The organism is Cellulomonas sp. PS-H5, from assembly GCF_019265565.1.
Classification (GTDB): domain Bacteria; phylum Actinomycetota; class Actinomycetes; order Actinomycetales; family Cellulomonadaceae; genus Cellulomonas.
Window position 1 is genome coordinate 1 of sequence record NZ_JAHVCI010000006.1, and the last position, 107,913, is coordinate 107,913.

Annotated in this window: 86 protein-coding genes and 1 pseudogene; 60 read left to right on the forward strand and 27 right to left on the reverse strand. The window is 76.0% G+C overall.

Translation table 11 applies throughout. The features are described 5' to 3' along the window. Positions 1 to 2,568: pseudogene (gene infB, locus J5O08_RS04185) on the forward strand (translation initiation factor IF-2); the annotation flags it as partial. Positions 2,569 to 2,666: 98 nt separating this feature from the next. Then, positions 2,667 to 3,125, forward strand: a complete 459-nt coding sequence (rbfA, locus tag J5O08_RS04190) for a 30S ribosome-binding factor RbfA (protein ID WP_217614584.1) — start codon at positions 2,667 to 2,669, stop codon at positions 3,123 to 3,125. A 115-nt stretch (positions 3,126 to 3,240) separates the two neighbouring features. On the opposite strand, the gene J5O08_RS04195 is transcribed toward rbfA, so the two are convergent. Further along, a complete protein-coding gene (locus J5O08_RS04195; RefSeq protein ID WP_218705597.1) occupies positions 3,241 to 4,740 on the reverse strand; it encodes a DHA2 family efflux MFS transporter permease subunit in 1,500 nt (499 codons plus the stop codon). A gap of 74 nt (positions 4,741 to 4,814) precedes the next feature. On the opposite strand from J5O08_RS04195, the gene J5O08_RS04200 reads away from it, so the two are divergent. Together J5O08_RS04200 and truB are read left to right on the forward strand one after the other, a co-directional pair. Beyond that, complete coding sequence (locus J5O08_RS04200) at positions 4,815 to 5,447, forward strand: TetR/AcrR family transcriptional regulator (protein ID WP_255589287.1); 633 nt, start codon at positions 4,815 to 4,817, stop codon at positions 5,445 to 5,447. Next, positions 5,444 to 6,418, forward strand: a complete 975-nt coding sequence (gene truB, locus J5O08_RS04205; protein ID WP_218705599.1) for a tRNA pseudouridine(55) synthase TruB — start codon at positions 5,444 to 5,446, stop codon at positions 6,416 to 6,418. The genes J5O08_RS04200 and truB overlap by 4 nt, the downstream gene beginning before the upstream one ends. A 5-nt stretch (positions 6,419 to 6,423) precedes the next feature. On the opposite strand, the gene J5O08_RS04210 is transcribed toward truB, so the two are convergent. Next, positions 6,424 to 6,864, reverse strand: a complete 441-nt coding sequence (locus J5O08_RS04210) for a YdeI/OmpD-associated family protein (protein ID WP_218705601.1) — start codon at positions 6,862 to 6,864, stop codon at positions 6,424 to 6,426. 261 nt (positions 6,865 to 7,125) lie between these two features. Here J5O08_RS04210 and J5O08_RS04215 point away from each other — a divergent pair, with 261 nt between their 5' ends. The 7 genes from J5O08_RS04215 to J5O08_RS04245 all read left to right on the forward strand — a co-directional run bounded on the left by J5O08_RS04215 (position 7,126) and on the right by J5O08_RS04245 (position 14,587). Next, positions 7,126 to 8,127 (forward strand): bifunctional riboflavin kinase/FAD synthetase, encoded by a 1,002-nt coding sequence (locus J5O08_RS04215; RefSeq protein ID WP_217614588.1) that lies wholly within the window; start codon positions 7,126 to 7,128, stop codon positions 8,125 to 8,127. Between the two features lie 107 nt (positions 8,128 to 8,234). Continuing rightward, complete coding sequence (gene rpsO, locus J5O08_RS04220) at positions 8,235 to 8,504, forward strand: 30S ribosomal protein S15 (protein ID WP_166939714.1); 270 nt, start codon at positions 8,235 to 8,237, stop codon at positions 8,502 to 8,504. A 208-nt stretch (positions 8,505 to 8,712) separates the two neighbouring features. Further along, positions 8,713 to 10,947: a polyribonucleotide nucleotidyltransferase gene (locus tag J5O08_RS04225; RefSeq protein ID WP_217614589.1), complete on the forward strand. Its 2,235-nt coding sequence runs from the start codon at positions 8,713 to 8,715 to the stop codon at positions 10,945 to 10,947. 1 nt (position 10,948) lies between these two features. Then, on the forward strand, positions 10,949 to 12,277 hold the full coding sequence (locus tag J5O08_RS04230) for a pitrilysin family protein (protein ID WP_218705603.1): 1,329 nt from the start codon (positions 10,949 to 10,951) through the stop codon (positions 12,275 to 12,277). 134 nt (positions 12,278 to 12,411) lie between these two features. Continuing rightward, complete coding sequence (locus tag J5O08_RS04235; protein ID WP_218705605.1) at positions 12,412 to 13,272, forward strand: hypothetical protein; 861 nt, start codon at positions 12,412 to 12,414, stop codon at positions 13,270 to 13,272. 20 nt (positions 13,273 to 13,292) lie between these two features. Further along, a complete protein-coding gene (gene dapB, locus J5O08_RS04240; RefSeq protein WP_217614592.1) occupies positions 13,293 to 14,048 on the forward strand; it encodes a 4-hydroxy-tetrahydrodipicolinate reductase in 756 nt (251 codons plus the stop codon). A 5-nt stretch (positions 14,049 to 14,053) separates the two neighbouring features. Then, entirely contained in the window at positions 14,054 to 14,587 is a 534-nt protein-coding gene (locus tag J5O08_RS04245) for a hypothetical protein (RefSeq protein WP_308281337.1), read from the forward strand. Between the two features lie 145 nt (positions 14,588 to 14,732). Here the strand turns inward: J5O08_RS04245 and J5O08_RS04250 are convergent, their stop codons facing one another. The 3 genes from J5O08_RS04250 to J5O08_RS04260 all read right to left on the reverse strand — a co-directional run bounded on the left by J5O08_RS04250 (position 14,733) and on the right by J5O08_RS04260 (position 18,679). Next, on the reverse strand, positions 14,733 to 16,502 hold the full coding sequence (locus J5O08_RS04250; protein ID WP_218705607.1) for a bifunctional diguanylate cyclase/phosphodiesterase: 1,770 nt from the start codon (positions 16,500 to 16,502) through the stop codon (positions 14,733 to 14,735). A gap of 141 nt (positions 16,503 to 16,643) precedes the next feature. Continuing rightward, positions 16,644 to 17,204 (reverse strand): GNAT family N-acetyltransferase, encoded by a 561-nt coding sequence (locus tag J5O08_RS04255; protein WP_218705609.1) that lies wholly within the window; start codon positions 17,202 to 17,204, stop codon positions 16,644 to 16,646. 5 nt (positions 17,205 to 17,209) lie between these two features. Beyond that, on the reverse strand, positions 17,210 to 18,679 hold the full coding sequence (locus tag J5O08_RS04260) for an NAD-dependent succinate-semialdehyde dehydrogenase (RefSeq protein ID WP_218705611.1): 1,470 nt from the start codon (positions 18,677 to 18,679) through the stop codon (positions 17,210 to 17,212). 83 nt (positions 18,680 to 18,762) lie between these two features. Here J5O08_RS04260 and J5O08_RS04265 point away from each other — a divergent pair, with 83 nt between their 5' ends. After that, positions 18,763 to 19,578, forward strand: coding sequence for a thymidylate synthase (locus J5O08_RS04265; protein ID WP_218705613.1), 816 nt, complete (start codon positions 18,763 to 18,765; stop codon positions 19,576 to 19,578). 21 nt (positions 19,579 to 19,599) lie between these two features. Here the strand turns inward: J5O08_RS04265 and J5O08_RS04270 are convergent, their stop codons facing one another. After that, positions 19,600 to 19,920, reverse strand: coding sequence for an AzlD domain-containing protein (locus J5O08_RS04270; RefSeq protein WP_218705614.1), 321 nt, complete (start codon positions 19,918 to 19,920; stop codon positions 19,600 to 19,602). Next, positions 19,917 to 20,684, reverse strand: a complete 768-nt coding sequence (locus J5O08_RS04275) for an AzlC family ABC transporter permease (protein ID WP_218705615.1) — start codon at positions 20,682 to 20,684, stop codon at positions 19,917 to 19,919. The genes J5O08_RS04270 and J5O08_RS04275 overlap by 4 nt, the downstream gene beginning before the upstream one ends. A 214-nt stretch (positions 20,685 to 20,898) precedes the next feature. Between J5O08_RS04275 and J5O08_RS04280 the strand changes: the two genes are divergently transcribed. From J5O08_RS04280 to J5O08_RS04305, 6 genes are all read left to right on the forward strand, one after another. Further along, positions 20,899 to 21,855, forward strand: coding sequence for a carbohydrate ABC transporter permease (locus tag J5O08_RS04280; RefSeq protein ID WP_147793832.1), 957 nt, complete (start codon positions 20,899 to 20,901; stop codon positions 21,853 to 21,855). Then, on the forward strand, positions 21,852 to 22,784 hold the full coding sequence (locus tag J5O08_RS04285) for a carbohydrate ABC transporter permease (RefSeq protein WP_217614600.1): 933 nt from the start codon (positions 21,852 to 21,854) through the stop codon (positions 22,782 to 22,784). The genes J5O08_RS04280 and J5O08_RS04285 overlap by 4 nt, the downstream gene beginning before the upstream one ends. 113 nt (positions 22,785 to 22,897) lie before the next feature. Continuing rightward, positions 22,898 to 24,259, forward strand: coding sequence for an ABC transporter substrate-binding protein (locus J5O08_RS04290; protein ID WP_217614601.1), 1,362 nt, complete (start codon positions 22,898 to 22,900; stop codon positions 24,257 to 24,259). Continuing rightward, positions 24,256 to 25,068 (forward strand): glycerophosphodiester phosphodiesterase family protein, encoded by an 813-nt coding sequence (locus J5O08_RS04295; RefSeq protein WP_218705616.1) that lies wholly within the window; start codon positions 24,256 to 24,258, stop codon positions 25,066 to 25,068. The genes J5O08_RS04290 and J5O08_RS04295 overlap by 4 nt, the downstream gene beginning before the upstream one ends. Positions 25,069 to 25,148: 80 nt before the next feature. Next, the gene (dapA, locus tag J5O08_RS04300; protein WP_218705617.1) at positions 25,149 to 26,063 is read left to right on the forward strand and encodes a 4-hydroxy-tetrahydrodipicolinate synthase; all 915 of its coding nucleotides are present in this window, start codon (positions 25,149 to 25,151) and stop codon (positions 26,061 to 26,063) included. Positions 26,064 to 26,075: 12 nt separating this feature from the next. Continuing rightward, on the forward strand, positions 26,076 to 27,761 hold the full coding sequence (locus J5O08_RS04305) for a ribonuclease J (RefSeq protein ID WP_218705618.1): 1,686 nt from the start codon (positions 26,076 to 26,078) through the stop codon (positions 27,759 to 27,761). Positions 27,762 to 27,941: 180 nt separating this feature from the next. Here the strand turns inward: J5O08_RS04305 and J5O08_RS04310 are convergent, their stop codons facing one another. Continuing rightward, entirely contained in the window at positions 27,942 to 29,117 is a 1,176-nt protein-coding gene (locus J5O08_RS04310) for a DNA glycosylase AlkZ-like family protein (RefSeq protein WP_218705619.1), read from the reverse strand. A gap of 147 nt (positions 29,118 to 29,264) precedes the next feature. Between J5O08_RS04310 and J5O08_RS04315 the strand changes: the two genes are divergently transcribed. The 4 genes from J5O08_RS04315 to J5O08_RS04330 all read left to right on the forward strand — a co-directional run bounded on the left by J5O08_RS04315 (position 29,265) and on the right by J5O08_RS04330 (position 33,856). Further along, positions 29,265 to 32,021, forward strand: coding sequence for a DNA translocase FtsK (locus J5O08_RS04315; RefSeq protein WP_218705620.1), 2,757 nt, complete (start codon positions 29,265 to 29,267; stop codon positions 32,019 to 32,021). A gap of 100 nt (positions 32,022 to 32,121) precedes the next feature. Further along, complete coding sequence (pgsA, locus tag J5O08_RS04320; protein WP_218705665.1) at positions 32,122 to 32,739, forward strand: CDP-diacylglycerol--glycerol-3-phosphate 3-phosphatidyltransferase; 618 nt, start codon at positions 32,122 to 32,124, stop codon at positions 32,737 to 32,739. 104 nt (positions 32,740 to 32,843) lie between these two features. Continuing rightward, positions 32,844 to 33,305: a CinA family protein gene (locus J5O08_RS04325; protein WP_218705667.1), complete on the forward strand. Its 462-nt coding sequence runs from the start codon at positions 32,844 to 32,846 to the stop codon at positions 33,303 to 33,305. 215 nt (positions 33,306 to 33,520) lie between these two features. Continuing rightward, on the forward strand, positions 33,521 to 33,856 hold the full coding sequence (locus tag J5O08_RS04330; RefSeq protein WP_147796863.1) for a helix-turn-helix domain-containing protein: 336 nt from the start codon (positions 33,521 to 33,523) through the stop codon (positions 33,854 to 33,856). Between the two features lie 218 nt (positions 33,857 to 34,074). Here J5O08_RS04330 and J5O08_RS04335 read toward each other — a convergent pair whose 3' ends face one another. Continuing rightward, complete coding sequence (locus tag J5O08_RS04335) at positions 34,075 to 34,884, reverse strand: Fpg/Nei family DNA glycosylase (protein WP_218705621.1); 810 nt, start codon at positions 34,882 to 34,884, stop codon at positions 34,075 to 34,077. 65 nt (positions 34,885 to 34,949) lie between these two features. Continuing rightward, positions 34,950 to 40,034, reverse strand: a complete 5,085-nt coding sequence (locus J5O08_RS04340; protein ID WP_218705622.1) for a DEAD/DEAH box helicase — start codon at positions 40,032 to 40,034, stop codon at positions 34,950 to 34,952. A 110-nt stretch (positions 40,035 to 40,144) separates the two neighbouring features. Here J5O08_RS04340 and J5O08_RS04345 point away from each other — a divergent pair, with 110 nt between their 5' ends. The 7 genes from J5O08_RS04345 (at position 40,145) to rny (ending at position 48,456) form a co-directional block, all read left to right on the forward strand. After that, the gene (locus J5O08_RS04345; protein ID WP_218705623.1) at positions 40,145 to 40,624 is read left to right on the forward strand and encodes a hypothetical protein; all 480 of its coding nucleotides are present in this window, start codon (positions 40,145 to 40,147) and stop codon (positions 40,622 to 40,624) included. 61 nt (positions 40,625 to 40,685) lie between these two features. Then, positions 40,686 to 40,922 carry a DUF3046 domain-containing protein gene (locus tag J5O08_RS04350; protein ID WP_217614611.1) on the forward strand — a complete coding sequence of 79 codons (237 nt, stop codon included), beginning with the start codon at positions 40,686 to 40,688 and terminating at the stop codon, positions 40,920 to 40,922. A gap of 71 nt (positions 40,923 to 40,993) precedes the next feature. Then, positions 40,994 to 43,153: an alkaline phosphatase family protein gene (locus J5O08_RS04355; RefSeq protein WP_218705625.1), complete on the forward strand. Its 2,160-nt coding sequence runs from the start codon at positions 40,994 to 40,996 to the stop codon at positions 43,151 to 43,153. Beyond that, complete coding sequence (locus J5O08_RS04360) at positions 43,150 to 44,019, forward strand: MBL fold metallo-hydrolase (protein ID WP_308281341.1); 870 nt, start codon at positions 43,150 to 43,152, stop codon at positions 44,017 to 44,019. The genes J5O08_RS04355 and J5O08_RS04360 overlap by 4 nt, the downstream gene beginning before the upstream one ends. 246 nt (positions 44,020 to 44,265) lie before the next feature. Next, the gene (gene recA, locus J5O08_RS04365; protein ID WP_217614613.1) at positions 44,266 to 45,306 is read left to right on the forward strand and encodes a recombinase RecA; all 1,041 of its coding nucleotides are present in this window, start codon (positions 44,266 to 44,268) and stop codon (positions 45,304 to 45,306) included. Then, entirely contained in the window at positions 45,306 to 46,640 is a 1,335-nt protein-coding gene (locus J5O08_RS21520) for a RecX family transcriptional regulator (protein ID WP_218705627.1), read from the forward strand. The genes recA and J5O08_RS21520 overlap by 1 nt, the downstream gene beginning before the upstream one ends. 223 nt (positions 46,641 to 46,863) lie before the next feature. Then, on the forward strand, positions 46,864 to 48,456 hold the full coding sequence (gene rny / locus J5O08_RS04375) for a ribonuclease Y (protein WP_218705629.1): 1,593 nt from the start codon (positions 46,864 to 46,866) through the stop codon (positions 48,454 to 48,456). Between the two features lie 147 nt (positions 48,457 to 48,603). Here the strand turns inward: rny and J5O08_RS04380 are convergent, their stop codons facing one another. From J5O08_RS04380 to J5O08_RS04395, 4 genes are all read right to left on the reverse strand, one after another. After that, positions 48,604 to 49,512, reverse strand: a complete 909-nt coding sequence (locus tag J5O08_RS04380) for an amino acid ABC transporter permease (RefSeq protein ID WP_218705631.1) — start codon at positions 49,510 to 49,512, stop codon at positions 48,604 to 48,606. Continuing rightward, entirely contained in the window at positions 49,509 to 50,159 is a 651-nt protein-coding gene (locus tag J5O08_RS04385) for an amino acid ABC transporter permease (RefSeq protein WP_218705632.1), read from the reverse strand. Before J5O08_RS04385 ends, J5O08_RS04380 begins: the two co-directional genes overlap by 4 nt. Positions 50,160 to 50,285: 126 nt before the next feature. Beyond that, a complete protein-coding gene (locus tag J5O08_RS04390) occupies positions 50,286 to 51,164 on the reverse strand; it encodes a glutamate ABC transporter substrate-binding protein (protein ID WP_218705633.1) in 879 nt (292 codons plus the stop codon). A 103-nt stretch (positions 51,165 to 51,267) separates the two neighbouring features. Further along, positions 51,268 to 52,065: an amino acid ABC transporter ATP-binding protein gene (locus J5O08_RS04395; protein WP_147793814.1), complete on the reverse strand. Its 798-nt coding sequence runs from the start codon at positions 52,063 to 52,065 to the stop codon at positions 51,268 to 51,270. Positions 52,066 to 52,200: 135 nt separating this feature from the next. On the opposite strand from J5O08_RS04395, the gene miaB reads away from it, so the two are divergent. Then, the gene (gene miaB / locus J5O08_RS04400; RefSeq protein ID WP_218705634.1) at positions 52,201 to 53,799 is read left to right on the forward strand and encodes a tRNA (N6-isopentenyl adenosine(37)-C2)-methylthiotransferase MiaB; all 1,599 of its coding nucleotides are present in this window, start codon (positions 52,201 to 52,203) and stop codon (positions 53,797 to 53,799) included. Between the two features lie 25 nt (positions 53,800 to 53,824). Here miaB and J5O08_RS04405 read toward each other — a convergent pair whose 3' ends face one another. Together J5O08_RS04405 and J5O08_RS04410 are read right to left on the reverse strand one after the other, a co-directional pair. Then, positions 53,825 to 54,334, reverse strand: a complete 510-nt coding sequence (locus J5O08_RS04405) for a YbjN domain-containing protein (protein WP_308281342.1) — start codon at positions 54,332 to 54,334, stop codon at positions 53,825 to 53,827. Then, positions 54,331 to 54,903, reverse strand: a complete 573-nt coding sequence (locus J5O08_RS04410) for a YbjN domain-containing protein (RefSeq protein ID WP_147793812.1) — start codon at positions 54,901 to 54,903, stop codon at positions 54,331 to 54,333. Before J5O08_RS04410 ends, J5O08_RS04405 begins: the two co-directional genes overlap by 4 nt. A gap of 194 nt (positions 54,904 to 55,097) precedes the next feature. Here J5O08_RS04410 and J5O08_RS04415 point away from each other — a divergent pair, with 194 nt between their 5' ends. The 7 genes from J5O08_RS04415 to J5O08_RS04445 all read left to right on the forward strand — a co-directional run bounded on the left by J5O08_RS04415 (position 55,098) and on the right by J5O08_RS04445 (position 62,965). Further along, positions 55,098 to 55,595 carry a YbjN domain-containing protein gene (locus tag J5O08_RS04415; protein ID WP_217614621.1) on the forward strand — a complete coding sequence of 166 codons (498 nt, stop codon included), beginning with the start codon at positions 55,098 to 55,100 and terminating at the stop codon, positions 55,593 to 55,595. A gap of 10 nt (positions 55,596 to 55,605) precedes the next feature. Beyond that, entirely contained in the window at positions 55,606 to 57,594 is a 1,989-nt protein-coding gene (locus J5O08_RS04420) for an HSP90 family protein (RefSeq protein WP_218705635.1), read from the forward strand. After that, a complete protein-coding gene (locus J5O08_RS04425) occupies positions 57,591 to 59,591 on the forward strand; it encodes a hypothetical protein (RefSeq protein ID WP_218705636.1) in 2,001 nt (666 codons plus the stop codon). The genes J5O08_RS04420 and J5O08_RS04425 overlap by 4 nt, the downstream gene beginning before the upstream one ends. 252 nt (positions 59,592 to 59,843) lie before the next feature. After that, positions 59,844 to 60,650 (forward strand): hypothetical protein, encoded by an 807-nt coding sequence (locus J5O08_RS04430; RefSeq protein WP_218705637.1) that lies wholly within the window; start codon positions 59,844 to 59,846, stop codon positions 60,648 to 60,650. After that, positions 60,647 to 61,603, forward strand: coding sequence for a tRNA (adenosine(37)-N6)-dimethylallyltransferase MiaA (gene miaA, locus J5O08_RS04435; protein ID WP_218705638.1), 957 nt, complete (start codon positions 60,647 to 60,649; stop codon positions 61,601 to 61,603). Before J5O08_RS04430 ends, miaA begins: the two co-directional genes overlap by 4 nt. Next, the gene (gene dapF / locus J5O08_RS04440) at positions 61,600 to 62,571 is read left to right on the forward strand and encodes a diaminopimelate epimerase (protein ID WP_218705639.1); all 972 of its coding nucleotides are present in this window, start codon (positions 61,600 to 61,602) and stop codon (positions 62,569 to 62,571) included. Before miaA ends, dapF begins: the two co-directional genes overlap by 4 nt. A gap of 61 nt (positions 62,572 to 62,632) precedes the next feature. Next, the gene (locus J5O08_RS04445; RefSeq protein ID WP_308281343.1) at positions 62,633 to 62,965 is read left to right on the forward strand and encodes a thioredoxin family protein; all 333 of its coding nucleotides are present in this window, start codon (positions 62,633 to 62,635) and stop codon (positions 62,963 to 62,965) included. Between the two features lie 3 nt (positions 62,966 to 62,968). Here the strand turns inward: J5O08_RS04445 and J5O08_RS04450 are convergent, their stop codons facing one another. After that, on the reverse strand, positions 62,969 to 63,583 hold the full coding sequence (locus J5O08_RS04450) for a class I SAM-dependent methyltransferase (RefSeq protein ID WP_218705640.1): 615 nt from the start codon (positions 63,581 to 63,583) through the stop codon (positions 62,969 to 62,971). Between the two features lie 188 nt (positions 63,584 to 63,771). On the opposite strand from J5O08_RS04450, the gene hflX reads away from it, so the two are divergent. The 3 genes from hflX to J5O08_RS04465 all read left to right on the forward strand — a co-directional run bounded on the left by hflX (position 63,772) and on the right by J5O08_RS04465 (position 68,618). Continuing rightward, on the forward strand, positions 63,772 to 65,271 hold the full coding sequence (hflX, locus tag J5O08_RS04455; RefSeq protein ID WP_147796860.1) for a GTPase HflX: 1,500 nt from the start codon (positions 63,772 to 63,774) through the stop codon (positions 65,269 to 65,271). Between the two features lie 61 nt (positions 65,272 to 65,332). Beyond that, positions 65,333 to 67,471: an ATP-dependent DNA helicase gene (locus tag J5O08_RS04460; protein ID WP_308281344.1), complete on the forward strand. Its 2,139-nt coding sequence runs from the start codon at positions 65,333 to 65,335 to the stop codon at positions 67,469 to 67,471. 178 nt (positions 67,472 to 67,649) lie between these two features. Then, on the forward strand, positions 67,650 to 68,618 hold the full coding sequence (locus J5O08_RS04465; protein ID WP_217614658.1) for an L-lactate dehydrogenase: 969 nt from the start codon (positions 67,650 to 67,652) through the stop codon (positions 68,616 to 68,618). Here the strand turns inward: J5O08_RS04465 and J5O08_RS04470 are convergent. Beyond that, positions 68,615 to 69,568, reverse strand: coding sequence for a LysR family transcriptional regulator (locus J5O08_RS04470; RefSeq protein WP_218705642.1), 954 nt, complete (start codon positions 69,566 to 69,568; stop codon positions 68,615 to 68,617). The genes J5O08_RS04465 and J5O08_RS04470 overlap by 4 nt on opposite strands. A gap of 82 nt (positions 69,569 to 69,650) precedes the next feature. Here J5O08_RS04470 and J5O08_RS04475 point away from each other — a divergent pair, with 82 nt between their 5' ends. Beyond that, complete coding sequence (locus J5O08_RS04475; protein WP_218705643.1) at positions 69,651 to 70,697, forward strand: aminotransferase class V-fold PLP-dependent enzyme; 1,047 nt, start codon at positions 69,651 to 69,653, stop codon at positions 70,695 to 70,697. A gap of 33 nt (positions 70,698 to 70,730) precedes the next feature. On the opposite strand, the gene lexA is transcribed toward J5O08_RS04475, so the two are convergent. Then, a complete protein-coding gene (gene lexA / locus J5O08_RS04480) occupies positions 70,731 to 71,474 on the reverse strand; it encodes a transcriptional repressor LexA (RefSeq protein ID WP_147793801.1) in 744 nt (247 codons plus the stop codon). Between the two features lie 255 nt (positions 71,475 to 71,729). On the opposite strand from lexA, the gene J5O08_RS04485 reads away from it, so the two are divergent. From J5O08_RS04485 to J5O08_RS04495, 3 genes are all read left to right on the forward strand, one after another. Continuing rightward, complete coding sequence (locus tag J5O08_RS04485) at positions 71,730 to 72,125, forward strand: LysM peptidoglycan-binding domain-containing protein (protein ID WP_217614631.1); 396 nt, start codon at positions 71,730 to 71,732, stop codon at positions 72,123 to 72,125. Between the two features lie 492 nt (positions 72,126 to 72,617). Then, the gene (gene nrdR / locus J5O08_RS04490; RefSeq protein ID WP_217614632.1) at positions 72,618 to 73,127 is read left to right on the forward strand and encodes a transcriptional regulator NrdR; all 510 of its coding nucleotides are present in this window, start codon (positions 72,618 to 72,620) and stop codon (positions 73,125 to 73,127) included. Positions 73,128 to 73,273: 146 nt separating this feature from the next. Further along, positions 73,274 to 75,298, forward strand: coding sequence for a S9 family peptidase (locus J5O08_RS04495; RefSeq protein ID WP_218705644.1), 2,025 nt, complete (start codon positions 73,274 to 73,276; stop codon positions 75,296 to 75,298). Positions 75,299 to 75,382: 84 nt separating this feature from the next. On the opposite strand, the gene J5O08_RS04500 is transcribed toward J5O08_RS04495, so the two are convergent. The 4 genes from J5O08_RS04500 to J5O08_RS04515 all read right to left on the reverse strand — a co-directional run bounded on the left by J5O08_RS04500 (position 75,383) and on the right by J5O08_RS04515 (position 81,768). After that, on the reverse strand, positions 75,383 to 77,077 hold the full coding sequence (locus tag J5O08_RS04500; RefSeq protein WP_218705645.1) for an AMP-binding protein: 1,695 nt from the start codon (positions 77,075 to 77,077) through the stop codon (positions 75,383 to 75,385). 76 nt (positions 77,078 to 77,153) lie between these two features. Then, positions 77,154 to 78,203: an aldo/keto reductase gene (locus tag J5O08_RS04505; RefSeq protein ID WP_218705646.1), complete on the reverse strand. Its 1,050-nt coding sequence runs from the start codon at positions 78,201 to 78,203 to the stop codon at positions 77,154 to 77,156. Positions 78,204 to 78,257: 54 nt separating this feature from the next. Then, complete coding sequence (gene serA / locus J5O08_RS04510; RefSeq protein WP_218705647.1) at positions 78,258 to 79,454, reverse strand: phosphoglycerate dehydrogenase; 1,197 nt, start codon at positions 79,452 to 79,454, stop codon at positions 78,258 to 78,260. 70 nt (positions 79,455 to 79,524) lie between these two features. Then, complete coding sequence (locus J5O08_RS04515) at positions 79,525 to 81,768, reverse strand: AAA family ATPase (protein WP_218705648.1); 2,244 nt, start codon at positions 81,766 to 81,768, stop codon at positions 79,525 to 79,527. A 286-nt stretch (positions 81,769 to 82,054) separates the two neighbouring features. Between J5O08_RS04515 and J5O08_RS04520 the strand changes: the two genes are divergently transcribed. The 3 genes from J5O08_RS04520 (at position 82,055) to J5O08_RS04530 (ending at position 84,967) form a co-directional block, all read left to right on the forward strand. Further along, a complete protein-coding gene (locus J5O08_RS04520; RefSeq protein ID WP_218705649.1) occupies positions 82,055 to 82,999 on the forward strand; it encodes a proteasome assembly chaperone family protein in 945 nt (314 codons plus the stop codon). A gap of 74 nt (positions 83,000 to 83,073) precedes the next feature. Then, positions 83,074 to 84,462, forward strand: coding sequence for a nitrate/nitrite transporter (locus J5O08_RS04525; protein WP_218705650.1), 1,389 nt, complete (start codon positions 83,074 to 83,076; stop codon positions 84,460 to 84,462). A gap of 301 nt (positions 84,463 to 84,763) precedes the next feature. After that, positions 84,764 to 84,967 (forward strand): cold-shock protein, encoded by a 204-nt coding sequence (locus J5O08_RS04530; protein WP_066582120.1) that lies wholly within the window; start codon positions 84,764 to 84,766, stop codon positions 84,965 to 84,967. 83 nt (positions 84,968 to 85,050) lie between these two features. Here the strand turns inward: J5O08_RS04530 and J5O08_RS04535 are convergent, their stop codons facing one another. Then, positions 85,051 to 85,818: a fused MFS/spermidine synthase gene (locus J5O08_RS04535; RefSeq protein WP_308281345.1), complete on the reverse strand. Its 768-nt coding sequence runs from the start codon at positions 85,816 to 85,818 to the stop codon at positions 85,051 to 85,053. A 276-nt stretch (positions 85,819 to 86,094) separates the two neighbouring features. Between J5O08_RS04535 and J5O08_RS04540 the strand changes: the two genes are divergently transcribed. From J5O08_RS04540 to J5O08_RS04550, 3 genes are read left to right on the forward strand one after another with little or no spacing between them, the layout of a single operon-like run. Next, on the forward strand, positions 86,095 to 86,535 hold the full coding sequence (locus J5O08_RS04540) for an SAV_6107 family HEPN domain-containing protein (protein WP_218705652.1): 441 nt from the start codon (positions 86,095 to 86,097) through the stop codon (positions 86,533 to 86,535). Further along, positions 86,532 to 87,839: a DNA polymerase IV gene (gene dinB / locus J5O08_RS04545; RefSeq protein WP_218705654.1), complete on the forward strand. Its 1,308-nt coding sequence runs from the start codon at positions 86,532 to 86,534 to the stop codon at positions 87,837 to 87,839. The genes J5O08_RS04540 and dinB overlap by 4 nt, the downstream gene beginning before the upstream one ends. A 37-nt stretch (positions 87,840 to 87,876) precedes the next feature. After that, positions 87,877 to 88,266, forward strand: a complete 390-nt coding sequence (locus J5O08_RS04550; RefSeq protein ID WP_147793791.1) for a DUF3040 domain-containing protein — start codon at positions 87,877 to 87,879, stop codon at positions 88,264 to 88,266. 598 nt (positions 88,267 to 88,864) lie between these two features. On the opposite strand, the gene J5O08_RS04555 is transcribed toward J5O08_RS04550, so the two are convergent. From J5O08_RS04555 to J5O08_RS04565, 3 genes are read right to left on the reverse strand one after another with little or no spacing between them, the layout of a single operon-like run. Continuing rightward, positions 88,865 to 91,111: a DUF3488 and transglutaminase-like domain-containing protein gene (locus tag J5O08_RS04555; RefSeq protein ID WP_218705655.1), complete on the reverse strand. Its 2,247-nt coding sequence runs from the start codon at positions 91,109 to 91,111 to the stop codon at positions 88,865 to 88,867. Continuing rightward, entirely contained in the window at positions 91,108 to 92,301 is a 1,194-nt protein-coding gene (locus tag J5O08_RS04560) for a DUF58 domain-containing protein (RefSeq protein ID WP_308281347.1), read from the reverse strand. The genes J5O08_RS04555 and J5O08_RS04560 overlap by 4 nt, the downstream gene beginning before the upstream one ends. A gap of 26 nt (positions 92,302 to 92,327) precedes the next feature. Continuing rightward, the gene (locus J5O08_RS04565) at positions 92,328 to 93,332 is read right to left on the reverse strand and encodes a MoxR family ATPase (RefSeq protein WP_218705657.1); all 1,005 of its coding nucleotides are present in this window, start codon (positions 93,330 to 93,332) and stop codon (positions 92,328 to 92,330) included. Positions 93,333 to 93,786: 454 nt separating this feature from the next. Between J5O08_RS04565 and mraZ the strand changes: the two genes are divergently transcribed. The 10 genes from mraZ to murC all read left to right on the forward strand — a co-directional run. Then, positions 93,787 to 94,221, forward strand: coding sequence for a division/cell wall cluster transcriptional repressor MraZ (gene mraZ, locus J5O08_RS04570; RefSeq protein ID WP_147796856.1), 435 nt, complete (start codon positions 93,787 to 93,789; stop codon positions 94,219 to 94,221). Positions 94,222 to 94,480: 259 nt separating this feature from the next. Continuing rightward, entirely contained in the window at positions 94,481 to 95,602 is a 1,122-nt protein-coding gene (rsmH, locus tag J5O08_RS04575; RefSeq protein WP_308281348.1) for a 16S rRNA (cytosine(1402)-N(4))-methyltransferase RsmH, read from the forward strand. Beyond that, the gene (locus tag J5O08_RS04580) at positions 95,599 to 96,009 is read left to right on the forward strand and encodes a hypothetical protein (protein WP_218705658.1); all 411 of its coding nucleotides are present in this window, start codon (positions 95,599 to 95,601) and stop codon (positions 96,007 to 96,009) included. The genes rsmH and J5O08_RS04580 overlap by 4 nt, the downstream gene beginning before the upstream one ends. After that, entirely contained in the window at positions 96,006 to 97,877 is a 1,872-nt protein-coding gene (locus J5O08_RS04585; protein WP_308281350.1) for a penicillin-binding protein 2, read from the forward strand. The genes J5O08_RS04580 and J5O08_RS04585 overlap by 4 nt, the downstream gene beginning before the upstream one ends. A 94-nt stretch (positions 97,878 to 97,971) precedes the next feature. Next, complete coding sequence (locus J5O08_RS04590; protein WP_218705659.1) at positions 97,972 to 99,582, forward strand: UDP-N-acetylmuramoyl-L-alanyl-D-glutamate--2,6-diaminopimelate ligase; 1,611 nt, start codon at positions 97,972 to 97,974, stop codon at positions 99,580 to 99,582. Beyond that, entirely contained in the window at positions 99,579 to 101,066 is a 1,488-nt protein-coding gene (gene murF, locus J5O08_RS04595; protein WP_218705660.1) for a UDP-N-acetylmuramoyl-tripeptide--D-alanyl-D-alanine ligase, read from the forward strand. Before J5O08_RS04590 ends, murF begins: the two co-directional genes overlap by 4 nt. Beyond that, positions 101,063 to 102,139 (forward strand): phospho-N-acetylmuramoyl-pentapeptide-transferase, encoded by a 1,077-nt coding sequence (gene mraY / locus J5O08_RS04600; protein WP_218705661.1) that lies wholly within the window; start codon positions 101,063 to 101,065, stop codon positions 102,137 to 102,139. The genes murF and mraY overlap by 4 nt, the downstream gene beginning before the upstream one ends. Positions 102,140 to 102,141: 2 nt before the next feature. Next, positions 102,142 to 103,593, forward strand: a complete 1,452-nt coding sequence (gene murD, locus J5O08_RS04605; protein WP_308281351.1) for a UDP-N-acetylmuramoyl-L-alanine--D-glutamate ligase — start codon at positions 102,142 to 102,144, stop codon at positions 103,591 to 103,593. An 11-nt stretch (positions 103,594 to 103,604) separates the two neighbouring features. Further along, positions 103,605 to 104,837 carry a putative lipid II flippase FtsW gene (ftsW, locus tag J5O08_RS04610; protein ID WP_218705662.1) on the forward strand — a complete coding sequence of 411 codons (1,233 nt, stop codon included), beginning with the start codon at positions 103,605 to 103,607 and terminating at the stop codon, positions 104,835 to 104,837. A gap of 101 nt (positions 104,838 to 104,938) precedes the next feature. Further along, positions 104,939 to 107,913: UDP-N-acetylmuramate--L-alanine ligase (gene murC / locus J5O08_RS21525; RefSeq protein WP_308281353.1), on the forward strand; the 2,975-nt coding region annotated here is incomplete at its 3' end.

Consider the following 107,913-nt stretch of genomic DNA (forward strand, 5'->3'; position numbering starts at 1 on the left):
GTCCCGGCCCGGCCCGTCCGGCCGCCCCGGCGCCGCGCCCGGCCCAGCCGGCGCGCTCGTCGGAGGGTCAGGGCGGCGGCGACCGCGGCCCGCGCCCCGGGTCCGGCCGCCCCGGCGCCGCGCCCGGCCCAGCCGGCGCGCTCGTCGGAGGGTCAGGGCGGCGGCGACCGCGGCCCGCGCCCCGGTGGCGCCCCGCGTCCGGGCGGTCCCCGCCCGGGCAACAACCCGTTCGCGTCGTCCCAGGGCATGCCCCGCTCCGGCGGTCCGCGTCCCGGCGGCCCGCGCCCGGGCAACAATCCGTTCGCGTCCTCGCAGGGCATGCCCCGCCCGGGCGAGCGCCGCTCGGACGCCCCGGCCGCCTCGGCCGGCGCGCAGGCCGGCGACCGTCCCGGTGGGCCCCGTCCCGCGGCGCCGCGTCCCGGTGGCCCGCGCCCGAACCCGGGCATGATGCCGGGCCGCAGCACCAGCGGCGTCGGCCGCCCCGGCGACCGTCCGGCCCGTGCCGGCGGCGGCGGTGGCCGTCCCGGTGGTGGCGGCGGCTACGGCGGCGGCGGTGGCCGTCCCGGCGGTGGCGGCGGCTTCGCCGGCCGTCCGGGCGGCGGCGGTCGTCCCGGTGCCGGTGGGCGTGGCTCGACCCAGGGCGCGTTCGGTCGCGCCGGTGGTCGTCCGGTCCGCGGGCGGAAGTCGAAGCGCGCGAAGCGCCAGGAGTTCGAGCAGATGCAGGCGCCGTCGCTCGGCGGCGTGCAGGTGCCCCGCGGGAACGGCTCGACCGTCATCCGCCTGCGCCACGGCTCGTCGCTGAACGACTTCGCCGACAAGATCGACGCCAACCCGGCCTCGCTGGTCACGGTGCTGTTCCACCTCGGTGAGATGGCGACCGCGACCCAGTCCCTCGACGAGGACACCTTCGGCACGCTGGCCACCGAGCTCGGCTACGTCGTGGAGATGGTCTCGGCCGAGGAGGAGGACCGCGAGCTGCTCGGGGCCTTCGACATCGACCTGGACGCCGAGCTCGAGGGCGAGGGCGACGAGGACCTGTTCCCGCGCCCGCCGGTCGTCACCGTCATGGGTCACGTCGACCACGGAAAGACCAAGCTCCTCGACGCCATCCGGTCCACGGACGTCGTCGCGGGCGAGGCCGGCGGCATCACGCAGCACATCGGTGCCTACCAGGTGCGCACGGAGCACGAGGGCCAGGACCGGGCCATCACGTTCATCGACACCCCGGGTCACGAGGCGTTCACCGCCATGCGTGCCCGTGGTGCGCAGGTGACGGACATCGCGATCCTCGTGGTCGCGGCGGACGACGGCGTGATGCCCCAGACCATCGAGGCGCTCAACCACGCCCAGGCGGCGAACGTGCCGATCGTGGTCGCGGTCAACAAGGTGGACAAGGAGGGGGCCAACCCCGCCAAGATCCGCCAGCAGCTCACCGAGTACAACCTGGTGGCCGAGGAGTACGGCGGCGACACCATGTTCGTCGACGTCTCCGCCAAGCAGCGGATGGGCATCGACGACCTGCTCGAGGCCGTGCTGCTGACCGCGGACGCCGCGCTCGACCTGCGGGCCAACCCCGACAAGGACGCCCGCGGTGTCGCCATCGAGGCGAACCTGGACAAGGGCCGCGGCGCCGTCGCGACCGTCCTGGTCCAGTCCGGCACGCTGCGCGTCGGCGACGCGATCGTCGCAGGCACGGCCCACGGCCGCGTCCGGGCGATGTTCGACGAGCACGGCGCGAACGTCACCGAGGCGGGCCCGGCGCGTCCGGTGCTGGTCCTCGGCCTGGCGTCGGTGCCGAGCGCCGGCGACACCTTCCTGGTGGCGCCGGACGAGCGCACCGCCCGGCAGATCGCCGAGAAGCGCGAGGCCGCCGAGCGCGCCGCCCTCCTGGCCAAGCGCCGCAAGCGCATCAGCCTCGAGGACTTCACGCAGGCGCTGCAGCAGGGCAAGGTCGAGACCCTCAACCTGGTCCTCAAGGGCGACGTGTCCGGTGCCGTCGAGGCGCTGGAGGACGCGCTGCTCAAGATCGACGTGGGCGACGAGGTCGACCTGCGGGTCATCCACCGCGGTGTCGGTGCGATCACGCAGAACGACGTCAACCTCGCCACGGTCGACAACGCCATCATCATCGGCTTCAACGTCAAGTACGCGGAGCGGGTGGAGGACCTCGCCGAGCGCGAGGGCGTGGACGTCCGGTTCTACTCGGTCATCTACCAGGCGATCGACGACGTCGAGGCGGCCCTCAAGGGCATGCTCAAGCCGGAGTACGAGGAGGTGCAGCTCGGTTCCGCCGAGGTGCGCGAGGTGTTCCGCTCCTCCAAGTTCGGCAACATCGCCGGCTCGATCGTCCGGTCCGGGGAGATCCGCCGCAACACCAAGGCGCGGGTGCTCCGGAACGGCGCGGTCATCGGCGACAACCTCACCGTCGAGTCGCTCAAGCGGTTCAAGGACGACGCCACCGAGGTCCGCGAGGGCTTCGAGTGCGGTATCGGCCTCGGGTCGTACAACGACATCACGGTGGGCGACATCATCGAGACCTGGGAGATGCGCGAGAAGCCGCGCTCCTGACCGGTCCCACTTGCGGGTCTGCCCCCACGCGTCGAGCGTGGGGGCAGGCCCGCGGCCGTTCGTCCGCCCGCCGACGCGGGCGCTGAGAGGAGATCGACATGGTGGACCACCCCCGGGCCCGCAAGCTCGCGGACCGCATCCAGCAGATCGTCGCGCAGATGCTCGACACCCGGATCAAGGACCCGCGGCTCGGCTTCGTCACCGTCACCGACGTGCGCGTGACCGGCGACCTGCAGCACGCCAGCGTGTTCTACACGGTGCTCGGCGACGAGGAGGCCCGCACCGGCACGGCCCAGGCGCTGGAGAGCGCGAAGGGCCTGATCCGGTCCGAGGTCGGCAAGCAGACCGGCGTCCGGCTCACCCCGACGCTGGAGTTCCACCTGGACGCCGTGCCCGAGACCGCCGCCCACCTGGACGCGGCGCTGCTCGAGGCCGCCCGCCGGGACCGCGAGGTCTCGGCCCTGGCGACCGGGGCGCAGTACGCCGGCGAGGCGGACCCGTACCGCAAGCCGGCGGACGAGGACGCGGACGCCGACGAGGCGGACGCCGCGCGCTGAGCGTCCCTGCCCCCCGGCGACCGTGAGGTCGTCACGAGCCCACGAGGTCGTCACGCATGCGTGACGACCTCGTGGGCTTGTGCCGACGTCGGCGGGCTGGGGGCCCGCCGAGGGGTCAGGCGTCCGCGCGGGCGTCCTCGCGGCCGGTCCCGCGCGGCATGGCCAGCGACGCGACCGCGGCGAGCGCGATGACCGCCGCGCCCGTCAGCACCGCCGGGCGCAGGCCCGCGTCGAACCCGTCCGGGCTGATCGTGCCGCCGGCGGCGGTGAACACGGCGGTCAGGACCGCGACGCCCAGCGCGACGCCGACCTCCCGCAGCGTCGAGTTCGTCGACGACGCGGTGCCGTGGTCGTCCGGCGCCATGCCGGAGAGCACCGCCGTGGCGCTCGGGGCGAAGGTCAGGCCCATGCCGACGCCGGCCAGCACCAGGCCCGGGACGAGCGCGGCGTAGCCGCCGTCGGAGGCCGCGAACCCGAGCCACGCGAGCCCGGCGGCCTGCGCCGCGAGCCCGGCGGTGAGCAGCACCCGCACGCCCACCCGCGGCGCCAGCATCCCGGCCAGCGGGGCGACCACCATCGGCGCGGCGGTCCACGGCAGGGTCCGCAGGCCCGCCTCCAGCGGCGAGTAGCCCTGGACGACCTGCAGGTACTGGGCGAGCAGGAACACGGCGCCGAACGCGCCCAGCGAGAACGCGAGTCCCGAGACGTTCGCGACGGAGAAGCTCCGCGACCGGAACAGGCGCAGCGGGACCAGCGCGTGCGGGGTGCGGGCCTCGTGCCGGAGGAACAGCGCGAGGGCGACGACGCCGCCGGCGATCGGGCCGAGCACCCCGGCCGACGTCCACCCGTCCTCGTTGCCGTGCACGACGCCCCAGACGATGCCGAGGACGCCCGCGGCGGCCAGCACCAGGCCGAGCAGGTCGAGCCGCTGCGCCCGCCCGCGGCCCTCGGGCAGCGTGCGCAGCACCAGCGGCACCGCGACGAGCGCGACCGGCACGTTGATCCAGAACATCGCCTGCCAGGAGATGCCCTCGACCACGGCGCCCCCGACGACCGGGCCGAGCGCGACGCCGAGGCCGGAGACGCCGCCCCAGACGCCGATCGCCATGGCGCGACGGGAGGCGGGGACCGCAGCGGCGAGCAGGGTGAGCGACAGCGGCATGACGGCCGCGGCCCCGACGCCCTGGAGCGCGCGGGCGGCGATCAGCGCGCCGGGGGAGCCTGCGAGGGCGGCGGCGATCGAGCCGAGGGTGAACACGGCGATCCCGCCGAGGAACGTGCGGCGGCGGCCCCAGCGGTCGCCGAGCGTCGCGGCGGCGATCATCAGGGTCGCGAACGCCAGCGTGTACGCGTTCACCACCCACTGCAGGTCGGTGAGCGTGGCGCCGAGCTCGGCCTGCAGCACGGGCAGCGCGCTGGTGACGACGAGGTTGTCGAGCGTCGCCATGAACATGGGCAGCGAGGCGGCCAGCAGGGCGACGGCGACCGGTACGGCGCGGGCGGGACCGGGCGCGTGGACGGCGGCGGGGGAGCCGGTCGCGGCGGCGGGCGGCGGGTCCGCCGGGGCGCCGGCGGCGCCGGCACCCGGGGCGGTGGTGCGGGTCTGCGTCGACATCGGAGGCTCCTGTAAGCATCGGCTGATTACTTCGACACGACGGACGCTAGTTATCGACTGATAACCTGTCAACCATGGACCTCGAGCACGCCGCCCGGCCCGCCCCGCGCGCCCCCCGCATGTCGGGGGACCAGCGGCGCGAGCAGATCCTCGCCGCCGCGATCGAGGTGTTCGCCGAGGGGGGCTACGCCGGGACGACGACCGACCAGGTCGCGCGCGCAGCAGGGGTGTCGCAGCCCTACGTCGTGCGGCTGTTCGGGTCGAAGCAGCGCCTGTTCCTGGAGGCTTACCGGCACACGACCGAGCGGGTGCTGGCGGCGATGGCCGCGGTCGAGCCCGGGCCGGGTGCGGTCGAGCGCACGGGGCGCGCGTACGTCGAGCTCATGGCCGACCGCGACCTGCTGCGCGTCCTCATGCACGGCTTCACCGCGGAGGACCGAGAGGTGACCGCGCTCGCCCGGCACACGCTCGGCGAGGTGTTCCGGCTGTTCCGGCAGCGGGTCGAGCCGGACGACCCCGACGGCGACGAGACCGCCCGGAGGTTCGTGGCCGACGGCATGCTCATCAACGTGCTGCTCAGCTCGGACGGCTTCGCGCACGCCGGGCAGGATGCCGGGTTCGACGCGCTGCTGCGCTGCTTCGCCCCCGAGGTCGTCGCCGCGGGGACCGCCGCCGCCGCGGGCGAGCGCGCCGGGGCCACCGCGTGAGCCCCGCGCGCGACCAGCGTCGCCCCGACCGCCCCGACCGCCCCCGCCGCCCCACGGCGCCCGACGGGCTGCTCGTCGTCGACAAGCCGCAGGGCTGGACCAGCCACGACGTCGTCGCGAAGGCGCGCGGCCTCGCGGGCACCCGCAAGGTCGGCCACGCCGGCACGCTGGACCCGATGGCGACCGGCGTGCTCGTGCTGGGTGTCGGCCGGGCGACCCGCCTGCTCACCTACGTCGTCGGCGCGGACAAGGAGTACACGGCGACGATCCGGCTCGGCGTGACCACCACGACCGACGACGCGGAGGGCGAGCTCGTCGCGCGCGCCGACGCCACCGCGGTGACCCGGCCCGCGCTGGGCGCGGGGGTGGCGGCGCTGACGGGCCCGATCCAGCAGGTGCCCAGCGCGGTGAGCGCGATCAAGGTCGACGGGCAGCGCGCCTACGCCCGGGTCCGGGCGGGCGAGGACGTGGAGCTGGCCGCGCGGCCGGTCACGATCTCCCGGTTCGACGTGCACGAGGTCCGGGAGGTGCCGGACGCGGACGGGTCGGGCGTCGCCGCGCTCGACGTCGACGTCACCGTGGTCTGCTCGTCGGGCACGTACATCCGCGCGCTGGCGCGGGACCTGGGTCGAGGGCTCGGCGTCGGCGGGCACCTGACCGCGCTGCGACGGACCCGGGTCGGCGGCTACGGGGTCGACGGCGCCCGGTCGCTCGACGAGCTGGAGGCGTGGCCGGCCGACGTGCCGCTCGACACCCTGCCGCTGGCCGACGCCGCCCGGGCGACGTTCCCGGTGCGGGAGCTGACCGAGGCCGAGGCCCGGGCGCTGTCCTACGGCCAGCGGATCCCGGCGTCGGGGACGGGTGCGGGGGTGACGGTCGCGGCGCTGACGCCGGAGGGCGACCTCGCGGCGCTCCTGGAGGACCGCGGCCCGCACGCCCGCCCGGCCCTGGTCTTCGCCGCCGCCACCTGACGGGCTCAGCCCAGCGCCGCCACCACCGACGCGACCCGGCGCTCCCGGGTCGCGTCGGTCTTCGCGCCCTCGACCGCCAGCACGTGCGCGCGCTGCTTCGAGTACGACAGCGCCGCCCACGCCTCGGCCACCGCGGGCCCGCCCGCGGCGAGCGCGGCCGCCAGGTCCGCCGGGACGTCGACGGTGCGGGGCGCGTCGTCCACCGCGAGGTCGACCTCGACGGGCTCGCCGGCCTCGATGCCCGCGGCGGCCCGGTTCGCCGCCGAGACGCCCACCCAGTACCCGCCCGAGTACGGGGCGATCGACCCGCGGTAGGCGTGCCCGTTGATCGTGACGACGACGGGCACCCGCTTCCCGCGGTCGAGCCCGGCGACGACGTCCTCGGGCACCTCGATGCCGGTGGTCGTGCCGCCGGTGGCGACGAGGGTGGTGCGCAGGGTGACCATGCGGGACCTCCGGGGTCGTGGGCCGGCTGCAGCCGGCACGCCGAGCGCGGTCGTCCCCGTCGAGCGCGGTCCCTGCAGCGACCGCGCTCGGCTGGAGCTCCCGCAGTCGGCGTGGGACTCGCGGCTGCGCGCCGAGCGTAGCGCCGCGGCGCGCGCCGCACCGGCGCGCGGGGCACCCCGCGCGCCGTGGCAGGCTTGTCCCCGCGCCGCGACCCCGCCGGCGCCGAGCGCGCCGCGAGGCGCCGACCGACGGGAGAGCTGGTGCAGCGCTGGACGGACCTCGCGCAGGTCCCCGCGGACTTCGGGCCGTCGGTGGTGACGGTCGGCAACTTCGACGGGGTGCACCGCGGCCACGTCGGCGTGCTGACCCGGATGGTGGCCGACGCCCGCGCGGTGGGGGCCCGCTCGGTCGCCGTGACGTTCACGCCGCACCCGCAGCAGGTGCACCGCCCCGACACCGCCCCGCCGCTGCTCACCGGCGACGCCGACCGGCTCGAGCTCCTGGAGCAGACCGGCCTCGACGCGGTGCTGCTGCTGACGTACACCCTGGACTTCGCGCAGCAGACGGCCGAGGAGTTCGTGCGCCGGTACCTCGTCGACGGGCTGCACGCGCGCACGGTCGTCGTCGGCCGGGACGTGCGGTTCGGACGCGGCAACGCCGGCGACCTGGCGACGATGGTCGAGCTGGGTGAGCGGTTCGGGTTCGCGGTCGAGGTGATCGAGGACGTCGCGCCCGACCCGGCCGACGACGACCCCGCCGCCGCCCTGGCCGACCCCCTGCGCCGCCGGTGGTCCTCCACGTGGGTCCGCGAGCTGCTGGTCGCCGGCGACGTCCGCCAGGCCGCGCGGGTGCTCGGCCGCCCGCACCGGATGCGCGGCACGGTCGTGCACGGCGACAAGCGCGGCCGCGACCTCGGGTTCCCGACGGCCAACCTGTCCCAGGACGCGACCGGCATGGTCCCGGCCGACGGCGTGTACGCCGGCTGGCTGCGCCGCCCCGCCGCGCCCGCCGGGTCGCCGGACGCGGTGCTGCCCGCCGCGGTGTCGGTCGGCACCAACCCGACCTTCGCCGGGCTGCAGCGCCGGGTCGAGGCCTACGTGCTCGACCGGACCGACCTCGACCTGTACGGCGAGGAGGTCGTGCTGGAGTTCGTCGAGCGGCTGCGCCCGACCCTGCGGTTCGACTCGGTCGACGACCTGGTCGCCCGCATGCACCAGGACGTCTCCGGGGTCCGCGACGTGCTCGCGGGCGCCGCGGGCTGACGAGCCGGGCCTGGTAGACTCGCACAGCCGTCAGAACGGCCGCGGACCGAGAGCGCCCGGGTGGACCTGCCCCGGAGCACCGCGCAACGAGACAATCCAGGAGAGTCGTGCCCCTCGACAGCGCCACCAAGAAGTCCATCATGGCCGAGTACGCCACCCACGAGGGTGACACCGGCTCGCCGGAGGTCCAGATCGCGATGCTGACGCAGCGCATCAACGACCTCAACGAGCACCTCAAGACGCACAAGCACGACCACCACAGCCGCCGCGGGCTGCTGCTGCTGGTCGGCCAGCGTCGCCGCCTCCAGGCCTACCTGCAGAAGGTCGACATCGACCGCTACCGCAGCCTGATCCAGCGGCTCGGCCTGCGCCGATGACCGCGTGACCAGCCCGGACCCCCGCGGGGGTCCGGGCTGGTCCTGCGTCGGCCCCGGGGCCGGCGTGCACCACCTCAGCACCACTCTCACTCCGCGCCGGTCGACGCGTCCGGTCCTCGGTAGTGGTTCCCGGAACCTGCGTGTCCGGGTGCCTCGATCGAAGACCGCCGTGACCGGTCCGGCGCCTTCGAGACAAAGGAGGGCACCCGTGGAGGGTCCCGAGATCCAGTTCGCCGAGGCCGTGATCGACAACGGTCGCTTCGGCACCCGCACCGTCCGCTTCGAGACGGGCCGCCTGGCCAAGCAGGCCGCCGGCTCCGCCATGGCGTACCTCGACGGCGAGACCGCGCTGCTGTCGGCCACGACGGCCGGCAAGCACCCCAAGGACCAGTTCGACTTCTTCCCGCTGACGGTGGACGTCGAGGAGCGGCAGTACGCCGCGGGCAAGATCCCCGGCTCGTTCTTCCGCCGCGAGGGCCGCCCGTCGACCGACGCGATCCTGGCCTGCCGCCTGATCGACCGCCCGCTGCGCCCCCTGTTCGTCAAGGGCCTGCGCAACGAGGTCCAGGTCGTCGTCACCGTGCTGGCGATCCACCCGGACGACGCGTACGACGTGCTGGCGATCAACGCCGCGTCCATCTCCACCCAGATCTCCGGCCTGCCGTTCTCCGGCCCGGTCGGTGCGGTGCGCATCGCGCTGATCGACGGCCAGTGGGTCGCGTTCCCGCGGTACACCGAGCGCGAGCGCGCGACGTTCGAGATCGTCGTCGCCGGCCGCGTGGTCGAGGGCGGCGACGTCGCGATCGCGATGATCGAGGCCGAGGCCCCGGAGAAGTCCTGGAACCTCATCAAGGACGAGGGCGGCGTCGCCCCGACCGAGGCCGTCGTGGCCGAGGGCCTCGAGGCGTCCAAGCCGTTCATCAAGGCCCTGGTCGAGGCGCAGCAGCAGCTCGCCGCGCAGTCGGCCAAGGAGACCCGCGACTTCCCGACGTTCCCGGACTACCAGCCGGACGCGTACGAGGCCGTCGAGGGCGCCGCCGAGGCGAAGATCCTCGAGGCCATGCAGATCGCGGACAAGCAGACCCGCGAGGGCCGTCTGGACGAGATCAAGGCCGAGGTCCTGGACCAGCTCGCCGGCTCGTTCGATGGTCGCGAGAAGGAGCTGTCCGCCGCGGTGCGCTCGGTGACCAAGAAGGTCATCCGCCAGCGCATCCTGACCGACGGCTTCCGCATCGACGGCCGCGGCCTGCGGGACATCCGCACGCTGTCCGCCGAGGTCGAGGTCCTGCCCCGCGTGCACGGCTCGGCGCTGTTCGAGCGCGGCGAGACCCAGATCATGGGTGTCACCACGCTGAACATGCTCCGCATGGAGCAGCAGCTCGACACGCTGTCGCCCGAGACGCGCAAGCGCTACATGCACAACTACAACTTCCCGCCGTACTCGACCGGTGAGACCGGCCGCGTGGGCTCGCCGAAGCGGCGCGAGATCGGGCACGGCGCCCTCGCCGAGCGCGCGCTCATGCCGGTGCTGCCGTCGCGCGAGGAGTTCCCCTACGCGATCCGCCAGGTGTCCGAGGCCCTCGGCTCCAACGGCTCGACCTCGATGGGCTCCGTGTGCGCGTCGACCCTGTCGCTGCTGAACGCGGGTGTGCCGCTGCGCGCCCCCGTCGCCGGCATCGCCATGGGCCTCGTGTCCGACACGGTCGACGGCGAGACCAAGTACGCCGCGCTGACCGACATCCTGGGCGCCGAGGACGCGTTCGGCGACATGGACTTCAAGGTCGCCGGCACCCGCGAGTTCGTCACGGCCATCCAGCTCGACACCAAGCTCGACGGCATCCCCGCCTCCGTGCTGGCCGACGCGCTGACCCAGGCGAAGGAGGCGCGTCTCGCGATCCTCGACGTCCTGAACGAGGCGATCGACGTCCCGGACGAGATGTCGCCGAACGCCCCGCGCGTCATCACGGTGAAGGTGCCGGTCGACAAGATCGGCGAGGTCATCGGCCCGAAGGGCAAGATGATCAACCAGATCCAGGAGGAGACCGGCGCCGACATCTCGATCGAGGACGACGGCACGGTCTACATCGGCGCCACCGACGGTCCGTCGGCGGAGGCCGCGCGGGCGGCGATCAACGCGATCGCCAACCCGCACATGCCGGAGATCGGCGAGCGCTTCGTGGGCACGGTCGTCAAGACGACCACCTTCGGCGCGTTCATCTCGCTCTCGCCGGGCAAGGACGGCCTGCTGCACATCTCGCAGATCCGTCGCCTCGTCGGCGGCAAGCGCGTCGAGAAGGTCGAGGACGTCCTCGGCGTGGGCCAGAAGGTCCAGGTCGAGATCGGCGAGATCGACCCGCGCGGCAAGCTGTCGCTGCACGCGGTGGTCGAGGAGTCGGCGGAGGGCTCGGACGAGTCCGCCGCCGCTGAGCCGGCCGACGCCTGACGTGCCGCTGGACCTCCCCCTGGTCGCGCCCGGTCAGCCGGGCAGCGACCTGACCGCCGGGCAGGCGGGTGACGGATCCGTCCGTCGCTCCGTCCTGCCCGGCGGGGTCCGCCTGCTCACCGAGCACGTCCCCGGCGTGCGGTCCGCGTCCGTCGGGGCGTGGGTCGGCGTCGGCTCCCGGGACGAGTCCGACGGGCACCACGGCTCGACGCACTTCCTCGAGCACCTGCTGTTCAAGGGCACCGCGCGGCGCACGGCGATGGACATCGCCGAGGCGTTCGACGAGGTCGGCGGCGAGGCGAACGCCGCCACGGGCAAGGAGCACACCTGCTACTACGCCCGGGTGCTCGACGAGGACCTGCCGATGGCGGTCGACGTCATCGCCGACATGGTGACCTCGGCCCGCCTGGACCGCGACGAGCTCGAGACCGAGCGCGGCGTGATCCTCGAGGAGCTCGCCATGAACGACGACGACCCGAGCGACGTCGTGCACGAGCGGTTCGCGACGGTCGTCCTGGGCGAGCACGCCCTCGGCCGGCCGATCGGCGGCACGCCGGACACGATCCGGGCCGTGCCGCGGGACGCCGTCTGGGAGCACTACCGGCAGCACTACCGCCCGGACACGCTGGTCGTGACCGCGGCGGGCAACGTCGACCACGACGCCCTGGCCGCGCAGGTCGCCCGGGCGCTGGAGGACGGCGGCTGGGACCTCGCGGCGGGTGCCGCCCCGGCCGCGCGCCGCGGTGCCGCCGAGGCGGAGCCGGTCACGGCGGGCGCCTCCGAGGTCACCGTGCGCCGCACGACCGAGCAGGGCAACGTCATCGTCGGCGGGACCGGCCTCACGGCCACCGACCCGCGGCGGTTCACGCTCTCCGTGCTGAACGCGGTGCTGGGCGGCGGGATGTCGTCCCGGCTGTTCCAGGAGATCCGGGAGAAGCGAGGCCTGGCGTACTCGACGTACTCGTTCGCGTCCGGCCACGCCGACACGGGCGTCTTCGGCCTGTACGCGGGCTGCGCCCCGGCCAAGATCGACGAGGTCACCGAGCTCATGGTGGCCGAGCTCGAGCGGCTCGCGGACGGTGGCATCACCGACGCCGAGCTGCGCCGGTCGGTCGGGCAGCTGTCCGGCAGCCTGGTGCTCGGCCTGGAGGACTCCGGGTCGCGCATGAGCCGGCTGGGCAAGTCCGAGCTGGTGCACGGCCAGCTGCTGTCCACGCAGGAGTCGCTCGACCGCGTCCGCGCGGTCACGGCCCGCGAGGTGCAGGAGCTGGCCGCCGACCTGGCCGCACGGCCGCGGTCCGTGGTGCGCGTGGGCCCGTTCGGCGGCTGACGCCGACGGCGGTCCGTCGTCACCGGAGCCGGGTCCCCCTCGGGGGCCCGGCTCCTGCCGTCCCCGGGCCCGCGCGCGCCGGCCGGGCCGGAGGTCCCGTTCCGCCGCGCGCGGCGCGGGACGATGATGAGGGCATGGCCGCCGTCACGTCCGCCCGTCGTTCCGTCGTCGTCGCCCCCCGGTCGCCCGGGCTGGTGGAGGCGTTCTGGGTCGCCCGGGCGCCCCACGCCGCCCCGCCCCGGGTCGCGCTGCCCGACGGCCGCCCGTCCGCCGTCGTCCGGCTCGGTGCGCCGGTGCGCTGGGTCGACCCGCTGACCCGGGAGACGGAGTCGATCGGCAGCGTGCTGCGCGGCCCGCGCGTCGTCCCGGGCGTCGTGCTGCCCGCCGGGGACGCCGAGTCCTGGGAGGTCGGCGCGCGGCTCGCGCCCTGGGCGCTGTCCGCGCTGCACCCGGCGGGCTTCCTCGTCGACGAGCACCGGCCGCTGGGCGAGGCGCTCGGCCTGGACGAGCCGGCGCTCGCCGCCCGCATGCGCGCCGCGTGGGACGCCGCCGCCGGGCTCGGCGAGGGCGCCGCGGCCGCAGCCTGCGTCGCCGTCCTCGAGGACGCCCTGGCCGCCGCGGTCCGGCGCCCGGTGCCCGCGGCCGACCGGGACGCCGTCGACCGGGTCGCCCGGTACGCCGACGCCGAGCGCGGTCTGGTCCGCCCCGTCGACCTGGCGCGCGAGGTCGACCGGTCGCTCGCCGGGCTGCACGCGCTGCTCGCCGCGCACGTGGGCCTGAGCCCGTCGGCGTTCCTGTCGACGGTCCGGCTGTCCTGCGCGGTGCGCGAGCTCGGCGTCGACGACCGCGGCGACGCCGTCGGGGTGGTGCGGGTGCTGCGCGCCTACGCGGACGCCGGCTACCCGCAGCGCGAGATGGAGCGGTTCACCGGCCTGCACGCGCTGGAGCTGCGCCGGGCTGTCCGCGGCATGGAGGACGTGCTCGCGACCGCGTGAGGCTCGCATAGGGTGCCGGGGTGAGCGAAGCGATCACGGTGGCCGTGCTGGGCGCGGCCGGCCGCATGGGACGGACCGTCGTCGACGCCGTGGAGGCGGCGCCCGACCTGGAGCTGGTGGCCGCCCTGGAGCACGGCGACGACGTCGGCGCGGTGGCCGCGACCGGCGCGCGGGTCGCGGTCGACTTCACGGTCCCGTCGGTCGCCGAGGCCAACGTGCGGTCGCTCGTGGCGCAGGGCGTGCACGCGGTCGTCGGCACCACCGGCTGGACGCCCGAGTCGCTGGCGCGGGTCGAGGCCGACCTCGCGGGGCGTCCGGGCGTGGGCGTGCTGATCGCCCCCAACTTCGCGCTCGGCGCGGTGCTGGCGATGGCGTTCGCCGCGCGCGCCGCCCGGTGGTTCGAGTCGGTCGAGGTCGTCGAGCTGCACCACCCCGACAAGGTCGACGCCCCCTCCGGCACCGCCCGGCACACGGCCCACGCGATCGCGGCCGCCCGCCGCGAGGCCGGGCTGGGGCCGGTGCCGGACGCCACCACGACGGCGCTCGACGGCGCGCGGGGCGCGGACGTGGACGGCGTCCGGGTGCACGCGGTGCGGCTGCGCGGGCTCGTCGCGCACGAGGAGATCCTGCTCGGCAACGCGGGGGAGCAGCTGACCATCCGGCACGACTCGTTCGACCGGGTGTCGTTCATGCCCGGCGTGCTGCACGCGGTCCGGCAGATCGGGTCCCGCCCGGGGCTGACGGTCGGGCTCGAGCACTACCTGGACCTGGGCTGACCGCGGTGGAGGAGCCCCGGGAGCCCGCCGGCACGCCCGCGCCGGCGTCGCCCGCGCGGCGCCGCACCGGCCTGGTCGCGGCGATCGCCCTGACCGCGCTGCTCGGCCTCTACCTCTGGCTGGTCGCGGGCCGGGCCGTCGCGCTGATCCGCACCGGCGAGCCGGTCGGCGTCGGCCTCGGCGCGGCGTTCGCGCTGCTGCCGCTGCTGGTGCTGGGCCTGGTGGCGCGCGAGTGGCTGCTCGCCGTCGACGTCCAGCGCATGGCCGACACGCTCGCCGCCCGCGGGGAGCTGCCGGTCGACGACCTGCCGCGCAGCCCGGGCGGCCGGATCGACCGCGCCGCGGCGGCCGGCCAGTTCGAGGCGGCCCGCGCGGAGGCGGAGGCGGCGCCCGACGACGACTGGGGCACCTGGTACCGGCTGGCGTTCGCCTACGACGCGGCCGGCGACCGCAAGCGCGCCCGCGCCGCGCTGCGCCACGCGTCCCGCGTGCACCGCGGCCGCGCGCGGGCGGGCGAGGAGCCCCGCGGCCTGTCCTGACCCCGGGGCCGCCCGTTGTACCCCGGCCGTCGCGGCCCTCGAGTGGAGCGTTCTGCCCGACACACCCCGGCGTGTCGGGCAGAACGCTCCACTCGTCTCCGGTCGGGGGCTGACGGGGATCCGCCCGCCGCACCGCGCCGCGGCCTCAGGCCGGCGTCAGGTACGCGCGCAGCGCCTCCGCCGGCATCGGGCGCGCCACCAGGAACCCCTGAACCAGCGGCACCCCCGCGGCCCGCAGCGCGTCGAGCTGTGCGTCGGACTCGACGCCCTCGGCGACGACGGTCATGCCCTGCTCCACGGCCATCCGGTGCACGAGCTCGACCAGCAGCGCGTCCAGCGGGTCGTCGAGCATCCCCGCCACCACCGACCGGTCGATCTTGAGCACGTCGACCGGCAGCCGCGACACCTGCCGCAGCCCCGACATGGCGCCGCCCAGGTCGTCGAGGGCGATCGGCACCCCGGCGTCCCGCAGCGCGTCGAGGGCGCCGAGCGCCCTGGCGACCTGCGCCTCGGTCGCGGCCTCGGACAGCTCGAGGCGCACGCCGTCGTGCGGCGTGCCCGACGCGTCCAGCACCCGGAGCACCCGGTCGGCCAGCAGCGGCTCCTCCAGGGCGGCGGGGGACAGGTTCACGTTCACCACGGCCGGGGCGTCGTCGCCGAGCTCGGCGCGCCACGCGGCCCGGTCGGCGCACGCGCGCTCGAGGACCCAGAGGTCGAGCTCGAGCGCCAGGCCCGACCGGGCGGCGCGGTCGAGCGGCACCACCGGGCCGGCCAGCCGGCCGTCGGCGTCCCGGGACCGCAGCAGCGCCTCGACCTCGCGCACCGAGCCGTCGGCCGTGCCCGCGATCGGCTGGTAGTGCACCTCGAGGGCCGCCAGGTCGAGCCCCGGCAGCGCCGCGAGCCCGGCGAGCCCGACCGGCCCCGCGCCCGGACCGGCGCCCGGGCCCGCGTCCGCGCCGGCCATGCGCACCCGGTCGCCGCCCGCCTTCTTCGCGCCGTACATCGCCAGGTCGGCCTCGCGCAGCAGCCGGTCGTGGTCGACGAGCGCACCGGCGCCGAGCGCCAGGCCGACGGACACCCGGGAGTGCGCGGGCACCGGGAGGCCCGGGTCGTGGGCGGCGATCGCGGAGCGCAGCACCTCGCCGAGGTCCAGCGCGCGCACCCGCCAGGTGTCGTCGGGGGTCTGCGGGGGCAGCAGGCGGGCGAGCGCGAACTCGTCGCCGCCCAGCCGCCCGACCACGTCGCCGGGCTCCGCCGAGGCCGCCAGCCGGGTCGCGACGGAGTGCAGCAGCGCGTCCCCGAACGAGTGGCCGAGGGTGTCGTTGACCTCCTTGAGCCGGTCCAGGTCGAGGAACGCCAGGACGACGGCGCCGCCGTCCTCGCGCGCGGCCGCGCAGAGCTCCCGGAGGCCGTCGACGAACCGGGCCCGCGAGGTCACGCCGGTGAGGTGGTCGTGCGAGGCCTCGTGCGCGAGCTCCGCGGCCAGCGCCTCCATCAGCGTCGTCGGGTCGAGGATCCCGACCGGGCTGCCGTCCGCCCCGGTGACCATCATGTCCTGGTAGCCGTCGCCGCCGACCAGCCGCTCGGCCGCCTCCGTCAGCGAGGCGCGGACGTCGACCCAGGGCACCTCCCAGCGCGCGACGTCCGCGACCGGCCGGCGCCCCCACAGCGACCGGCCGAAGCCGTACCTGCCGGTCATCGTGGTGAGGAAGTCTTTGCGGGCGACCATCCCGTAGGGGCCGCCCACCTCGCGCGGGGCGACGAGGACGGACGAGCCCGTCCACCGGGTGCGGAAGCCGACGTCCACCGCCTCGCAGGAGTCGGTCGGGGCGACGACGACGGGCGCGGAGACCAGGTCGGACAGCAGCCGGCCGCGGTCGGCGCGCCGCCAGGGCGCGCGGGTCTGGGGGGACACGCCCGCACGATCGCCCGGCGCGCTCGTGACCTGAGGCGTCGCCACGCCCCGTCGTCGGCTGTTCGCGCGTCGTTCACCGCGGGCCGCCCGTCCGGGTGACGCCGCCACCCGGACGGGCGCGGCCGACCACGCGGCGCCGGGTCAGATGCTGGCGCCCCAGAGGTGCTCGGTGATCTCCCGCGGGTCGTCCTGCTCGCCGAGCACGCGGGTCGCGCCGACGTCGCCGAGGCCGGCCGACCCGAGGAACTGCTCGCGCGCGGTGTCCCCGGCGACGACCCAGGTCTGCACGCTGGTCGCCCGGTCCTCGTCCCGCAGCAGGTCGACGACGGCCGCGAGCAGCCGGGAGCCGTGGCCCAGCCGCCGCTCGTCGGGGTCGACCTCGAGCGCGAGGATCTCGCCGCCCGGGGTGTCGTCGCCGGACCCGGGCGGCGCGGTGACGGGCGCGACCGAGGCGAACCCGACGAGCCGCGGCCCGTGCATCGCGACCAGCACGCGGTAGCCGCGGCCCGGGGGCGAGGCGATCGCCGCGGACCACTGGTCCGTGATCCGCGCGAGGTCGACGCGGTCCAGCACCTCCTCGCCGACGAGGTCCCCGAGCGTCGCCCGCCAGGCGGCGAGCTGGACGGCCGCGACGGCGCCCTCGTCCCCGGGGACGGCGGGTCGGACGGAGACGTCGGCCGTGGCGGCGAGCAGGGGGTCCATGCCGGTCACAATGCCACGTACACCGGCTCCAGGTACTCCTCGATGCCGGCCTCGCCGCCCTCGCGCCCGATGCCGGACGACTTCACGCCGCCGAACGGCGCGCTGGCGTCGGAGACCATCCCCCGGTTGACGCCGAGCATCCCCGCCTCGACGCCCTCGGCCAGCCGCATGACCCGGTCGACGTCCTTCGTGTACGCGTAGGCGACCAGGCCGAACTCGGTCGCGTTCGCCAGCCGGAGGCCGTCGGCCTCGTCGCCGAACGTCACGACCGGGGCGACCGGGCCGAAGATCTCCTCCCGCACGGCGCGGGCGTCCTCGGGCACCCGGTCGAGCACGGTCGGCGGGTAGAAGTACCCGCGCCGGCCCGGTCGCTCGCCGCCGGTCCGCACCCGGGCCCCGTCGTCCGCCGCCTCCGTGACCAGCTCCTCCACCCGGTCGACCGCGGCCTTCTCGATGAGCGGGCCGACCGCGACGTCCGGGGCGGTGCCGGGGCCCATCACGAGCCGCTCGAAGGCGGTCGTCAGCCGGTCGGCGAACTCCGCCGCGACGGGCTCCTGGACCAGGAAGCGGTTCGCGGCGACGCAGGTCTGCCCGGCGTTGCGCATCTTGGCGGCCACGGCCCCCTCGACCGCGGCGTCCAGGTCGGCGTCGGCGAACACCAGGAACGGCGCGTTCCCGCCGAGCTCCATCGAGGTGCGCAGGACGTTGTCGGCCGCCTGCTTGAGCAGCGACCGCCCGACCTCCGTCGACCCGGTGAACGACAGCTTGCGCAGCCGGGGGTCGGCGATCACGGGCTCGGTGAGCTCGCGGGACGACGACGTGGGCAGCACGTTGATCACGCCGGCCGGCAGGTCGCGGGCGTCGAGCTCGGCCCGGACGATCTCGGCGAAGTACGCGGTGGTCAGCGGGGTCAGCTGCGCCGGCTTGATGACCACCGGGCAGCCGGCCGCGAGCGCCGGCGCGACCTTGCGGGTGATCATCGCGATCGGGAAGTTCCACGGCGTGATGAGCAGCGCCGGGCCGACGGGCCGCCGGAGCACCAGCTGGTGGTGCGTGCCCGCGGGCGCCCGGCGGGTCAGGCCGCCGAGGCGCACCGCCTCCTCGGAGTACCAGCGCACGAACTCGGCCGCGTACTGCACCTCGGCGCGCGCCTCCGCCAGCGGCTTGCCGCCCTCGGCGGTGATGAGCGCCGCCAGGTCCTCCGCGCGGGCGACCATCGCGTCGAACACCGCGCGCAGCACGTCCGACCGCGTCCGCGGGGCGACCTCGCGCCACGCCGGGAAGGCGCGATGGGCCGCGTCGAGCGCCGCCAGGCCGTCCTCGGGCGTGGCGTCGGCCACCTCGAACAGCACGTCGGTGGTCGCCGGGTCGGCCACGGCGAACGTGCCCCGGCCGGTGGCGTGCCGCCACTCGCCGTCGATCAGCAGGCCGGTGGGCGTGTGGGCGGCGACGTACGGCGGCAGCGGCGAGGTCATGGGGCCCAGTGTCGACCCGGACCTCGCCGCGGGCGAGCGGCGCGGAGCCCGGGATCCGCGGGCCGGAACCCTACGATGGCCCCATGACGACGCCCGCCGGACCGATCGAGACGCCGTACGAGGACCTGCTCCGCCTGGTGCTGGAGACCGGCACCCCCAAGGCGGACCGCACCGGCACCGGGACCCGCAGCGTGTTCGGGCACCAGATGCGGTTCGACCTGCAGCTGGGGTTCCCGCTCGTCACCACCAAGCGCGTGTTCATGCGCGGCCTGACCGAGGAGCTGCTCTGGTTCCTGCGGGGCGAGCGCAACGCCCGCACGCTGCAGGAGAAGGGCGTGCACATCTGGGACGAGTGGGCGGCCGAGGACGGCGACCTCGGCCCGGTGTACGGCGTGCAGTGGCGGTCCTGGCCGACCCCCGACGGCGGCACGATCGACCAGCTGGCGCAGGTGCTCGACGGCCTGCGCCGCGACCCCGACTCCCGGCGGCACATCGTGTCGGCGTGGAACGTCGCGGACATCCCGTCGATGGCGCTCGCGCCGTGCCACGCGTTCTTCCAGTTCTACGTGGCCGACGGGAAGCTCTCCTGCCAGCTCTACCAGCGGTCCGCCGACCTGTTCCTGGGCGTGCCGTTCAACATCGCGTCCTACGCGCTGCTGACCCACATGGTCGCGCAGCAGGTCGACCTCGAGGTCGGGGACTTCGTGTGGACCGGCGGCGACTGCCACATCTACGACAACCACGTGGACCAGGTGCGCGAGCAGCTGACCCGGGACCCGTTCCCCGCGCCGACGCTGCGCCTCGAGCGCGCGCCGTCGCTGTTCGAGTACAGCTACGCCGACGTGACGATCGAGAACTACCAGCACCACCCGGCGATCAAGGCCCCGGTCGCGGTCTGACGCCCCCGGCCGCCCGGCGCGTCAGGGGACCCCGAGCCAGCGGAGCAGGGCCGCCGTCGCGGCGGCCAGCAGCACCACCAGCACGAACGGCGCGCGCAGCAGCAGGGCGATCGCGGCCACCGCGAGCGCGGCCAGCCGCGCGTCCAGCACGAGGGCGCCGTCGGTCGTCGCCGTCTGCACCGCGACCAGCGCGGCCAGCAGCGCAGCCGTCACCAGCGCCGCGGTCCGGACGACCCGGGGCCGCTCGAGCAGCGCACGGGGGATCAGGTGCCCGGCGACCTTGGTCGCGAGCACGACGACCGAGGCGGCCAGCACGGCCCACCACACCGCGAGCCGGCTCACGGGGTCACCGCCGGGGCCGCGTCGTCCTCGTCGCCCCCGCGGACGCGCCCGACGCCGCCCCCGCCGTCGAGCACCCCCACGACCACCGCCAGCGCGGCGGCCGCGAGCACCGGCACCCCGGCCGGCGCCACCGGCGTGAGCGCCAGCGCCAGCAGGGCGGCCGCCACGGCCACGACGCGCACGGTCCGGGTCGCGCGCCGGTCGTCGCCGGACAGCCGCGGCCACAGCAGCGCGAGGAACGCCGCCCCGGCCGCCGCGTCCAGCCCGTACCGCCGCGGGTCGCCCAGCGCGTCGCCGAGCAGCGCGCCCAGCAGCGAGAACGCGTTCCACAGCACGAACACGCCGGCGCCGGTCCACCAGAACCCCGCGCGGGTCGCGGCCCGGGTCGGCTGGGCGGTCGCCACCGCCGTCGACTCGTCGATCGTCAGGTGCGCCGCGAGCACGCGCCGCCAGCCGGACGCGCCCAGCAGCGGGGCCACCTGCACCCCGTAGAGCCCGTTGCGCGCCCCGAGCAGGCCCGCGGTCGCCACGACCGCCCCGATGCCCCCGCCGGCACCCACGACGCCCACCGCGGCGAACTGCGAGCCGCCGCTGAACATCAGCAGGCTCAGCGCCATCGTCTGCGGGACGTCGAGGCCCGCGGCGACCGACAGCGCGCCGAACGAGACGCCGTACAGCCCGGTGGCCACCGAGACGGACAGGGCGGTGCGGACGGCCGACCGGACAGCGGGGTCGGACCGGTCCGCGGGGGAGCGTGCGGGCACGCGACGAGGGTAGGACGTCCCGGCCGGGGGGTCGGGCGGGCGTCCACCCGCTGACCGCCCGGTGACGCCGCGGAACCCCAGGTGAACGACCCGGGAAGCCTTGCGGAACGCACCCCGGGAAGGGTCGTCCGGGGTGGCGCGGCCGGGGCAGGGTGTCCAGGGCCGGCGACGGAGCGGGCCAGCACCTGCCCCCTCGTGAAGCGGACTCCTCCCCGTGACCTCTGCCGACGTCCTCGCCCCGCCACCGGTGGCCGCCCCCTCGGGCGCCACAAGGCAGCGCGGTGCACTCCAGTCGCGCCGCCGCCGGTCGGCGCTGCTGTGGTTCCTCCTGCTGGCCGGGCCCAACGTGGCCCTGCTGCTGGTGTTCGTCTACCGGCCGCTGATCCAGTCGTTCTACCTGTCCACGCTGCAGTGGAACCTCGGCTCGCCCGTCGCCCGCAACATCGGGCTGGGCAACTACGTCGAGCTGTTCACCTCGCGGAACTTCACGCAGGTCGTGACGACGACGGTCGTGTTCACGATCGCGACCGTCGGCGGCGCCATGCTGCTGGGCCTCGGCCTGGCGGTGCTGCTCAACCAGAAGCTCCGCGGCCGCGGCTTCGCCCGCACCGTCGCGTTCGCGCCGTACGTGCTGTCGGGCTTCGCGGTCGGCATCCTCTGGCTGTTCATCTTCGACCCGCGGTACGGCCTGATGCGCGAGGTGCTGAGCTGGGTGGGGGCCTCCTCGCCCCAGTGGTACACCCAGCGCCCCTGGCCGCTGGTGATGGTGATCATCGTCTACCTCTGGAAGAACCTCGGGTACGTCGCGCTGATCTACCTGGCCGGCCTGCAGTCGGTCCCGCAGGACCTCAAGGACGCGGCGGCCCTCGACGGGGCGTCGTCGTTCCGGACGCTGCGGTCGATCATCCTGCCGCTGCTCACCCCGACGTCGTTCTTCCTGCTGGTCACGATGATGCTGGCCTCGCTGCAGTCGTTCGACATCATCAAGGCGATGACCCAGGGCGGCCCGCTCGGGTCGACCACGACGCTCATGTACTCCGTGTACCAGGAGAGCTTCGTCAACGGCCGTGCGGGCTACGCCTCCGCCGTCGCCACCGTCCTGTTCCTCGTGCTGCTGGCGGTCACCGCGGTGCAGATGCGGTTCGTTCAGCGGAAGGTCCACTACGCATGAGCGTCCTGACGCCCCGTCGCCCGGCCGAGGGCGCCGCGCCGACCACCCCGCCCGCGGCGCCCACCGGGCGCGACGTCCGGCCCACGGCCGCGTCGTCCCGCCCGGGCCGCCGGCAGCGCCCGCACGTCGGCAGCTACGTCACGATGGTCCTCGCGACGATCGTGCTCGGCGCCCCGCTGATCTGGATGCTGCTCGCCAGCCTCAAGACCTCCCAGGAGCTGTACCAGTTCCCGGTGCAGTGGCTGCCCGGCGCGCCCAGCCTGGACAACTACGCCCAGGCCGCCGACACCGTGCCGCTCGGCCGGCTGCTGCTGAACAGCGTCGGCCTGACCGTGGTCGGCGCCGGCCTCAAGGTGGTCCTCGGCCTCACCTGCGCCTACGCGCTGGTGTTCCTGGAGTTCCCGTTCAAGAAGGTCGTGTTCGGGCTGGTCATCGCCACCCTGATGATCCCGCCGCAGGTCACGATCATCCCGAACTACACCCTGGTCGCCGAGCTCGGCTGGCTGAACACCTACCAGGGCATCCTCGTGCCCGGCCTGGCCAGCGCGTTCGGCACCTTCCTGTTCCGCCAGCACTTCCTGACGCTGCCGGGCTCGATCCTCGAGGCCGCGGAGCTGGACGGGGCCGGCCACTGGCGCAAGCTGTGGCGGTTCGTGGTCCCGATGAGCACGCCGACCATCGCGGCGGTCACCCTCGTGTCCGTCGTCACCGAGTGGAACGACTACCTCTGGCCGTTCCTGGTCATCGACCGCGCCGACAAGATGACGCTGCCGATCGGCCTCACCCTGCTGCAGAACATCGACGGCCTCACTAACTGGGGCGTCCTGCTGGCCGCCACGGTCGTCGTGACCCTGCCGATCCTGCTCGTCTTCCTCGTCCTGCAGCGCCGGCTCGTCGCCGGCCTCACCGCGGGCGCCGTCACCGGCTGACCCGCCCCCGAGACGTGGCCGGTCCGCCGGCCGCCTGAGACGGCCGCGCCCCCGCGCGCCCGTCAGCCCCCGAGCGCCGCGACGCGGCGCGAGACCCCCGAAGGAGCACCACCGTGTCCCACCCCCGCAGGCGCCGCCGCAGCACCGTGGCCATCGCCGCTGCCGTCGCCGGCACGACGCTCGCGCTCACGGCGTGCGGCGGCCCGTCGACCGCCGCCTCGTCCGACGAGTCCGCGGCCGCCGAGGCGACCGACTGGTCGCAGGTCGAGCCCGCGTCCGAGATCACCTGGTGGAGCAACCACCCCGGCCAGTCCCAGGCCGTGGAGGAGCAGCTCATCGCCGACTTCGAGGCCGAGAACCCGGACATCAAGGTCAACCTGGTGACCGCCGGCGCCAACTACGACGAGGTCGCCCAGCGCTTCCAGGCCGCCTCGCAGACCGACGAGAAGCCCGACCTGGTCATCGCGTCCGACGTCTGGTGGTTCCGCTACCACCTGAACGACCAGATCATGCCGCTGGACGACGTCTTCGAGGCGATCGACGCCGACGCGGACGACTTCCAGCAGGGCCTGTACGGCGACTACGAGTACGAGGGCCAGCACTGGGCCGCGCCGTACGCGCGCTCCACGCCGCTCTTCTACTACAACAAGGACATGTGGGCCGCGGCCGGCCTGCCCGACGAGGGCCCGGAGTCCTGGGAGCAGCTCCAGGAGTGGAGCACCGCGCTCGAGGCCCAGGTCCCCGCGGAGGGCTCGCCCTTCGGCCTGTCGCTCGGCACCTCCTGGTCCGCCTGGTGGTTCGAGAACATGATCTGGGGCCAGGGCGGCGAGTACTCCGACGAGTTCGACGTCACGCTCGACTCCGAGGAGTCGCTGGCCGGCGGCGAGTTCCTCCGCGGCCTGTTCCACGGCGACGACGCGATCGCCACGGTCTCGGCGGACGACTCGATGGCGGACTTCGCGTCCGGCCTCATCGCCTCGACCATCGGCTCGACCGGCTCGCTGAAGGGCGCGCTGGACGCGGCGTCGTTCGAGGTCGGCACGGCCTACCTGCCCGACGGTCCGGCCGGCGGCGGCACGCCGACCGGCGGCACCGGCCTCGCGATCTCCTCCTCCAGCACCCCGGAGAAGCAGCTCGCCGCCGCGATGTTCCTCGAGTTCCTCACGAACACCGAGAACACCGCGACGTTCTCCCAGGCCACCGGCTACATGCCCGTGCGCACCTCGGCCGTCGAGTCCGACACCATGAAGGCCGTGTACGAGCAGTACCCGCAGTTCCGCACCGCGGTCGACCAGCTGGCGGAGAAGGCGCGCCCGCAGGACTACATCCGCGTGTTCGTGCCGGGCGCCGACGCGCTGCTCACCGACGCGATCGAGCAGATCGTCCTCGAGGGCACCGACCCGGCCGAGGCGTTCGGGTCGGTCACGCCGCAGATCGAGACGGCGTACACCGAGAACGTCGAGCCGTACCTGTGACCGGAACCGTCACCGGTCCGGCCGCCGGGGCCGCCCTTTCGGGCGGCCCCGGCGCCGGGGCGCCCGCGGTCGTCGCGCACCGCGGCAACTCCGCGGTCGCCCCGCAGAACACGCTCGCCGCGTTCGAGGCGGCGTGGCGCGCCGGGGCGCACAGCATCGAGATCGACATCCAGCCGACGGCCGACGGCGAGGTCGTGGTGATCCACGACGACACCGTCGACGCCACCACGGACGGGCAGGGCGTCGTCACCGAGATGACGCTCGACGCGGTGCGCGCGCTGGACGCGGGCTCCTGGTTCGCGGCCGCCTACGCCGGGCAGCGGGTCCCGACGTTCGCCGAGGTGCTGGACCTGATGGTCCGCCGCCCGGGCATCGACCTGCTGCTCGAGCTCAAGGGCGCCTTCACGGTCGAGCAGGTGCGGCCCGTCACCGACGCGATCCGCGTGGCCGGGCTGGCGGACCGGGTGATCGGGCAGTCGTTCTGGCCGGAGTCCGTGCGGGCGCTCGCGGCGGCGGACCCCGACCTGCGCCGGGGGCTGCTGATCTTCCAGGTGCCGGAGGACGGCGGGGTCGACGAGGTGGTCCGCGTCGCGGGCGAGCTCGGCGTCATGACCGTCAACCCCTACGGCCCGCTGCTGGTCGAGCACCCGGACCTGGTCGCGCGGCTGCACGCCGCCGGCCTGCAGGTCCAGGTCTGGACGCTCAACGAGCCCGAGCACTGGGCCGCCGCGGTGGCGCTCGGCGTCGACGCGGTCATCACCGACCGCCCCGACCGCCTGGCCGGCTGGCTCGCGGCCCGCGCGTCCTGAGCGCACCCCCGCCCCGCGCGGGGGCCGGTCACCCCGGACGGGTGCGACCGGCCCCGGCGCGGGGCGGTACCGTGGAGGCCATGCTCCCCGCCACCCCGTCGCGTCCCTTCGGCGCGGTGCTCACCGCGATGGTGACGCCCATGCGGGAGGACGGCTCGGTCGACCTCGACGCCGCCGTCTCCCTCGCCACGCACCTCGTGGACCACGGGCACGACGGCCTGGTGCTCAACGGCACCACCGGGGAGTCGCCCACCACGCACGCGCCCGAGAAGGCCGACCTGGTCCGGGCCGTCGTCGACGCCGTGGGGGACCGGGCGACGGTCGTCGCCGGCGCCGGGTCGAACGACACGCTGCACGCCGTCCGGATGGCCGAGCAGGCCGCCGAGGCCGGCGCGGACGGCCTGCTGGTCGTCGCGCCCTACTACTCGCGCCCCTCGCAGCCCGGCCTGGTCGCGCACGTGACCGCCGTCGCCGACGCGACGCCGCTGCCCGTGATGCTCTACGACGTGCCCGGCCGCACCGGCGTCCGGTTCGCGCACGAGACGCTGGTCGAGCTCGCGCAGCACGACCGCGTCGTCGCGATGAAGGACGCCACCGGCGACCTGTACGGCGCCGCGAAGGCCGCCGCCGCGACCGGGCTCGCCTGGTACTCCGGCGACGACTCGCTCTACCTGCCGTTCCTGGCGCACGGCGCCGCCGGCATCGTCAGCGTGGTCGGCCACGTCGCCGGCCCGCAGCTCGCCGCGGTCACCGCGGCCCACGACGCGGGCGACCACGCCCGCGCGCTCGAGATCTTCCTGTCGATCGCACCGGCGATCGACGCGCTCAACGGCCGGGGTTTCCAGGCGGTCGCGGCCAAGGCCGCCGTCTGGTCCCTCGGCCTGATCCCGTCCCGACACCTGCGGCTGCCCAACGTCGCCGCGTCGGACGAGGACGTCGAGGCGGTGCGCGCGGGCCTTGCTGCCGCGGGCATCGCCGGCGTCCTGTCCGCCTGAAACAGGAGAAGCATGTCCCACCCGCACCCCGACCTCGCCCTGCCGCCCGCCCTGCCCGAAGGGGGCCTGCGCATCGTGGCCCTCGGCGGCCTCGGCGAGGTCGGCCGCAACATGGCCGTCCTCGAGTACGGCGGCCGCCTGCTCATCATCGACTGCGGCGTCCTGTTCCCCGAGGACCACCAGCCCGGCGTCGACCTGATCCTCCCGGACTTCGGCTACATCGCCGACCGCATGGACGACGTCGACGGCATCGTGCTCACCCACGGGCACGAGGACCACATCGGCGCCGTGCCCTACCTGCTGCGCCTGCGCCAGGACATCCCGCTGATCGGCTCGCAGCTGACCCTCGCGTTCGTCGAGGCCAAGCTCAAGGAGCACCGGATCACCCCGCTGACCCACGCGGTCAAGGAGGGCCAGACCGAGCAGATCGGCGCGTTCTCCTGCGAGTTCGTCGCGGTCAACCACTCGATCCCCGACGCGCTGGCCGTCGCGGTCACCACCGGCGCGGGCACCGTGCTGCACACCGGCGACTTCAAGATGGACCAGCTCCCGCTGGACGGCCGGATCACCGACCTGCGCGCGTTCGCGCGGCTGGGGGAGAAGGGCGTCGACCTGTTCATGGTCGACTCCACCAACGCCGAGGTGCCGGGCTTCGTCAGCCCCGAGCGCGAGATCGGCCCGGTGCTGGACAACGTGTTCGCCACCTCCGCGCGCAGGATCGTCGTCGCGTCGTTCTCCTCGCACGTGCACCGCGTGCAGCAGGTCCTCGACGCCGCCGCCGCGCACGAGCGCAAGGTCGCCCTGGTCGGCCGCTCGATGATCCGCAACATGACGATCGCCGCCGAGCTCGGCTACCTCAAGGTGCCGGACGGCGTCCTGGTCGACGCCAAGCGCCTCGACGACGTGCGGGACGACGAGCTCGTGCTCATGTGCACCGGCTCCCAGGGCGAGCCGATGGCCGCGCTGTCCCGCATCGCCAACAACGACCACAAGATCTCGGTGGGCCCCGGCGACACCGTCATCCTCGCGTCGTCGCTGATCCCCGGGAACGAGAACGCGGTGTACCGCGTCATCAACGGCCTGACCCGGCTCGGGGCGCGCGTCGTGCACGGCGGCAACGCCAAGGTGCACGTCTCCGGCCACGCCAGCGCCGGCGAGCTCCTGTACTGCTACAACATCCTGCGGCCCCGCAACGTCATGCCGGTGCACGGCGAGGTCCGGCACCTCGTCGCCAACGGCGCGCTGGCCGTGAAGTCCGGCGTCCCGGCCGACCGCGTCGTGCTCGCCGAGGACGGCGTGGTCGTGGACCTGGTCGACGGCCGGGCCTCCGTCGTCGGCGCCGTGCCCTGCGGGTACGTGTTCGTGGACGGCTCGTCGGTCGGCGGCATCACCGAGGCCGACCTCAAGGACCGCCGCATCCTCGGCGACGAGGGCTTCATCTCGATCTTCGCCGTCATCAGCTCCACCGACGGCAAGGTGCTCGGCAAGCCGCAGATCCTCGCCCGCGGCGTGGCCGAGGACGACAAGGTGTTCGACGCGATCCTGCCGGACGTCACCGCGGCCCTCGAGGACGCGGCGCGCGGCGGGGCGGTCGACACCCAGCAGCTGCAGCAGGTGGTGCGGCGCGTGGTCGGGCGCTGGGCGTCCAACCGCCTGCGTCGCCGGCCGATGATCATCCCGGTGGTCGTGGAGGCCTGAGCCTCCCGGCCCCGCCCGGACGGCCCGGGCGCGCGACCCCGCGGGGTGCGCGCGCCCGGGCCGTCGGCGCGTCCGGGTGATCGCGGGTTCGGTGGTCCCAGCCGAGCTCGGTGCCAGGAGCCACCGAACTCGGCTCGGAGGTCCGAACCCGACGCGCGGGCGCGGGCGCGTCGCGCGCGGTCAGGCGGGGTCGGCGCCGCGGAAGGCCCCGAGGCGCTCGTGCTGCTCCGCCACGGCCCGCTCCAGGGCCGCGTCCCACGGCACCCAGGGCTCGAGCTCCAGCGCCAGCCGCCGGCCCCGGGCGCGCGGGCGCCAGGTGCCGACGACCGCACCGTCGGCCAGCACGGCCCCGGGGCGGCCGAGCACCGGCCACAGCGCCTTCGCCCGCGCGGGCTCGGGGACGAGGACGTGCCGGTCGCGGGCCTGGAGGAACAGGTCGTAGGGGCCGAGCAACCGGACGACGGGCGCGCCGGCGGTGCTGCCGCCGTCCGCCCCGTCCGCCGCGCCGAGCAGCGCGGGCAGGTCGTCCGCCAGCACCGACGCCGCGGCGCCGTCCACCTCGACCGGCACGGCGTCGACCGGCCAGCGGCGCTTCACGTCGGCGACCGGCGCGTCGAGGAACGCGGCGACGTCCTTCGCGGTCGCCGGGCCGAGCAGGTGCAGCACCCCGCGGACGAGGTCGTGCGCGCCGTCGTCCGCCGGGTCCCCGGCGGGGTCCGCGTCGCCCGCCTCCCGGTCGACCGCTCCCACCTGGGCGGCCGGGAACCCCGGCGACCGCCGCAGCACCGGGGGAGAGGTGCCCGGCTCCAGCTCCAGCCCGGCGTGCAGCGCGCCGAGCCGGAAGGGCATCTCGAACATGTGGGTCGCCCCGCAGGGCCGGCACCAGCGCAGGTACGGCTCGTCCAGCTCGGCGGTCATGCGCGTGGAGAGCGCGCCCTTGCCGGTGGGTGCGTCGACGACCGCGTGCATCGTGCGCGCGACGTGCCCGAGCGCGTCGGTCGGCCGGATCCCCGCGGCCCGCAGCGGCTTCGCGGCGTCGTAGATCCGCTTCCCGGCGTCGGCGTCGGAGTACGGCCGCAGCGCGCGCTGCACGGCGGGCAGGTCGGCGCGGCGGTAGGCGTGCGGCGCGCCGCGGACGCTCCACGCCACCGCGAGGTCCTGCGGCCACGAACCCGCCCGGACCGGTACCCCGCGCAGCGCCAGCGCCCAGAGCGCCCCGTCCGGCCCGGTGTCCTGCACCCCGGCGTCCAGCACGGCCGCGTCGGTCGCGGCGCGCGCGGCGTCCGGCGCGCGGTCGAGCTGCTGCGCGCGGACGCGGTACCGGCGGACCTGGTCGGCGCTGACGCGGTGCTCCATGGACCGAGCGTCCCACCGGGCGCCGACACCCGTCGCGTGTCGGTCTGCCGCCCGCGCCGCGCATCGCCCGTGGTGAGCGTCACCGACACGCACCCCACCGGCGCGGGCTCCCGGCCCGGCACGCAGGTGGCGGCTACCGTGAGGACCATGGCCGCCCGTCCGTCCTCCACCGCCACCCGTGCGGCTGCGCCGTCGTCGCGCGCCCGCACCGCGGCACCGGCGGCGCGCGCGTCCGGCTCCGGCTCCCGCGGCTCCGCCAGGAACGCCGCACCGCCTCCGCCGCCCCGACCCGCGCTGCCGATCCGGATCGTCCGCGGCATCTGGATGGGCTGCGCCCACGTCGTCGGCGGCGCCGCCCGCCGGGTCGGTCACGGCGCGCGCGACCTCGACCCCGCGCTGCGCCGCGACGGCGCCGCGTTCTTCCTCATCGCCCTCGCGATCGTGGTCGCCGCCCGCGAGTGGTGGGGCCTGGACGGCATGGCGGGCGACGCCGTGCACGTCGTGGTCGCCGGGACGTTCGGCCGGGTCTCCGTCGCGGTCCCGGTCGCCCTGGTCGGCATCGCGATCCGGCTGATGCGTCATCCCGAGCGGAACCAGGCGAACTCCCGGATCAGCATCGGCCTGACCGCGATCACGCTCGCGGCGTGCGCGCTGGTGCACGTCCAGCAGGACCTGCCCGCGCCGTCGGGCGGGTTCGAGGCCGTCCGGGACGCGGGCGGCATCGTCGGCTACCTCGTCGGTACGCCGCTGGTGAGCCTGGTGACCGCGTGGGCGGCCGTGCCGCTGCTGGTGCTGCTCGCGTTCTTCGGCGTGCTGGTCGTCACCGCGACGCCGGTGAACCAGATCGGCCCCCGGCTGCGCGGGGTCTACGACCGGCTCACCCGCAACCACCGCGACGAGGACGAGGTCGAGGACGACGACGCCCCGCTGGTGATCAACGCCGGGCACACCGCGGTCGAGGAGCCCCCGGCCAAGCCGTCGCGCCGGAAGCTGATGGACCGGCTCAAGAAGCGCGCGGCGGCCGACCCCGACGACCCCGACACGCTGGACGGCTACGCCGGCGACGAGGCCTTCGAGCGCGCCGCGTACGTGGAGCGGATGCGTCGCGAGGAGGAGGACGCCACGGCGGTCCTCGACGCGGAGGACGCCGGCGAGGACGACGTCGTGGCCCCGAGCACCGCCCCGACGCAGGCCGTCACGGCGGTCGGTGCGACCTCCGCCGCCGCGGAGGCCCCCGCGCCGCGCCCGGACCCCGTCGCCCCGCCCACCACGGGCGTGCCCCGTGGCGAGCAGCCGATGCTCGGCGGCGACGTGCTCTACACGCTCCCGGACGAGAACGCGCTCGCGAAGGGCGCCCCGCACAAGGTGCGCTCGGCCGCGAACGACCGCGTGGTCGAGGCGCTGACCGGCGTCCTGGAGAACTTCGAGATCGACGCCCAGGTCACCGGGTTCACCCGCGGACCGACCGTCACGCGCTACGAGGTCGAGCTCGGCAAGGGCGTGAAGGTCGAGCGGGTCACGGCGCTGAGCAAGAACATCGCCTACGCCGTCGCGTCCGCGGACGTGCGCATCCTGTCGCCCATCCCCGGCAAGTCGGCCATCGGCATCGAGATCCCGAACACGGACCGCGAGACGGTGTCGCTCGGCGACGTGCTCCGGTCGAGCGCGGCGCGCCGCTCCGAGCACCCGATGGTGATCGGCGTCGGCAAGGACGTCGAGGGCGGCTACGTCACGGCGAACCTCGCGAAGATGCCGCACATGCTCGTCGCCGGTGCGACCGGTGCCGGTAAGTCGTCGTTCGTGAACTCGATGATCGTGTCGGTGCTCATGCGCGCCACGCCGGACCAGGTCCGCATGGTGCTGGTCGACCCGAAGCGCGTCGAGCTGACGATCTACGAGGGCATCCCGCACCTCATCACCCCGATCATCACCAACCCGAAGAAGGCCGCCGAGGCCCTCGAGTGGGTGGTGCGGGAGATGGAGGCGCGGTACGACGACCTCGCGATGTTCGGGTTCAAGCACATCGACGACTTCAACGTCGCGGTCAAGGCCGGCAAGGTGAAGCCGCTGCCGAGCTCCGAGCGGAAGATCGCGCCGTACCCGTACCTGCTCGTGATCGTCGACGAGCTCGCCGACCTCATGATGGTCGCCCCGCGCGACGTCGAGGCCTCGATCCAGCGGATCACCCAGCTCGCCCGCGCTGCCGGCATCCACCTGGTGCTCGCGACGCAGCGCCCGTCGGTCGACGTGGTCACCGGCCTGATCAAGGCCAACGTGCCGTCCCGGCTGGCGTTCGCGACGTCCTCGCTGACCGACTCCCGCGTCGTGCTCGACCAGCCCGGCGCCGAGAAGCTGATCGGCCAGGGCGACGCGCTGTTCCTGCCGATGGGCGCCGCGAAGCCGATGCGCACCCAGGGCGCCTGGGTCTCCGAGTCCGAGATCCACGCCGTCGTCGCGCACGTGAAGCAGCAGCTGAAGCCGATCTACCGCGAGGACGTGACGGTCACCGCCGCCAAGAAGCAGGTGGACGAGGACATCGGCGACGACCTCGACCTGCTGCTGCAGGCCGCGGAGCTCGTCGTCACATCGCAGTTCGGCTCGACGTCGATGCTTCAGCGCAAGCTGCGCGTCGGGTTCGCCAAGGCCGGCCGGCTCATGGACCTGCTCGAGTCCCGCGAGATCGTCGGCCCGTCCGAGGGGTCGAAGGCGCGGGAGGTGCTCGTGCAGCCGGACGACCTGCCCGGCACCCTGGCGATGCTGCGCGGCGAGCCGGAGCCGGGGGGCTCGGGCGGCGGCGACGCGGGGTCGGCCGGTGAGGACCGGTACGCCGCGCCCGAGGGCCGGATGCCCGGCGAGCCGCCCGAGGCCGTCGACTACTACGACGACGCCGACGACCTTCGCTGACGCACCGCCCGAGGTCGTTGGGGGTCGACGCGGGCGCGACGTCCGGGCCGTGGTCCGCGCCCGCTGCCCGTAGGCTGTCGGGGTGAGCCGCCCTTCGCCGATGAACGTCGCCAACGTCGTGACGGTGCTGCGCATCGCCGTCGTGCCGTTCTTCGCGTGGGCCCTGCTGGTCGACGGCGGCCAGGACCCGCGCTGGCGCTGGGTCTCCGCGGGGATCTTCGCCCTCGCCGCCGCCACCGACCGGCTCGACGGCTACCTGGCGCGGCGGCTCGGCCTGGTCACGGACCTCGGCAAGCTGCTCGACCCGATCGCCGACAAGGCGCTGATCGGCACCGCGCTCGTCGGGCTGTCCTGGATCGGCGACCTCAGCTGGTGGGTGACCGGCGCGATCCTCGTCCGGGAGATCGGCATCACCGTGATGCGGTTCTTCCTCCTCAAGTACCTGATCCTGCCCGCGTCGCGCGGCGGCAAGATCAAGACGGTGCTGCAGTCCCTCGCCGTGGGGCTGTTCCTGCTGCCGCTGTCCGAGCTGCCGACCGCGGTGCTCGTCGTGGCGAGCGTGCTCATGGGCGCAGCGGTGGTCGTCACCCTGGTCACCGGGGCCGACTACGTGCGGACGGCCGTGCGGGTGCACCGCGAGCACGTCGCGGGTGGGGCGGACGCGACCCGGCACGCCGCGGCCACCGGGACGACGTCCCCGCACGGCGACCCGGCGTGACGACGGGGGCCGGCGGGTCGGGCCCGGCGCCGCACCCCGGGGGCGTCGCGTCCGGCGAGCCCGACGGCCCGGCAACGGCGGCCACCGCGGAGTCGGCCACTGCGGTGCTCGACGCGCTGCGCGGGCGCGGCTGGACGGTCGCCACCGCCGAGTCGCTCACCGGCGGCCAGGTCGCCGCCACCCTGGTCGACGTCCCCGGCGCCTCCCGGTCCTTCCGCGGCGGCGTCGTCGCCTACGCGACCGACGTCAAGGGCACGGTCCTCGGCGTCGACGCCGACCTGCTCGCGGAGCACGGGGCGGTGCACCCCGAGGTGGCCCGGCAGATGGCCGAGCGCGTCCGCGACGTCGTGGGGTCGGACGTGGGGCTCGCGACCACCGGCGTCGCCGGCCCGAACCCGCAGGACGGGTTTTCACCCGGGACGGTGCACGTGGCCGTCGCGACCCCCGAGCGGACGGTCGTCCGCACCCTCGACCTGCCCGGCGACCGCGCCGCGATCCGGGCCGCCACCTGCGCCGCGGTGCTCCGGGAGGCGCTCTCCGCGGTGCGGCCCGGCGGTGCCGCCTGACCCCCGGGAACACCGGGGGTCGTGCAGGCGTTGTGGAGATCGTGATGAACACCAGGCCCACCAGCCGTCCCGGCGCTGCCCGTCAGGGGAGCGCACTGTACGGTGGGAGCCTCCCCACGCGGGGCCACAAGGGTGCCGCCGTCGTCCGGCCCGCTGCTGCGGGTCAGCAGACGGCGCGGCAGGAGCAGGATCGGGACATGAGAGGGGGACGCCAGATGGTCGTGTTGCGCCGAGAGATCGGTGACGTGCTGCGGGATGCCCGCCAGCGGCAGGGACGCACCCTGCGCGAGGTGTCCTCCGCCGCCCGGGTGTCGCTGGGCTACCTCAGCGAGGTCGAGCGGGGTCAGAAGGAGGCGTCGTCGGAGCTGCTCGCGAGCATCTGCGAGGCGCTCGACGTGCCCATGTCGCTCGTGCTGCGCGAGGTGAGCGACCGCATCGCCGTCGCCGAGGGTCTGCTGATCCCCGACACCGTCCCGGTCGACCTGGCTTCGGCCCTGGGCGGCCAGGACAGCACCTGGCGCCGACGCCCGGAGCTCGCCCCGGTCGGCTGACCGCGGGGGAAACCCACCCCAGACACCGACGACGCCCGGTCGTCCCGCCCTTCGCTCGGCGGGAGGCCGGGCGTCGTCGCGTCTTCGGGACCGCGTGAGTGGGCTCGAGTGGAGCGTTCTGCCCGACACGCCGGTGCGTGTCGGGCAGAACGCTCCACTCGTGTCCGGGCGCGGTGCCCCGGAGGTGGACCGAGGCAGACGCGGTCGGCGCGGGTGCGTCAGGGCGCCGGGGCCGGCAGGCGCTGGCAGACGCCGCAGAAGTACGCCGGCCGCTCCGTCGGCGGGTGCCCGGCCAGGCCGCGGCGCACCGGGGCGCCGCACCGCCGGCACGGCTCCTTGAGCCGCCCGTGCACCCAGGTCTCCCGCCCGCGGTAGACCTCCCCGGTGGTCGACGGCGAGGACGACCCGACCGAGCGCTGCATGATCGCCCGCGCCACCCGGAGCAGCCGGGACGGGTCGGCCACCTCGTCGGCGGGGGTCCACGGCCAGATCTTCTCGAGGAACAGCGAGTCGGCCATGTAGATCGTGCCGATGCCGGCGACCACCGTCTGGTCGAGCAGCACCTCGCACACCGGCGTCGACCCGCGCGCGGCCCACCGGCGGAGCGTCTCGGGCAGCCCGGCGGTCTCGAAGTCGTCGGCCAGCAGGTCGGGACCCAGGTGGCCGATCAGGGTGTGCTCGTCGCGGGTGGGGACGACGTCGAGCATGCCGATGAGCTCGCCGACCGCGGTCCAGGTCTCGTTGGCCAGCACGGCGCGGACGTGCGGCGCGCCGGCCCGGGCGCCGGGCGAGCCGGTGCGGGCGATCCGCCAGGACCCGTCCATGCGCAGGTGGGTGTGCAGGGTGCGGCCGTCGTCGAACCGGGTGAGCAGGTGCTTGCCGTAGGACTTCGTGCCGAGGACCGTGCGGCCGACCAGGTCGACGGTCGCGGCGGTGGGCCAGCGCAGGTCGCTGCGGACGAGCACCCGTCCGGCCAGGGCCTCGTCGAGCCGCCGGGCGGTGCGCGCCAGGATGTCGCCCTCAGGCACCGGCCGTCACCGCCCGGTCCGGGCGGCTCGGTCGCCCCGGGTCCGCGACGTGGCCACGCGCGGCGTCACCGCGCGCTCCGCAGCCGGATGCCCCGCGGCGTCGGCGCGAAGTCGGCGAGCGCGAGCGCCCGGCCCAGTGCGGTCGACTCCAGCCCGCCGGTCAGCAGCTCCTCGCCGTCGGCGCGCACCAGCGTGATCCGGCCGAGCCGCCCCTCGCGCACGGTCTCGGCCAGCCGCGCGGTCGCCAGCCGGAGCGCGGTCTCGTCCTCGGTGAACGTGAGCACCGTGCGCCCGCCGCGCTCCAGGTAGAGCGCCAGCACCCCGTCGACGAGCACGACCACCGCGCCGGCCTTCCGCCCGGGCCGGTGCCCGGTGGGCGCGTCGGCGCGGACCGGCCACGCGAGAGCGGCGCCGTACGGGTTGGCGGGGTCGGTCGCGGCGAGGAGGACGACGGAGCGGTCGGCGTCGGCCGGGACGGACTGCTCGGCGATCCGCTCGATCTGCCGGGCCTCCGCGCGCAGCTGGTCGACGGCCCCGGGGAGCGCGAACTGCGAGCCGCCCAGGTGCTCGACGAAGTACCCGCGCCGCACCTGCCCCTGCTGCTCGAGCGCGGCGAGCACCCGGTACACGGGAGCGAACTGCCCGGCGACGCCCTCGGCGGGCGCGACCGCGCGGGTCAGCACGCCGTGCCGGTCGAGCAGCTGCGCGGCCAGGGCGTGCGCGCGGCGGGTGGGGTCCTGCTCGCGGGACGGCAGGATCGACCAGCGGCCGCCCGCCTCGCCGCCCGAGGTCGCGAGGCCGCCGCCGAGCCCGCCCAGGCCGCCACCCGCGAGCCCCGCGGACCGGAGACCCACCCCGCTGCCGCGCAGGCTCGGCCGCCCGCCGAACCGGCCGCCGCCCATCGTGAGCTGTCGCGCGCGGGACGGCGGCGCCGAGGCGGTGGTCTTGTGGGTCGTCTTCCCGCCGGCCAGCCGCGCCCGCAGCGGCGCCAGGCCGTCGTTGGTGACGAGCCCGGCCCACACCAGGTCCCAGAGCGCGTCGACCAGCGCGGCCTGCGACGGCGGCGACTCCGGCAACGCCTCGGCCACCCGCGACCCCAGGGCGCCGACGAAGTACGCGCCGCCGCCGCGCAGCGCCTCGACCAGCGCGCGGTGCAGCGCGGTGTCCAGGTGCTCGGGCGGAGGTGCCGGCTCGGAGCCCGGCGCGGTCAGCAGCGGCAGCGTGAGGTCGGCGGTCGCGGCGAGGTGCAGGCTGACGAGTCCGTCCTTGCCGGGCAGCGTGCCGTGCCCGGCCCACAGCACCTCGCCGGACGCGGTCAACTCGTCCAGGAGCGCGGGGCTGTAGTCCGGCACCCGGGCGGGCAGCACGAGCGACTCCAGGGCGGACGCGGGCACCACGGCGCCCGCCAGCTGCTCGACCGCGCGCGCCAGCCCGTCGACGCCGCGCAGCGCCCCGGGCGCGGACCGGCCGATCGCGTGCTGCCAGGCCGGCAGGAACCGGCCGAGCGCCACCTGCGGCACGGGCTCGACCTCGGAGCGCAGCGCCGCGAGGGACCTGCGGCGCAGGGTGCGCAGCACGTCCGCGTCGCAGTACTCGTCGCCGACCCCGCCCAGCGCGTCGGGCCGGAGCCGGCCCTGGACGACGACGCCGGCCCGCTCGAGTGGCCGCAGCGCCGCCTGCACCACGGCGGTGCCGAGCCCGAACCGGGCGGCGACCTGGGCGGCGGTGAACGGGCCGTGCGTCCGGGCGTGCCGGCGCATGAGGTCGCCGAGCGGGTCGGGCAGCACCTCGGTGAACACCTCGGGCACCCCGACGGGCAGGGCGACGCCGAGGGCGTCCCGGAGCCGGCCGGCGTCCTCGACGGCGGCCCACTGCTCGGCGTCGGCGGGCGCGACGCCCGAGATCCGCACCCGGATGATCCGGCGCGCGTGCTCCAGGTCGGCGAGCCACCCGGCCACCTCGTCGCGCACGTCCTCGCGCGTCCGCGCCTCGACGCCCGCCAGCGCGAGCGGGCCGTGCCGGCGCAGCACGTCGGCGACCTGCTCGGCGGTGCGCGCCTGCCGGTCGGGGTCGGTGGCGGTGAGCTCGGCCTCGGTGCGGACGACCGCGTCGGGGTCGAGCAGGTCGGCGATCTGCGACCCGCCGCCGCCCCCCAGCAGCTCGTCCAGCAGCGTCGGGTCGAGCGTCAGGGCGGCGGCGCGGCGCTCGGCCAGCGGGGCGTCGCCGTCGTAGAGGAACTGCGCGGTGTAGCCGAACAGCAGCGACTGGGCGAACGGCGACGGCCGGGTCGTCGTCACCTCGACCACCCGCACCCGCCCGGCGGACACGTCCCGCATGAGCTCGACCAGCGCGTCGATGTCGAAGTCGTCCTGCAGGCACTCGCGCACGGCCTCCAGCAGGATCGGGAAGTCCGGGTACCGGGACGCGACGCTGAGCAGCTGCGCCGAGCGCTGCCGCTGCTGCCACAGCGGCTGCCGGCGGTCGGGCCGGCGGCGGGGGAGCAGCAGCGCGCGGGCGGCGGCCTCGCGGAACCGGGCGCCGAACATCGCGGAGCCGCCGAGCTCCTCGCGGACGGCGTCGGCGACCTCGTCGGGCTCGATCAGCAGGTCGGCCGCGTCGACGGGCGCCGCGTCGGTCAGGCCGCCGGGGCTCGACGGGGAGCCGTCGGCGGACCAGGAGTCGGGCGCGGTCCAGCCGAGCAGGTCGCCCACGGGGTCGGCGGTCGCCGCGAGCATGTCGGGCAGCCGGAGCACGATGCCGTCGTCGGCGTGCATCGCGGCGGCGTCCACGCCGAACCGCTCGCGCAGCCGCGCACCGAGCACCAGCGCCCACGGCGCGTGCACCCGGGCGCCGTACGGGGAGTGCACGACGACTCGCCAGTCGCCGAGCTCGTCGCGGAACCGCTCGACGACCACGGTGACGTCGCTCGGCAGCGTGCCGGTCGCGTCCCGCTGCTCGCGGAGGTAGCCGAGCAGGTTGTCGGCGGCCCAGGGGTCGAGCCCGGCCTCGGCGACCCGGGTGCGCGCGTCGGCGTCGGGCAGGTCGGCGACCTCCCGCGCCCAGGCGCCCATCGCGCGGCCGAGCGAGGCGGGCCGCCCCTGGGAGTCGCCCTTCCAGAACGGCAGCCGCCCGGGGACGCCCGGGGCCGGGGTGACGAGCACCCGGTCGGGGGTGATGTCCTCGATCCGCCAGGTGCTCGACCCGAGCGTGAACGTGTCGCCCACCCGCGACTCGTAGACCATCTCCTCGTCGAGCTCGCCCACCCGCTTGCCGCCGCGGGTGCGCCCGCCGGACCGCTCGGGGTCCACCGGCATGTCGGCGGTCTCGGAGCCGGACGCGAGGAACACGCCGTACAGACCGCGGTCCGGGATCGTGCCGCCGCTGGTCACGGCCAGCCGCAGGGCGCCGGGCCGGGCGCTGAGCACGTCGGTCGCGCGGTCCCACAGGATGCGCGGGCGCAGCTCGGCGAACTCCTCGCTCGGGTACCGGCCCGCCAGCATGTCGAGCACGGCGCGCAGCGTCGCGTCGCCGAGGGTCGTGAACGGCGCGGAGCGGCGCACGACCGCGGCCAGCTCGGTGACCGTCCAGTCCTCCTGCGCGACCATCGCGACGACCTGCTGCGCGAGCACGTCGAGCGGGTTGGTCAGCACGTGCAGCGGCTCGATCTGCCCGGCGCGCATCCGCAGCGCCGTGACCGCCGCGGGCACCAGGTCGCCGCGGAACGTCGGGAAGACGACGCCGTGCGACACCGCGCCGACCTGGTGGCCCGCGCGGCCGATGCGCTGCAGGCCGCTCGCGGCCGACGGGGGCGCGCCCACCTGGACCACCAGGTCGACCGCGCCCATGTCGATGCCGAGCTCCAGCGAGCTGGTCGCCACCACGGCGGGCAGCCTGCCGGCCTTGAGCTCGGACTCGGTGCGGGTGCGCTCCGCGCGGCTCATCGACCCGTGGTGTGCGCGCGCGATGATCGTCTCCGCGTCCCGGGCGTCCACGCCGACCGCGGTCCCGGACTGCGCGTTGGCCTGCGCGGCCCACAGCGTGCCGGGGTCCGGGACGTCCTCGCCCTGCCGCTCGGCCCACACCTCGTTCATCCGGGCGGTCAGCCGCTCGGCGCCGCGGCGGGAGTTGGTGAACACCAGCGTCGACCGGTGGTCGGCGACCAGGTCGACGACGCGCTCCTCGACGTGCGGCCAGATCGATGGGCGTGGCGCCCCGGAGCCGGCGGCCTGGCCGGTGAGGTCGGCCTCGCCCGGCGCGAGCGGCGGCAGCTCGTCGTCGACGACCGGCTTCGGCGCGGGCCCGCGCGCCTTGCCGTCGTCCGGCAGCGGCGCGCCGAGGTCCGTGAGGTCGGGCACCGGGACGACGACGTCGACCCGGATCTCCTTGGTCGACGGCGGCTGCACGACGACCACCTCGCGCCCGCCGTCCGCGGGGGCGCGGCCCCCGCTGAGGAACGCCGCGACCCGGTCGACCGGCGTGACGGTCGCGGACAGGCCGATGCGCTGCGCCGGGCCGGGTCCGTCGGGCCGGTCGAGCAGCGCGTCCAGCCGCTCGAGCGACACCGCGAGGTGCGCGCCGCGCTTGGTCCCGGCGACCGCGTGGATCTCGTCGAGGATCACCGTCCGCACGCCCGACAGCCCGGCCCGCGCGCCCGACGTCAGCACGAGGAACAGCGACTCGGGCGTCGTGATGAGGATGTCCGGCGGCTTCGTCGCGAACTGCCGCCGCTCGTTGGGCGGGGTGTCGCCGGTGCGGACGCCCACCTGCACGTCGGGCAGCGTGAGCCCACGGCGGGTCGCGGCCTGCCGGACGCCGACCAGCGGGGAGCGCAGGTTGCGCTCGACGTCGGTGGCCAGCGCCTTGAGCGGCGACACGTACAGCACCCGGCACCGCTGCAGCGGGTCGGCCTCGGCGTCGACGGGCTCCGCGGTGATCCGGTCGAGCGCCCACAGGAACGCCGCGAGCGTCTTGCCGGACCCCGTCGGCGCCACGACGAGCGCGTGCCGGCCGGTCGACACCGCGTCCCACGCGCCCGCCTGGGCGGCGGTCGGCTCGGCGAAGGCGCCGCGGAACCAGTCCTGCGTCGGCTCGGAGAACCGCCCGAGGACGTCGGCGCCGGTGGGGCCGCCGGCGGTCGGGGGAGGTGTCACCGCGCCATTCTGTCGCGGGGCACCGACACGCGCGCCCCCACCTGCGGGTCCGCGGCTGCGCGCTGCGCGAACGGCTGCGCGCGGGGGACCGGTCGCGGCAGGATCGGGGCATGCCGATCGACGACGCGACGCAGTCCGCGGTCCGTGCCCTGTGGGAGGCGGGTGCGCGCCACGGCCGGGCGCCCGCGCCGGTGCCCGAGGCGGACCCCTGGGAGGACGAGGTCCAGGGGGCCGAGCGGTCGCCGGTCGTCGTGGTCCTGGCGGGGACGCCGGACCTGCAGGTGCGGCTCCACCGGGACGGGCAGGACGAGGTGGAGGTCGAGGACATCGCCACGCTCGAGGTTCCCCGGCGGGACACCCCGGCCGTGGTGGACGCGCTGCTCGACCGCGGCGGGCGCCGCGCGCGGCGGCGGCCAAGGGTGCGCGGCGTGCTCGGGAACGTGCTCGCGGCGCTCGTCGGGAGCCCGGCTCCGTCGGACCTGGAGGTCCGCGTCGGCGACGGGGAGACGGCGCGGGTGTACCGGGCGCAGGTGGTCGTGCGGCACCCGATGTCGGGGTGGCTGCTGGCGCTGCCCACGACGGACGACTGACCGGCCGCGCCCCGGCACGCGTACGCTCGCAGGTCCACGACGCGGACGGAGGGAGCGCGAGGTGCGGTACCGCGAGTTCTGGCAGCTGGTCGACGAGGTGCTCGGCAGCGCCCACGGCCGCGTCCTCACCCACGAGCTCGTGCTCCAGCGCCTCGGCGACCGCACCCCCGAGCAGGCGCTCGACGCCGGCATCGACCCGCGGGACGTCTGGCACGCGCTGTGCGACGAGCTCGACATCCCCGACGCCCAGCGCTGGGGCTCGGACAAGTACCGCCAGGCCCCGCCCGCGCGCCCCTGACCTCGGTCGCGAGGCCACCCCCACCCGTAACGGGTCGCCCGCGGCGCGCCCGCGCGTGGCAGGCTGAGGGCGTGTCGCCCGACGACCCGCACCGCCCGCGCCCCGGCTGGTGGTCGGTGACGCTCAGCGACGTCGGCGACGCCCTGCTGGGCCTGGTCACGACCGCCCTGGGGCTCGGCATCGCGATCGCGGTCGTCGACGGGGTGAGCGCCTCCAACCCCGGGTCGGTCCTGCTCGCGGCGCTCGCGGTCGCGGTCGGCGACCTGGTGCTGCGGCCGCCGCTGCGGCTGCTCGCACGGGTGGGCGGGGCGATGGGGGCGCTGCTCGCCGGTCTGGCCGCGCAGGTGCTCGTCGCGTGGCTGGCCCTGACGCTGCTGCCCGGCCTGCAGGTGCGGAACGCGTGGGCCGTCGTCCAGGTGCTCGTCATCGCCGCGGTCGTGATGGCGATCGGCCGCTGGGTGTGGGGCGCCTCCGACTCGGACTACGTGGTCGGCGACGTGCTGCGGCGGGCTCGGGCGCACGCCCGCCGCGCCGGGGAGGGTGGCGGCGCCGTGCCCGACGACCGGCCGCCGGGGCTGCTGGTGGTGCAGCTCGACGGCGTCGCTGCGCCGGTGCTCGCCCAGGCGGTCGACGCCGGGCTGGCGCCCACGATGGCGCGCTGGGTCGCGGACGGCACGCACGTCGTGCGGGAGTGGTGGGCGCAGGCGCCGTCGACGACCCCCGCGAGCCAGGCCGGGCTGCTGCACGGCGCGGCGGACGCGATCTGCTCGTTCCGCTGGTGGGACCGCGAGGTCGGCCGGCTGGTGGTGACGAACCACCCGGAGGACGCCGCGCTGGTGGAGCGGCGCCTGTCGGACGGCCGCGGGCTGCTGGCGGACGGCGGCGCCGCGGTGGCGACGATGTTCTCCGGCGACGCCGAGCGGCAGCACCTCGTCATGAGCCAGGCGCGGCGCGGGATCGGTCCGGGCACGTCGTACCTGCGGTTCTTCGCGAGCCCGTTCGTGCTGGCGCGCGCGGTGACGCTGACGGTGGGCGAGATGGTCAAGGAGCTGTACCAGGGGCGGCGGCAGCGGGTGCGCGACGTGCGGCCCCGGGTGCCGCGCCGCGGCTGGTACGTGGTGCTGCGCGGGGTGACGAACGTGCTGCTGCGGGACCTCGCGACGTCGGTGGTCGCCGAGCAGCTCGTCCGCGGGGCGCCGGTGGTGTTCGTCGACCTGGTCGACTACGACGAGATCGCGCACCACGCCGGCCCGACCCGGCCCGAGTCGATGCGGGCGCTGGAGGGCCTGGACCGGGTGCTGGACACGCTCGTCCGGGTCGCCGCCGCCGCGCCGCGCGACTACCGGGTGGTCGTGCTGTCCGACCACGGGCAGTCGCTCGGGGCCACGTTCGAGCAGGTCGCGGGGCGGCCGCTGGTCGACGTCGTGCGCGGGCACATGGCCGGGGGCGGGGTCGACGCGGTGCAGGCGGGCACCGACGACGAGCAGTGGGGTCCGCTCAACGCGTTCCTCAGCTCGACCGCCGCGCGGCACGGCGCGGACCGGTCGCGGGTGCTCGGGCCCCAGGGCCGAGACCGCCGCGAGGGCGACGCCCCGGAGCCCGGGAGCGACGGGGTCGCCCCGCCGAACGTCGCCGTCGCGGGGTCCGGCAACCTCGGCATGGTGTGGTTCCCGCGGTCCGGGCGCCGGCTGGTGCTCGAGGAGGTCGAGGAGCGCTGGCCGGGGCTCGTGCGCGGGCTCGCCGGCACGCCCGGGATCGGGCTGGTGGTCGTCGACACCGCGGCGCGCGGCCTCGCGGCGGTCGGGCCGGGCGGCGTCGTGTGGCTCGAGGAGGCGGACGGCGGGGCCGCCGTCGACGGCGTGGACCCGGTCGCGCGGTACGGCGGGCGGGCGGCGGACGACCTGCGGCGGCTCGGGCGGCTCGACCACGTGGGCGACCTCGTGGTCCTGTCGGACGTCTCCGCCGACGGGCGCGTGCACGCGTTCGAGGGGCAGGTCGGGTCGCACGGCGGGCTCGGCGGTGCGCAGAATCGGGCCGTGCTGCTGCACCCCGTGGACCTCGTCGTCGACGACGACCTGCTGGCCGACGTCGACGGTCGGCGCATGCCCGTCGGGGCGGACCGGGTGCACGAGCAGCTGGTCCGCTGGGCGACCGCGCTCGGGCTGCGCCGCACGGCGACGCGCCGGGCAGCGGACGAGGCGGCGGACGAGGCCGCGGAGGCGGGGAGGTGACCGCCGGCGACCCGACGGGCGCGGGCGCGACGCTGCGCTGGCTCGGGCACGCGACGGTCGTCCTCGACGTCGGCGGGTCGCGGCTCGTCACCGACCCGCTGCTGCGCCCGCACGCCGGCCTGCTGCGCCGCCGCGCCCCGGCGCCGCACCCCGAGGACTGGGCCGACGCCAGCGCGGTGCTCGTCTCGCACCTGCACCACGACCACGCCGAGGTCGGCTCGCTGCGGCTGCTCGGCGACGTGCCGGTGCTCGCCGCGCGGGCGAACGCGCACTGGCTCGACCGGCAGGGGCTGCACGCGGTCGGCCTGGGGGCGGAGGAGTGGTGGACCGTCCCCGGCACGGCGGTCCGCATCCGCCCGGTGCCCGCCGAGCACGGGCACCGCCCGATGCCGCACCGCCCGAACGCCGCGCACGGGTTCCTGGTCGTGGCGCCCGGGCTCCGGGTCTGGTTCGCCGGCGACACGGCGCCGTACCCGCAGATGCGGCGGCTGCCGGACCTCGCGGGCGGCCCGATCGACCTGGCTCTCGTCCCGGTGGGCGGCTGGGGTCCGCGGCTGTCGGGAGGGCACATGGACCCGCACCAGGCGGCCGAGGTGTGCGAGGCGGTCGGGGCGCGGTGGGCGGTCCCGGTGCACTGGGGGACCCTGCACGCGCCCGCGTCCCGGCGGCTGCCGCCGGGGTGGATGGACCGGGCGGGCCCGGCGTTCGCGCGGGCGCTCGCGCGGCGGGCGCAGGTGGAGCCGGTGCTGCTGGCGCCGGGGGAGGCCGTGCGGCTCGGCGAGCCGGGGGCGTCGCCGGTGGGCGGCGTGCCGGGCGGTGGCGCGGGCGGCGTGGGCGGCGCGGGCGCGGGCGACGCGGCGCGCTGACCCCCGACGCGCCGGGCGTGTCGGTGCGGTACCGGTCGAACATGTGTTCGGTAGAGTGGTCCACGTTGGCGCGCCGCGGGTCCGGGTGCGGCCGGCGGGATCGTCCCCAGGAGGGGCGTGCCGCGCGGGCTGTGGACGGGACCGGGGTCCATGTCGGTGGTCGGGCATAGCGTCAGCGCACGACACGAGAAGACCAGCCCTGCCGGCGCAGCGCGAGGCTGCACGAGACGCACGAGGTGGAACACCATGCCCGCACCCCAGGACCGCGAGAAGGCTCTCGAGGCCGCCCTCAGCCAGATCGACCGCCAGTTCGGCAAGGGCTCGATCATGCGTCTCGGCGACGACGGCCGCGCCCCGGTCGAGGTCATCCCGACCGGCTCCGTCGCCCTCGACGTCGCGCTCGGCATCGGCGGTCTGCCCAAGGGCCGCATCGTCGAGATCTACGGCCCCGAGTCGTCCGGTAAGACCACCGTCGCGCTGCACGCCGTGGCCAACGCCCAGCGTCAGGGCGGCATCGCCGCGTTCATCGACGCGGAGCACGCGCTGGACCCGGACTACGCCAAGAAGCTCGGCGTCGACACCGACGCGCTGCTGGTGTCGCAGCCGGACACCGGTGAGCAGGCGCTCGAGATCATGGACATGCTGATCCGCTCCGGCGCCATCGACATCATCGTCATCGACTCGGTCGCGGCGCTCGTGCCGAAGGCCGAGATCGAGGGCGAGATGGGCGACAGCCACGTCGGTCTCCAGGCCCGCCTCATGTCCCAGGCGCTCCGCAAGATCACCGGTGCGCTCAACGCGTCCGGCACCACCGCGATCTTCATCAACCAGCTGCGCGAGAAGATCGGCGTGTTCTTCGGCTCGCCCGAGACCACCACCGGTGGCAAGGCGCTCAAGTTCTACGCCTCGGTCCGCATGGACATCCGCCGCATCGAGACCCTGAAGGAGGGCTCGGACGCCGTCGGCAACCGGACCCGGGTCAAGATCGTCAAGAACAAGATGGCCCCGCCGTTCAAGCAGGCCGAGTTCGACATCCTGTACGGCGTCGGCATCTCCCGCGAGGGTGGCCTCATCGACATGGGCGTCGAGCACGGGTTCATCCGGAAGTCCGGCTCCTGGTTCACCTACGAGGGCGACCAGCTCGGCCAGGGCAAGGAGAACGCGCGCGGGTTCCTGCGCGACAACCCGGACCTCGCCGCGGAGATCGAGAAGAAGATCCTCGAGAAGCTCGGCATCGGTGCCAAGGTCGACGCGCCCGCCGGCGCGGAGGTGAAGGTCGACTTCTGATGTCGACCCGGCACGACCCGGCCGCCGCCGTCGGCGCGGAGGCGGCCGGGGACGACTCGGCATGGCTCGACACCGCCACGGCGGGCGAGTCGGCGTGGGACGACCTGTCCGACGACGACGCGTCCGCCTGGGCGGGGTCGGGGGAGTCCTCGGCGTCGGTCTGGGAGGACGACGCGCCGGCCCCTGCCACGGTGTGGGACGACGACGCGCCCGCCCCTGCCACGGTGTGGGACGACGACGTGCCGCCCCCTGCTCCCGCGCGGGACGACGACGCGGCGGGGTCGGCGTCGCCGCGGGGCGGTCGCTCCGCGGCTCCCGCTCCGGTCGCGGACGACGACGCCGCGGATGACGACGCGTGGGGGGACGGCTCCGGCACCGCCCCGCGGGCCGCGGCGCGCTCCCGCACCCCTGCACGCTCGCGCACTCCTGCGCCCACCGGGGCCCCTGCGGAGCGCGCGCCACGCCGACGCCCGCGCACCGGCGGACCCGCGACCACCTCGGAGGAGCCGTCGCCGGAGGTCGCGGCCGTGGCGGCGCGGCTCGCCGAGATCGTGGCGCGGTCCGCGGGTGCCCGGCCGGCGCCCGTCGTCGCCACGCCCGCCGTCGACCCGGGTGCCGTCGACCCGAGCTGCGCCGACCCGAGCGCTGCCGACCCGAGCGCTGCCGACCCGAGCGCTGCCGACCCGACCGCCGCCGACGCCCCCGATTCGAACCTCGGCCCTCGCAGGGGAGGCGCGCGCCGCCCCACCACCGGTCGACGCCGCGCGCCCGCGACCGAGCCGCCCGAGGCCGGCGCCGCCGCGGCCGACGCCGAGCCCGATCCCGAGTCCGTGGCCCGCGCGATCGCGCTGCGCCAGCTCACCGCGGCCCCGCGGAGCCGGTTCCAGCTCGCGGAGGCGATGGCGAAGCGCGACGTGCCCGAGGACGTCGCGGACCGCGTTCTCGACCGGTTCACCGAGGTCGGCCTGGTGGACGATGCGGCCTACGCCGAGGTGCTCGTGCGGAGCCGGCACGCCGAGCGGGGCATGTCCCGGCGGGCCCTCGCGATGGAGCTGCGCCGCAAGGGCGTCGACGACGAGGTGGCCCGCGAGGCCCTGGAGCAGGTCGACGACGCCGACGAGGAGCAGGCGGCCCGCGCGCTCGCCCGCAAGAAGCTCCGCGCGACCCGGGGCCTGGACCGCGAAGTCCGGCTGCGCCGCGCGTACGGCGCGCTCGGGCGCCGCGGGTACGGGGGGTCGCTGGTGTCGAGGGTCGTGCGCGAGGAGCTCGACGCCGAGGGCGCGGACCCCGCCGATCCCGGCGCCGGCTGGGCGGGCGGACTCGACTCGGCCTGACGGCTCGCGCGACGCCGCGCGCCGGACCTCGCCGGTGCGGTCACCCGCATGGGGAACAATGGGGCCACTCGCGTCGCCGTCGACCCCGCACCCACCCGCGTGCCGCCCGCCCTGGGCCGCCGCGCCCGGGCGCGGGCGGAGACACGGCGCGCGAGCACCCCGGGCACGCAGCACCGCGGCCGCCCGGGCCAGCAGCAGCACCAGGGACCGGGAGCGTGGACGCATGCAGGACGTGGCGATCGTCGTCGGGCTGCTCGCCGCGTGCCTGGTCGCGCTCGTGCTCGTGCTCCTGGCGCGCCGCGAGGCCGCCGCCGTGCGCCGTCAGGCCCAGGACGACGTCCAGTCGATCCGCGACGAGGCCCGCACCGCCCTCGCGGACGCCCAGCGCCGGGAAGCCCGCGCGGCCGAGCGGGAGCAGCACGCCGCGACGGCCGAGCGGGCGGCGACGGAGCAGGAGCGCGCCGCCCGGACCGCGAACGAGGCGGCCGCCGACCTCCGCCGCCAGGCGGGCGAGCAGGCGGCGAGCGCCGCCGCGGCCGCAGCGGAGCGCCTGGCGACCGCCGAGCGGGAGGCCGCCCGGGTCGTCGCCGCAGCCGAACGGGAGGCCGCCGACCAGCGGGCCGCCGCCGAGCGCCAGGCGACCGACCGGATCGCGGCCGCCACCCAGGAGGCCGCCGAGCGCCTGGAAGCGACGTCCGGCCTGACGGCGGCCGAGGCCCGCGCGGAGCTGCTCCGCCAGCTCACCGCCGAGGCGCAGACCGCGGCGGCCGCGACGGTCCGCCGGGTCGAGGCCCAGGCGCGCCGCACCGCCGACGCGCGGGTCCGCCGCGTCCTCGCCACCGCCGCGCAGCGCGCCGCCGTCCCGACGAGCAGCCAGGCCGCCGTGACGCTGCTGCCGTTGCCGTCGGACGAGATGAAGGGCCGCATCATCGGCAAGGAGGGCCGGAACATCCGGCTGTTCGAGGCCCTGACCGGCGTGAACGTCCTCGTCGACGAGACCCCGGGCACGGTCGTGCTGTCCTGCTTCGACGCGGACCGGCGCGAGGTCGCCCAGGTGGCGCTCGAGGCGCTGATGGCGGACGGCCGGATCAACCCGCAGCGGATCGAGGCGGCGTACGCGGAGGCGCAGGCCGGCGCGGACGAGCGCGCCGACGAGGCCGGGCACGCGGCCGCCGAGCGGGCCGGCGTGCGCGGGCTGGACCCGGAGCTCGTGCGGGTGCTCGGCCGGCTGCGGCTGCGCACGTCGTTCGGGCAGAACGTGCTGGAGCACCTGGTGGAGTCGGCGCTCATCGCCGCGCAGGTCGCGGCGGAGATCGGCGCGGACGTCGACGTCGCCCGCCGCGCGGCGCTGCTGCACGATCTCGGCAAGGCGCTGACGGGGGAGATCCCCGGCACGCACGCGCAGGTCGGCGCGGCGCTGGCGGCGCGGCACGGCGAGTCGGAGGCCGTCGTGAACGGCATCGCGGCGCACCACGACGAGGTGCCCGCGGACACCGTCGAGGCGGTGCTGGTGCAGGTGGCGGACGCGATGTCGGCGGCCCGCCCGGGCGCCCGCCGCGAGGACACCGACCAGCACGTCGAGCGGCTGGAGCAGCTGGAGGAGCTCGTCGCGAGCCACGCCGGCGTCCGCCGGGCGCTCGCCATGGCGGCCGGTCGCGAGATGCGCGTGGTCGTCGAGCCGAGCACGGTGCCGGACACGGAGATCGGCCGGCTGGCGGTGGAGATCGCCCGGCACATCGAGCAGGACCTGTCCTACCCGGGCGAGATCAAGGTGACCGTCGTCCGCGAGGTCCGCGCGAGCGCCACCGCGGGCTGACGCGGCCGGCCGACTGCCGATCCACGCCGAGATAGGACCCCCGCGCCGAGATAGGACCCAGGACGGCCCTATCTCGGCGGAACGGCCCTACTTCGGCGGATCGGCCCTACGTCCGCGGAACGGCCCTCTCTCGGCGGGAGCACGCGGTCAGACCGTGCCGCCAGCGCCCGAGGCGAACCCGCCGGGCCCGCCCGGGCCGCCGACGCCCGCCGGAGCGATCGTCACGTCCCGCGTGACCTTCCCCGCCGTCTTCGCCCCGCCGCGGCGCTGGAGCCACACGGCCAGCCGGGTCAGCGAGATGTTCACGACCAGGTAGATCCCGGCCCCGACCACGAACAGCGCCACGTAGTACTTCTGCCCGAAGTACTGCGCGTTGGTCTGCATGGCCCGGAGCAGCTCGGGGTACCCGACGATGAACCCCAGCGACGAGTCCTTCAGCAGCACGACGAGCTGCGCGATGAGGCTCGGCAGCATCGTCCGCACCGCCTGCGGCAGCTGCACGAGCAGCAGCGTCTGCCACCGCGACAGCCCGATGGCGTACGCCGCCTCGGTCTGGCCCTTGGGCAGCGACGCGAGCCCGGCGCGCAGGATCTCGGCGATGATCGCCATGTTGTAGACCGTCAGGCCGAACACGACGGCGGCGAACGCGTCCCACCCGAAGCCGAGCAGGCCGAACAGCATCATCAGCAGCACGGGCAGGCCGCGGAACAGCTCGATGACGACCGTCGCGGGCGCGCGCAGCCACGCGATCCGGGTGGTGCGCCACATCGCGAGCAGCAGCCCGAGGACGAGCGCGAGCGGGGCGGCGACGACCGCGGCGCGCAGCGTGGCGCCGAGGCCGCGGACCACCATCGACGTCCACACGGCCTCGGCGGACTGGTTCTTGGGCGGGTCGTAGAGCACGTCCCACCGGTCGGCGCCGAACAGGCCGCGGCCGTCGGCGTACCGGAACGCCAGCACGAGCAGGGCGACGACCAGCAGGCCGCCGACGACGGAGCCGATCCGCTCGCGCCGCCGGGCGACGGGTCCGGGCTCGTCGTACAGGACGGTGCTCATCGGGCGAACGCCACCTTCCGCTCGAGCACCCCGGCCAGGTAGCCGGCCGGGATGGTGATGACCAGGTAGAACAGCCCGACGCCGACGAGGGCCAGCGTCGCCTCGGACGGGTTCGCCAGCGCGATCCGGCGACCGGAGGCCAGCAGCTCGACGACCGCGAAGCCCGCGGCCACGGAGGTGTTCTTGGTGAGGGCGATCAGGACGTTGATCAGCGGCGGGATCACCGACCGCACGGCCTGGGGGAGCACGACCAGCCCGAGCGTCTGCCCGAACGTGAGCCCGATCGCCCGGGCCGCCTCCGCCTGGCCGACGGGGACGCCGTTGATGCCGGACCGGATCGCCTCGCAGACGAACGCCGAGGTGTAGGCGGACAGTGCGATGACCGCGGTCCAGAAGCCCAGCGGCGGCAGCACGCCGAACTGCGGCGCCACGAACACCAGGAAGAAGAACACCAGGGTGAGCGGGGTGTTGCGCAGCAGCTCGACGTAGGTCACGGCGAAGCCGCGCAGCGTCGCGAGGGGGGAGACGCGCATGGCGGCGAGCACCGTGCCCCAGGCCAGGGCGAACGCCCCGGACAGGAGGGTGAGCTGCAGCGTCACGCGGAAGCCGCTCAGGTAGGCCGGCAGGTTGTCGGCGATCAGGTCCACGCGGGGGTCCTTGCCTTCGGGGGACGGCGGGGTCGACGGGCGTCGCGGGGGCGTCGACGGGGCGCCGACGGCGCGGACGGGCCGCGCGGTGCCCGGGAGCCGTGGCCCCCGGGCGACGCGGCGCCGTCAGTAGCGGTCGACGGTGGGCGGCTCGGGCGTCGGCAGCACGGTGCCGGCGGTCGCCTCCCACGCCTCGGTCCAGGTGCCGTCCTCGAACGCCTGCTCGAGGACGTCGTTGATCCACATCCGGAAGTCGGTGTCGTCGAGCGCCAGGCCGATGCCGTACGGCTCCTGGGTGAACGGCTCGCCGCGGACCTCGAACGCCGGGTCGTCGGCCGCGAAGCCGGCGAGGATCACGTTGTCGGTGCTGATGGCGTCGACCTGCCCGCCGCGCAGCGGCTCGAGGCAGTCGGAGTAGGCGCCGAACGGCACGACCTCGGTGTCGGGGTAGTTCTCCAGCAGGTTCGCCTCGGGGGTGGACCCGGAGACGGTGCAGACCTTCTTGCCCGCGAGGTCGTCGGGGCCCTGGATGTCCTCGTTGTCGGCGAGCGTGAGGATCGACTGCCCCGCCTCGTAGTACGGGCCCGCGAACGACACGACCTGCTTGCGCTCGTCGTTGATCGTGTAGGTCGCGACGACGATGTCGACCTGGTTGGACTCGATGAACGACTCGCGGTTGGCGGACACCGTCTCCTTCCACTCGATGCCGTCCTCGGGGATGCCGAGCGCGCCGGCGATGATCTTGCCGATCTCGACGTCGAATCCCTCGGGCGTGCCGTCGGGGCCGACCAGGCCGAACAGCGGCTGGTCAAACTTGGTGCCGATCGTGATGGAGCCCGCCTCGGCGAGCTCGGCCATCGTGGAGCCCTCGGGGAAGTCCGAGGCCTCGACGTCGGAGACCTCGGGGGTCGAGCCGCCGTCGGCGTCGTCGGACCCGCCGCAGGCGGCGAGGGTCAGGACGGCGGCGGCGGCGAGGGCGATCGGGCCTGCGGTGCGGGTTCTCATGTCGGGCTCCTGGGGTCGCGTCGGGTGCGGTGCGTCTCGGTCGGTGCCGGTCAGGGTTCGTGCGGGGTGGTGCGTGGTGCTGCGGGCGCGGGGGCGCCCGGGCTCAGTGGGTGAGGATCTTCGACAGGAAGTCGCGCGCCCGCTCGCTGCGCGGCGCCGTGAAGAACGTCTCGGGGTCCGCCTCCTCGACGATCGCGCCCCCGTCCATGAACACGACGCGGTCGGCGGCCCTGCGGGCGAAGCCCATCTCGTGCGTGACGACGACCATCGTCATGCCCTCGGCCGCGAGGGAGGTCATCACGTCGAGGACCTCGTTGATCATCTCGGGGTCGAGCGCGGAGGTGGGCTCGTCGAACAGCATGACCTTGGGCTCCATCGCGAGCGCGCGGGCGATCGCGACGCGCTGCTGCTGGCCGCCGGACAGCTGCGCGGGCAGCTTGTCCGCCTGGCTGGCGACGCCCACCCGCTCGAGGAGGGTCATCGCCCGCGCCTTGGCCTCGGCGCCGCCGATCCGCCGGACCTTGCGCAGCCCGAGCGTGACGTTCTGCAGCACCGTGCGGTGCGCGAAGAGGTTGAACGACTGGAACACCATGCCGACGTCGGCGCGGAGCCGGGCGAGCGCCCGGCCCTCGGCGGGCAGCGGCTCGCCGTCGACGGTGATCGTGCCGGACTCGATCGTCTCGAGCCGGTTGATCGTCCGGCACAGCGTGGACTTGCCGCTGCCGGACGGGCCGATCACGACGACGACCTCGCCGCGGCGCACGGTGAGGTTGACGTCCTGCAGCACGTGCAGCGCACCGAAGTGCTTCTCCACGTGCTCGAGGACGACGAGGGGCGCACCGGGGTGGGGTGCCGGGGACGCCGCGGGGGTGGGGGCCGGGGCCGGGTCGGGCTGTGCCATCCCTGGAACCTATGAGGCTCGTGTTACCCGCGCCACCTTTTGAGGTCACAGATCGGAAACAAGACGGTCATGTGGAGACCGGGGTGGAGTCATCGCTGCGGAGGACGGCGAGCCGCGGACGTACCCTGGTCCGCGATGAGCACGACGACCCCGCCCCCCGTCCTCGTGGCCCCCGACGCCCCCACGTCGCCGGCCGGCGCGCCCGCGCGCACGTACCTGGTGAAGACCCTCGGGTGCCAGATGAACGTGCACGACTCCGAGCACATGGCCGGCATGCTCGAGCAGGCCGGCTACGTCGCCGCGTCGCCCGAGGCCGCGGCGGCCGAGGAGGCCGACGTCATCGTCATCAACACGTGTGCGGTGCGGGAGAACGCGGCCGACAAGCTGTACGGCAACCTCGGCCGGCTGGCCGGGACCAAGCGCGCCCGCCCGGGGATGCAGATCGCCGTCGGCGGCTGCCTGGCGCAGAAGGACCGCACCGGCATCGTCGAGCGCGCGCCCTGGGTCGACGTCGTGTTCGGCACGCACAACCTCGACGTGCTGCCGGTGCTCCTGGAGCGCGCCCGGCACAACGAGGCCGCCCAGGTCGAGATCGAGGAGTCCCTCAAGGTCTTCCCGTCGACGCTGCCGACCCGCCGCGAGTCCGCGTACGCGGGCTGGGTGTCGATCAGCGTCGGCTGCAACAACACCTGCACCTTCTGCATCGTGCCGCACCTGCGCGGCAAGGAGCGGGACCGTCGACCGGGCGACGTGCTCGCCGAGGTCGCGGCGCTCGTCGACCAGGGTGCGATCGAGGTCACGCTGCTCGGCCAGAACGTGAACTCGTACGGCGTCGAGTTCGGCGACCGGGGCGCGTTCGCCAAGCTGCTGCGGGCGGCCGGGTCGATCGACGGCCTGGAGCGGCTGCGGTTCACCTCGCCGCACCCGGCGGCGTTCACGGACGACGTCATCGCCGCCATGGCCGAGACGCCGGCCGTCATGCCGAGCCTGCACATGCCGCTGCAGTCCGGCTCGGACCGGGTCCTGCGCGCGATGCGCCGGTCCTACCGGTCGGAGAAGTTCCTCGGCATCCTCGACCGGGTCCGCGCGCAGCTGCCGGACGCCGCGATCACCACCGACATCATCGTGGGCTTCCCGGGGGAGACCGAGGAGGACTTCGCCGAGACGCTGCGCGTGGTCGAGGCCTCACGGTTCTCGTCGGCGTTCACGTTCCAGTACTCGCCGCGCCCCGGCACGCCGGCCGCCGACCTGCCCGACCAGCTGCCCAAGGCGGTCGTGCAGGAGCGGTACGAGCGGCTGATCGCGCTGCAGGACCGGATCGGCCTCGAGGAGGCGCAGCGGCAGGTCGGCCGCACGGTCGAGGTGCTGCTCGCCGAGGGCGAGGGACGCAAGGACGGCGAGACCCGCCGGCTGTCGGGCCGCGCCGCGGACAACCGCCTCGTGCACCTCGCGCTGCCGGCCGGCCTGGCGGAGGCCGACGCGCCGCGCCCCGGCGACCTGGTCACGGTCGACGTCACGCACGCGGCCCCGCACCACCTGGTCGCCGACTCGGCGGCGCAGGGCGGCACGTTCGCGGTGCGCCGGACCCGGGCGGGCGACGCCTGGGAGCGGCGGCAGGCGGGCGAGGACGACCACGCGCACGGCGGCGCGGGGGACGCGTGCGGGACGGGCGCAGCCGCGGGTGGGCCCGCGGCCCCGGTGCTGCTCGGCCTGCCGACCCTCGGGCGGCGCTGACGGCCGACCCGGCGCCGGCCGCGGCTCAGACTTGCGGCGGGAGCAGCTGGTCGAACGAGGCGAAGCTCTGCACCCCGGTGCCGAGCCCGCAGGACAGCAGCTGGTCCAGCTGCTCGGCGGTCACGCCGTGCTCCAGGTCCGTCGAGACCTCGCTGTACACGGCGAGCTGGCCCTCCTCCTCGCGGAGGTAGAGCTTCGGCCAGATGCGCTCGCGGTTCCAGTCGTTGAGCGCGAGCGTCACCGCGCGGCGGCTGTCGACCGGGAGCTGCCGGTGCCACCGGCCGCGCACCTGCAGGATCTCCCGCTGCTCGCCGAGCAGCAGGAACCAGAACCGGGAGTCGTTCCACACGCCGGTCAGGTCGCCGTCCTCGTCGACCCGGAAGTGGTAGCCGCGGGACGACAGCGCCGAGGCGACCCGGTCGCGGGTCAGCGGCGTCGGCCGGGCCTGCAGCGGCACCCGGTGCTGCGGCGCGGGGGCGGCGGCGCGCTCACCGAGCACCCGGGACAGCCAGCCCGGCGTGCGGGGCGCGGTCACGGGGCCACCGCCGCGGGGTCGGGGTAGAGCTCGTCGATCGCGTCGAAGAACGTGCTCGACGTGGACAGGCCGCAGAACAGGATCTGGCTCAGCTGCTCGTCGGTCGCGCCGTGCTCCAGGTCGGTGGAGACCTCGGCGACGACGTGCACCATGCCGTTGTCGCGGACCCGCACGTACGCCTTCGGCCAGATGCGCTCGGCGTTCCACTCGGTGCAGGCGTCCAGCACCTCCTCGAGGCGCTCGATCGCGATCTCGCGGTTCCACTGCCCGCGCACCTGGACGATCTCCTGGTGCTCGCCGAACAGGAAGAAGTAGAACAGCCGGCCCCGCCACAGCCCGCCGAGGTCGCCGTCGTCGTCGGTGAAGTAGTGGAAGTCGTTCCGCTCGAACCAGCGCACGATCCGGTCGGTGCTCAGCGGGGTGGGCCGGCCGTCGTCCACGGACACGCCGCCGGGTTCCGACCCGCGCGCACCGCCCCGACCCGGGTTGGCGGGGACCGGCGCGGCCTCGCGACCGCTCGCCGGGCGGCCCGGTCCGCGGCGGGGGCGGCGGTTCCCGAACAGACCCATGCGCACACCATACGCGCGGGCGCCGACGTCGCCAGCGTGGTCACCCCGTGTTCACCGGATCGGACATCTCGGGCGGCTGGGTGCTCGCGCGATCGGGTTAGGCTCGTCCCGGACGGCGCCGTGCGCGCCCACCACCAGCACCGACGCGACCAGCGGGGCCGACGGGCGCCCCGCGCGACACCGACGAGGACGCCATGGGTTTCTTCACCAAGCCGGACGCCGCGGCGGCCGGTCCCGCGCTGCAGCCGCTGTCCCACCAGCGGGTCATCGACGTGCTCGACGCGCGCGAGATGAACTACGGGGTCGACGACGACGGCGACATCGGCGGCTACTGGGACGGCCACCTGTTCTACTTCTTCCGGCTCGGCGGCCAGCAGGAGTACCTGCAGACCCGCGGCCGGTGGAACCGCAAGGTCGGGATCGACCAGTACGCGCGGGTGGTCGACCTGGTGAACACCTGGAACTCCGAGAAGCTGTGGCCGAAGGGCTACGTGCGGGCCGAGGACGACGTCGTCGGCGTGTACGCCGAGCACACGGTCGACTACGAGCACGGCGCGACCGACGAGCAGATCGACCTGCACCTCGCGTGCGGCATCACCACCGCGCTGAGCCTGTTCGAGCACCTCGACGAGCAGTTCCCGGCCGAGGCCGCCGCGGCGAAGGCCGCCGAGGCCGCGGCCTCCGGGGAGTGACCCGGCGCCGATGACGGACCCCGCCGCGCGGGCGTTCCAGGTCGACCTGCACGGCGTGGTCGACCTGCTCGCCCGGCACCTGTACTCCGGACCCAGGGTCTACCTGCGCGAGCTGCTGCAGAACGGCGTCGACGCGATCACCGCGCGCCGCGCCGAGGACCCGGGGTGCCCGGCGACCGTACGGCTGCGGCCGCTGCCGGACGGCTCGCTGCTCGTCACCGACTCCGGGGTGGGCCTGACCCGCGCCGAGGCCGAGGAGCTGCTCGCGACCGTCGGCCGGTCGTCCAAGCGCGACCTCGACCTCGGCGTCGGTCGCGAGGAGTTCCTCGGCCAGTTCGGCATCGGCCTGCTGTCGGCGTTCATGGTGGCCGACCGGATCGAGCTGGTGTCCCGCTCCGCCCGGGACCCGCTGGCCCCGGCCGTGCGCTGGCGCGGGCACGCGGACGGGTCGTACGACCTCGTCGAGCTGCCGGACGCCGACCTGCCGGCGGGCAGCACCGTGCGGCTCCGGCCGCGGCGGGACCTCGAGCACTGGCTCGCGGGGGAGACGGTCGCGGCGCTCGCCGCGGAGTTCGGTTCGCTGCTGCCGGTCGACGTGGCGGTGGAGGTGCCGCTGGGGACCGCGGCCGCGGCACCCGGCGCGGGTGATCCCGCCGACGACCTGTCCGCCGACGGCGCCCCGCGCCCCGGGCACGTGTGGCGCCGCATCTCGGCGCCCGAGGCGCCCTGGGCGCGCGAGTACCCGGACGAGGCCGCCCGCACGCAGGCGCTGGCCCGGTACTGCGAGCAGACCCTCGGCTTCACGCCGCTCGCCGGCATCGACCTGTCGGTCCCGCTGGCCGGGGTCACCGGGGTGGCGTTCGTGCTGCCCGCGGCGGTCCCGCCGGGCGGCGGCGGCGCGCACCGGGTCTACCTCAAGCGGATGCTGCTCGGCACGCGCGTCGACGGGCTGCTGCCCGAGTGGGCGTTCTTCGTCCGGTGCGTCATCGACGCCTCGGGCCTGCGCCCGACCGCCTCCCGCGAGGCGCTGTACACGGACGAGGTGCTGCTGGCGACGCAGGAGGCGCTCGCGGACGCGGTCCGGTCCTGGACGCTGCGCACGCTGGAGTCGTCGACCGCCCTCGCGCGGCAGTTCGTGAGCACGCACCACCTGGCGGTGCGCTCGCTCGCCCTGACGGACGACACGATGCTCGACCTCGCGGCGCGGATCCTGCCCTACGAGACGACCGACGGGACGCTCACCCTCGCCGAGGTCGCGGCCGAGCACGGGCAGGTGGTGTTCGCGCCGACGCTCGAGGAGTACCGGCGGATCGCCCCGGTCGCCCGCGCGCAGGGCCTGGCCGTGGTGAACGCGGGCTACGTCTACGACGCGGACCTGCTCGCGCGGCTCGCGGCGCGCGGGCCCGGGCGCGGGCTCGGCGAGGTCCGGCCGCTCGGCGCCGGCGACATCGCGCAAGTGCTCGCACCGGTGGCGCCGGAGCGCGAGCTCGCGACCCTCGACGCGGTGCGGGCGGGCGGCGAGGTGCTGCGGCCCCTCGACACCGAGCTCGTGCTGCGGACGTTCGAGCCCGCCGAGCTGCCCGCCGTCCTGCTGCACGACCGGGACGGCGACCACCAGCGCGACCTGCAGGCGGCGATGGCCGAGGCCGACGACGTGTGGAGCGACGTGCTCGCGGGGTTCGCCGCGCCCGCCGCCGCGCGCCGGCTCGTGCTCAACGACGCCAGCCCGCTCGTGCGCGACCTGCTGGACGCGCCGCCGGGCGAGGTGGTCTCCGCGGGGCTGCGGTCCCTGTACGTGTCCGCCCTGCTGCTGTCCGGCGAGCCGCTGCGTGCGCGGGACTCGGAGCTGATGACCGGCTCGATGTCGGTGCTGCTGCGCGCCGGGCTGGCCGGGTCCGGCGCGGGCCCCCGGGGCGGCGCCGGCGAGGGGGTGCCGGGCGCGCTGCCCGGCGCCGACGACGAGGCGGCCGGGGGACCGGCCGGGGAGGAGCGCGCGTGACGCGCACGCTGGACGAGGCCAACCGCGAGATCACCCGCGTGCGGCAGATGCCGTACGGGCTCGCCCGCACCCAGGCCGCGGAGCGCCAGGTGCGGCTGGTCGACGCCGAGGGGCCGGACGCCGCACGCGCCTACGCGCTGGGCACCCTGGTCGAGGCCTACCAGTGGGGCGGCGAGGTCGACCGGTCGTTCGTCGCGTTCGCGCGCCTGCTGCGCTGGTGGGACGAGCACCCCGAGCACTTCGACGAGCAGGACCGGCACGGCCTGTTCTGGTCGTTCAAGTGGATGATCTCCGGGCTCGCGGACTTCCCGACCGTGCCCGCCGAGCAGATCGACCGCACCCTCGCGGACATGGAGCGCCGCTACGCCCTCGCGGGCAACGGCATGGACGCGGTCGCCTACGAGCGCTTCGCGTGGGCCCGGCAGCGTGGCGCCGCCGACGTCGAGGCCGCGTACCAGGCGTGGATCGCCACCCCGCGTGACGACTTCTCCCAGTGCGAGGCGTGCGACCCCGGCGACCGCGCCGCGTGGCTCATCGGCACCGACCGGGCCGAGGAGGGCATCCGGATCATCGAGCAGACCCTCGCCGAGGACCCGTCGTGCGCGTCCGAGCCGGCGGACATGCTGTCGTACCTCGCCGAGGCCTACCTGGACCAGGGGCGCCCCCGCGACGCCGCCCGGACCCACCGGCGCGCCGTCGCGGCGCTCGCGGAGGCCGAGTCCGACATGGTCGGCGCGCGCGGTCGCCGGGTGCGGCTCCTGGCGCGCGGTGGGCAGGCCGAGCGCGCCGTCCGGGCGATCGAGGCGGACCAGCAGTACCTCACGGGCGGGGACACGCCGTACTCGCGGCTGGCGTTCGCGCGGCTGGTGGGCGCGGCGACGCACGTCCTGCGCTCGGCCGGGCAGGGCGACCTGCCGGTGCGGCTGACCGTCGTGCCCGCGACGACCGTGACCGAGCTGGACGACTGGCTGCGGTCCGAGGCGACGGCGCTGGCGAGGCAGTTCGACGCGCGGAACGGGACGAGCGCCGAGAGCGAGTCGGTGGCCCGCGCCTGGGCGACGGAGCCGGCCGCGGACGCGCTGGACCTCGACGTGCTGCCGCGGGGCCTGGCGGCGCGCGGCGGCGCGGTGCCGGCAGCGGGCGGGTCGGGCGACGACGCCGCGGCGTCCGACGGGGCGGGTACCGCGACGAGCGCGGACGGCGCGGCTCCCGCCGACGCTCGGCGTGCCGCCCCGGCCGACCCGGCGGCGCTGGTCGCGGAGGCCGAGCGCCTCGCCGGGACCGGCGACCTGGAGTCCGCGGCCGGTGCCTACCTCGACGCCGCGGTCGCGTTCGAGGGCGCCGGCCTGCTGACCGAGTCCGGCTTCGGCTACGCGGAGGCCGCGCACTGCGCGCAGGTGCTCGGCGACGACGACGGCGCGGCCTCCGGCTACGCCGCGGCGGTCGCCCGGCTCCGGGCCGCGGACGTCCCCGCCACGGTCGTGACCCCGGTCGTCGTCGCGTGGGCGGGCGCCGCCGCGGTGACCGGCCAGGCCGAGGCCGTGCTCGCGGAGGCGGACGGCCTGCTGCTCCGGCTGACCGCGGACGCTGCACCGGACGACGACGACCGGGCGCCGGAGCTCGTCGCCCGCGAGCAGGCCGAGCACCGCCGCGCCGCCGCCGACCTGGACGACGCGGCGGCCCGGCTGCTGGCGACGCTCGGCGGCCCGGAGCGCAGCGCCGCCGCGGCCACCCGCGCGCAGTCGGCGGCCGAGGCCTACGCCGGCCTCGGTGCGCTCGCGGACGCCGCGCACGCGTTCTGGCTCGCCGGGCGGCTGCACGACGGCCTCGGCAGCGTCGAGGACGCGGTGTGGCACCTGGAGTCGGCGATGGAGGGGTTCCAGGCAGCCCGCCAGCGGGCCCCGCACGGCGAGGTCGCGAACGCCCTGGTCGACGTCCTGCGCCGCTCGGGCCAGGACGCCCGCGCCGACGACCTGGCCCGCACCCTGACCTCCTGACCCGCGCTACGCCGCGCCGCCCGCGCTGCGCCGTCCCACCGCGCGCTCCCACCGCGCCGAGTGGGCACCAGACGTCCCCTCCGCCCGCCGGATGGGGACATCGACTGCCCGCTCGGCGATCGGTCTCGCCGAGAGGGCAACTCTCGGCTGTGCGCGGGGACGGCCGCGCAGCCGAGAGTTGCCATCTCGGCGGCGGCCGCGAGGAGCGAGCGCGGGGCGGAGCGGCGGGGCTCGGCGGGATACGGTGCCGGGGTGAGCCTGGCCGTGGTGTTCCTGCCCGACACCGCCCTGCTCGTCCCCGGGGCCGCCGGTCGGGCCGACCCCGCCGCCGGGCTGCGGGACGCGGCGGTGGCGGCGCTCGCGGGTCTCGCCGGAGACCTCGGAGCCGGCGGGGACGACGGGGACCCGGGCGTCGGGCGGGTGCTCGTGGTCGCGCCCGCGCGTCGCGGGCGGTTCCTGCCGCACCCCGTCGCGCCCGGGCTCGGTGCCGCGGGCCTCGACCTGCCCGACCTCGCGCCGCCCGCCCTCGACGGTGCCCCGCGCGCGGACGTGCCCGCGTCGGTCGCGCTCGTGCTGCTGCGCGCCGCCGGGGTGGCCGCGCCGGTCGACGTGGTCGAGATCGACCGCGCCGCCGACCACGTCGTCGCCGCGCACGACTCCTCCGCCGCCCCGCGCGCGGTCGTGGTCGTCGGGTCGCTGAGCGCCCGGCACGGACCGGACGCCCCGCTCGCGGACGACCCGCGTGCCCCCGCCGTGGACGACGCCCTGCTCGCCGCCCTCGCCGAGGGGCCCGCCGCACTGGCCCGCGCGCTCGACGACCTCGGTGCCGACGGCGCGCGCGACCTGGCCGTCTCGGGCCGGGCCCCGTGGCGGGCCACCCTGGCGCTGCTCCCCGCGGGCGCGCTCGCCCAGGCCGCCACCGTGCACCCCGAGGTCGTGGCGGGCGCGCAGCACGTCGTCGCCGCCTGGCGGCTCGCCGACCCCGTCACGCCCGCGGGCCCGACCGTCCGCGCCCCGCAGCACCGTCCCGTCCCGCACCACCCCGAGGAGCCCCGTTGACCGTCGTCGTCGCCGTGGTCGGCCCGACCGCGACCGGCAAGTCCGACCTGGGCGTCGCCCTCGCGGAGCACCTGGACGGCGAGGTCGTGAACGCCGACGCGCTGCAGCTCTACCGGGGCCTGGACATCGGCACCGCCAAGCTCGCCGTCGCGGAGCGCCGGGGCGTCCCGCACCACCTGCTCGACGTGCTCGACCCGCACGAGGACGCCTCGGTCGCCGCGTACCAGCGCGACGCCCGCGCGGCGCTCGCCGACATCGCCGCCCGCGGCCGCCGGCCGGTCGTGGTGGGCGGGTCGGGGCTGTACGTGCGGTCGCTGCTGGACCGGATCGAGTTCCCCGGCACCGACCCCGAGGTCCGCGCCGCGCTGGAGGCCCGGGTCGAGGCCGAGGGCGCCCGCGCCCTGCACGCGGAGCTCGCCGCCGCCGACCCGGTCGCCGCGGAGAACATCGGCCCGCGCAACGCCCGCCGGATCGTCCGGGCGCTGGAGGTGATCGCGCTCACGGGGCGGCCGTACTCGGCGAACCTGCCCGGTCACGACTACGAGGTCCCCGCCGTGCAGATCGGCCTGGACTGCGACCGCGCCGTGCTCGACGAGCGGGTGCAGGCGCGGGTCGACCGGATGTGGGCCGCGGGGCTCGTCGACGAGGTGCGCGGCCTGGTCGGACGCGGCGTCGGCCGCACGGCCTCCCGCGCCGTCGGCTACGCCGAGGTGCTGGCCGCCCTGCGCGGCGAGATCACCGAGGACGAGGCCCGCGCCCAGGTGGTCGCCGGCACCCGGCGGCTGGCCCGCAAGCAGATGGGCTGGTTCGGTCGCGACCCGCGGGTGCACTGGCTCGACGCGCAGGACCCGGATCTCGTCGACCGCGCCCTCGCGCTCGTCCGGTCGGCCGACTCCGGGGAGCTGGGGCTCGCCACGGACGACCCGGCGCCGCGCCGTAGTCTGGGGTCATGACAGCCCCCGCCGCCTCCCCGGCCGCCCGCGCCCTGCCCGGCACGGTCGCGGCGCTGCGCGTGACCAAGGGCCACGGCACGCAGAACGACTTCGTGCTGCTCGACGGCCGGACCGGGATCGCGCTGGACGCCGACCTGGTCCGCGCGCTCGCCGACCGCCGCGCGGGGATCGGCGGCGACGGGGTCATCCGGCTGGTCGCCAGCGCGGAGCTGCCGGAGGGCGCCGCGGTGCTCGCGGAGGACCCGGCCGCCACGTGGTTCATGGACTACCGCAACGCCGACGGGTCGATCGCGGAGATGTGCGGCAACGGCGTGCGGGTTGTCGCGGAGTACGCCCGCGCGCTCGGCCTGTGGGACCCCGCGGCGGGCGAGCTCGTGCTGGGCACCCGCGCCGGCGTCCGGCGCGTCCGGGTGGCCGCCGGCCCCGCGGGCGAGACCTGGTACGCCGTCGACATGGGGGAGTGGCGGCTGCCGGGCGGGCCCGAGGCCGCGGCCGTCGGCGCCGACGCGCAGGTCGACGTCCCGGGCCTGCCGGTGCCGCGCCCCGCGCTCAGCGTCGACCTGGGCAACCCGCACACCGTGCTGGCGCTCGCGGACGCCGCCGAGCTCGCCGCCGCCGACCTCACCCGGGCCCCCGCGGTCGACCCGGTGCCGCCGCACGGCACGAATGTCGAGCTGGTCGTCCCGCTCGGGGAGCAGCGGCTCGCGGACGGCACGGTCGTCGGCCGGGTGCGGATGCGCGTGCACGAGCGCGGCGTCGGCGAGACCCGGTCCTGCGGCACCGGCGCGTGCGCCGCGGCGCTCGCGGTGCGGGCCTGGGCCGGGCCGCAGGCGCCGGACGTCTGGCTGGTGGACGTGCCGGGCGGGACCGTGCGGGTCGCGGCCCTGCCGGACGGCCACGTCGAGCTCGCCGGCCCGGCGGTCCTCGTCGCGGACCTCGACGTCGACCCGGCCGCGCTGCCCCGCTGACCGCGCCCGCGTCCCCGTCCGGCGCCGGAACACCCAGGCCCGCGGCCGCGTTGCACCCCGCGTGACCGACACGTCGACCGCCGCCGCCCTGACGGCCGAGGACCTGCGCCGCCCCCTGGGCCGCGACGCGACGTTCCTCCAGCTGTCGTCCGGCTTCTGCGCGCCGTGCCGGGCCACCCGCCGGGTGCTGGAGCGCGTCGTCGCGACCCAGGAGGGCGTCGCGCACGTCGAGGTCGACGTCGCGCACCGGGCCGACCTGGCCGAGCGGTTCGGCGTCACCGAGACCCCGACGACGGTGCTGCTCGACGCCGCCGGCTCCCCGGTCCTGAGCGTGACCGGCGTGCCGTCGCTCGCGCAGGCGCGCGCCGCGGTCGCGGCGGTGCGCGCGGGCTGAGCCTCAGCCCGCCGCGACCACCCGCAGCACCCGGAACCCCCGCGCGGTCGCGACCCGGTCCACCGCCGCGGCCCCGTCGAGCTCCGTCGCCAGCCAGCGCAGCAGCGAGTCCGACCCGAGGTTCTTCGCCACCACCAGGTACGCCTCGCCGCCCGGGACCAGCCGGCCGAGCCACTGCCGCAGCATCGCGTGCAGCGTCTCCTTGCCGACCCGGATCGGCGGGTTCGACCAGATGGCGGCGAACCGCACGTCGTCCGGTACGTCCTCGGGTCGCGCCGCCGTCAGCCCGTCGACCCCGAGCCGCGCCGCGTTCCGCCGGGTCAGGTCGAGCGCCCGCTCGTTCACGTCGACGGCCCACACCCGCGCGTGCGGGGCGAGCAGGCCGAGGCTGAGCGCGACCGGCCCCCAGCCGCAGCCGAGGTCGAGCAGGTCGCCGTCGCGGGGCGGGTCGGGCACGTGCTGCAGCAGCACCTCGGTCCCGCCGTCCAGGTGGTCGGGGGAGAACACGCCGCCGGCGGTCTCGACCTCGACGTCCCGGCCCGCGAGGTGCACGGTGCGGGCCCGGCGCTCGTCGGGGGAGGCGGGCTCGGCGGTGAAGTAGTGCTCGGTGCCGGTCACGCCGCGACCCTACCGGCCCGTCCCGGCGCACCGTCCGCCCGTGGCGAATAGCCTCGCGCCCGACCCCGCGGCGCGCGACACTGGTACCCGGGCCGCCGACGACGGCCGCCCGCCGCCGACAGCGAAGGAACCGCGTGAACGACCCCCAGAACCCCACGACTCGCGAGCAGGACGTCCCGGAGACCGAGGTGGACGCGCAGCAGGCCGCGCGCGACGCCCAGCGGGTCGCCGACGACGTCGTGGCACGCGTGCTCGCGCGGGCGGGCACGGCGGTCCACGACGGTGCGACCGTCCACACCACGTACGACGGCGAGCAGCTCGACCTGGAGGAGCGCACGTCGCTGCGCCGGGTGGCGGGGCTGTCCACCGAGCTCCAGGACGTCACCGAGGTCGAGTACCGGCAGCTGCGCCTCGAGCGCGTCGTGCTGGTCGGCCTCTGGGGCGGCGGGGGCGTCACCCAGGAGAGCGCCGAGATCTCGCTGCGCGAGCTCGCCGCCCTGGCCGAGACCGCGGGCTCGCAGGTGCTCGACGGCCTGCTGCAGCGCCGGCAGAACCCCGACCCCGGCACGTACCTCGGCTCCGGCAAGGCGGCGGAGCTCGCGGGCGTGGTGCTGGCCGTCGGCGCGGACACCGTGGTCGTCGACGGCGAGCTCGCCCCGTCCCAGCGCCGCGCGCTGGAGGACGTGGTGAAGGTCAAGGTCGTCGACCGCACCGCGCTGATCCTCGACATCTTCGCCCAGCACGCCAAGTCCCGGGAGGGCAAGGCCCAGGTCGAGCTCGCGCAGCTCGAGTACCTGCTGCCGCGCCTGCGCGGCTGGGGCGACTCGATGTCCCGGCAGGCCGGTGGCCAGGTCGGCGGCGCCGGCGCCGGTATGGGCTCGCGCGGACCCGGTGAGACGAAGATCGAGCTGGACCGCCGCCGCATCCGCGACCGGATGGCTAAGCTGCGCCGCGAGATCGCCGCGATGGAGCCGGCCCGTGCCACCAAGCGGGCGTCCCGGAAGAAGAACGCGATCCCGTCGGTCGCGATCGCCGGGTACACCAACGCGGGCAAGTCCTCGCTGCTCAACCGGCTCACGGACGCCGGCGTCCTGGTGGAGAACGCGCTGTTCGCCACCCTGGACCCGACGGTGCGGCGCGCCCAGGCCGCGGACGGCCGCGTGTTCACGCTCGCGGACACCGTCGGCTTCGTCCGGAACCTGCCGCACCAGCTGGTCGAGGCGTTCCGGTCGACGCTCGAGGAGGTCGCCGACGCCGACCTGGTGCTGCACGTCGTCGACGCGTCGCACCCCGACCCGGAGGGGCAGATCGCCGCGGTGCGGCACGTGTTCGCCGACATCCCGGGCGCCATGGACGTGCCCGAGATCATCGTGCTCAACAAGGCCGACCTGGCCGAGCCCGAGGCCGTGGCCCGGCTGCGCTCGCGGGAGCACGGCGCCGTCGTGGTCTCCGCGCACACCGGCGAGGGCATCGAGGAGCTGCAGGCGGTCATCGCCGACCAGCTGCCGCGCCCGGGCGTGACGGTCGACCTGGTGATCCCGTACGACCGCGGCGACCTGGTGCACCGGGTGCACGAGACGGGCGAGATCGACGCCGAGGAGCACACGCCGCAGGGCACCGCGCTCCGCGGCCGGGTCGACCAGGCGCTGGCGACCGAGCTCGCCGCAGCGGCCGTCGAGCGCGGCTGAGGCCCCGCGCGGGGACCCTCCGCGTGCCGGAGGTGTCCCCGCGCCCGACTACCCTGTCCGGGTGCCCGATCCCGCTCCCGACGTCGACCACCTGCTCGACGTGGCGGTCGCGGCGCTCGGCGGCTCGCCCCGCGAGGGCCAGCGCCGGATGGCGAACCAGGTCGCCGAGGCGGTCGAGAAGGGCGAGCACCTGCTCGTCCAGGCCGGCACCGGCACCGGGAAGTCGCTCGGGTACCTGGTGCCCTCCGTGCGGCACGCCGTGGTCGCCGACGAGCGGGTGGTCGTGTCGACCGCGACGCTCGCGCTCCAGCGCCAGGTGATGACCCGCGACCTGCCGCTGGTGGCCGACGCGCTCGCCCCCGAGCTGCCGCGCAAGCCCCGGATCGCGCTGCTCAAGGGCTGGCACAACTACGTGTGCGTGCACAAGACGTCGGGCGGCTACCCGCCGGACGACCAGGGCATGCTGTTCGACCTCGGGGACCGCGGTGCGGCCGAGCACCCGTCCACGACCGACCCCGCCGACGGCGAGGACGCCGGCAAGGAGTCGCTCGGCGCGCAGGTGGTCCGGCTGCGGGAGTGGGCCGAGGAGACCGAGACCGGCGACCGCGACGACCTGGTCCCCGGCGTGACCGACCGGGCGTGGCGCCAGGTGTCGGTCACGTCGCTGGAGTGCCTGGGTCAGCGCTGCCCGCTGCTCGAGGAGTGCTTCCCGGAGCGCGCCCGCGCCGCCGCCCGGTCCGCCGACGTCGTGGTGACGAACCACGCGATGCTCGGCGTGGCGGCCTCCGGCTCGCCGCACGTGCTGCCCGAGCACCAGGTGCTGGTCGTCGACGAGGCGCACGAGCTCGCCGACCGGGTCACCGCCCAGTCCACGGCCGAGCTGTCCGTCGGCAGCGTCGAGCACGCGGGCCGGATGGCGCGCCGGCACGGCGGCATCGCCACCACCGACCTCGACTCGGCGGCGACCGCCCTCGGCGCCGCGCTGATCCACCTGCCCGAGGGGCGGTTCACCCAGGGGCTCCCGGAGGGCACCCGCCAGGCGGTCGCGATGGTGCGCGACGCGGCGCGCGGCCTGCTGTCGGCGCTGCGCCCCGAGAAGCCCGCGGCGGGCGAGGCGGCACCGGCGGACAGCGGGCTGAAGATCGCGACGTCGTCCGTGCTCGCCCTGTTCGAGGTCGCCGAGCGGATGGCCGCCGAGGCCGACGACCAGCGGTACACGGTGCTGTGGTGCTCCCGCGCCGAGCACGACGGCGCCACCCGGCTGTACGCCGCGCCGCTCGCCGTGAACGGCCTGATCCGGACGCACCTGCTGTCCGGGCGCGCGTCGGTGCTGACCTCGGCGACGCTGAGCCTCGGCGGCGAGTTCCGGTCGATGGCCCGCAGCATCGGGCTGGAGGGCGCGGGCGAGGCGGCCGCGGCCACGGCGACGGCGGCGACCGTCGCGGTGTCGGCGCCGGGCGGCAGCGAGGGCACCACGCTGGACGTGCCGAAGCCGGCGGCGAGCCCGGCCCCCGCGTCGCTGCCCTGGCACGGCGTCGACGTCGGCAGCCCGTTCGACTACCCGAGGCAGGGCATCCTCTACATCGCCCGCCGCCTGCCGCCCCCCGGGCGCGAGCCGGCCACCGACGCGCAGCTCGACGAGATCGAGGCGCTGATCACCGCGGCCGGCGGCCGCACGCTCGGCCTGTTCTCCTCCCGGCGGGCCGCCGTCGCGGTCGGCGAGGCGATGCGCGAGCGGCTCGACCTCCCGGTGCTGGTGCAGGGCGAGGACCAACTCCCGACGCTCGTGAAGCAGTTCGCCGCCGACGAGCCGACCTGCCTGTTCGGCACCCTGTCGCTCTGGCAGGGCGTCGACGTGCCGGGGCGGTCGAACGAGCTCGTGATCATCGACCGCATCCCGTTCCCGCGGCCGGACGACCCGGTGAAGTCGGCCAGGTCGGAGGCGGTGGCGGCGTCCGGCGGCAACGGCTTCATGTCGGTGGCGGCGACGCACGCCGCGCTGCTGCTCGCCCAGGGCGCGGGGCGGCTGATCCGGTCGACGGGGGACCGGGGCGTCGTCGCGGTGCTCGACCCCCGGCTGTCGACGGCCCGGTACGGGGAGTTCCTCACGCGGTCGCTGCCGGCGTTCTGGCGGACGACCGACCGCGAGGTGGCCCTGGGGGCGCTGCGCCGGCTCGCGGCGCCCGCGCCGACCGCCTGACCAGGGCGTCCGCGGCCCCGCGACGCGCCCGGGGCCCCCGCCCGGGGCGCGCCCGGGCGTGTGGGCCCGCTAGCCTCGTGACCAGCGCGCCGACCGGTGCGCGGGCACGGGCAGCACGTACGGGAGGACCGCCGTGAGCGAGCAGATCGACGACGTCGAGGGCGACGAGCTGGGTCTGGTGGGCACGCCCCTGCAGCCCCGCCGCACCACCAAGCTGGCGGTCGTCGGCGCGGGCGCGGTCGGGTCGACGATGGCCTACGCGGCGCTCATGCGCGGCGCGGCCCGCAGCGTCGTGCTCTACGACATCAACAAGGCGAAGGTCGAGGCCGAGGCGCTGGACCTCGGGCACGGCATCCAGTTCATGCCGATGGCCGAGGTCATCGGCTCGGACGACATCGCCGCGTGCGCCGACGCCGACGTCGTCATGATCACCGCGGGCGCCAAGCAGAAGCCCGGGCAGACCCGGATCGACCTGGCCGAGGCGACCATCGCCCTGGTCAAGAAGATCCTGCCCTCGCTCGTCGAGGTCGCGCCGAACGCCGTGTACGTGATGGTGACGAACCCGGTCGACATCGTCACGTACGCCGCCCTGAAGTTCTCCGGCCTGCCGCCGACGCAGCTGTTCGGGTCCGGCACGGTGCTCGACTCCTCGCGGCTGCGCTACCTCATCGCGCAGTACACGGGCGTCGCCGTGCAGAACGTGCACGCCTACATCGCGGGCGAGCACGGCGACACCGAGCTGCCGCTGTGGTCCTCGGCGACCATCGGCGGCGTGCCGATCCTCGACTGGAACGCCATCGAGGGCCACGTGCCGCTCACCCACGAGGTCCGCGAGTCGATCGCCCGCGAGGTCGTCGACTCGGCCTACCGGATCATCGCCGGCAAGGGCGCGACGAACTACGCGGTGGCGCTCGCGGGCTCGCGGATCATCGAGGCGATCGTCAAGGACGAGCGCCGCATCCTGCCGGTGTCGTCGCTGCTCGACGGCTACCACGGGATCAGCGACGTCTGCCTGTCGGTCCCGTCGATCGTCGGGCGGTCCGGCGTCGGCGAGCGGCTGCAGGTCCCGATGTCGACCGACGAGCTCGCGGGGCTCCGCCGCTCGGGCGAGCAGCTGCGCGCGGTCGCCCGCCGGTTCGGGCTCTAGGCGGTGCGCGGACGCGGCACCCGCACGTGCGGGTGCCGCACCGCCGTCGCGGCCTCGCGCAGCGCCGCCAGCGCGGCGACCACGGCGGGCACCCGCGCGGTGCCCGCCTCGCCGACGGCCTCCACGAGCCGCGCGGCGCCGGGCCGGGCGGGGTGCACCGTGACGCCCGGGTGCGGCAGCGCGGCCAGCGCCAGGCCCGGCAGGGTCGCCACGCCGAGCCCGGCCCGGACCAGGCCGAGCACCGCCAGGTAGTCGTCGGTCGCGAAGTCGACCCGCGGGGCGAAGCCGGCGCGGGCGCAGGTGCCGACGAGCTGGGCGCGGCACTGCGGGCAGCCCGCGATCCACGGCCGGTCGGCCAGGCCGGCGAGGTCGACCGGTTCGCCGGCGGTGCGGCCGTCGGACGCGGGCAGCACGACCACCACGTCGTCCCGCAGCAGGGGGACGCGCCGCAGCCGGTCGTCGTCCGCGGGGAGCGGGTCCGGCCGCGCGTCGCGGAACGTCACGGCGACGTCCACCCGGCCGGCGGCGAGCTCGGCCAGCGCCTCTGGCGGCTCCGCCTCCACGAGCGTGACCCCGACCCCCGGGTGGGCGGTGCGGAGCGCGGCGAGCGCGCCCGGGAGCAGGGTGGCCGCGGCCGACGGGAACGCGGCGACCCGGACCCGGCCGGCGCGCAGGCTGGCGACAGCCGCGACCTCCTCCAGGGTCGCGTCCAGCGCGGTCTGGACGGCCGACGCGTTGCGGGCGAGCACCTGACCGGCCTCGGTCAGCCGGACCCCGCGCCCGGCGCGCACCACGACCGGCGTGCCGACCAGCCGCTCGACGGCACGCAGCTGCTGGCTCGCCGCCGGCTGCGTCAGGCCGAGCTCCCGCGCGGCGGCGGTAACGCTGCCGGTGTCCTGGACGGCGCGGACGAGGCGCAGCGCGGCGGCGTCGAGGCTCCGGGAGACCATACGCCGAAGCATAAGTGCGCCGCATGGGTCGATGACGAACTGGTCGTTGCTCGCATGCGTGCCGATCGGTGAGCCTGGAGCCATGCGCACGCTCGACGATCTCCGATCCGACTTCGACCCGGTACGGGGGCACCTCGACGCGGCCACGGCGGGCGTCGCACCCCGCCGCACCGCCCGCGCGCTGCGCGAGGACGTGGACCGGTGGTCGTCGGGCGGCCTCGACGTGGCGCGGTACGAGCAGGCGGTGGTGACCGCGCGCGAGCGGTTCGCGGCGCTGGTGGACGTGCCCGCCGACCGGGTGGCGATCGGGTCGCAGGTCTCGGCGATGGCCGCGGTGGTCGCGGCGTCGCTCCCGGACGGCGCGCGCGTGCTGTGCGTCGACGGCGACTTCAGCTCGGTGGTGTTCCCCTTCCTCGCGCAGGGCCGGCTGCGGGTCGAGCACGTGCCCGCGGACCGGCTGGCCGAGGCCGTCGTGCCGGGTGTCGACCTGGTCGCCTACTCGCTGGTGCAGTCGGCGACCGGCGCGGTGCTCGACGACGACGCGGTGCTCGCGGCGGCCCGGTCGGCGGGCAGCCGGACGCTGTGCGACCTCACCCAGGCAGCGGGGTGGCGCCGCGTCGACGCGTCCCGGTACGACGTGAGCGTGACCGCGGCGTACAAGTGGCTGTGCGCCCCGCGCGGGACCGGCTTCCTCACCGTCCGGGCCGAGGCGCAGGACGCGCTGGTCCCCGTGCACGCGGGCTGGTACGCGGGCGACGACCCCTGGGCGTCCTGCTACGGGCCCGGGATGCGGCTGGCGGGGGACGCGCGGCGGTTCGACGTCTCGCCGGCGTGGCAGGCGTGGCTCGGTGCCGCCGAGTCGCTGGACGCCTTCGCGGGCACGGACCGGGACGCCGTCCAGGCGCACGCGGTCGGGCTCGCCGACGCCTTCCGCGCGGGCCTCGGGCTGGGGCCCGGTGGCAGCGCGATCGTGACGCTGCCCGACCCGGAGGGACGCCGGCGCGGCGCCCTGGTCGCCGCGGGCTGCCGGGTCGCCGGTCGCGCCGGGCGGGTGCGGCTGGCGTTCCACGTCTGGAACGACGCCGCAGACGTGCAGCGGGCGGTCACCGCGCTGCGCGGGGAGGTCTGACCGTCGGCCGGATGCCGCCCGGCCGGCGCGGCGTCAGAGGGAGCGCAGCACCGAGACGACGCGGCCGAGCACCTGGGCGTGGTCGCCGTCGATCGGCGAGTACGCGGGGTTCTGCGGCAGCAGCCACACGTGGCCGTCCGCGCGCTTGAGGGTCTTGACCGTCGCCTCGCCGTCGAGCATCGCGGCGACGATCTCGCCGTTCTCCGCGACGGGCTGCCGGCGGACCACGACCCAGTCGCCGTCGCAGATCGCGGCGTCGACCATCGAGTCCCCGACGACCTTGAGCAGGAACAGCTCGCCCGTGCCCACGAGCTGGCGGGGGAGCGGGAAGACGTCCTCGACGAGCTGCTCGGCGAGGATCGGGCCGCCGGCGGCGATGCGGCCGACCACCGGCACGTACGCCGCCTCGGGCGCGCCCTCGCGCGCGGCGGAGTCGGCGTCGCCGATCCCCGTGATGCCCGCGACACCGGGGAGCGGGGCGACGCCGCGCGAGTCGTCCGGCTGGACGACCTCGATCGCGCGCGGCCGGTTCGGGTCGCGGCGCAGGTAGCCCTTGCGCTCGAGCGCGGTGAGCTGGTGCTTGACGCTCGACGGGCTGGTGAGGCCGACGGCGTCGCCGATCTCCCGCATGCTCGGCGGGTAGCCGCGCGACTCGACCGACGCGCGCACCGTCTCGAGGACCAGCCGCTGGCGCGGCGTGAGGCCGTCGCCGTCCCCGAGCTCGGCCACGGCCGCCTCGCCGAGGCCCGCCGCGGTGCCCGTCCCGTCGCTCGCCATGTCCCGCTCCCGTCCCGTCCGCCCAGGTCAGCCGCCCGCAGGTGGGTCCGCGGCGGTCCGTCGGGCGGGCGTGTCAGTGCCTCGTGGTGCGCTGTACCCGACGTCACCGAGCGTAGGGGGACGGACGGACGGGATCAAACACCTGTTCGATCGTGTCTCGACATCGTCGGTGGGGTGTGGTTCCATCGTACAAGCGTTCGAACGAACAGGTGTTCGACTCGGGTCGCCCGGCGGCCCAGGAGGGAAGTGGTGGGGATGAGCGCGATCGCAGCACACCCGGGGATCGCCCGTCCGGCGCGCCGGCAGGCGCCCGCCCGACGCGACGGGGATGCGCGTCGGCCGGTCGCCGCAGGTGGCGAGGGCCGCCTCCACCTGACGCGGCGCGGTCGCGTCGTCGTCACCCTCCTGGGCCTGGCGGTCGTCCTCGGCGGCCTCGTGGGCGGCCGCGCGGTGGCCGAGGCCCCGGAGCGCGCCACCGAGGTGACGACGCACGCCGTGCAGTCGGGCGAGACGCTGTGGGCGATCGCCGCGAGCGTGGCGGGGCCGGGGGAGGACGTGCGGGACGTCGTCCTCGGCCTGCAGGAGCTCAACGGCCTGGCGGACGCCTCGCTCCAGGCCGGCCAGGTCCTGCTGCTCCCCGCCGGCTCCTGACGTCCCGTCGGTCGCCACCAGGCGGTGGTGAGCGGCGGTCCCGGATCGCAGCGCGACGGGGCTCCGAAGCCGCTGGTCAACCGGGGATCGAGGTCTCGAACGGATTACGGCACTCGGTGCTTGCGTAATTGGCCGGCGCGCCTCTACTGTGGTGCCACCTCGAACGGCTGGCTGGGGGGCTCGCCGCGAGGGACGCGTCGTCGTCCTGGCCCTCGGGCCGGACGCGGAGGCGTGCAGCAACCGTCCGGACGAGGCGAGTCGTCCGGACGAGACGGGACGGGGGCGTCCCCACGAGGGTGGCCGCAGCAGCGGCCACCCTCGTCGTCTTCCCGGGCACCGCTTCCCGGCGCGCTGAGCTGCGCGTTCACCCCTCCGCGGATCCGCCTTGCACCGCCCGCTCCCGGGGCCCTACCGTGTCTCGGTCGTCCGGGCGGGCGCGCGTCGCCGCGGTCGCCGGCCCGGCGCGTGCACCACATCCCGGAGGAGGCGTCCATGCACTGCCCGTTCTGCCGTCACGCCGACTCCCGCGTCGTCGACTCCCGCACGTCGGACGACGGCCTGTCGATCCGGCGCCGGCGCCAGTGCCCGCAGTGCAACCGACGGTTCACCACGATCGAGACCGCGAGCCTGTCCGTGGTGAAGCGGTCCGGCGCCACGGAGCCGTTCAGCCGGGAGAAGATCGTCAACGGCGTCCGGAAGGCCTGCCAGGGCCGCCCGGTCAGCGACGACGACCTCGCGGTGCTCGCCCAGCGCGTCGAGGAGAACCTGCGCGCGAGCGGGAGCGCCGAGCTCGACGCGTACGAGATCGGTCTCGCGATCCTCGGCCCGCTGCGCGACCTGGACGAGGTGGCCTACCTGCGGTTCGCCAGCGTCTACCAGGCGTTCAACAGCCTCGAGGACTTCGAGGCGGCGATCACCGTGCTGCGCGCGGAGAACGAGGCGGCCGACGCCGCCCGCGCCGCGTCGTCGCCCGCCCCCGCCGAGGACGCCCCGACCGCCTGAGGCGTCGCCCGGCGGCCCGGACCGGCCCCTGGTCCGTCCCGAGCCCGGGCACGGGCCCGTCCGGGCCCGTCCCGCACCGGCTCGCGCGGGCCCCGCGGCGGCAGCTCCGGCCCCGCGGGGGCCCCGAGCGTATTAACGTCGGCTGCGTGATCCCAGCTGACCTCGCGCTCCTGCACGCTCCCGGAACCCCCGCGGTCGCCCCTGACGGCTCCTTCGCCGTCGTCGCCCGCACCGCCCCGGACCTCGAGTCCGACGAGTACACCGGCCAGCTCTGGCGGGTGGCCACCGACGGCGCGACCCCGCCGCAGCGCCTGACCCGCGGCCACCGCGACACCGACCCCCAGGTGTCCCCGGACGGCCGCTGGGTCGCGTTCCTGCGCGCCGAGCCGAAGGGCCGCCCGCAGCTGTTCCTGGTCGAGGCCGCCGGCGGTGAGCCGGTCCGGCTCACCGACGCCCCGCTGGGCGTGCAGTCCGCCCGCTTCTCGCCCGACGGCTCGGCCCTCGCCTTCGTCGCCCGCGTGCCCGAGGAGGGCCGGTACGGCGACGGCGACTCCGGCGCGGAGCGTCCCCGGCACATCACCGAGCTGCCGTACCGCAACGACGGCGTCGGCTTCACGCGCGACAAGCGCCGCCAGCTGTTCGTGGTCGACGTGCCCGCTGACCCCGACGCACGCGCCGCGCAGCCGGGTGCGGACGACGAGCCCGCCGCCCGTCAGATCACGTCCGACGACACCGACGTCGAGCAGATCGCCTGGTTCCCCGGCGGCCGGTACGTCGTCGCGGTCGCGGCCCGGCACACCGGCAAGGACCAGGACCTGCGCTCGGACGCGGTCGTCGTGGACACCGCGCCGGACGCCGACGGCGCGCTCGTCCCGCTCACCGACGCGGACGCCGGCAGCACGCTCGCCGTCGCCGCCGTGCTGCCGTCGGCGGACGGTGCGGCCCTGTGGCTGCTCGCGCAGGACATGGGCACGTCGGGCCGGGAGTTCGTGGCGACCCAGACCGGGCTGTTCCGCCTCGCGCTGGCCGCCGGCGACGCCGCGCCGACCCCGGCGGGCGCCCCGGAGCGGCTGACCGACGCCGAGGCGGTCGACCTCGACCCCGGGACGTTCGCCGTCACCGTCGACGGCGTGCTCGCGGGCGTGCTGCACCGCGGCACGGTCGTCCTGCGCGAGCACCGCGCCGACGGCTCGACGCGTGACCTGCTCACCGGCCTCGTCGCCCACGGCGTCGCCGCGGCGACCGACGCACCGGTCGCCGTGGTCACCGCGGCCGGCCCGGTCACGTCCGGCGACCTGCACGCCGTCGACCTGGCGACGGGCGCGACCCGGGCGCTCACCGACTGGTCGGCACCGCTGCGCGCCACCGGCCGGGTCCGCGAGCCGCGCGAGGTCACCGCGACCGCGCCCGACGGCTACCCGGTGCACGGCTGGCTCGTCACCCCGGACCCGGAGCGGTTCGCCGGCCCGCACCCGACGATCCTCCTGATCCACGGCGGTCCCTACGCCCAGTACACGGTCGGCCTGTTCGACGAGGTGCAGACCCTCGCCGAGGCCGGCTACGCGGTCGTCTACGGCAACCCGCGCGGCGCGGCCGGGTACGGCTCGGCGCACGGCAAGGCGATCCAGCACGGCTTCGGCACGGTCGACACCGACGACGTGCTGGCCCTGCTCGACGCGGCCCTCGAGGACCCGGCGCTCGACGGCGAGCGGGTCGGCGTGATGGGCGGCTCCTACGGCGGCTACCTCACGGCGTGGCTGACCACCCGCACCGACCGGTTCGTCGGCGCGATCGTGGAACGAGGGTTCCTCGACCCGGTGAGCTTCGTCGGGTCGAGCGACATCGGCTGGTTCTTCGGCCTGGAGTACCTGGGCGACGGCGACGACGAGGAGTCCCGCGCGCAGGTGGCCGCGCAGTCGCCGATGGCGCACGTGTCCCGCGTGACCACGCCGACGCTCGTCATCCACTCGGAGCAGGACTGGCGGTGCCCGGTCGAGCAGGGGCAGCGCTGGTTCGTCGAGCTGAAGCGGCGCGGGGTGCCGGCCGAGCTGCTGCTGTTCCCGGGCGAGGGCCACGAGCTGACCCGGTCCGGCCGCCCGCAGCACCGGCTGGTGCGGTTCGAGCACGTGCTCGACTGGTGGGAGCGGACGCTCCCGGTCGCGCAGGGCTGACCGCCCGCGACGACGAGGAGCCCCGCACCGGTTCTCCGGTACGGGGCCCCTCGTCGTGCGGTCGCGTCGGGCGCGCGGCGGGCGTCAGACCGCGGACGACGCCAGCAGGTCGTCCCGGACCACCCGGCGCAGCACCTTGCCGATCTGCGACCGCGGCAGCTCGGTGAGGATGACGAGCTCACGCGGCACCGCGTACCGGGCCAGGCGCTCGCCGCACCACTCCCGCACCGCCGCGATGTCGACGTGCGCCCCGAGCTCGGTGACGATCGCGGCCACGACCTTCTCCCCGAGGTCGCCGCCGGGGAGGCCGACGACGGCCACGTCCCGGACGCCCGGCATGCCGCGGAGCTTGTCCTCGACCTGCGACGGGTACACCTTGAAGCCGCCGGTGACGATCATCTCCTTGATCCGGTCGACCAGGACGACGAAGCCGTCGTCGTCGAGCCGGACGACGTCCCCGGTGCGCAGCCAGCCGCCGGGCAGCAGCTGGTCGGCGGTCTCCTCGGGCCGGTTCCAGTAGCCGGAGAACACCTGCGGGCCGCGGATGAGCAGCTCGCCCTGCTCACCCGGGGCGACGTCGCGGGTCGGGTCCTCCTGGTCGACCACGCGGACGTCGGTGCTCGGGAACGGCAGGCCCAGCGCACCGGGCCGGCGGGCGGGGGACAGCGGGCTGCCGAGCGCGACGGGGGAGGTCTCGGTCATGCCGTAGCCCTCGATGACGAGGCCGCCGGTCAGCCGCTCCCACCGGGCGGCGGTCTCGGGCGACAGCGACATCGCCCCGGAGATCGCGTACCGGAAGGACGACAGGTCGGCCTTCTTCGCCTCGGCGGCCGCGGCGAGCCGGTCGAGCATCGGCGGCACGGCCGGCAGGAAGGTGCCGGGGCGGCGCCGCTGCGCGGCGAGCACGGTCGCCGGGTCGAACTTCGGGAACGCCACCAGCGTCGCGCCGACGCGGGTGGCGTAGGTGAGGCAGAGCGTCAGGCCGAACGCGTGGAAGAACGGCAGCACGCCGTAGATCGTCTCGGTGCCCGGCTCGGCCTGGGTCCACGCGTGCCCCTGCACCGCGTTCGCGACCAGGTTCCGGTGCGTGAGCACCGCGGCCTTGGGCGTGCCGGTGGTGCCGCCGGTGTACTGCAGCAGGGCCACGTCGTCGGCCGTCGGCCCGGGAGTCCCGGCGGGGAGCGCGGTGGCCTCCGCGACCAGCCGGTGCCAGACCGGGGTGCCGGCCGGGAGGGCGGCGCGCAGGGCGGTCCGGGTCCGGCGGGCGGCAGGCAGGGGGAGCCGCAGCGCAAGGCGCTTGGCGGTGGGCAGGTCGGCCGACACGTCCACGGCGACGACGGTCCGGACCGACGTGCGGTCCTGCCCCGCGAGCACGGGTGCGACGGCCTTCTCCCAGACGAGCGCGACGGTGGCGCCGGAGTCGGCGAGCTGGTGCGCGAGCTCGTCCGAGGTGTACGTCGGGTTGGTCTCGACCACGACCGCGCCGAGCCGCAGCGCGGCGTAGAACGCGACGACGTGCGCGGTGCAGTTGGGCAGCACGATCGCGACCCGGTCGCCGGCGCGCACGCCGAGGCCGCGGAGCACGGCGGCGCCCCGCGCGACCGCGCCTGCGAGCTCGGCGTACGTCGTGGTCTCGCCCATGAAGTCCACCGCGACGCGGTCGGGCCAGGCCGCGGCGGCGCGGTCCAGGGCGGCGGTCAGCGGCTCGTCGGGCACGTCGACGACGGCCGGGACGCCCGGCGCGTAGGAGGTGTGCCACGGTCGCGTGAAGTCGGTCACGAGGTCACCGTAACCTACGGATGCGTAAGTTACGTGTGCGTAGCCCGAGGCAACCGCGCAGGGTTCCCTGTGAGTGTCAGAGGTCGGAGGACCGCGAGCCCCACAGGTTGATGCCCGCGTCCACCGCGTGCCGGTCGATCTCGCCCAGCTCGTCGTCGGTCAGGGCCGGACCGTCGACCGCGGCGAGGTTCTCCCGGAGCTGCTCGGGGGTGCGCGCGCCGAGCGCCACCGACGTCACCCGCGGGTCGCGCAGCACCCAGGCGATGGCGAGCTGCGCGAGCGACTGGCCCCGGGCCTCCGCCACCGCGTTCAGCGCGCGGACCCGGTCCAGGTTCTCGTCGCTCAGGTACTCCGCCCGCAGCGGTCCGCCGCGCGCCGCCCGGGAGTCCTCGGGCACGCCGCCCAGGTACTTGCGGGTGAGCATGCCCTGGGCCAGGGGGGAGAACGCGACGACCCCGAGCCCGGCCTCCCCGGCGACGTCGAGCAGGCTGCGGTCGCCGGCCTCGCCGTCGGGCTGCTCGACCCAGCGGTTCAGCATCGAGTACGACGGCTGGTGCAGGGTCAGCCGCAGGCCCAGGTCGTCGGCGACCGCCAGCGCCTCGGCGGTGCGCCGCGCGGAGTACGACGAGATCCCCGCGTACAGGGCACGGCCGGAGTCGACGGCGGTCTTGAGCGCGCCGATCGTCTCCTCCAACGGGGTGCTCGGGTCGTACCGGTGGCTGTAGAACACGTCGACCCGGTCGGTGCCGAGCCGGCGCAGCGACTGGTCGAGGGACGCCAGCAGGTACTTCCGGGAGCCGAACTCGCCGTACGGGCCGGGCCACTGCCGGTAGCCGGCCTTGGTCGCGATGAGCAGCTCGTCGCGGTACGGCGCCAGGTCGGTCGCCAGCAGCCGACCGACGCTCTCCTCGGCGGCCCCGGGCGGGGGACCGTAGTTGTTCGCGAGGTCGAGGTGCACGACGCCGGCGTCGAACGCCGCGATCACGAGCGCGCGCTGGTCGGCGAACGGCGTCGCGTCGCCGAAGTTCTGCCAGAGCCCCAGGGTCACCGCGGGCAGGTCCAGGCCGGAACGGCCGGCGCGGCGCAGGGGGAGTCGGTCGTGGCGGGCGTCGTCGGCGAGGTGCACGTGCCCGACGCTAGCGTGTGGGCCGGGCACCCCGCCGGGCGGCGGGTCGGGCCGTCAGTCGACGACGCGCAGCCGGATCGTCTCCGGACGGGCGCGCAGCGCCGCGACCACCGCGGGCTCCACCGCGACCGCGTCGGTCACCACGTAGCCGACCTCGCCGCGCGTGGCGAGGAGCTGGCCCTCGATGTTCGCGCCGTGCTCGGCGAGCGTGTTGTTGACCGCGGCCAGCACGCCCGGGACGTTGCGGTGCAGGTAGGTGAGGCGGTGCACGCCGGGGCGGTGCTCCAGCGTGAGGTTCGGCAGGTTGACGCTGAGCATCGTGGTGCCGGTGTGCATGAAGTCGCGGAGCTTGTTCGACACGAACTGGCCGATCGCCTCCTGCGCCTCCTCGGTGGACCCGCCGGTGTGCGGGGTGAGGATGACGTTCGGCAGGCCCCGCAGCTCGGACTCGAACGGGTCGCCCTTGCGCTTCGGCTCGACGGGGAACACGTCGACGGCCGCGCCGGCCACGTGCCCGGCGAGCACCGCGTCGCGCAGCGCGGCGTAGTCGACGACGAAGCCCCTCGACAGGTTGAGGAAGATCGCGCCCTCACGCATCCGCGCGAACTGCTTGGCGCCGAACAGGCCGGCGTTGCCGCTGCGGCCGTCGACGTGCAGCGTGACGATGTCCGCGACGTCCAGCAGCTCGTCGAGCGTCTCCGCGCGGCGCGCGTTGCCGAGCGCCAGCTTCTCCGCCGTGTCGTAGAAGACCACGGACATGCCGAGGTTCTCGGCGAGCACCGACAGCTGGGTGCCGATGTTGCCGTAGCCGACGATGCCGAGCGTGCGGCCGCGGACCTCGTGCGAGCCGTCGGCCGACTTGTTCCAGACGCCCTCGTGCATCGACTTGTCGAGCACGGTCAGGCGGCGGGTCAGCGCGATGATGTCGGCCAGCGCGATCTCGACCACCGAGCGGGTGTTCGAGAACGGGGCGTTGAACACCGCGACGCCGCGGGAGGCCGCCGCGTGCAGGTCGATCTGGTTGGTGCCGATGCAGTAGGCGCCGACCGCGACCAGGTCGGGCGCGGCGTCGAGCACGGCCTCGGTGACGTTGGTCTTGGACCGGATCCCCAGCAGGTGCACGCCCTGCAGCGCCTCGATCAGCTCGGACTCGTCGAGCGCGCCGGAGCGCGTGACGACCTCGTAGCCGGCCGCCTCCATGATGGTGCGGGCCTGGGGGTGCAGGTTCTCGAGGAGCAGGGCGCGTAGCACGGGCCTATGGTGCGCCTCCCGCGTCGCGGTTCCAAGCCGGTCCCGGTCCTCGGACACCCGTGCCCCGCGGTCAGCCCGCGTCCGGCTGCTCCCAGCCCGCGGGCAGCGGCCGGCTGTGCACGACCCGCAGCGCCTGCGTCGGCCGGGTCATCGCGACGTACAGGTCGCCGGCCCCGCCCTTGAGCACGTCGGCCGGCTCGACCAGGACGACCGCGTCGAACTCCAGGCCCTTGCTCTGGGTCGGCGTCATCAGGGTCAGCGGGGCGTCCAGGTCGGGCGACCCGGCGCGCGTGGACCCCGCCTGCGGCAGCACCCGCGCCAGCGTCGGCAGCGCCTCGGGCGCCGCGATGACCGCCACCCGCCCGGCACCGCTGGCGTCGCGGACCGCGTCGAGCGCGGCTGCGGCGTGCCGGGCGACGGCCTCGGGCACCGCGGCGGCGTCGACCAGGTCGGTGCGCAGCGCGTCGTCGACGTCGCGGGCCGAGGTCGTCGGCGTGAGCGGCAGCCCGGCCGCGCGGCCGACGCGCTCGGCGGCGCGGGCCACCGAGGCGGGGGTCCGGTAGTTGACGGTGAGCTCGGACAGCCGCCAGCCGCCCGCGAGGATGCGGTCGAACGTCGCGGCCCAGTCCCGGGTGCCGGCGGCGGTCGAGGTCTGCGCGACGTCGCCGACGACGGTGAGCGACCGGGTCGGCACCCGGCGCAGCACCATCCGCCAGGCCATGGGGGAGAGCTCCTGCGCCTCGTCGACGACCACGTGCCCGTAGGTCCAGGTGCGGTCGGCCGCGGCGCGCTCCGCGGTGGTGAGCGCCGGGCCGGTCGCGGCGAACCGGTCCGCGAGCAGCTCGGCCGACACGAGCCCGGTGCCGGACTGCTCCAGCACCTGCCGGGCGTAGTCGAGCTCCTGGGCGCGCTGCGCGGCGTCGTGCTTCGCCTGCGCGCGGGCGGCCTGGTCGTCCTCGCCCAGCAGCTCCGCCGCCTCGTCGAGCAGCGGCACGTCTGCCTCGGTCCACGGGGCGTCGGCGTCGCGGAGCAGGGCGGCGCGCTCGTGCCCGGACAGCTCCGGCGCGGCGGCGTCCAGGCGGGCCGGCTTCGACAGCAGCCCCGAGATCAGGCCCTGGGGGGTGAGCGGCATCCACGCGAGGTTCAGCGCGATCCGGATCTCGCGGGTCGTGCGCAGCTCCTCGAGGATCTCGCCGCGCTCGTCCGGCGCGACCGACCAGCCGAGCTGGCTGACGTACTGCTCCGCGAGCCGGCCCAGCATGTCGCGCACGAACGTCACGCGCGCCTGGTTGTGCGGCCGGTGCCCGCGGCGGGCGTGGTTGATCGCGCCGCGCACGTCGGACGGCTTCACGACGATCCGGTGGCCGTCGATCGTCACGACGGTCGGCTGCTGCGGTGCGCGCTGCCGCTGCCGGACGGCGCGCTCGACGATCTTCCGCCACACCGGGCGGCCCTTGATCTCGGCGACGACGTCGTCCTCGGTGCCCGTCGCGACGATCCCGGGGAACAGCTCGCCGACCGTGGTCGACACGACGCCGGTCTCGCCGAGGGAGGGGAGCACCTGGTCGATGTACCGCAGGAAGGTGCGGCTGGGGCCGAGCAGCAGCACGCCCGAGCGCTCCAGCACGCGGCGGTGGGCGTAGAGCAGGTAGGCGGCGCGGTGCAGCGCCACGGCGGTCTTGCCGGTCCCCGGGCCGCCCTGCACGACGAGCGCGCCCGCCAGGTCGGCGCGGATGATCGCGTCCTGCTCCGCCTGGATGGTCGCGACGATGTCGCCCATCCGCCCGGTGCGCCGCGCGGCCAGCGCCGCCAGCAGCGCGCCCTCGCCGGACAGCGCGCCCAGCCGGGCCGCGGCCTCCTCGTCGGCGAGCACGTCGAGGTCGATGACCTCGTCCTCCAGGCCGGTGACGCGGCGGCCGCGGGTCACCAGGTGCCGGCGCTGCACGACGCCGTCGGGGTTCGCCGAGGTCGCCCGGTAGAACGACTGCGCCGCGGGCGCGCGCCAGTCCGTGAGGATCGAGGCGTGCTCGTCGTCGTTCAGGCCGATGCGGCCGATGTACCGGCGGCCGCCGTCGGACAGGTCCAGCCGGCCGAACGCCAGCCGGTCCTCGACGGCCTCCAGCCGCGCGAGCCGGTCCTCGTAGAGGGTGGCGAACGCGTCCCGCTCCGAGCGGTTCTGGGGCGAGCCCGACGGGCCGACGCGGCGGACCTCCGTCAGTCGCTCGCGGGTGGCCGCCCGCAGCTCGTCCAGCCGCGCGTACAGGCCGTCGACGACCTCCTGCTCGGCCGCCAGCTGCGCCTCGATCCCGGTCACGCCTGCTCCCGTCGGTCGTCCCCGTGGCGCCCCGACCCCCGGGTGGCGCCACCGTCCTGCGCCGCGCCCGGCCGGCGTCGACACGGGGTCGGGCGGCCGGAGCGGCCGTCCATTCTCCACCATTCCGGGAGGGGCGTGTGACGGCCGACCGGGTGGCGGTCGCCGGGGTCGCTGCCAGCGCGAAGATCGTCGGGCCGCTCGGGAAGAGGCGGGGCGCCCGCGGTGTTGTGACCCTCAGGACGCCGCCCCCCGGGCGGCGCGCGGACTGACCCCCAGGGAGGACCCCATGCTGGACCCGAGCGAGATCTACGCCGTCGACCCGGCGGTCGCCGCCGAGGTCGAGGCGCGGACCGCGGGCGGCAGCGGGCCGGTGCTCGTGCACGCGGTGCGCGGCTTCGTGGACGCCGGCGGCGCCGGGCGGCTGTCGGCCGAGCATCTGACCGAGCAGCTCCCGACCGAGCGGCTGGCGACCTTCGACGTCGACCAGCTCCTCGACTACCGCTCCCGCCGCCCCACCGCCACCTTCGAGGGCGACCACTGGGGCGAGTACGACGAGCCGGAGCTCGCCGTCGACCTGGTGAAGGACACCTCCGGGGTGCCGTTCCTGCTGCTGCACGGCGTCGAGCCGGACGTGCAGTGGGAGCGGTTCGCCGCCGCGGTGCGCCAGATCGTCGAGCGGTTCGACGTGCCGCTGACCGTGGGCCTGCACGGCATCCCCATGGGCATCCCGCACACCCGGCCCCTGTCGGTGACGGCGCACGCCAACCGGCCGGAGCTCGTCGCGGACTACACGTCGTGGTTCGGCACCGTGCAGGTCCCGGCCTCCGCGGGCACGCTGCTGGAGATCCGGCTCGGCCAGTCCGGGCACGACGCCATGGGCTTCGCGGTGCACGTCCCGCACTACCTCGCGCAGTCGCCGTTCCCGCAGGCGTCGATCACGGGCCTGGAGCACGTGCAGCGCGCCGCCGGCCTCGAGCTCGACCTCGGGGCGCTGACCGAGGCCGCGTCCGAGACGATGCTGGAGGTCGAGCGCCAGGTCGAGGACCAGCCCGAGGTGCAGACGGTGGTGCACGCGCTCGAGCAGCAGTACGACGCGTTCGCCCGCAACATCGGGCGGCCGAGCCTGCTCGCCGAGACCGCGGAGCTGCCGACCGCCGACGAGCTGGGCGCCGAGTTCGAGCGGTTCCTCGCCCAGCAGGGCGACGAGAAGGGGCCGAACCCGGGGTACTGATGCCCGGGGCCAGTCCCTGTGTGTGACCCGCGACTCGTCGGGGGCGCACGCGGGGACCGGCAGAATGGCTCCACGTGACCTCCGACCGCCGCGCCCTGCTCGTCTGGTCCGTCGCGGTCGGCGCGTACGTCGTCGCGATCATGAACCGGTCGTCGCTGGGCGTCGCCACGCTCGAGGTGACCGACCTGTTCGGCGTCTCGTCCGCCCTGCTGGCGACGATGGCCGTGGCGCAGCTCGTCGTCTACGCCCTGCTGCAGGTGCCGGTCGGCGTCCTGCTCGACCGGTACGGGCCTCGGGTGCTGGTCGCGTCGGGCGCGGCCGGGATGGCGCTCGGGCAGACGGTGCTGGCGCTCGCGCCCTCGGCGGGCTGGGTGCTGGCCGGCCGGGTGCTCGTCGGCGCGGGGGACGCGCTGACGTTCGTCTCGGTGGTCCGGCTCGTGCCCGCGTGGTTTGCCGCCCGTCGCGTGCCCGTGATGACGCAGCTCACCGGGAGCCTCGGGCAGCTGGGGCAGGTGCTGTCGGCGGTGCCCGTCGTCGCGCTGCTGCACGCCGAGGGCTGGCGGACCACCTTCCTGTCCGTCGCGGCCGTGGGCGTGGTCGCGACGGTCGCGGTGGTGGCGGTCGTGCGGGATGCGCCGGCGGAGGCCGACGTGCCCGTCGGGGCGCTCGCGGGCCCGGACGCACCCGCGGGTCGGGCCGCCGAGCCCGGGGTCGCTGCTGCCCTCGCCGCGGGCGCCGCGGCCGCACCCGCACCGTGGTGGCGGGTCGGCCTGCTGCGCCGGCGGTGGCGGCCCGCGCGAGCCCGGGCGCCGCGGGAGCCCGGTGCGCTGCGCGCGGTGCTGCGCGACCCCGGTGCGCGGCTGGCGTTCTGGATGCACTTCTCGGGCCAGTTCAGCAACCACGTCGTCGTGCTGCTGTGGGGGTTCGCGTTCTTCGTGGAGGGCCAGGGCCGCACGCCGGGCGAGGCGAGCGCGCTGCTCACGCTCAACGTGGTCGCGGCGGTGGTCGCCGGGCCTGTGATCGGCGTCGTCGTGGGCCGGCACCCGCGCGCGCGGATGCCCCTGGCACTCGGCACGTCGGCCGCGATCGGCCTGGCGTGGCTGTCGGTCACCCTGCCCACCGCGCCGGTGCCGTACGCGGTGCTGTGCGTGTTCGTCGTCGTCGTCGCCGTCGGCGGTCCGACCTCGCTCGTGGCGTTCGACGTGGCGCGGTCCTGCACACCGCCGCGGCGGCTGGGCACCGCCACCGGGTTCGTCAACACCGGCGGGTTCGTCGGGGCGCTCGCGACCATGCTGGTCGTGGGGATCGTGCTGGACGCGGCGTCGGGCGGCGCCGACGCGCGCGACCTCGACGCGTTCCGGTCGGCGTTCGCGTGGGTGGCGGTGCCGTGGGTGCTGGGCGTCGCCGCGATGCTCCTCGGCCGGCGGGCCGCGCGCCGCGCCCACCCGGGGCTGGCGGTCTGAACCCCTCCCGACCGGTCGGTCGGGGTGGTCGTCCTGTGATCGGCTCGTGACCGGATCGTTGTGATCCACGCCCCATCGGGCCTTGAAGAACCGTGGCGTCGCGATGACCTGCGTGAGAGGATCGCCGTGTTGCAGTGACGTACTGACGCTTGACCGGCGCCGGTCGGGCCCCTCCGGGGACGCCCGCGCGGCACCTTCCAGCCATCCGGCTGGTCCACCCGGTGCAGGACGCGGGATAGGCATTGCGGCACGGTCCGGGGAGTTCCCGGCACCGTCACCGGATGGACAGAAGGACAAGAACATGGCACAGGGTGCTGTCAAGTGGTTCAACGCCGAGAAGGGCTACGGCTTCATCGCCCAGGACGGCGGCGGCGCCGACGTCTTCGTGCACTACTCGGCCATCGACTCCCAGGGCTACCGCTCGCTCGAGGAGGGCCAGCGCGTCGAGTTCGAGATCACCCAGGGCCCGAAGGGCCCGCAGGCGGAGCAGGTCCGTCCGCTCTGATCTGACTCCGGCCGCCCCTCGCGGGCAGTCCGCACGACGAGGCCGCATCCCCTCCGGGGGTGCGGCCTCTGTCGCGTCCGGGGTCAGGCGCCCGGGTCGGGCTCCGCGGGGTCCGGCTCGAGCTCGGGCGCGGCGTCGCGCAGCGGGGCGGCGCGGCCGACGAACGCCGCGAGCTCCTCGTCGACCAGCAGCCGCGCGGGCACCGGCAGCGACCGGAGGTCGCGGGCCAGCCCGGCGTCCGCGAGCAGCGCCGGGTCGTCCGTGCCGATGAGCACGAGGTTCCCGTACCGCCGGCCGCGCAGCACCGCGGGCTCGGCGACGACGCCGACGTGCCGGAACACCGCGCCGAGCGTCGCGGCCTCGGCGCGGGCCAGCGCGAGCGGCGGGCGGTCGGCGCAGTTCGCCAGGTAGACGCCGCCGGGGCGCAGCACCCGCGCGACGTCCCGCGCGAACTCCTCGGTGGTCACGTGCGCGGGCGTGCGGTCGCCGGCGAACACGTCCCGCACCACCACGTCCGCGCTGGCACCGGCGAGCGTGCCGAGCTCCGCGCGCGCCTCGCCGGCCCGCAGGCGCAGGGCGGGGGACCGGGGCAGGTCGAACCAGTCGCGGACCAGGGCCACGAGGACCGGGTCGAGGTCGACCGCGACCTGCCGGGCGCCGGGGAACCGCGCGTGCGCCCACCGCGCCATCGCGCAGCCGGCGGCGCCGAGGTGCACGGCGCGGAACGGGCCGTCCGCCGTCGGGAGGTGGTCCAGGACCGCCGCCATCTGCTGCATGTACTCGAAGTCGAGGCGCTCCGGGTCGGCGAGGTCGAGGTGCGAGCTCGGCACGCCGTTCACCAGCAGGGTCACCGCGTCCGGGTCGTCCGGCGAGCGCTGCACCTCGGCGGTGCCGGTGGCGATGGGGACCGGGCCGTCGGGCCACGGCTGCCCGGGTCCGGCGGAGCCGCCGCGCCCGCCGCGTGTCGGTGGTCGGTGGGACTCTGAGTCGGGACGGGAGGCTCTCGTGGCCCTCTCCGACCTGCTGGATCGGCCGGACCGGCCACGAGACGCCATCCGCCCACCGTACGGGTTGACGCGTTCGAACAGGTGTTCGATACTGGGACTGTCGAGAGAGGGAGGTGCGCGATGCCGGTCAAGACCCTTCGTGCCCTGCGGAGTGCCGCGCCCGGGCTGTCGGGCCGCACGGCCGAGCTGCTGCAGCGCGCGGACGCGGAGCTCGTGGCCGCGCAGTTCTCCTCGGAGCCCTGGGAGCAGTTCACGCACGCGCACCTCGCCGCCCTGCGGGCCGGAGCGGCGGTGCTCGCCGAGCGGCAGCCGCTGTCGGCGCGCCGCGGGCCGCGCACGGTGTGGGAGCTGCTCGACCGGGTCGCCCCGGAGATGGGCCGCTGGTCCGCCTACTTCGCCGCGGGCGCGGGCCTGCGTGCAGCCGTGGACGCCGGTCGGTTCGACGCGGTGTCCACGGAGCGCGCCGAGCAGGTGCTCTGCCACGCGGAGGACTTCCTGGACCTGGTCCGGGCCGAGCTGGAGAGCGCCGCGGTCGAGGTCGAGGCGGCGCGCGCCGGATGAGCCGGGGCCCGCGGTCGCAGGACGCGAAGCGCGACTGGGGCACCGAGGAGGACGGGTGCTCGATCCTGCACGTCGACATGGACGCGTTCTTCGCCTCCGTGGAGCTCGCGCGGCGGCCGCACCTGCGGGGCAAGCCGGTGATCGTCGGCGGCTCCGAGCGTTCCGTCGTGCTCGCCGCGACGTACGAGGCGCGCGCGTTCGGGGTGCACTCGGCCATGCCGATGGCGGTGGCCCTGCGCCGGTGCCCGCAGGCGATCGTCGTCCCGCCGGACCACGGCGCCTACACCGAGGTGTCGCGCAGCGTGATGCAGGTGCTGCACGACGTGACCTCGATCGTCGAGCAGGTCAGCGTCGACGAGGCGTTCCTGGACGTGAGCGGGGCGCGGCGCCGGCTCGGCAGCCCGACCCGGATCGCCGCGCTCATCCGCGAGCGGGTGCAGGCGCGGCACGGCATCACCTGCTCCGTCGGCATCGGCGCCACCAAGTTCGTCGCGAAGCTCGCGTCCGGGCACGCCAAGCCGGACGGCGTGCTGCTCGTGCCCAGGGCCGCGACCGTCGACTTCCTCCGGGTGCTGCCGGTCGGCGCGCTGTGGGGCGTCGGCGAGCGGACCGCTGCCGCGCTCGAGCGCTGGGGCATCCGCACCGTGGCCGAGCTCGCCGACAGCGACGTGGCCGTCGTGCAGCGCGCGGTCGGCAAGGTCGCCGGCGCGCACCTGCACGACCTCTCCTGGGGGCGGGACCCCCGTCCCGTGACGCCGGGCCGCGAGGAGAAGAGCATCGGCGCGGAGGAGACCTTCGCCGTCGACGTCCGGGACATGCGGGTCGTGGACAGCAAGGCGCTCGAGCTCGCCGACCGGTGCGCGGGGCGGTTGCGGGCGCAGCGGCTCGTCGCCCGGACCGTCGCCGTGAAGATCCGCACCTCGGACTTCCGGACGCTCAGCCGGTCCCGGACGCTGGCGCAGCCGACCGACGTCGGGCGCGAGCTCTACCTCGTGGCGCGCGACCTCCTCGCCGCCGCCGACCTCGGCGGGCTCCCGGTGCGGCTCGTCGGCGTCCGCGCGGAGGGCCTGATGCCGGCCGCGGACGTCATCCGGCAGCCCACGCTCGACGAGGTGACCGGCTCCGACCCGGACGCCCGGCGCGAGGCGGAGCGGGCGATGGACCTCGTGCGCGCCCGGTTCGGGCGGGCCGCGATCGGCGCCGGGACGCCCACCGTGGGACGGTCCGCGCGCGAGGTGTCGGCAGGGTCACCCGCCGCGGGGGAGCGCTCGACTTCCGACTTCGCCACCGGCCATCTATCCTGAGGTGAAGAAGTCCCGACGGCGGAGCACGGGGGTTGGAATGCCTCTCTCCGAGTACGAACAACGTGTACTGGAGCAGATGGAGCGTCAGCTCACGTCTGATGATCCCCGGCTCGCGAACACGCTGACATCGCGTGGGCGGAAGCCGGTCCTGCGGTACGTCCTGGGCGGCATCGGTGCCGTCGTGGGGCTGCTGCTCCTGGTGGTGGGCGCTGCGGCGTCCGAGGTGTGGCTCGGCGTGCTGGGCTTCGTCGTCATGTTCGCCTCCGTCGCGATCGCGTTCACGCGCCCGCGTCGCGGTGGCGGGCCGGTCGGCGTCGTCCGGGCCGACGGCAGCACCGCACCGCGCCCTGCGGCCCCCAAGGCCAAGAAGGGTTTCATGTCCCGGATGGAGGACCGCTGGGACAAGCGGCGCGACCAGGGTCGCTGACGACCCTGCGCCCGCCCGCCTGACCCCGCGGCACCGTCGCACCCGGGCCCGCTCCGCGAGGGGCGGGCCCGCGGCGTGCCGCCGCGCGTGGTCCGCGCGTGGGCGGTCCGCCCGTGCACGGTCTTCTCGCGCGCGGCCCGCTCGTGCGCGGTCTTCTCGCGCGCGATCCGCTCGTGCGCGAGAACGCCCTCATCGTCTCCGCCGCGGCCCGCACGCTCACGGCTCCCGGTTGGGTGGTGCCGGCCGGGTTCGGTGGCTGCGGGCACCGAACCCGGCGGCAGCCACCGAACGCGCCGCCGGGCACACGTCGCGCGCCGCCCCCGAGGCTCAGGACGCGCTCGCCCGCGACGCCGTCGGCCGCGAGATCGGTGCTTTGGCCCGAGATCGGTGCGTTGAACCACCGATCTCGCGCCAAGCCGCCGATCTCGGCGCGCGGTGCGGCCGGGTCGCCCCCGGCATCCGCCGAGATCGGACCTGCGCGCCGAGATAGGACCGTCTGCGGTCCTATCTCGGCCGGACGGTCCTATCTCGGCGGGCCGGGCGTGGTGCGGGTGCGCGGGTGGCGGCGCGGCGCGTGCGGGCGGCCGGCTCGCTCGCCTCAGGCCTCGGCCGGGCGCGGGCCCGCGGCGGGACGGTCGCCCGGGGCGCGGGTGCTCACGTCGGTCAGCACGGTCGCGACCCAGGCCTGGAGCTCCTCCGGGTCGTCGTCCACCGGGTCGGGGGCGTAGCGCTCGCGCTCCAGCGCGGCCGCCAGCGCCGCGAGCGCGCGGTCGGCGTCCGGGCCGAGCGGGCGGCCGCGGCGCGCCTGGACCTGGGACCGGATCGCCGCGACCGCCTGCCGCGGCGTGCGGGAGTCCGGCCACGTGATGCCGGCGCGCCGGAGCCGGTCGCGGAGCCGGCGCCAGGCGACCTCGGGCGCGAGCCGGAGCGCGGGGCGGCGACGTCGGCGCACCGCGAGCACGGCGGCGAGGGCGGTCGCCACGACCAGCAGAGCGACGACGGCGATCAGCGGACCCCGGGTGCGCGGGTTCGCGACCACGCCCGGCAGCCCGCCCTGGTCCTGCGGGGCGGCGGTGGTGGCGGCGGCGCTCGGGGTGCTCGTGGTCTGCGGGGCGCCGGCGGTCGGGGCGGTCGTCGGGGCGGCGGCGCTGAACGGGTTGCTCCAGGACGGCGGCGGGCCCGTCTGCACCGCGGGTGTCGGCTCGAACCGGACCCAGCCGGTGCCGGGGAAGTACAGCTCCGGCCAGGCGTGAGCGTCGGCGCCGGTGACCCGGTAGGTGCGGTCGGTGCCGAGCTCGCCGGGCAGGAAGCCGACCCCGAGCCGCGCCGGGATGCCGAGGGTGCGCGCGAGGACCGTCATCGAGGTCGCGAACTGGACGCAGTACCCGCGTCGGCTCTGCAGGAAGTCCCACACGGCGTCGTCGCTGTCGCCCGGCTCGATCGAGGTGTCGTACCGGAACTGGGTGCCGTCCCGGAAGTACGTCTGCAGGGCGAGCGCCTGGTCGTAGGGGGTGGCCGCGTCGGCGGTGAGCTCGACGGCGAGGGCGCGCAGGTCGTCGGCGTGCTCGGTCTCGGGGACCTCGAGGTAGGTCTGCACGTCCTCGGGCACGTCGCCGCTGGCCGCGCGCAGCACGTCCGGGCTGAGGTCGGGGACCTCGACGAGCATCTCGTAGCCGCTGCCCGCCTCGGTGCGGCTGCGGCTGACCACCTCGTCCCGGGCGGCGTCGTAGGTCCACGGCCCGTCGATCTGCACCGTGCGCGGGAACGTGCTGACGGGCAGGCGCTGCTCGCGGAGGGCGCCGATCCGGACCTGGACGTCGGTGAGGGTGCCGCGGGCGCCGTCCGGAGCCGCGCCGACCAGCGAGGGGTCGGAGGCGAGCAGCCCGTCCGGGTCCCACTCGGCCAGGTCGTCGGCGGGCTCGCGCTGCCAGGACCGGCCGTCGAAGTCGCGCAGGGTGAACGACCGCAGCGGCCCGATCAGCGACGCGGTGGCGGCGGGCCCCTCGGCCTCGTCGTCGACGCGGTCGACGGTGTAGCTGAGCACGACCTGCGACGACTGGTCGCGCAGGCTCTCGCGGAGGTCGAGGTCGTCGGCGAGCCGGACCGGGCCGACCGCGCCGGTCCCGACGTCCGGCAGGTCGACCCACGACCACGCGGGCACGGCGGACACCGCCGGGCCGGCGGCGAGCGTCACGGCGACGAGCCCCGCGGCGCCGGCCAGCACGACGCCGGCGCGCCGTCCGGTGCGGTCGCGCGACACCGGCGGCTGCGCGAGCGCCAGCAGCAGCAGGTAGCAGAACCCGGTCGCGGCGAGCGCCCAGGTGCTGCCGGGGAAGCCGAGGACGACGGCCGGGGTCCACATGGCGACGTAGGCGATGCCGGTGAGCGCGGGCATGCCGCATCCGACGGCGAGCAGGTCCGCCGCGAGGAACACCAGGACCGCGGCGGCGACGAGGATCAGCTCGACGGGCGGCCACACCGCCATCGGCACGACCGAGGTCTCGATGAGCTGGGCCGCCTGCTGCACGAGCTGGCCGGTGTGCCGGATCGTGCCGGGCCCGACCAGGAGCGGGTTGCCGCCCGGTGGCGTGGCGTAGAAGGCCAGCAGCGCGTACGCGGAGACCACGAGCCCGACCAGCGACGGCAGCCAGGTGGACCGGGTGAGGCTGCGGGTGCCGCCCACGACGAGCGCGGCGCCGGCGACCGCGAGCACCGCGTGCAGCACCCAGGTCCCGCCGGCGAGCAGCCCGGACAGCGAGCCGAGCGCGGTGCAGGTCGCGACGGCGGTCAGCGCGGTGGCGGCGGGGGAGCGCCATCCGCGGCGCAGGGCCGCCCCGCCGCTCACGCCGCACCGCCCGTCAGCCGCCACCAGGTGGCCTCGAGGTCGGCGCCGGGCTCGGCCTGCACGACGCGCCACCCGGCGCGGCGCAGCTGGCGGGCCGTCGCGGTCGCGCTCTCGTCGTCGTCCGCCCCGCGCACGAGCGCCCAGCCCGGGCGGGTCTGGCTCACCCCGGCGAGCGCGGCGCGGCCGGCGGGGCCCTGCGGGCCGAGCACGGCGATCACCAGCCCCGAGCCGCCGTCCGCGTCGTCCAGACCGCGGATCTCCGCGAGCAGCGCGGCCTCCGCCGCTGCGGCGTCCGGCTGGCCGGACAGGTCGACGGTCGAGTCGAGCAGCTGCTGGCGGCCGGGCGCCTCGAGCCGGGCGGCGTGCGGGTCGTCGGCGGCGGTGCCGGTGAGCAGGTGGGTGGGGTGGCCGGCGCCGTGGGTCGCGAGCGCGACGGAGGCGGCCAGCGAGATGCACCACTCGAGGGCGTCGCCGGGCGCGGGCTGGTCGAGCAGCACGGTGACCGGTCGCATGCCGGCGCGCTCGTCGGACCGGACGACCAGCTCGCCGCGGCGGGCGCTGCTCGGCCAGTGCACGCGGCGCAGGTCGTCGCCGACCCGGTAGTCGCGGAGCGCGGCGTCGTCGGGGGCGGGGGACCGGGCGCCGACGACGGACCGCTCGGGCTCGGCGACCAGCAGCTCGCGCGGGACCGGCAGGTCGACGACCGAGGGCCACACGGTGACGGTCTCCCGCACGCCGAGGGTGGCGCGGACCCGGGCGACGCCGAACGGGTCGGTGCGGGTCACGACGAGCGGGCCGAGCGCCCACCGGCCGCGGCGGGTCGCCTGCACGGGGTAGCGCAGCCGGACGGCGCGGGGCTCGCGCGCGACGGTGGCGCGCAGCGGCCGGCCGCCGGACAGCTCGACGGCGGCCTGCTCGCGCAGCTGGAGGTCGGTGAGCCGCGCGCGGGACGCGCCGCGGGCGAGCCCCACCTCGACCTGGACGTCGGCGGTGCGGCCGACGTGCACCGGGTCCGGCTGGACGGTGCGCCGGGTGCGCAGGCCCTGGCCGCGGCCGGGGTCGACGACGCCGACCGCGAGCATCCCGAGCACGACCAGCAGCACCGGGAGCGTGCCGATCGTCAGCAGGTCCGTCGACCCGAAGGCGGTGCCGGTCGCGCCCACGGCCAGGCCGAGGACCACGAGGCCCACGCCGCGTCGGGTCGGGCGCAGGCGCATCAGCCCGCCGCGGTCCGGTCGCGCACCGCGGTGCGGGCCGGCGCGGGGACGGCCACGCGGGCGACGAGGTCGCCGATCACGTCCTGGCCGCTGCGCCCGGACAGCCGGGACTCGGCGCTGAGGATGACGCGGTGCGCCAGCACCGGCTCGGCGAGCTGCTGCACGTCGTCGGGGAGCACGTGGTCCCGGCCGTCGACCGCGGCGAGGCCCTTGGCCGCGCGGAGCAGCTGGATCGCCGCGCGCGGCGAGGCGCCGAGCCGCAGGGCCGGGTCGTCGCGGGTCCCCGAGACGAGGTCGACCACGTACTGCTTCACCGCGGGCGAGGCGTACAGGTGCCGGGTGGTGTCGATGAGGCGGGTGACCTGGTCGGCGTCGGTGACCGGCGAGACGTGCGCCAGCGGGTCCGAGGTCTCCTGGGTGTCGAGCATGGCGAGCTCGGCCTCGGCGCTCGGGTAGCCGACGGTGAGCCGGGCCATGAACCGGTCGCGCTGCGCCTCGGGCAGCGGGTAGGTGCCCTCCATCTCGACCGGGTTCTGCGTCGCGACGACGAGGAACGGCCGGGGGAGCGGGTACGAGGTGCCGTCGACGGTGACCTGCGCCTCCTGCATCGACTCCAGGAGCGCCGACTGGGTCTTGGGCGAGGCGCGGTTGATCTCGTCGCCGATCACGATGTTCGAGAACACCGGGCCGGGCCGGAACTCGAACTCCTGGGTCGCGGCGCGGTAGATCGTGACGCCGGTCAGGTCGCTCGGCAGCAGGTCGGGCGTGAACTGCACGCGGCCGACGGTGCAGTCGATCGTGCGGGCGAGCGCCTTGGCCAGCGTCGTCTTGCCGACGCCGGGCACGTCCTCGAGCAGCAGGTGCCCCTCGGCGAGCAGGACCGCGACGGCGGTGCGGACCAGCTCCGGGCGGCCGGTGACGACGCGGGCGATGCTCCCGCGCATCCGGTCCGTCACGGTGATGAGCTCGTCCATCGCGGACGCGCCGGGCACTGCTACGGGCATGGGGACCCCCTCGGTCGACTGGGGGAAGCCTAAGCGGCGCCGACCCCGGGCGGGAGGTGAACGTGCACCCGGACTCCCCACTTCCCCCCACCCGGACCACCCCGGGGCCCTCCACCTTCCTCCCCGGACGGGGGTGCCCGGCGCGGTTCGCCGGTCGTCCACGCGCGCTGACCTGCGAGGACGTCGCGGGAGGGGCAGTGGCGCCGCTCTCGGCGGGACGGCCAGGAAGGCCCGCCGGACCCCGCCGCGCCCCTCCGGCCCTCCACCCCGCTCCACCGGCGCTGACCTGCGACGACGCAGGAACTTCACCCGCCTGCCGCGAATTCCTCCCGTGCGGGTGGAGCGAAGTGGAGTACCGTGGAGCCATCGGGTGCCGAGGGGTGCCGGTGCGCGCGGTCCGGGGGAGGTGGACGACGTGGGGTTCGAGCAGGCGCTGGCCGGGCTCGGCTCCTCCGTGCCCTTCCTCGGGACGCACACCCCGAAGCTGGACGAGAAGGGGCGGCTGATCCTCCCGGCCAAGTTCCGCCCCCAGCTCGCCCAGGGTCTGGTCATGACCCGGGGCCAGGACCGCTGCCTGTTCCTGCTGCCGCTCGACGAGTTCGCGCGGATGCACGACAAGCTGCGCCAAGCCCCCGTGACCAGCAAGCAGGCCCGCGACTACCTCCGCGTGTTCCTGTCGGGCGCCTCGGACGAGACGCCCGACAAGCAGGGACGCATCTCGATCCCCCCGATGCTGCGCTCCTACGCGGGGCTCGACCGGGACGTCGCCGTCATCGGCGCCGGCACCCGGGTCGAGGTCTGGGACCTGCAGGCGTGGGAGACGTACCTGGCGGAGCAGGAGGCCGGCTACGCCGAGACGGCGGAGGAGGTCTTCCCCGGCGCCTTCTGACCCGCACGACCCCGGCACCACGCAGCACCACCCGCACCACCCGCACCACCCGCACCACCCAGCACCACCGCCCGGCGAGACCTCCCCCCGGCAGCTCTGACGCACTTCCCCGGCGTCAGAGGGCCGGTGGGGGATCTGGTCGGACGGCGGAGGGGCCGCCCGACCACCCCCGTGCCCCGCGAAGCACCACCCGCACCACGCAGTCGCACCACCACGCGCACCACGCACCCGCACCACCACCCGGAGGAAGGAGACCCCCGTGCCCGACGCGCCCGAGCTGCCCGACCAGCCCGCCCGCCCGGAGCGCGACGCCGCCTCCCGCCACCTCCCGGTGCTGCTGCAGCGCTGCATCGACCTGCTCGCCCCCGCCCTGGCGGAGCCCGGCTCGGTCCTGGTCGACGCGACGCTCGGCATGGGCGGGCACACCGAGGGCGTGCTCGCGGCGCTGCCGCACGTGCGGGTCGTCGGCATCGACCGCGACCCGCAGGCGCTGCGGCTGGCCTCGGCGCGGCTCGCGCCGTTCGGCGACCGGTTCACCCCGGTGCACGCGGTCTACGACGAGATCCCCGAGGTCGTCGAGCGCCTGGGCCTGCCCGGCGTGCAGGGCGTGCTGATGGACCTCGGCGTGTCCTCGCTGCAGCTCGACGAGGCCGAGCGCGGCTTCGCCTACGCGCAGGACGCGCCGCTGGACATGCGGATGGACCCGACGCGCGGCCGCACGGCCGCCGAGGTGCTCAACACCTACGACGAGGCCGACCTCGTCCGGGTGCTGCGCGAGTACGGCGAGGAGCGGTTCGCCGGCCGGATCGCCCGCCGCATCGTGCAGGCCCGCGAGAAGGCCCCGCTGGAGCGGACCTCCGAGCTGGTCGACCTGGTCCGGGCGGGCATCCCCGCGGCGGCGCGGCAGACCGGCGGCAACCCGGCCAAGCGCACGTTCCAGGCGCTGCGGATCGAGGTGAACGACGAGCTGGCGGTCCTGGCCCGCGCGATCCCGGCGGCCGTCGAGTCGCTGGTGGTCGGCGGCCGGATCGTCGTCGAGGCCTACCAGTCGCTCGAGGACCGCCTGGTCAAGCGCGCGTTCGCCGCGGGCGCGGAGATCAGCGCCCCGCCCGGGCTCCCGGTGGTCCCGGACACGCACGCGCCGTACCTGCGGCTGCTCACCCGCGGCGCGGAGGAGGCGGACGCCGCCGAGCTCGCCCGCAACCCGCGCTCGCAGTCCGTGCGGCTGCGCGCCGCCGAGCGGCTGCGCCCCACCCCCGAGCACCTGCGCCCGACCCCGGGCGACACCGGCAGTACCGGCGGTCCGGGCGCCCGCCGCCCGGACCGCAGCCGCAGCCCCCGCACGCCCCGCACCCCGAACGGACCGAGGAGAACCGCATGAGCGCCGAGCAGGTCGTCCGCGCACCGCGCGTCCGCCCCCGCCCGTCCGACGCGCCCCGGTCCGCCCCGGAGCGGCCGCGGCTCCGGCTGGTCCGGCCGCCGGCGCAGGCGCGCACGCACGTGCCGTTCGTCGTCACCTGCATGGCGATCCTGGCCGGCGCGCTGCTCGCGGCGCTGCTGCTGAACACGCAGCTGGCGGCCGGTGCGTACGAGCAGCGCTCGATGGACGTCGAGCTGGCCCAGCTGGCGCGCGACGAGCAGTCGCTGTCCGCCGAGCTGGACGCGAACAAGGCGCCCGCGAAGCTCGCCGAGGCCGCCACCGCCCTCGGCATGGTGCCCGCCGGGTCGACCGGCTGGCTGCGGCTGTCGGACGGGACGGTGCAGGGCGACGTCGGGGCCGGGCAGTGAGCACGCCCACCACCCGGCGCACCGCCCCGCCCGCCCGCCCGGTCCGGACCCCCGCCCGGCGCCCGGCGACCGGGGTCCCGACCCAGCGCGGCCCCCGCGGCCCGTGGACGCCCCGCCCGGGCGGGCCGAGCGTCGCGATGCTCGACCGGCGCCGCACGGTGCTGGTCGTGGTCGTCGCCCTCCTGCTCACCGTGTTCTCCGGCCGGCTGCTCTGGCTGCAGGGCGTCGGCGGTGACGCGATCGCGGCGGAGGCGCTGACCAGCCGCCTGACCACCTCCCAGCTCGTCGCGGCGCGCGGCACGATCACCGACAGCGAGGGCGAGGTGCTCGCCACCTCGGTCGACCGCTACGACATCGTGGTGAACCAGCGCCTGGTGAAGACCTGGTCGACCACGGAGGACGGCACGACCTACTCGGGCGCGGCCGGCGCCGCGCAGCTGATGGCCCCGATCCTCGGCGTGAACGCGGCCGAGCTCGGCGCGACGCTGGACGGCGACGCCGGCTACAAGTACGTCGCGAAGAACGTGCTGCCCGAGGTGTGGCAGGCGGTCCGCGAGCTGCGGATCAACGGCATCACGTCCGAGCAGGTGGCCGAGCGCGTCTACCCGAACGGCAACCTGGCGGGCAACCTGCTGGGCTGGGTCAACTCCGAGGGGAGCGGCGCCCAGGGCCTGGAGGCGACGCTGGACTCCGAGCTGTCCGGCACGCCGGGGGAGACGACGTACGAGCGGGGCCGCGGCGGCCAGCAGATCCCGGGCGGCTTCGAGGAGTCGACCGCCGCGACCGACGGCCGCAGCGTGCAGCTGACGATCAACTCGGACATCCAGTGGAAGGCCCAGCAGGCCATCGAGCAGCGGGTCGCGGACACCCAGTCCGACTCCGGCACGATCGTGATGACCTCGATCAAGACCGGCGAGGTGCTCGCGATGGCCGAGTCGCGCACGGTCGACCCCAACGACCCCGGCGCGGACGACACGCTGTGGGGCGGGTCCAGCGCGGTGTCCGACGTGTTCGAGCCCGGCTCGACCGCGAAGATCATCACGATGGCCGCGGCGATCGAGACCGGCATCACCGACCCGCTCGAGCAGTACACGGTCCCGTACAACTACACGACGGCCAACGGGCAGACGTTCAAGGACTCGCACGAGCACGCCGGGATGCAGCTGACGACGACCGGCATCCTCGCCGAGTCCTCGAACACCGGCACCGTGATGATCGGCCAGGACCTGCCCGAGCAGGTGCGGCACGACTACCTGGCCAAGTTCGGCTTCGGCACCAAGACCGGGATCGAGCTGCCGGCCGAGCAGTCCGGCGTGCTGCGGGACGCCGACAAGTGGGACGGCCGCACCAAGTACGCCGTCCTGTTCGGCCAGGGCCTGTCGGTGACCGCGCTGCAGGCGACCGACGTGTTCGCGACGATCGCCAACGGCGGCGTCCGGGTCACCCCGCACCTGGTCAAGGGGTGGACCGAGCCCGACGGCACGTTCACCCCGTCGCAGGCCGCCGAGACGACCCAGGTGGTCTCGCCCGAGACCGCGCAGACGGTGCTCACCATGATGGAGAGCGCGGTCGACGAGGGCACGGGCTCCGCCGCGGCGATCCCGGGCTACCGGGTGGCCGGCAAGACCGGTACGGCGCAGGCCTGGGCCGCCGACGGCACCCAGGGCATCACCGCGTCGTTCATCGGCGTCGCCCCCGCGGACGACCCGGCGATCGCCGTCAGCGTGATCCTGCACAACCCGCGGACGTCCGAGTGGGGCGGCACCGTCGCCGCGCCCGTGTTCTCCGACGTCGCCGGCTACGCGCTCACCGAGCTCGGCATCGCCCCCAGCGGGACGCAGCCGCAGCTCTTCCCGACCACGTGGTGAGCCCCGTGCGCGCCACCAGCACCGCCGCCCCCGCGGGCACCCGCCCGGCCGCCCCGGTCGCGGGGGCCCGCGGGCCTCGCGGTAGATTCTCCCTATGACGTCCCCGCAGGGCCGGCTGCGGCCGGAGTACCCCCACAGCCGCCGGGTCGCCGACCTCGCCGACGCGTTCGGGCTCGTCAGGGCCGGTGCCGCGCTGCCGGCGGACCTCGCGACCTCGGGGGTCACCGTGGCGAGCGGCGACGCCCTCCCGGGCGACCTGTTCGTCGCCGTGCCCGGCGCGCACACCCACGGCGCGACCCACGCGGCGCAGGCCGCGGCGGCCGGCGCCGTGGCGGTCGTCACGGACCGGGCCGGCGCCGAGGTGCTGGCCGCGTCCGCGGACGACGCCGTGCGCGCGCTGCCGGTGCTGGTCACCGACGACCCGCGCGCGATCGCCGGTGTCCTCGCCGCCGAGCTGCACGACCACCCGGGCCGCAGGCTGACCACCGTCGGCGTCACCGGCACCAACGGCAAGACCACGACCATGTACTTCGTCGAGGCCGCGCTGCGCCGGCAGCACGAGCGGACGATCGTCATGGGCACGGTCGAGCTGAAGATCGGCGACGAGGCCATCGAGAGCCCCCGCACCACGGTCGAGGCGCCGGTCGTGCAGTCGATCCTGTCCCGCGGCCTGGAGCGCGGCGCGACCGCCGCCGCCATGGAGGTGTCCTCGCACGCGCTCGCGCTCGGCCGGATGAACGGCCTGGAGCTCGACGTCGCGGGGTTCACGAACCTGCAGCGCGACCACCTGGACTTCCACGGCGACATGGAGGGCTACTTCCGCGCCAAGGCCCAGCTGTTCCGCGCCGGCCACGCGCGCCGCGGGGTCGTCGTGGTCGACGACGAGTGGGGCCGCCGGCTGGCCGGCGAGGCCGAGATCCCCGTCGACACCGTCGCGACGCACGTCGGCGCCCCGGAGGGGGAGACGGCCGACTGGGCCGTCACCGAGGCCGACGTCGGCCTGGACGGCGTGGGCTCGACCTTCACGCTGCGCGGCCCGGACGGCGAGGGGCACCGGGCCGCGAGCCCGCTGCCGGGCCTGGTCAACGTGTCGAACGCCGCGCTGGCGATCGTGCTCGCGCACCGCGCCGGGGTGCCGCTGGACGTCGCGATCGACGCCGTCGGCACCGCCTCGGGCGTGCCCGGCCGGATGGAGCGCGTGATCGAGCGCCGCGGCGGCGCGAGCCCGCGACCGCTGTGCCTGGTCGACTACGCGCACACCCCGGACGCCCTGGTCCTGGCGCTGGAGGCCGTGCGGCCGATCACGCCGGGTCGGCTGGTCATCGTCTTCGGGTCCGACGGCGACCGCGACCGCGGCAAGCGGCCCCTCATGGGCCGGATCGCCGCCCGCCTCGCGGACGTGCTGGTCGTGACCGACGAGAACCCGCGCTCGGAGGACCCCGCGTCCATCCGGGCCGCCATCCTGGACGGGGTGCGCGAGGAGCGCCCCGCGCTGGCCGACGTGCACGAGGCCGTCAGCCGCACCCAGGCCATCCACGACGCCCTCGACCTCGCGACGGAGCTGGACACCATCATCATCACGGGCAAGGGCCACGAGCCGACCCAGGAGATCGCCGGAGTCTTCCACCGGTACAACGACCGCGACGTGCTGCGGGCGGCGGACGCCGCCCTGACGGCGCGCGAGGCGCAGGAGCAGACCGCGTGATCGCGATGACGGCGGCCGAGGTGGCCGCGGCGACCGGCGGGCGCCTGCACCCCGAGGACCTGGACCCGGCGACGGTCGTGACCGGCCCGGTCGTGGTCGACTCCCGGCAGGTCGAGCCCGGCTCGCTGTTCGTGGCGCTGCCCGGCGAGCACGCGGACGGCCACGACTTCGCGGCCGCCGCGGTGCGCGCGGGCGCGACCCTGGTGCTCGGCTCCCGCCCCGTGACGCAGGACGGCCCCGACGACGGCGGCCCGACGGCGCTGCCGGTGGTCGTGGTCGACGACGTGGAGAAGGCGCTCGGCGACCTCGCCCGCGTGGTGCTCGAGCGGCTGCGCGAGGCGGCGGTCGAGCCCGGCGGCACGGACCTGCGGGTCATCGGCGTCACCGGCTCGGTCGGCAAGACCACCACCAAGGACCTGCTGGCGCAGCTGTGCGCCGCGGCGGGCCCGACGGTCGCCCCGGAGAAGTCGTTCAACAACGAGATCGGCCTGCCGCTGACGGTGCTGCGCGCCGACGAGCAGACCCGGTTCCTGGTGCTCGAGATGGGCGCGTCCGGGATCGGGCACCTGACGTACCTGACGGACATCGCGCCGCCCGACGTCGCGGTGGTGCTGGTCGTCGGCCACGCGCACCTCGAGGGCTTCGGCGGGATCGAGGCCGTGGCGCGCGCCAAGGCCGAGCTCGTCGCCGGGCTGGCCCCGGACGGCGTCGCGGTGCTCAACGCGGACGACCCGCGGGTGCTCGCGATGGCGACCCAGGCGCCGGCGGCCGTCGCCACCTTCGGCACGACCACGGGCGCCGACGTGCGCGCGGTGGGCCTGCGGGTCGACCGCGCCGGGCGCGCGGGCTTCACGCTGGACGCGGGGCGGGTGCCGCCGGTCGAGGGCGACGGCTCGCGGGAGACCGCCGAGGTCACCCTGCGGCTGGTGGGGGAGCACCACGTGCACAACGCGCTGGGCGCGGCCGCGGCCGCGCTGGCCGTCGGGCTGCCGCTCGCGGACGTCGCGGCCGGCCTGTCCGCCGCGGACGCGATCAGCCCGCACCGGATGCACGTCGTCGACCGCCCCGACGGGATCACCGTCATCGACGACTCCTACAACGCCAACCCCGACTCGATGCGGGCCGCCCTGCGCGCGCTCGCCGTGGTCGCGGGGCGCGAGCGCCGGTCGGTGGCGGTGCTCGGCGAGATGATGGAGCTCGGCGAGGACGCGCGCCGCGAGCACGAGGCGATCGGCCTCCAGGTGGTCCGGCTGAACGTCGGACTGACCGTCGTGGTCGGGTCCGGCGCGCTCGGCATCTTCGCCGGGGCGCAGCGCGAGGGCTCCTGGGGCGACGAGGTGGTCATGGTCGACGACGTCGACGCGGCGACCGCGTTCCTCGAGCGCGAGCTGCGCGCGGGTGACGTGGTGCTGCTCAAGGCGTCGAACGGCGCCGGCCTGTGGCGCCTGGGCGACCTGCTGACGGACACGGGGGTGCGGGCATGATCTCCGTCCTCGTCGCCGGCGGCGTCGCGATGGTCGTCGCGCTGCTCGCCACCCCGCTGTTCATCAACTTCCTGGTCACCAAGCAGTACGGCCAGTTCATCCGCCAGGACGGCCCGACCGCGCACTACACCAAGCGCGGCACGCCGACGATGGGCGGCGTCGTGATCATCGGGGCCACGCTGATCGGCTTCGGCGTCGCGGCCCTCGTCACCGGGAACCTGCCGAGCGCGTCCGCGCTGCTCGTGCTGTTCCTCATGACCGGCCTGGGGGTCGTCGGCTTCCTCGACGACTACATCAAGATCTCCCGGCAGCGCAGCCTCGGGCTGTCCGCCCGGTGGAAGATCGTCGGCCAGGGCTTCGTCGGCATCACGTTCGCGGTGCTGGCGCTGCAGTTCCCCGACGCCACGCTGCGCACGCCCGCGTCCACCAGCATCTCGTTCATCCGGGACACCGGCCTGGACCTGGCGTTCGCCGGGGCCACGATCGGCGCGATCCTGTTCGTGATCTGGGCGAACTTCCTCATCACCGCCTGGTCGAACGCGGTGAACCTCACCGACGGCCTGGACGGCCTGGCCACCGGCTCGTCGCTGATCGTGTTCGGCGCGTACGTCATCGTCTGCGTCTGGCAGTTCAACCAGCGCTGCGGGCTCGCGGAGAACCTCAAGTGCTACGCCACCCGCGACCCGCTGGACATGGCCGTGGTCGCCGCGGCCGTCACGGGCGCGTGCTTCGGCTTCCTGTGGTGGAACGCCAGCCCGGCCAAGATCTTCATGGGCGACACCGGGTCGCTCGCCCTCGGCGGCGCGCTCGCCGGCATGTCGATCGTGACCCGCACGGAGGTGCTGGCCGCGATCATCGGCGGCCTGTTCGTCATCATCGTGCTGTCGGACGTCATCCAGATCGGCTTCTTCAAGATGACCGGCAAGCGGGTGTTCAAGATGGCCCCGCTGCACCACCACTTCGAGCTGTCGGGGTGGGGCGAGGTCACGATCGTGATCCGGTTCTGGCTGATCGCCGGGCTGTTCGTCTCGCTGGGCATCGGGATCTTCTACGCGGAGTGGGTGACGGGCTGACCGTGGCTGCCGACCTGAGTGGGGCCGAGGGTCTGGGCCGGGCGCGGGTCGTCGTCGCGGGGCTCGGCGTGTCCGGGCGCGCCGCGCGCGACGTGCTCGCCGGCCTCGGCGCGCGGGTGACGACCGTCGACGACCGGGCGGAGGACGCCGACGTCCGCGAGGTGGCCGCGTTCCTCGCGGGGGACGGCCTCGCGGGGGTCGACGTGGTCGTCGCCTCGCCCGGCTGGCCGCCGGCGCACCCGCTGCTCGCCGCCGCCCGTGCGGCCGGCGTGCCGGTGTGGAGCGAGGTCGAGCTGGCCTGGCGGCTGCGCGTCGACCGGGACACCGGCGACGGCCCGGCGCCGTGGCTCGCCGTGACGGGCACGAACGGCAAGACCACGACGGTCGAGATGCTCGCGTCCGTGCTGCAGGCGGCGGGGCGGCGCACGGCGGCGGTCGGCAACGTCGGCACCCCCGTGGTCCTGGCGGCGACCGACCCGGCGCTCGACGTGCTGGCGGTCGAGCTGTCGTCGTTCCAGCTGCACCACACCGAGTCGATGGCGGCGCAGGCCGCCGCGGTGCTCAACGTCGCCGCCGACCACCTCGACTGGCACGGCTCCCTGGACGCGTACGCGGCCGACAAGGGCCGGATCTACTCCGGCGTCGAGGTCGCCTGCGTGTACAACGCGGCCGACCGCACGACCGAGGACCTGGTCCGCGAGGCCGAGGTCGCCGACGGCGCCGTGGCGGTCGGGTTCACGCTCGGCTCGCCCGGGGTCGGGCAGGTCGGGCTGGTCGACCGGATGCTGGTCGACCGCGGGTTCGCGACCCTGCGCCACACGCACGCGGCCGAGCTCGCGACCTTCGACGACCTGGCGCACCTGGCAGGCCCGGACGGGCTGGCGCCGCACGTGGTGCAGAACGCGCTGGCCGCCGCGGCGCTGGCCCTCGCGCACGGCGTGCCGCCCGAGGCCGTCGGCGCGGGCCTGCGCGCCTACGCGCCCGGGGCCCACCGGATCGCCACCGTCGCCGAGGTCGACGGGGTCCGGTACGTCGACGACTCCAAGGCCACGAACGCGCACGCCGCGGCCGCCTCGCTCGCCTCGTTCGCCGGGGGCAGCGTCGTGTGGGTCGCCGGCGGCCTCGCCAAGGGCGCGACGTTCGACGAGCTGGTCGCCCGCCGCGCCGACCGGCTGCACGCCGTCGTGCTCATCGGGGTGGACGCCGCCCCGCTCGCCGACGCGCTCGCCCGACACGCGCCGCAGGTCCCCGTCGTCCGCGTGGATCCCGGTGACACTGGGTCCGTGATGTCCCGCGCCGTGACCGAGGCCCGCCGCCTGGCGGAGACCCGCGCGGCGGCGGGCACCACGGTCCTGCTCGCACCCGCGTCCGCCTCGATGGACCAGTTCGCCTCGTACGCCGCCCGCGGCGAGGCGTTCGCCGCCGAGGTGCGCGCCCTGCACCCGAGGGGGTGACCCCGGCGCCGATGGCACAGACGACGGACGCCCCGGCCCCGCGCGCCGCCGAGCGGCGCCCCTCCCGCCTCGGGCAGTGGAACAGCGCGGTGACGAGCTACTACCTGCTCGTCGGTGCCAGCCTGCTGCTGCTCGTCCTCGGGCTGGTCATGGTGCTGTCGTCGTCGTCCGTGGACTCGCTGGCGTCGGGCAAGTCCCCGTACACCGTCTTCTTCGGGCAGGCGCAGTACGCGATGATCGGGCTGCCGCTCATGTGGCTCGCCTCGCGCATCCGGCCCGCCACGTACAAGCGGCTCGCGTGGCCGCTGCTCGGCCTGGGTGTCGTCGCCCAGCTGCTGGTCTTCTCCCCGCTGGGCCGGAGCAAGGGCGGCAACCAGGGCTGGATCTACCTGCCGGGGTTCTCGGCCCAGCCGTCCGAGGCGCTCAAGCTCGCCCTGGTGGTGTGGCTCGGGATGATCCTCGTCCGGAAGCAGCCGATGTTCGACGACTGGAAGCACGCGGCGGTCCCGGCGATCCCGATCGCGGGTGGCGCGATCGGGCTGGTGCTGCTCGGGCACGACCTCGGCACGGCGATGATCATGATCCTGCTCGTGGCCGGTGCTCTGTTCGTCGCCGGCGTCCCGATGCGGATCTTCGCCGGCGCCGGCGTGCTCGCGGGCGTCGTGGTCGCGGCCCTGGCGATCGGCAGCGCGAACCGGGTCGGCCGCATCCTCAACTTCTTCAGCGGCACGTGCGACGTCACCGCCGGCTGCTACCAGACCAAGCACGGCCTGCAGGCGCTCGCCACCGGCGGCTGGTTCGGGCTCGGCCTGGGCCAGAGCCGCGAGAAGTGGTCGTACCTGCCCGAGGCGCACAACGACTTCATCTTCGCGATCATCGGCGAAGAGCTGGGCCTGATCGGCACGCTCCTCGTCCTCGCGCTGTTCGGCGTGCTGGCGTTCGCGATGTTCCGGGTGATCGCCCGGCACCGCGACCCGTTCGCCCAGATCGTCACCGGCGGCGTCGCGGCGTGGATCATCGGCCAGGCGCTGGTGAACATGGGCGTGGTCGTCGGCCTGCTGCCGGTCATCGGCGTGCCGCTGCCGCTGGTGTCCGCGGGCGGCTCGGCCCTGATCACCACGCTGGTCGCGCTCGGCGTCGTCATCTCGTTCGCCCGCACCGAGCCGGGCGCCGCGGAGGCGCTCGCCGCGCGGCCCAGCGTGGTCCGCCGGTCGCTCGCCGTGATCGGCCGGACCCGTGCCTGACCGCCGCCGCGCCGCCGCGTCCCGGCGTCGCGCGCGCCCCACCCCGACCTGAGCGGCCACCGCCGCGCCCGACCCGCCTGCCCGTGACCCCGGAGGACACCGTGACCGCACCCGACGCCCCCACCGGCCCGGCGGAGGGCGCCGAGCCCCGTCCGCGCGCGGTCCTGCTCGCCGGCGGGGGCACGGCCGGGCACGTGAACCCGCTGCTCGCCGTGGCGGAGGAGCTGCGCGCCCGCGACCCCGAGCTGCGGGTCGCCGCCCTGGGCACCGCCGAGGGGCTCGAGGCGCGGCTGGTGCCGGAGCGCGGGCTCGAGATGTTCGTGGTGCCGAAGGTGCCGCTCCCGCGGCGGCCCACCGTCGACTGGGTGCGGCTGCCCCGGCTGCTGCGCGAGGCGATCGACGCCGCGGGCGCCGCGATCGACGAGCTCGGCGCGGGCGCGGTGGTCGGCTTCGGCGGCTACGTGTCCACGCCGGCCTACCTCGCCGCCCGGTCGCGGGGTGTGCCGGTCGTCGTGCACGAGCAGAACGCCCGCGCGGGGCTCGCCAACCGGCTGGGCGCCCGGCGCGCCGCCGCCGTCGCGGTGACCTTCCCGGGGACCCGGCTGCCGCGTGCCCAGGTCACCGGCCTGCCGCTGCGCCCGGAGATCGTCGACCTGCTGGCGGAGCGCGCGGCGGACGCGGGCGCGAACCGGCGGCGCGCGGCGGCGGAGCTGGGCTTCGACCCCGAGCGGGTCACGCTGCTGGTCACCGGCGGCTCGCTGGGCGCGCTGTCGGTGAACCGCGCGGTCGCCGCGCAGGCCCGCGCGATCCTCGCCACCGGCGCCGAGGTGCTGCACCTCACGGGGGCGGGCAAGGCCGAGGACGTCCGTTCCGCGGTCCGCGGGGTCCCCGGCGCCGAGCGGTACCACGTGCGCGAGTACCTCGCCGAGATGGAGCAGGCGCTGGCGGTCGCCGACCTCGTGGTCTGCCGGTCCGGGGCGGGCACCGTGAGCGAGCTCGCCGCGCTCGGCATCCCCGCGGTGTACGTGCCGCTGCCGGTCGGCAACGGCGAGCAGCGGCTCAACGCGCAGCCGGTGGTCGCCGAGGGCGGCGGCGTGCTGGTGGCGGACGAGGCGCTGACGGGGGAGTGGATCGCGGCGAACCTGCTGCCGCTGCTCGCGCCCGAGGCCGCCGGCCGGCGCCGGGAGATGGGCGCGGCCGCCGCGCGGGTCGGCGTGCCGGACGCCGCCGGGCGGGTCGCCGACCTGGTCGAGGACGCGCTGGCCGAGGGCGAGCGGCTCGCGGCGGAGCGCGCCGAGGCGGAGCGCGCCGCGGCCGAGCGGGCGGCGGCGCAGGAGGCCGAGCGGGCCGAGCGCGCGGAGCAGGACCGGCTCGCCGCCGAGCGGGCCGAGGCCGAGCGGGTCGCGGCGGAGGCGGCGGGCGCGCAGACGGACGGGGCGGGCCTCGAGGCGGCCGGTTCCGACGAGACGGGCGCGGTGCCCGCGTCGGCGCCGCTGACGGTGGCGACCCCGGTCGTCGCGGCGGCCGGCTCCAGGGACGCCGCCGCGCCCGTCGGCGCACTGGCGGACCTCGGCCGGGTGCACCTGGTCGGCGTCGGCGGCGCCGGCATGTCGGCGGTCGCCGGCCTGCTGGCCGCGCGCGGCCTGACCGTGTCGGGCTCCGACGCGAAGGAGGGGCCGGCCCTGGACGGCCTGCGCGCCGCGGGCGTCACCGTGCACGTCGGCCACGACCCCGCCCACGTGGAGGACGTCGACTCGGTCGTCCTGTCGAGCGCCATCCGCGAGTCCAACCCGGAGCTGGCCCGGGCGCGCGAGCGCGGCCTGCCGGTGCTGCACCGCTCCGAGGCGCTGGCCGCGCTCATGGCCGGCCGCATCGGCATCGCGGTCGCCGGTGCTCACGGCAAGACGACGACCTCCGCGATGGTGGCCACGGCGCTGACCGCGGCCGGCCGCGCGGACGACGTGCTCGACCCGTCGTACGCGATCGGCGGTACCGTGCTGACCCCCCAGGGCGCGATCCCGGGCTACCGGACGGGCGCCGGCGAGGCGTTCGTGGCCGAGGCCGACGAGTCCGACGGCTCGTTCCTGGCCTACGCCCCCGCCGTCGCGATCGTCACCAACGTCGAGCCCGACCACCTGGACCACTACGGCACCACCGAGGCGTTCGAGGCCGCGTTCGCGGCGTTCGCCGACCGGGTGCTGGACGGCGGCGCGCTGGTCGCGTGCCTCGACGACCCCGGCGCGGCACGCCTGGTGGCCGAGGTCGGCGAGCGGCTGACCCGCCGCGGCGTCCGCGTGCTCACCTACGGCACGGACGCCTCGATCGGCGAGCTCGGGCCGGACCTCGTCGTCGGTCCCGTCGTCGCCGCGGGCGGCACCTGGCGCACGACGCTGACCTCCCGGACCGCTGAGGTGCCCGGCGCCGACCTCGCGCTCGCCGTCCCCGGCGAGCACAACGCCGCCAACGCCGCCGCCGCGTACCTCGCAGCCTGGGCCGTCGGCGCCGACCCCGCCGCCGTCGCGGCCGGGCTGGGGGAGTTCCGCGGCACGGGCCGCCGGTTCGAGGACCGGGGCACCGCCGCGGGCGTGCGGGTCGTCGACGACTACGCCCACCACCCGACGGAGGTCGCGGCGCTGCTGCGGACCGCGCGGGGCGTCGCCGGCGACGGCGCGGTGCACGTGCTGTTCCAGCCGCACCTGTACTCCCGCACCCGGACGTTCGCGACGGAGTTCGGCGCGGCGCTCGACCTCGCGGACACCGTCGTCGTGACCGACGTGTACGCGGCCCGCGAGGACCCGGACCCCGAGGTGTCGGGCGACACGATCGTGCAGCGGGTGCCCACGCCCGGGCGCGCGCGGTTCGTCGCCGACCGGCACGAGGCGGCGCGGGCCGTGGCCGCCGCGGCCGCGCCCGGCGACCTGCTCCTGACCGTGGGGGCCGGCGACGTGACCGAGCTCGGCGCGGTCGTGCTGGCGGCGCTGGCGGGCGCGGGCGCCGGCGAGTCCGACGACGCCCCGGCCGCCGCCGACGCCGAGGCCGGCCCGGTCGGCGACGGCACCCCCGGCACCGCCCCGGA

Bases quoted from the DNA above. Each gene is read 5' to 3' on its own strand.
- rbfA (WP_217614584.1), top strand. From the start codon at position 2,667: ATGGTGGACCACCCCCGGGCCCGCAAGCTCGCGGACCGCATCCAGCAG.
- J5O08_RS04195 (WP_218705597.1), bottom strand. From the start codon at position 4,740: ATGTCGACGCAGACCCGCACCACCGCCCCGGGTGCCGGCGCCGCCGGC.
- J5O08_RS04200 (WP_255589287.1), top strand. From the start codon at position 4,815: ATGGACCTCGAGCACGCCGCCCGGCCCGCCCCGCGCGCCCCCCGCATG.
- J5O08_RS04210 (WP_218705601.1), bottom strand. From the start codon at position 6,864: ATGGTCACCCTGCGCACCACCCTCGTCGCCACCGGCGGCACGACCACC.
- J5O08_RS04235 (WP_218705605.1), top strand. From the start codon at position 12,412: ATGGCCGCCGTCACGTCCGCCCGTCGTTCCGTCGTCGTCGCCCCCCGG.
- J5O08_RS04255 (WP_218705609.1), bottom strand. From the start codon at position 17,204: ATGGACCCCCTGCTCGCCGCCACGGCCGACGTCTCCGTCCGACCCGCC.
- J5O08_RS04260 (WP_218705611.1), bottom strand. From the start codon at position 18,679: ATGACCTCGCCGCTGCCGCCGTACGTCGCCGCCCACACGCCCACCGGC.
- J5O08_RS04265 (WP_218705613.1), top strand. From the start codon at position 18,763: ATGACGACGCCCGCCGGACCGATCGAGACGCCGTACGAGGACCTGCTC.
- J5O08_RS04285 (WP_217614600.1), top strand. From the start codon at position 21,852: ATGAGCGTCCTGACGCCCCGTCGCCCGGCCGAGGGCGCCGCGCCGACC.
- dapA (WP_218705617.1), top strand. From the start codon at position 25,149: ATGCTCCCCGCCACCCCGTCGCGTCCCTTCGGCGCGGTGCTCACCGCG.
- J5O08_RS04305 (WP_218705618.1), top strand. From the start codon at position 26,076: ATGTCCCACCCGCACCCCGACCTCGCCCTGCCGCCCGCCCTGCCCGAA.
- J5O08_RS04310 (WP_218705619.1), bottom strand. From the start codon at position 29,117: ATGGAGCACCGCGTCAGCGCCGACCAGGTCCGCCGGTACCGCGTCCGC.
- J5O08_RS04315 (WP_218705620.1), top strand. From the start codon at position 29,265: ATGGCCGCCCGTCCGTCCTCCACCGCCACCCGTGCGGCTGCGCCGTCG.
- pgsA (WP_218705665.1), top strand. From the start codon at position 32,122: ATGAACGTCGCCAACGTCGTGACGGTGCTGCGCATCGCCGTCGTGCCG.
- J5O08_RS04330 (WP_147796863.1), top strand. From the start codon at position 33,521: ATGGTCGTGTTGCGCCGAGAGATCGGTGACGTGCTGCGGGATGCCCGC.
- J5O08_RS04345 (WP_218705623.1), top strand. From the start codon at position 40,145: ATGCCGATCGACGACGCGACGCAGTCCGCGGTCCGTGCCCTGTGGGAG.
- recA (WP_217614613.1), top strand. From the start codon at position 44,266: ATGCCCGCACCCCAGGACCGCGAGAAGGCTCTCGAGGCCGCCCTCAGC.
- J5O08_RS21520 (WP_218705627.1), top strand. From the start codon at position 45,306: ATGTCGACCCGGCACGACCCGGCCGCCGCCGTCGGCGCGGAGGCGGCC.
- rny (WP_218705629.1), top strand. From the start codon at position 46,864: ATGCAGGACGTGGCGATCGTCGTCGGGCTGCTCGCCGCGTGCCTGGTC.
- J5O08_RS04380 (WP_218705631.1), bottom strand. From the start codon at position 49,512: ATGAGCACCGTCCTGTACGACGAGCCCGGACCCGTCGCCCGGCGGCGC.
- J5O08_RS04390 (WP_218705633.1), bottom strand. From the start codon at position 51,164: ATGAGAACCCGCACCGCAGGCCCGATCGCCCTCGCCGCCGCCGCCGTC.
- J5O08_RS04395 (WP_147793814.1), bottom strand. From the start codon at position 52,065: ATGGCACAGCCCGACCCGGCCCCGGCCCCCACCCCCGCGGCGTCCCCG.
- miaB (WP_218705634.1), top strand. From the start codon at position 52,201: ATGAGCACGACGACCCCGCCCCCCGTCCTCGTGGCCCCCGACGCCCCC.
- J5O08_RS04410 (WP_147793812.1), bottom strand. From the start codon at position 54,903: ATGGGTCTGTTCGGGAACCGCCGCCCCCGCCGCGGACCGGGCCGCCCG.
- J5O08_RS04415 (WP_217614621.1), top strand. From the start codon at position 55,098: ATGGGTTTCTTCACCAAGCCGGACGCCGCGGCGGCCGGTCCCGCGCTG.
- J5O08_RS04420 (WP_218705635.1), top strand. From the start codon at position 55,606: ATGACGGACCCCGCCGCGCGGGCGTTCCAGGTCGACCTGCACGGCGTG.
- dapF (WP_218705639.1), top strand. From the start codon at position 61,600: ATGACAGCCCCCGCCGCCTCCCCGGCCGCCCGCGCCCTGCCCGGCACG.
- J5O08_RS04470 (WP_218705642.1), bottom strand. From the start codon at position 69,568: ATGGTCTCCCGGAGCCTCGACGCCGCCGCGCTGCGCCTCGTCCGCGCC.
- J5O08_RS04475 (WP_218705643.1), top strand. From the start codon at position 69,651: ATGCGCACGCTCGACGATCTCCGATCCGACTTCGACCCGGTACGGGGG.
- lexA (WP_147793801.1), bottom strand. From the start codon at position 71,474: ATGGCGAGCGACGGGACGGGCACCGCGGCGGGCCTCGGCGAGGCGGCC.
- J5O08_RS04485 (WP_217614631.1), top strand. From the start codon at position 71,730: ATGAGCGCGATCGCAGCACACCCGGGGATCGCCCGTCCGGCGCGCCGG.
- nrdR (WP_217614632.1), top strand. From the start codon at position 72,618: ATGCACTGCCCGTTCTGCCGTCACGCCGACTCCCGCGTCGTCGACTCC.
- J5O08_RS04520 (WP_218705649.1), top strand. From the start codon at position 82,055: ATGCTGGACCCGAGCGAGATCTACGCCGTCGACCCGGCGGTCGCCGCC.
- J5O08_RS04530 (WP_066582120.1), top strand. From the start codon at position 84,764: ATGGCACAGGGTGCTGTCAAGTGGTTCAACGCCGAGAAGGGCTACGGC.
- J5O08_RS04540 (WP_218705652.1), top strand. From the start codon at position 86,095: ATGCCGGTCAAGACCCTTCGTGCCCTGCGGAGTGCCGCGCCCGGGCTG.
- dinB (WP_218705654.1), top strand. From the start codon at position 86,532: ATGAGCCGGGGCCCGCGGTCGCAGGACGCGAAGCGCGACTGGGGCACC.
- J5O08_RS04550 (WP_147793791.1), top strand. From the start codon at position 87,877: ATGCCTCTCTCCGAGTACGAACAACGTGTACTGGAGCAGATGGAGCGT.
- J5O08_RS04565 (WP_218705657.1), bottom strand. From the start codon at position 93,332: ATGCCCGTAGCAGTGCCCGGCGCGTCCGCGATGGACGAGCTCATCACC.
- J5O08_RS04580 (WP_218705658.1), top strand. From the start codon at position 95,599: ATGAGCGCCGAGCAGGTCGTCCGCGCACCGCGCGTCCGCCCCCGCCCG.
- J5O08_RS04590 (WP_218705659.1), top strand. From the start codon at position 97,972: ATGACGTCCCCGCAGGGCCGGCTGCGGCCGGAGTACCCCCACAGCCGC.
- mraY (WP_218705661.1), top strand. From the start codon at position 101,063: ATGATCTCCGTCCTCGTCGCCGGCGGCGTCGCGATGGTCGTCGCGCTG.
- ftsW (WP_218705662.1), top strand. From the start codon at position 103,605: ATGGCACAGACGACGGACGCCCCGGCCCCGCGCGCCGCCGAGCGGCGC.